106 protein-coding genes, 1 tRNA gene, 1 other RNA gene and 7 pseudogenes (1 of these 115 running past the window's edge) are annotated in these 115,343 nt (G+C 50.8%); 58 read left to right on the top strand and 57 right to left on the bottom strand.

Annotated elements, in window-relative coordinates:
* Together xdhB and xdhC are read left to right on the top strand one after the other, a co-directional pair.
* On the top strand, positions 1-799 hold the 3' portion of the coding sequence (gene xdhB, locus A7098_RS02095; protein WP_105280259.1) for a xanthine dehydrogenase FAD-binding subunit XdhB. It extends 80 nt beyond the left edge of the window; 799 of the gene's 879 nt are visible here — the last part of the coding sequence; its start codon lies off the left edge, out of view; it ends in the stop codon at positions 797-799.
* A complete protein-coding gene (gene xdhC / locus A7098_RS02090; RefSeq protein ID WP_001016617.1) occupies positions 796-1,275 on the top strand; it encodes a xanthine dehydrogenase iron sulfur-binding subunit XdhC in 480 nt (159 codons plus the stop codon). The genes xdhB and xdhC overlap by 4 nt, the downstream gene beginning before the upstream one ends.
* A 39-nt stretch (positions 1,276-1,314) precedes the next feature.
* Here the strand turns inward: xdhC and A7098_RS02085 are convergent, their stop codons facing one another.
* The gene (locus A7098_RS02085; protein ID WP_032226135.1) at positions 1,315-3,093 is read right to left on the bottom strand and encodes a sigma-54-dependent Fis family transcriptional regulator; all 1,779 of its coding nucleotides are present in this window, start codon (positions 3,091-3,093) and stop codon (positions 1,315-1,317) included.
* Positions 3,094-3,572: 479 nt separating this feature from the next.
* On the opposite strand from A7098_RS02085, the gene ygeW reads away from it, so the two are divergent.
* The 5 genes and pseudogenes from ygeW (at position 3,573) to arcC (ending at position 9,700) form a co-directional block, all read left to right on the top strand.
* Complete coding sequence (gene ygeW / locus A7098_RS02080) at positions 3,573-4,760, top strand: knotted carbamoyltransferase YgeW (RefSeq protein WP_000859787.1); 1,188 nt, start codon at positions 3,573-3,575, stop codon at positions 4,758-4,760.
* A gap of 57 nt (positions 4,761-4,817) precedes the next feature.
* Positions 4,818-6,014, top strand: coding sequence for a diaminopropionate ammonia-lyase (dpaL, locus tag A7098_RS02075; protein ID WP_000110494.1), 1,197 nt, complete (start codon positions 4,818-4,820; stop codon positions 6,012-6,014).
* Between the two features lie 56 nt (positions 6,015-6,070).
* Positions 6,071-7,282 carry a YgeY family selenium metabolism-linked hydrolase gene (locus tag A7098_RS02070; RefSeq protein WP_105280258.1) on the top strand — a complete coding sequence of 404 codons (1,212 nt, stop codon included), beginning with the start codon at positions 6,071-6,073 and terminating at the stop codon, positions 7,280-7,282.
* 52 nt (positions 7,283-7,334) lie between these two features.
* Positions 7,335-8,720: a D-phenylhydantoinase gene (gene hyuA, locus A7098_RS02065; protein ID WP_105280257.1), complete on the top strand. Its 1,386-nt coding sequence runs from the start codon at positions 7,335-7,337 to the stop codon at positions 8,718-8,720.
* A gap of 47 nt (positions 8,721-8,767) precedes the next feature.
* Positions 8,768-9,700: pseudogene (gene arcC, locus A7098_RS02060) on the top strand (carbamate kinase).
* Between the two features lie 176 nt (positions 9,701-9,876).
* Here the strand turns inward: arcC and yqeB are convergent.
* Together yqeB and yqeC are read right to left on the bottom strand one after the other, a co-directional pair.
* Positions 9,877-11,502: a selenium-dependent molybdenum cofactor biosynthesis protein YqeB gene (gene yqeB, locus A7098_RS02050; RefSeq protein ID WP_105280256.1), complete on the bottom strand. Its 1,626-nt coding sequence runs from the start codon at positions 11,500-11,502 to the stop codon at positions 9,877-9,879.
* A 47-nt stretch (positions 11,503-11,549) separates the two neighbouring features.
* Positions 11,550-12,320 (bottom strand): selenium cofactor biosynthesis protein YqeC, encoded by a 771-nt coding sequence (yqeC, locus tag A7098_RS02045; protein ID WP_105280255.1) that lies wholly within the window; start codon positions 12,318-12,320, stop codon positions 11,550-11,552.
* A 104-nt stretch (positions 12,321-12,424) separates the two neighbouring features.
* Here yqeC and mocA point away from each other — a divergent pair, with 104 nt between their 5' ends.
* From mocA to ghxQ, 8 genes are all read left to right on the top strand, one after another.
* Complete coding sequence (gene mocA / locus A7098_RS02040; protein WP_105280254.1) at positions 12,425-13,003, top strand: molybdenum cofactor cytidylyltransferase; 579 nt, start codon at positions 12,425-12,427, stop codon at positions 13,001-13,003.
* Positions 13,004-13,325: 322 nt separating this feature from the next.
* Positions 13,326-16,424: a putative selenate reductase subunit YgfK gene (gene ygfK, locus A7098_RS02035; RefSeq protein ID WP_105280253.1), complete on the top strand. Its 3,099-nt coding sequence runs from the start codon at positions 13,326-13,328 to the stop codon at positions 16,422-16,424.
* A 2-nt stretch (positions 16,425-16,426) separates the two neighbouring features.
* Positions 16,427-17,755 carry a putative aminohydrolase SsnA gene (ssnA, locus tag A7098_RS02030; RefSeq protein ID WP_000906294.1) on the top strand — a complete coding sequence of 443 codons (1,329 nt, stop codon included), beginning with the start codon at positions 16,427-16,429 and terminating at the stop codon, positions 17,753-17,755.
* Positions 17,756-17,805: 50 nt separating this feature from the next.
* Complete coding sequence (gene ygfM, locus A7098_RS02025) at positions 17,806-18,585, top strand: molybdopterin-dependent oxidoreductase FAD-binding subunit (protein WP_105280252.1); 780 nt, start codon at positions 17,806-17,808, stop codon at positions 18,583-18,585.
* The gene (locus A7098_RS02020; RefSeq protein WP_105280251.1) at positions 18,582-21,452 is read left to right on the top strand and encodes a molybdopterin-dependent oxidoreductase Mo/Fe-S-binding subunit; all 2,871 of its coding nucleotides are present in this window, start codon (positions 18,582-18,584) and stop codon (positions 21,450-21,452) included. Before ygfM ends, A7098_RS02020 begins: the two co-directional genes overlap by 4 nt.
* A gap of 332 nt (positions 21,453-21,784) precedes the next feature.
* Positions 21,785-23,185, top strand: coding sequence for a xanthine/proton symporter XanQ (gene xanQ / locus A7098_RS02015; protein ID WP_001280173.1), 1,401 nt, complete (start codon positions 21,785-21,787; stop codon positions 23,183-23,185).
* A 17-nt stretch (positions 23,186-23,202) separates the two neighbouring features.
* Positions 23,203-24,519, top strand: coding sequence for a guanine deaminase (gene guaD, locus A7098_RS02010; protein WP_010347969.1), 1,317 nt, complete (start codon positions 23,203-23,205; stop codon positions 24,517-24,519).
* Between the two features lie 25 nt (positions 24,520-24,544).
* The gene (gene ghxQ / locus A7098_RS02005) at positions 24,545-25,912 is read left to right on the top strand and encodes a guanine/hypoxanthine transporter GhxQ (RefSeq protein ID WP_032226150.1); all 1,368 of its coding nucleotides are present in this window, start codon (positions 24,545-24,547) and stop codon (positions 25,910-25,912) included.
* Positions 25,913-25,947: 35 nt separating this feature from the next.
* Here ghxQ and A7098_RS02000 read toward each other — a convergent pair whose 3' ends face one another.
* Both A7098_RS02000 and ygfT read right to left on the bottom strand, forming a co-directional pair.
* A complete protein-coding gene (locus tag A7098_RS02000) occupies positions 25,948-26,436 on the bottom strand; it encodes a 4Fe-4S dicluster domain-containing protein (RefSeq protein WP_105280250.1) in 489 nt (162 codons plus the stop codon).
* Entirely contained in the window at positions 26,433-28,355 is a 1,923-nt protein-coding gene (gene ygfT / locus A7098_RS01995) for a formate-dependent uric acid utilization protein YgfT (protein ID WP_105280249.1), read from the bottom strand. The genes A7098_RS02000 and ygfT overlap by 4 nt, the downstream gene beginning before the upstream one ends.
* A 434-nt stretch (positions 28,356-28,789) precedes the next feature.
* On the opposite strand from ygfT, the gene uacT reads away from it, so the two are divergent.
* Both uacT and yqfG read left to right on the top strand, forming a co-directional pair.
* Positions 28,790-30,238, top strand: coding sequence for a urate/proton symporter UacT (gene uacT / locus A7098_RS01985; protein WP_001295374.1), 1,449 nt, complete (start codon positions 28,790-28,792; stop codon positions 30,236-30,238).
* A 1-nt stretch (position 30,239) separates the two neighbouring features.
* Positions 30,240-30,365 (top strand): protein YqfG, encoded by a 126-nt coding sequence (yqfG, locus tag A7098_RS01980; protein WP_105280248.1) that lies wholly within the window; start codon positions 30,240-30,242, stop codon positions 30,363-30,365.
* On the opposite strand, the gene A7098_RS23625 is transcribed toward yqfG, so the two are convergent.
* A complete protein-coding gene (locus A7098_RS23625) occupies positions 30,362-30,433 on the bottom strand; it encodes a hypothetical protein (RefSeq protein ID WP_123056740.1) in 72 nt (23 codons plus the stop codon). The genes yqfG and A7098_RS23625 overlap by 4 nt on opposite strands.
* Before the next feature lie 54 nt (positions 30,434-30,487).
* On the opposite strand from A7098_RS23625, the gene idi reads away from it, so the two are divergent.
* Positions 30,488-31,036, top strand: coding sequence for an isopentenyl-diphosphate Delta-isomerase (gene idi / locus A7098_RS01975; protein WP_105280247.1), 549 nt, complete (start codon positions 30,488-30,490; stop codon positions 31,034-31,036).
* 219 nt (positions 31,037-31,255) lie between these two features.
* Here idi and lysS read toward each other — a convergent pair whose 3' ends face one another.
* From lysS to xerD, 5 genes are all read right to left on the bottom strand, one after another.
* Entirely contained in the window at positions 31,256-32,773 is a 1,518-nt protein-coding gene (gene lysS / locus A7098_RS01970) for a lysine--tRNA ligase (RefSeq protein ID WP_000003093.1), read from the bottom strand.
* 9 nt (positions 32,774-32,782) lie between these two features.
* A protein-coding gene (gene prfB, locus A7098_RS01965; protein ID WP_001701073.1) for a peptide chain release factor 2 occupies positions 32,783-33,881 on the bottom strand; the annotation gives its coding sequence in 2 pieces (ribosomal slippage) (positions 32,783-33,805 and positions 33,807-33,881; 1,098 coding nt in all).
* Between the two features lie 90 nt (positions 33,882-33,971).
* The gene (gene recJ / locus A7098_RS01960; RefSeq protein ID WP_000813172.1) at positions 33,972-35,705 is read right to left on the bottom strand and encodes a single-stranded-DNA-specific exonuclease RecJ; all 1,734 of its coding nucleotides are present in this window, start codon (positions 35,703-35,705) and stop codon (positions 33,972-33,974) included.
* Between the two features lie 5 nt (positions 35,706-35,710).
* Positions 35,711-36,421 (bottom strand): bifunctional protein-disulfide isomerase/oxidoreductase DsbC, encoded by a 711-nt coding sequence (gene dsbC, locus A7098_RS01955; protein ID WP_000715233.1) that lies wholly within the window; start codon positions 36,419-36,421, stop codon positions 35,711-35,713.
* Between the two features lie 24 nt (positions 36,422-36,445).
* Positions 36,446-37,342, bottom strand: coding sequence for a site-specific tyrosine recombinase XerD (xerD, locus tag A7098_RS01950; protein ID WP_000806626.1), 897 nt, complete (start codon positions 37,340-37,342; stop codon positions 36,446-36,448).
* 111 nt (positions 37,343-37,453) lie between these two features.
* On the opposite strand from xerD, the gene fldB reads away from it, so the two are divergent.
* Positions 37,454-37,975: a flavodoxin FldB gene (fldB, locus tag A7098_RS01945; RefSeq protein WP_001055878.1), complete on the top strand. Its 522-nt coding sequence runs from the start codon at positions 37,454-37,456 to the stop codon at positions 37,973-37,975.
* 39 nt (positions 37,976-38,014) lie between these two features.
* Here fldB and A7098_RS01940 read toward each other — a convergent pair whose 3' ends face one another.
* The 3 genes from A7098_RS01940 to A7098_RS23620 are packed head-to-tail and all read right to left on the bottom strand — an operon-like array spanning position 38,015 to position 38,889.
* Positions 38,015-38,422, bottom strand: a complete 408-nt coding sequence (locus A7098_RS01940) for a protein YgfX (RefSeq protein WP_000244788.1) — start codon at positions 38,420-38,422, stop codon at positions 38,015-38,017.
* Positions 38,403-38,669 carry an FAD assembly factor SdhE gene (gene sdhE, locus A7098_RS01935; RefSeq protein ID WP_000354042.1) on the bottom strand — a complete coding sequence of 89 codons (267 nt, stop codon included), beginning with the start codon at positions 38,667-38,669 and terminating at the stop codon, positions 38,403-38,405. Before sdhE ends, A7098_RS01940 begins: the two co-directional genes overlap by 20 nt.
* Positions 38,659-38,889, bottom strand: coding sequence for a hypothetical protein (locus A7098_RS23620; RefSeq protein ID WP_000181265.1), 231 nt, complete (start codon positions 38,887-38,889; stop codon positions 38,659-38,661). The genes sdhE and A7098_RS23620 overlap by 11 nt, the downstream gene beginning before the upstream one ends.
* 32 nt (positions 38,890-38,921) lie before the next feature.
* Here A7098_RS23620 and ygfZ point away from each other — a divergent pair, with 32 nt between their 5' ends.
* Positions 38,922-39,902: a tRNA-modifying protein YgfZ gene (gene ygfZ / locus A7098_RS01925; RefSeq protein ID WP_105280246.1), complete on the top strand. Its 981-nt coding sequence runs from the start codon at positions 38,922-38,924 to the stop codon at positions 39,900-39,902.
* A 195-nt stretch (positions 39,903-40,097) separates the two neighbouring features.
* Here ygfZ and A7098_RS01920 read toward each other — a convergent pair whose 3' ends face one another.
* Together A7098_RS01920 and yqfB are read right to left on the bottom strand one after the other, a co-directional pair.
* Entirely contained in the window at positions 40,098-40,757 is a 660-nt protein-coding gene (locus A7098_RS01920; RefSeq protein WP_105280245.1) for a hemolysin III family protein, read from the bottom strand.
* Positions 40,758-40,920: 163 nt separating this feature from the next.
* The gene (gene yqfB, locus A7098_RS01915) at positions 40,921-41,232 is read right to left on the bottom strand and encodes a N(4)-acetylcytidine aminohydrolase (protein WP_001182940.1); all 312 of its coding nucleotides are present in this window, start codon (positions 41,230-41,232) and stop codon (positions 40,921-40,923) included.
* Positions 41,233-41,276: 44 nt separating this feature from the next.
* On the opposite strand from yqfB, the gene bglA reads away from it, so the two are divergent.
* On the top strand, positions 41,277-42,710 hold the full coding sequence (bglA, locus tag A7098_RS01910; protein WP_157943558.1) for a 6-phospho-beta-glucosidase BglA: 1,434 nt from the start codon (positions 41,277-41,279) through the stop codon (positions 42,708-42,710).
* Between the two features lie 61 nt (positions 42,711-42,771).
* On the opposite strand, the gene A7098_RS01905 is transcribed toward bglA, so the two are convergent.
* From A7098_RS01905 to ygfB, 8 genes are all read right to left on the bottom strand, one after another.
* Complete coding sequence (locus A7098_RS01905; protein WP_105280243.1) at positions 42,772-43,515, bottom strand: SDR family oxidoreductase; 744 nt, start codon at positions 43,513-43,515, stop codon at positions 42,772-42,774.
* 228 nt (positions 43,516-43,743) lie between these two features.
* On the bottom strand, positions 43,744-46,617 hold the full coding sequence (gene gcvP, locus A7098_RS01900; RefSeq protein WP_105280242.1) for an aminomethyl-transferring glycine dehydrogenase: 2,874 nt from the start codon (positions 46,615-46,617) through the stop codon (positions 43,744-43,746).
* Positions 46,618-46,734: 117 nt separating this feature from the next.
* Complete coding sequence (gene gcvH / locus A7098_RS01895; protein ID WP_002461349.1) at positions 46,735-47,124, bottom strand: glycine cleavage system protein GcvH; 390 nt, start codon at positions 47,122-47,124, stop codon at positions 46,735-46,737.
* Positions 47,125-47,147: 23 nt separating this feature from the next.
* Positions 47,148-48,242: a glycine cleavage system aminomethyltransferase GcvT gene (gene gcvT / locus A7098_RS01890; RefSeq protein ID WP_024212662.1), complete on the bottom strand. Its 1,095-nt coding sequence runs from the start codon at positions 48,240-48,242 to the stop codon at positions 47,148-47,150.
* 447 nt (positions 48,243-48,689) lie between these two features.
* Positions 48,690-49,892, bottom strand: a complete 1,203-nt coding sequence (gene ubiI / locus A7098_RS01885) for an FAD-dependent 2-octaprenylphenol hydroxylase (protein ID WP_105280241.1) — start codon at positions 49,890-49,892, stop codon at positions 48,690-48,692.
* Between the two features lie 22 nt (positions 49,893-49,914).
* Positions 49,915-51,093 (bottom strand): 2-octaprenyl-6-methoxyphenyl hydroxylase, encoded by a 1,179-nt coding sequence (ubiH, locus tag A7098_RS01880; RefSeq protein ID WP_105280240.1) that lies wholly within the window; start codon positions 51,091-51,093, stop codon positions 49,915-49,917.
* Positions 51,090-52,415: a Xaa-Pro aminopeptidase gene (gene pepP / locus A7098_RS01875; protein WP_105280239.1), complete on the bottom strand. Its 1,326-nt coding sequence runs from the start codon at positions 52,413-52,415 to the stop codon at positions 51,090-51,092. The genes ubiH and pepP overlap by 4 nt, the downstream gene beginning before the upstream one ends.
* Positions 52,416-52,440: 25 nt before the next feature.
* Positions 52,441-53,019 carry a UPF0149 family protein YgfB gene (ygfB, locus tag A7098_RS01870; protein WP_001295378.1) on the bottom strand — a complete coding sequence of 193 codons (579 nt, stop codon included), beginning with the start codon at positions 53,017-53,019 and terminating at the stop codon, positions 52,441-52,443.
* A 166-nt stretch (positions 53,020-53,185) separates the two neighbouring features.
* Between ygfB and zapA the strand changes: the two genes are divergently transcribed.
* The 3 genes from zapA (at position 53,186) to A7098_RS01850 (ending at position 54,363) form a co-directional block, all read left to right on the top strand.
* Positions 53,186-53,515 carry a cell division protein ZapA gene (gene zapA / locus A7098_RS01860; protein WP_001276008.1) on the top strand — a complete coding sequence of 110 codons (330 nt, stop codon included), beginning with the start codon at positions 53,186-53,188 and terminating at the stop codon, positions 53,513-53,515.
* Positions 53,516-53,556: 41 nt separating this feature from the next.
* A non-coding RNA gene (ssrS, locus tag A7098_RS01855) (6S RNA) lies at positions 53,557-53,740 on the top strand.
* A gap of 20 nt (positions 53,741-53,760) precedes the next feature.
* Positions 53,761-54,363, top strand: a complete 603-nt coding sequence (locus A7098_RS01850; protein ID WP_000192749.1) for a 5-formyltetrahydrofolate cyclo-ligase — start codon at positions 53,761-53,763, stop codon at positions 54,361-54,363.
* A gap of 99 nt (positions 54,364-54,462) precedes the next feature.
* Here A7098_RS01850 and ibsC (A7098_RS01845) read toward each other — a convergent pair whose 3' ends face one another.
* The 4 genes from ibsC (A7098_RS01845) to rpiA form a co-directional block, all read right to left on the bottom strand.
* Positions 54,463-54,522, bottom strand: coding sequence for a type I toxin-antitoxin system toxin IbsC (gene ibsC, locus A7098_RS01845; RefSeq protein ID WP_071524576.1), 60 nt, complete (start codon positions 54,520-54,522; stop codon positions 54,463-54,465).
* 333 nt (positions 54,523-54,855) lie between these two features.
* Positions 54,856-54,915: a type I toxin-antitoxin system toxin IbsC gene (ibsC, locus tag A7098_RS01835; protein WP_071525914.1), complete on the bottom strand. Its 60-nt coding sequence runs from the start codon at positions 54,913-54,915 to the stop codon at positions 54,856-54,858.
* Positions 54,916-55,154: 239 nt separating this feature from the next.
* A complete protein-coding gene (serA, locus tag A7098_RS01830; RefSeq protein WP_001151617.1) occupies positions 55,155-56,387 on the bottom strand; it encodes a phosphoglycerate dehydrogenase in 1,233 nt (410 codons plus the stop codon).
* A gap of 257 nt (positions 56,388-56,644) precedes the next feature.
* Positions 56,645-57,304 carry a ribose-5-phosphate isomerase RpiA gene (gene rpiA, locus A7098_RS01825; protein ID WP_024191163.1) on the bottom strand — a complete coding sequence of 220 codons (660 nt, stop codon included), beginning with the start codon at positions 57,302-57,304 and terminating at the stop codon, positions 56,645-56,647.
* Between the two features lie 438 nt (positions 57,305-57,742).
* Between rpiA and argP the strand changes: the two genes are divergently transcribed.
* From argP to scpC, 5 genes are all read left to right on the top strand, one after another.
* Positions 57,743-58,636: a DNA-binding transcriptional regulator ArgP gene (gene argP, locus A7098_RS01820; RefSeq protein WP_000828352.1), complete on the top strand. Its 894-nt coding sequence runs from the start codon at positions 57,743-57,745 to the stop codon at positions 58,634-58,636.
* A gap of 201 nt (positions 58,637-58,837) precedes the next feature.
* Complete coding sequence (gene scpA / locus A7098_RS01815) at positions 58,838-60,982, top strand: methylmalonyl-CoA mutase (protein ID WP_105280237.1); 2,145 nt, start codon at positions 58,838-58,840, stop codon at positions 60,980-60,982.
* The gene (gene meaB, locus A7098_RS01810; RefSeq protein ID WP_105280236.1) at positions 60,975-61,970 is read left to right on the top strand and encodes a methylmalonyl Co-A mutase-associated GTPase MeaB; all 996 of its coding nucleotides are present in this window, start codon (positions 60,975-60,977) and stop codon (positions 61,968-61,970) included. Before scpA ends, meaB begins: the two co-directional genes overlap by 8 nt.
* A gap of 10 nt (positions 61,971-61,980) precedes the next feature.
* Positions 61,981-62,766 (top strand): methylmalonyl-CoA decarboxylase, encoded by a 786-nt coding sequence (gene scpB, locus A7098_RS01805; protein WP_000122066.1) that lies wholly within the window; start codon positions 61,981-61,983, stop codon positions 62,764-62,766.
* A 25-nt stretch (positions 62,767-62,791) separates the two neighbouring features.
* The gene (gene scpC / locus A7098_RS01800; protein WP_001056014.1) at positions 62,792-64,270 is read left to right on the top strand and encodes a propionyl-CoA:succinate CoA transferase; all 1,479 of its coding nucleotides are present in this window, start codon (positions 62,792-62,794) and stop codon (positions 64,268-64,270) included.
* Here the strand turns inward: scpC and A7098_RS01795 are convergent.
* From A7098_RS01795 to epd, 7 genes are all read right to left on the bottom strand, one after another.
* Entirely contained in the window at positions 64,267-65,163 is an 897-nt protein-coding gene (locus A7098_RS01795; RefSeq protein WP_000350788.1) for a LysR family transcriptional regulator, read from the bottom strand. The two genes, scpC and A7098_RS01795, sit on opposite strands and share 4 nt — an antisense overlap.
* A gap of 168 nt (positions 65,164-65,331) precedes the next feature.
* Positions 65,332-66,072, bottom strand: coding sequence for an oxidative stress defense protein (locus A7098_RS01790; protein ID WP_000669825.1), 741 nt, complete (start codon positions 66,070-66,072; stop codon positions 65,332-65,334).
* A gap of 92 nt (positions 66,073-66,164) precedes the next feature.
* Positions 66,165-66,800, bottom strand: coding sequence for an arginine exporter ArgO (gene argO, locus A7098_RS01785; protein WP_000493354.1), 636 nt, complete (start codon positions 66,798-66,800; stop codon positions 66,165-66,167).
* 137 nt (positions 66,801-66,937) lie between these two features.
* Positions 66,938-67,798 (bottom strand): small-conductance mechanosensitive channel MscS, encoded by an 861-nt coding sequence (gene mscS, locus A7098_RS01780; RefSeq protein WP_000389806.1) that lies wholly within the window; start codon positions 67,796-67,798, stop codon positions 66,938-66,940.
* Positions 67,799-67,989: 191 nt separating this feature from the next.
* Positions 67,990-69,069 carry a class II fructose-bisphosphate aldolase gene (gene fbaA / locus A7098_RS01775; RefSeq protein ID WP_000034374.1) on the bottom strand — a complete coding sequence of 360 codons (1,080 nt, stop codon included), beginning with the start codon at positions 69,067-69,069 and terminating at the stop codon, positions 67,990-67,992.
* A 214-nt stretch (positions 69,070-69,283) separates the two neighbouring features.
* The gene (pgk, locus tag A7098_RS01770) at positions 69,284-70,447 is read right to left on the bottom strand and encodes a phosphoglycerate kinase (protein WP_000111269.1); all 1,164 of its coding nucleotides are present in this window, start codon (positions 70,445-70,447) and stop codon (positions 69,284-69,286) included.
* A gap of 49 nt (positions 70,448-70,496) precedes the next feature.
* Complete coding sequence (gene epd, locus A7098_RS01765) at positions 70,497-71,516, bottom strand: erythrose-4-phosphate dehydrogenase (RefSeq protein ID WP_105280235.1); 1,020 nt, start codon at positions 71,514-71,516, stop codon at positions 70,497-70,499.
* A gap of 371 nt (positions 71,517-71,887) precedes the next feature.
* Between epd and A7098_RS01755 the strand changes: the two genes are divergently transcribed.
* The 5 genes and pseudogenes from A7098_RS01755 to A7098_RS01735 all read left to right on the top strand — a co-directional run.
* On the top strand, positions 71,888-72,319 hold the full coding sequence (locus tag A7098_RS01755) for a PPC domain-containing DNA-binding protein (RefSeq protein ID WP_105280234.1): 432 nt from the start codon (positions 71,888-71,890) through the stop codon (positions 72,317-72,319).
* A gap of 22 nt (positions 72,320-72,341) precedes the next feature.
* Positions 72,342-72,920, top strand: coding sequence for an ECF transporter S component (locus A7098_RS01750; RefSeq protein WP_000113903.1), 579 nt, complete (start codon positions 72,342-72,344; stop codon positions 72,918-72,920).
* A pseudogene (locus A7098_RS01745) lies at positions 72,921-73,628 on the top strand (energy-coupling factor transporter transmembrane component T).
* Entirely contained in the window at positions 73,616-74,293 is a 678-nt protein-coding gene (locus A7098_RS01740) for an energy-coupling factor ABC transporter ATP-binding protein (RefSeq protein WP_105280233.1), read from the top strand. Before A7098_RS01745 ends, A7098_RS01740 begins: the two are co-directional and overlap by 13 nt.
* A pseudogene (locus A7098_RS01735) lies at positions 74,287-74,955 on the top strand (ABC transporter ATP-binding protein); the annotation flags it as partial. The gene A7098_RS01740 and the pseudogene A7098_RS01735, both read left to right, overlap by 7 nt.
* On the opposite strand, the gene A7098_RS01730 reads toward A7098_RS01735, so the two are convergent.
* From A7098_RS01730 to cmtB, 6 genes and pseudogenes are all read right to left on the bottom strand, one after another.
* Positions 74,936-75,649 carry a nucleoside/nucleotide kinase family protein gene (locus tag A7098_RS01730; RefSeq protein WP_105280232.1) on the bottom strand — a complete coding sequence of 238 codons (714 nt, stop codon included), beginning with the start codon at positions 75,647-75,649 and terminating at the stop codon, positions 74,936-74,938. The pseudogene A7098_RS01735 and the gene A7098_RS01730 sit on opposite strands and share 20 nt — an antisense overlap.
* Positions 75,646-76,155: a fumarase E gene (gene fumE / locus A7098_RS01725; RefSeq protein ID WP_105280231.1), complete on the bottom strand. Its 510-nt coding sequence runs from the start codon at positions 76,153-76,155 to the stop codon at positions 75,646-75,648. The genes A7098_RS01730 and fumE overlap by 4 nt, the downstream gene beginning before the upstream one ends.
* 21 nt (positions 76,156-76,176) lie before the next feature.
* Positions 76,177-76,492 (bottom strand): annotated as a pseudogene (locus A7098_RS01720) (fructose-bisphosphatase class II).
* Complete coding sequence (locus A7098_RS01715) at positions 76,489-77,766, bottom strand: zinc-binding dehydrogenase (protein WP_105280230.1); 1,278 nt, start codon at positions 77,764-77,766, stop codon at positions 76,489-76,491. The pseudogene A7098_RS01720 and the gene A7098_RS01715 overlap by 4 nt, the downstream one beginning before the upstream one ends.
* A gap of 14 nt (positions 77,767-77,780) precedes the next feature.
* Complete coding sequence (gene cmtA / locus A7098_RS01710; protein ID WP_000428775.1) at positions 77,781-79,169, bottom strand: PTS mannitol transporter subunit IICB; 1,389 nt, start codon at positions 79,167-79,169, stop codon at positions 77,781-77,783.
* Between the two features lie 27 nt (positions 79,170-79,196).
* A pseudogene (gene cmtB / locus A7098_RS01705) lies at positions 79,197-79,641 on the bottom strand (PTS mannitol transporter subunit IIA).
* A gap of 389 nt (positions 79,642-80,030) precedes the next feature.
* On the opposite strand from cmtB, the pseudogene A7098_RS23915 reads away from it, so the two are divergent.
* Positions 80,031-80,205: pseudogene (locus A7098_RS23915) on the top strand (prohibitin family protein); the annotation flags it as partial.
* 217 nt (positions 80,206-80,422) lie between these two features.
* On the opposite strand, the gene tkt reads toward A7098_RS23915, so the two are convergent.
* Complete coding sequence (gene tkt / locus A7098_RS01695) at positions 80,423-82,414, bottom strand: transketolase (RefSeq protein WP_000098618.1); 1,992 nt, start codon at positions 82,412-82,414, stop codon at positions 80,423-80,425.
* A 277-nt stretch (positions 82,415-82,691) separates the two neighbouring features.
* Here tkt and loiP point away from each other — a divergent pair, with 277 nt between their 5' ends.
* Positions 82,692-83,450 (top strand): metalloprotease LoiP, encoded by a 759-nt coding sequence (loiP, locus tag A7098_RS01690; RefSeq protein ID WP_010347931.1) that lies wholly within the window; start codon positions 82,692-82,694, stop codon positions 83,448-83,450.
* Positions 83,451-83,771: 321 nt separating this feature from the next.
* Here loiP and speB read toward each other — a convergent pair whose 3' ends face one another.
* The 6 genes and pseudogenes from speB to A7098_RS24095 form a co-directional block, all read right to left on the bottom strand.
* A complete protein-coding gene (speB, locus tag A7098_RS01685; protein WP_000105566.1) occupies positions 83,772-84,692 on the bottom strand; it encodes an agmatinase in 921 nt (306 codons plus the stop codon).
* Between the two features lie 135 nt (positions 84,693-84,827).
* Positions 84,828-85,559: a hypothetical protein gene (locus A7098_RS01680; protein WP_105280229.1), complete on the bottom strand. Its 732-nt coding sequence runs from the start codon at positions 85,557-85,559 to the stop codon at positions 84,828-84,830.
* 140 nt (positions 85,560-85,699) lie between these two features.
* Complete coding sequence (gene speA / locus A7098_RS01675; protein ID WP_010347927.1) at positions 85,700-87,676, bottom strand: biosynthetic arginine decarboxylase; 1,977 nt, start codon at positions 87,674-87,676, stop codon at positions 85,700-85,702.
* 8 nt (positions 87,677-87,684) lie between these two features.
* Positions 87,685-87,816: an acid stress response protein YqgB gene (gene yqgB, locus A7098_RS01670; RefSeq protein WP_001338822.1), complete on the bottom strand. Its 132-nt coding sequence runs from the start codon at positions 87,814-87,816 to the stop codon at positions 87,685-87,687.
* 95 nt (positions 87,817-87,911) lie between these two features.
* Positions 87,912-88,055 (bottom strand): hypothetical protein, encoded by a 144-nt coding sequence (locus tag A7098_RS24100; RefSeq protein WP_272941840.1) that lies wholly within the window; start codon positions 88,053-88,055, stop codon positions 87,912-87,914.
* Between the two features lie 110 nt (positions 88,056-88,165).
* Positions 88,166-88,417 (bottom strand): annotated as a pseudogene (locus tag A7098_RS24095) (hypothetical protein).
* Positions 88,418-88,472: 55 nt separating this feature from the next.
* On the opposite strand from A7098_RS24095, the gene metK reads away from it, so the two are divergent.
* From metK to ruvX, 8 genes are all read left to right on the top strand, one after another.
* Positions 88,473-89,627, top strand: a complete 1,155-nt coding sequence (gene metK, locus A7098_RS01655; protein ID WP_001062128.1) for a methionine adenosyltransferase — start codon at positions 88,473-88,475, stop codon at positions 89,625-89,627.
* Positions 89,628-90,110: 483 nt separating this feature from the next.
* On the top strand, positions 90,111-91,505 hold the full coding sequence (gene galP / locus A7098_RS01650) for a galactose/proton symporter (protein ID WP_001112301.1): 1,395 nt from the start codon (positions 90,111-90,113) through the stop codon (positions 91,503-91,505).
* A gap of 76 nt (positions 91,506-91,581) precedes the next feature.
* Positions 91,582-92,079, top strand: coding sequence for a SprT family zinc-dependent metalloprotease (locus tag A7098_RS01645; RefSeq protein WP_000858393.1), 498 nt, complete (start codon positions 91,582-91,584; stop codon positions 92,077-92,079).
* Positions 92,080-92,173: 94 nt separating this feature from the next.
* The gene (gene endA, locus A7098_RS01640; RefSeq protein ID WP_000286195.1) at positions 92,174-92,881 is read left to right on the top strand and encodes a deoxyribonuclease I; all 708 of its coding nucleotides are present in this window, start codon (positions 92,174-92,176) and stop codon (positions 92,879-92,881) included.
* Positions 92,882-92,960: 79 nt separating this feature from the next.
* Positions 92,961-93,692, top strand: a complete 732-nt coding sequence (rsmE, locus tag A7098_RS01635; RefSeq protein WP_010350368.1) for a 16S rRNA (uracil(1498)-N(3))-methyltransferase — start codon at positions 92,961-92,963, stop codon at positions 93,690-93,692.
* 12 nt (positions 93,693-93,704) lie between these two features.
* Positions 93,705-94,655 carry a glutathione synthase gene (gshB, locus tag A7098_RS01630; protein ID WP_000593253.1) on the top strand — a complete coding sequence of 317 codons (951 nt, stop codon included), beginning with the start codon at positions 93,705-93,707 and terminating at the stop codon, positions 94,653-94,655.
* A gap of 108 nt (positions 94,656-94,763) precedes the next feature.
* Entirely contained in the window at positions 94,764-95,327 is a 564-nt protein-coding gene (locus A7098_RS01625) for a YqgE/AlgH family protein (RefSeq protein ID WP_010347742.1), read from the top strand.
* On the top strand, positions 95,327-95,743 hold the full coding sequence (gene ruvX, locus A7098_RS01620) for a Holliday junction resolvase RuvX (RefSeq protein WP_032226193.1): 417 nt from the start codon (positions 95,327-95,329) through the stop codon (positions 95,741-95,743). The genes A7098_RS01625 and ruvX overlap by 1 nt, the downstream gene beginning before the upstream one ends.
* A gap of 208 nt (positions 95,744-95,951) precedes the next feature.
* Here the strand turns inward: ruvX and A7098_RS01615 are convergent, their stop codons facing one another.
* Entirely contained in the window at positions 95,952-96,932 is a 981-nt protein-coding gene (locus tag A7098_RS01615; protein ID WP_071995194.1) for a PilT/PilU family type 4a pilus ATPase, read from the bottom strand.
* 17 nt (positions 96,933-96,949) lie between these two features.
* On the opposite strand from A7098_RS01615, the gene yggS reads away from it, so the two are divergent.
* The 8 genes from yggS to A7098_RS01575 all read left to right on the top strand — a co-directional run bounded on the left by yggS (position 96,950) and on the right by A7098_RS01575 (position 103,404).
* Positions 96,950-97,654, top strand: a complete 705-nt coding sequence (gene yggS / locus A7098_RS01610) for a pyridoxal phosphate homeostasis protein (protein WP_010347747.1) — start codon at positions 96,950-96,952, stop codon at positions 97,652-97,654.
* 17 nt (positions 97,655-97,671) lie between these two features.
* The gene (gene yggT, locus A7098_RS01605) at positions 97,672-98,238 is read left to right on the top strand and encodes an osmotic shock tolerance protein YggT (protein ID WP_105280228.1); all 567 of its coding nucleotides are present in this window, start codon (positions 97,672-97,674) and stop codon (positions 98,236-98,238) included.
* A complete protein-coding gene (gene yggU, locus A7098_RS01600; RefSeq protein WP_001277222.1) occupies positions 98,235-98,525 on the top strand; it encodes a DUF167 family protein YggU in 291 nt (96 codons plus the stop codon). The genes yggT and yggU overlap by 4 nt, the downstream gene beginning before the upstream one ends.
* 7 nt (positions 98,526-98,532) lie before the next feature.
* The gene (locus A7098_RS01595; RefSeq protein ID WP_032226195.1) at positions 98,533-99,126 is read left to right on the top strand and encodes an XTP/dITP diphosphatase; all 594 of its coding nucleotides are present in this window, start codon (positions 98,533-98,535) and stop codon (positions 99,124-99,126) included.
* Positions 99,119-100,255, top strand: coding sequence for a radical SAM family heme chaperone HemW (gene hemW / locus A7098_RS01590; RefSeq protein WP_105280227.1), 1,137 nt, complete (start codon positions 99,119-99,121; stop codon positions 100,253-100,255). Before A7098_RS01595 ends, hemW begins: the two co-directional genes overlap by 8 nt.
* A 313-nt stretch (positions 100,256-100,568) precedes the next feature.
* Positions 100,569-101,555 (top strand): TRAP transporter substrate-binding protein, encoded by a 987-nt coding sequence (locus A7098_RS01585; protein ID WP_105280226.1) that lies wholly within the window; start codon positions 100,569-100,571, stop codon positions 101,553-101,555.
* 44 nt (positions 101,556-101,599) lie between these two features.
* Positions 101,600-102,103, top strand: coding sequence for a TRAP transporter small permease (locus tag A7098_RS01580; protein ID WP_123056739.1), 504 nt, complete (start codon positions 101,600-101,602; stop codon positions 102,101-102,103).
* Positions 102,103-103,404, top strand: coding sequence for a TRAP transporter large permease (locus tag A7098_RS01575; RefSeq protein WP_105280224.1), 1,302 nt, complete (start codon positions 102,103-102,105; stop codon positions 103,402-103,404). Before A7098_RS01580 ends, A7098_RS01575 begins: the two co-directional genes overlap by 1 nt.
* Positions 103,405-103,517: 113 nt before the next feature.
* On the opposite strand, the gene A7098_RS01570 is transcribed toward A7098_RS01575, so the two are convergent.
* The 6 genes from A7098_RS01570 to trmB form a co-directional block, all read right to left on the bottom strand.
* On the bottom strand, positions 103,518-104,465 hold the full coding sequence (locus A7098_RS01570) for a DUF1202 family protein (protein WP_105280223.1): 948 nt from the start codon (positions 104,463-104,465) through the stop codon (positions 103,518-103,520).
* 116 nt (positions 104,466-104,581) lie between these two features.
* Positions 104,582-105,628, bottom strand: a complete 1,047-nt coding sequence (gene ansB / locus A7098_RS01565) for an L-asparaginase 2 (RefSeq protein ID WP_000394144.1) — start codon at positions 105,626-105,628, stop codon at positions 104,582-104,584.
* 175 nt (positions 105,629-105,803) lie between these two features.
* Entirely contained in the window at positions 105,804-106,523 is a 720-nt protein-coding gene (locus A7098_RS01560; protein ID WP_000984796.1) for a DUF2884 domain-containing protein, read from the bottom strand.
* A 20-nt stretch (positions 106,524-106,543) separates the two neighbouring features.
* On the bottom strand, positions 106,544-106,684 hold the full coding sequence (locus A7098_RS23820) for a hypothetical protein (protein ID WP_157943557.1): 141 nt from the start codon (positions 106,682-106,684) through the stop codon (positions 106,544-106,546).
* 22 nt (positions 106,685-106,706) lie between these two features.
* The gene (locus A7098_RS01555) at positions 106,707-107,033 is read right to left on the bottom strand and encodes a YggL family protein (RefSeq protein WP_001107564.1); all 327 of its coding nucleotides are present in this window, start codon (positions 107,031-107,033) and stop codon (positions 106,707-106,709) included.
* The gene (trmB, locus tag A7098_RS01550; RefSeq protein WP_000786919.1) at positions 107,033-107,752 is read right to left on the bottom strand and encodes a tRNA (guanosine(46)-N7)-methyltransferase TrmB; all 720 of its coding nucleotides are present in this window, start codon (positions 107,750-107,752) and stop codon (positions 107,033-107,035) included. Before trmB ends, A7098_RS01555 begins: the two co-directional genes overlap by 1 nt.
* 160 nt (positions 107,753-107,912) lie before the next feature.
* Here trmB and mutY point away from each other — a divergent pair, with 160 nt between their 5' ends.
* The 4 genes from mutY to nupG all read left to right on the top strand — a co-directional run bounded on the left by mutY (position 107,913) and on the right by nupG (position 111,871).
* The gene (gene mutY, locus A7098_RS01540) at positions 107,913-108,965 is read left to right on the top strand and encodes an A/G-specific adenine glycosylase (RefSeq protein WP_105280222.1); all 1,053 of its coding nucleotides are present in this window, start codon (positions 107,913-107,915) and stop codon (positions 108,963-108,965) included.
* Positions 108,966-108,992: 27 nt separating this feature from the next.
* Positions 108,993-109,268 (top strand): oxidative damage protection protein, encoded by a 276-nt coding sequence (locus A7098_RS01535; protein ID WP_000091700.1) that lies wholly within the window; start codon positions 108,993-108,995, stop codon positions 109,266-109,268.
* Between the two features lie 64 nt (positions 109,269-109,332).
* Positions 109,333-110,412 carry a membrane-bound lytic murein transglycosylase MltC gene (mltC, locus tag A7098_RS01530; protein ID WP_000760323.1) on the top strand — a complete coding sequence of 360 codons (1,080 nt, stop codon included), beginning with the start codon at positions 109,333-109,335 and terminating at the stop codon, positions 110,410-110,412.
* Between the two features lie 202 nt (positions 110,413-110,614).
* Positions 110,615-111,871 carry a nucleoside permease NupG gene (gene nupG / locus A7098_RS01525; RefSeq protein WP_001049785.1) on the top strand — a complete coding sequence of 419 codons (1,257 nt, stop codon included), beginning with the start codon at positions 110,615-110,617 and terminating at the stop codon, positions 111,869-111,871.
* Positions 111,872-111,918: 47 nt separating this feature from the next.
* Here the strand turns inward: nupG and speC are convergent, their stop codons facing one another.
* Together speC and A7098_RS24090 are read right to left on the bottom strand one after the other, a co-directional pair.
* Complete coding sequence (speC, locus tag A7098_RS01520) at positions 111,919-114,054, bottom strand: ornithine decarboxylase (RefSeq protein WP_105280221.1); 2,136 nt, start codon at positions 114,052-114,054, stop codon at positions 111,919-111,921.
* Between the two features lie 162 nt (positions 114,055-114,216).
* Entirely contained in the window at positions 114,217-114,300 is an 84-nt protein-coding gene (locus tag A7098_RS24090) for a hypothetical protein (RefSeq protein WP_301005532.1), read from the bottom strand.
* A gap of 152 nt (positions 114,301-114,452) precedes the next feature.
* On the opposite strand from A7098_RS24090, the gene A7098_RS01515 reads away from it, so the two are divergent.
* Both A7098_RS01515 and A7098_RS01510 read left to right on the top strand, forming a co-directional pair.
* On the top strand, positions 114,453-115,160 hold the full coding sequence (locus A7098_RS01515) for a DUF554 domain-containing protein (protein WP_105280220.1): 708 nt from the start codon (positions 114,453-114,455) through the stop codon (positions 115,158-115,160).
* 104 nt (positions 115,161-115,264) lie between these two features.
* Positions 115,265-115,340, top strand: a tRNA-Phe gene (locus tag A7098_RS01510).
* The last annotated feature ends 3 nt before the right edge of the window (positions 115,341-115,343 follow it).

Raw genomic sequence — 115,343 nt, 5'->3', positions numbered from 1 at the left:
ATTGCTCGCCGGTGGCACTGACGTACTGATTCAGCTCCACCATCACAATGACCGTTATCGCCATATTGTTGATATCCACAATCTGGCGGAGCTTCGGGGGATTACGCTGGAGGAAAACGGCGCGCTGCGAATCGGCTCCGCGACGACATTTACTCAGCTCATTGAAGATCCGTTAACCCAGCGTCATCTTCCGGCGTTATGTGCTGCGGCTTCGTCAATTGCCGGGCCACAGATCCGTAATGTCGCTACCTACGGTGGAAATATTTGCAACGGTGCCACCAGCGCAGATTCCGCCACGCCAACGCTGATTTATGACGCGAAGCTGGAGATCCACTCACCGCGAGGAGTTCGTTTTGTCCCGATAAATGGCTTTCACACCGGGCCGGGCAAAGTATCTCTTGAGCATGACGAAATCCTTGTCGCTTTTCATTTTCCGCCGCAACCGAAAGAACATGCTGGTAGCGCGCATTTTAAATATGCCATGCGCGACGCGATGGATATTTCAACGATTGGCTGCGCCGCGCATTGTCGGCTGGATAATGGAAGTTTCAGTGAATTACGCCTGGCATTTGGTGTTGCCGCTCCAACGCCGATTCGCTGCCAACATGCTGAACAGGCTGCACAAAACGCGCCACTGAACCTGCAAACGCTGGAAGCCATCAGCGAGTCTGTCCTGCAAGACGTCGCCCCGCGTTCCTCATGGCGTGCGAGTAAAGAGTTTCGTCTGCATCTTATCCAGACGATGACCAAAAAAGTCATTAGCGAAGCCGTCGCTGCGGCAGGGGGAAAACTGCAATGAACCACAGCGAAACAATTACCATTGAATGCGTCATTAACGGAATGCCTTTTCAGCTCCGCGCCGCGCCGGGTATGCCGCTTTCAGAACTGCTGCGTGAGCAAGGATTACTTAGCGTCAAACAAGGATGCTGCGTTGGAGAATGCGGCGCGTGTACTGTGCTGGTTGATGGCACCGCGATAGATAGCTGCTTATACCTTGCCACCTGGGCTGAAGGAAAAGAGATCCGCACACTGGAAGGCGAAGCAAAAGGCGGCAAACTTTCTCATGTACAACAGGCTTATGCGAAATCAGGCGCGGTACAGTGTGGCTTTTGTACGCCCGGGTTGATTATGGCCACCACGGCAATGCTGGCAAAACCACGCGAGAAACCATTAACTATTACGGAAATTCGTCGCGGCCTGGCGGGAAATCTTTGTCGCTGCACCGGTTATCAGATGATTGTGAATACAGTGCTGGACTGCGAGGAAACGAAGTAAAACGAAATCCGGCCTGAATGCAGGCCGGATTTACGGCGGTTACGCGCTTAACAATTCATATTTTTTAATCTTACGATAGAGCGTAGCAATGCCGATGCCCAGTTCATCAGCGACTTGCTTCTTGCTGTTATGACGTGAAAGCGCCTCGCGGATCATCTGTTTTTCCATCTCCTCCAGCGCCGTACCACCAGCATCATCAAGTGCCAAATGTGCTTCGCTGGCTTCTGGGCTCTCACTTTGCTCTGTCACGCCGTTATTTACCAGATTGGGCGGCAAGAGTGTGCTGTCAATGACTTCACCTGAAGGAACAACGTTGACCAGATATTCCATCAAATTGCTTAGCTCTCGCAGGTTTCCAGGCCAATAATGCTTACGCAGCAACTCAACAACATCAGGAGCAATGCCAGGATAAACCGACCCCAGACGACGGGTATGCAGATGTAAAAAGTAATGCACCAGCAGTTCAATATCTTCCTGACGTTCACGCAAAGGCGGCAACGTTATCGGAATAACATTCAGGCGATAGAAGAGATCCTCACGAAACTTACCTTCAGCAATAAACTGAGCCAAATTCTGGTTAGTTGCAGAAATGATGCGAATGTCGACCTGTATTGGGCTGCTGGCACCAATCGGCAGAATTTCACGCGCCTCAATAGCTCGTAACAATTTTGCCTGCAACATTAATGGCATATCGCCAATTTCATCGAGAAACAGCGTGCCCGTATTCGCCGCCTGAATCAGCCCTGTTTTTCCGTTGGCAGAAGCCCCCGTAAAAGCGCCTTTGACATAACCGAACAGCTCACTTTCCAGAAGCTGCTCCGGGATCGCGGCACAGTTGATAGCAATAAAGGGTTTATTCCGTCTTCCACTCAACTTATGGATTGCACGAGCGACAACTTCTTTACCGGTGCCACTTTCCCCGACCACCATTACGCTGGATGGGCTGGGCGCGATACGGCTAATGAGCCGTTTTAATTGCCGCATAACCCGGCATTCACCCACTAATTGTTCTATATGCGGTTCATCAGAAACGTTCGCCACAGAAAAACTGGTATGTGACTGGTGAAACGCCATCAAAAATAACTGTCGCCCCTGGATGTTATGCAACTGACCAATGATTAATTCACTTTTATCATCCCACGAAACGATATGTTGCATATGTCCATGAGTAAAATTACTCTCAAATGTTAATGGTCTGAAACGAATAGGTTTCCCAACCATATTATTTTGAGCAACACCAAGAGTTTTTAATGCAGTCTGGTTAACAAACTGAATACGATTGTCTTCATCAATAACTAACACTCCCTGATCCATATTATCGATCATGGTAGCGAATATTTTACTTATATTATCTCCTGGCCCCTGATCTTCCAGAAGTTTCGAGACAAAAATAGTAGATATATGGCGAACGTAATCTGAAAATTCGCGTAAATTATCACTGATATGTTCTTGTTGCTCATGAGTAACAGCAATCAAACTTATCACTCCGACACAACGATCCTGCAGAATAACGGGCGTGCCCAGGAATGCCTTTTCACGACAATTTTCTTTACTGTCACAACCTTCACAAAGGGGATCGAAGCGAGACTGTGTCACAACCTTTTCGGTTTTGGTTTCCAGGACATAGCGGAGCAAGCGTGAATTACCACTTAGCTGGCGACCAAGAAATTTCCCATATGCGCCAGTTCCAGCGACGCGACACAAGTTTTCATCAACGATCTCAACCTCAAGCTGCAAAACGCTGGCTAGCATTCTGGCAAAACGCTGAATTGTTGGTTGAATTTGCATCAATACTGACTGCGTAGTAACAAGCTCCATAGCTTTACCTTCCAGAATCACTTAAAAGTCGATCATTGAAGACGTTGATGGTTCACAGGTCATGACGATATTAACTCAGACAAATATAGCTTTGCTAAAAACATAGGATTTTTATCACTTTCTAATGAAATTATGGAAGTGATATCACATTTCTATATCAATATGAGAATTACAGGACTGCATTTATCAAACTGACGACAATTCTCCTCTCCCTTATATCTTATTTATGATACTTAGCAGCAAATAAATAACGGCAGAAAAAAAGCCAATCGTTTCCGTATATTTTTATGCTCTATAGTGCAATGTTAATTTGTGATCAGCCCCACATATTATCCGTCAAATTACTCTTTCGCAGCCGCGTGGATAATTCTGGCACACTTATTGTTAGTCCCAGGTATAGCTGTGAAAACACCAATCACTTTGGCAAGTCACAGTGAAATAAACCACTTTGCCTGTCATTCCACTATCGGGACTTTATGATGAAAACTGTTAATGAGCTGATTAAGGATATCAATTCGCTGACCTCTCACCTTCACGAGAAAGATTTTTTGTTAACGTGGGAACAGACGCCAGATGAACTGAAACAAGTACTGGACGTTGCCGCAGCGTTAAAAGCACTGCGTGCTGAAAACATCTCGACCAAAGTCTTTAATAGTGGATTAGGTATTTCCGTATTCCGCGACAACTCTACTCGTACCCGCTTCTCTTATGCTTCCGCGCTTAACCTGCTCGGTCTGGCACAGCAAGACCTTGATGAAGGTAAATCACAAATAGCTCACGGCGAAACCGTTCGCGAAACCGCTAATATGATCTCTTTCTGCGCCGACGCTATCGGTATTCGTGACGATATGTATCTGGGTGCAGGTAACGCCTATATGCGTGAAGTTGGCGCTGCACTTGATGACGGTTACAAACAGGGCGTGCTGCCGCAGCGTCCGGCTTTAGTGAACCTGCAATGCGATATCGACCACCCAACGCAGTCGATGGCTGACCTGGCATGGTTGCGTGAACACTTTGGTTCGCTGGAAAACCTGAAAGGTAAAAAAATCGCCATGACCTGGGCCTATTCACCAAGCTATGGCAAACCGCTCTCTGTACCGCAAGGCATCATCGGTCTGATGACCCGCTTCGGTATGGATGTCACCCTGGCTCATCCGGAAGGTTACGACCTGATCCCGGATGTCGTTGAAGTGGCGAAAAACAATGCTAAAGCATCCGGCGGCAGCTTCCGTCAGGTCACCAGCATGGAAGAAGCGTTTAAAGATGCAGACATCGTTTATCCGAAGTCATGGGCACCTTATAAAGTGATGGAAGAGCGTACTGAACTGCTGCGCGCTAACGATCACGAAGGCCTTAAAGCTCTGGAAAAACAGTGCCTGGCGCAGAACGCGCAACACAAAGACTGGCATTGTACTGAAGAGATGATGGAGCTGACCCGTGATGGCGAAGCCCTGTATATGCACTGCCTGCCGGCCGATATCAGCGGCGTATCCTGTAAAGAAGGTGAAGTCACTGAAGGTGTATTCGAAAAATACCGTATCGCGACCTACAAAGAAGCCAGCTGGAAGCCTTATATCATCGCCGCGATGATCCTGTCCCGTAAATACGCCAAACCGGGTGCACTGCTCGAACAACTGCTGAAAGAAGCGCAAGAACGCGTGAAATAACCCCTCGGGCCGATCGACAGATCGGCTCTCTATTTACAGAGGCCAAAAGGATAGGATATGTCCGTTTTCTCATTGAAGATTGATATCGCCGATAACAAATTTTTCAACGGCGAAACATCACCGCTCTTTTCGCAAAGCCAGGCAAAACTGGCGCGCCAGTTCCATCAGAAGATTGCTGGCTATCGCCCAACACCGCTTTGTGCTCTGGACGATCTCGCAAACCTTTTTGGTGTGAAGAAAATTCTCGTTAAGGACGAATCAAAACGATTCGGTCTGAACGCCTTCAAGATGCTCGGCGGTGCGTATGCCATCGCTCAGTTACTGTGCGAAAAATATCATCTTGATATCGAAACGCTGTCATTTGAACACCTGAAAAATGCTATCGGCGAAAAAATGACCTTTGCGACCACCACCGACGGCAACCACGGTCGCGGTGTCGCATGGGCAGCGCAGCAACTCGGGCAGAATGCGGTGATTTACATGCCGAAAGGCTCCGCTCAGGAACGCGTTGACGCCATTCTGAACCTCGGTGCCGAGTGCATCGTCACAGACATGAACTATGACGACACCGTTCGCCTGACCATGCAACACGCACAGCAGCACGGCTGGGAGGTAGTGCAGGATACCGCCTGGGAAGGCTACACCAAAATCCCAACCTGGATCATGCAGGGCTATGCCACGCTGGCAGATGAAGCCGTCGAGCAAATGCGTGAAATGGGCGTAACCCCAACGCACGTTCTGCTGCAAGCCGGCGTCGGCGCGATGGCTGGTGGTGTGTTGGGTTATCTGGTCGATGTCTACAGCCCGCAAAATCTGCACAGCATTATTGTTGAACCGGACAAAGCTGACTGTATTTATCGCTCTGGCGTCAAAGGCGACATCGTCAACGTTGGTGGCGATATGGCGACGATCATGGCGGGCCTGGCCTGCGGCGAACCTAACCCGCTGGGCTGGGAAATCCTACGTAACTGCGCCACTCAATTCATCTCCTGCCAGGACAGCGTTGCCGCATTAGGTATGCGCGTGCTGGGTAATCCGTATGGCAACGATCCTCGCATCATCTCCGGTGAATCTGGCGCTGTCGGTTTGGGCGTTCTCGCGGCGGTTCATTATCACCCGCAACGACAAAGCCTGATGGAAAAACTGGCGCTGAACAAAGATGCCGTGGTGCTGGTTATCAGCACTGAAGGCGACACCGACGTGAAGCACTACCGCGAAGTTGTCTGGGAAGGCAAACACTCTGTAGCACCTTAATCACACTATTGGAACAGCTCCCCGCAAAACGGGGAGTAAAAAACTGGAGAAAAATAATGGCTAAGAATATTCCATTCAAACTGATTCTTGAAAAAGCAAAGGATTACCAGGCAGACATGACTCGCTTCCTGCGCGACATGGTTGCGATTCCCAGTGAAAGCTGTGACGAAAAACGCGTAGTGCATCGTATTAAAGAAGAGATGGAAAAAGTTGGTTTCGATAAAGTTGAAATCGACCCAATGGGCAACGTTCTCGGTTATATCGGCCGCGGCCCGCGTCTGGTTGCGATGGATGCTCACATCGACACCGTCGGCATTGGCAACATCAAAAACTGGGAATTCGACCCGTACGAAGGTATGGAAACTGATGAGCTGATCGGTGGTCGCGGTACTTCCGACCAGGAAGGCGGCATGGCGTCTATGGTATATGCCGGTAAAATCATAAAAGACCTCGGTCTGGAAGATGAATATACCCTGCTGGTTACCGGTACGGTGCAGGAAGAAGACTGCGACGGTCTGTGCTGGCAGTACATTATTGAACAATCTGGCATTCGCCCGGAATTTGTGGTCAGTACTGAACCGACTGATTGCCAGGTATACCGTGGTCAGCGCGGTCGTATGGAAATTCGTATTGATGTTCAGGGCGTTAGCTGTCACGGTTCTGCGCCAGAACGCGGTGATAACGCCATTTTCAAAATGGGACCGATTCTTGGCGAATTACAAGAACTGTCCCAACGTCTGGGTTATGACGAATTCCTCGGCAAAGGTACGCTGACCGTTTCTGAAATTTTCTTTACCTCCCCAAGCCGTTGCGCTGTAGCAGACAGCTGCGCAGTTTCTATTGACCGTCGTCTGACCTGGGGTGAAACCTGGGAAGGCGCGCTGGACGAAATCCGCGCCCTGCCAGCAGTTCAAAAAGCGAATGCTGTCGTTTCTATGTACAACTATGACCGTCCGTCCTGGACTGGCCTGGTCTACCCAACCGAATGCTACTTCCCGACCTGGAAAGTGGAAGAAGATCACTTCACTGTTAAAGCCCTGGTGAATGCCTACGAAGGTCTGTTTGGCAAAGCGCCGGTCGTTGATAAGTGGACCTTCTCAACTAACGGCGTATCCATCATGGGTCGTCACGGCATTCCGGTGATCGGCTTTGGCCCAGGTAAAGAACCTGAAGCGCACGCGCCAAACGAAAAAACCTGGAAATCACACCTGGTGACCTGTGCCGCTATGTACGCTGCAATCCCGTTAAGCTGGCTGGCAACCGAATAATTATTCTTAACTTATTCCCCTCCGGTTCGCCGGAGGGTTTTTGGAGTTTGCTATGCGCGTATTGATCAAAAACGGCACTGTCGTGAACGCAGATGGACAAGCAAAGCAGGATTTGTTGATTGAAAGCGGGATTGTTCGCCAGTTGGGCACCAATATTTCGCCGCAGCTCCCTTATGAAGAAATTGATGCCACTGGCTGTTACGTTTTCCCTGGCGGCGTGGACGTCCATACGCATTTTAATATTGATGTCGGCATTGCGCGCAGTTGTGATGATTTTTTTACCGGTACTCGCGCAGCCGCGTGTGGCGGTACAACAACCATTATTGACCATATGGGATTTGGCCCAAATGGCTGCCGGTTACGCCATCAACTGGAAGTTTATCGTGGTTATGCCGCCCATAAGGCGGTCATCGACTACAGCTTTCACGGTGTGATCCAGCACATTAATCACGCCATCCTCGACGAAATCCCGATGATGGTCGAGGAAGGGCTGAGCAGTTTTAAACTCTATTTAACCTATCAATATAAACTCAACGATGATGAAGTGTTGCAAGCATTACGCCGCTTGCATGAGTCTGGCGCCCTGACCACTGTGCACCCGGAAAATGACGCAGCTATCGCCAGCAAGCGGGCGGAGTTTATTGCCGCCGGGTTAACCGCGCCACGCTATCACGCCTTGAGTCGACCTCTGGAATGCGAAGCTGAAGCTATCGCCCGCATGATTAATCTGGCGCAACTTGCCGGCAACGCCCCACTCTATATCGTCCATCTGTCTAACGGCTTAGGTCTGGATTACCTGCGCCTTGCCCGCGCGAATCACCAGCCTGTCTGGGTTGAAACTTGTCCGCAATATCTTCTGCTGGACGAACGCAGTTACGATACAGAAGACGGAATGAAATTTATCCTTAGCCCACCGCTGCGCAATGTTCGCGAGCAGGACAAACTGTGGTGTGGCATCAGCGATGGTGCGATTGACGTGGTGGCGACCGATCATTGCACCTTCTCGATGGCTCAACGCCAGCAAATTTCTAAAGGCGATTTCAGTCGCTGCCCAAATGGCTTGCCCGGTGTGGAAAACCGCATGCAGTTACTATTTTCCAGTGGCGTAATGACCGGACGTATAACACCGGAACGTTTTGTTGAGTTAACCAGCGCGATGCCCGCCAGGCTGTTTGGCCTGTGGCCACAAAAAGGATTGTTAGCGTCCGGTTCCGATGGCGACGTGGTGATTATCGACCCACGTCAGAGCCAACAAATTCAACATCGCCATCTCCACGACAACGCCGACTATTCGCCCTGGGAGGGCATTACCTGTCAGGGCGCAATTGTCAGAACGCTATCCCGTGGTGAAACGATTTTCTGCGACGGAGCCTTCACAGGCAAAGCCGGACGCGGTCGTTTCCTGCGACGCAAACCGTTTGTCCCTCCCGTGCTCTAACCACTACCAGGGATCTATACACAATTAAGAATGATGAGTGAGGAAAAATGAGTAAGAAAATTGTTCTCGCCCTCGGCGGGAATGCGCTGGGCGACGATCTGGCCGGACAAATGAAAGCGGTAAAAATTACGTCTCAGGCAATTGTTGATTTAATTGCCCAAGGACATGAAGTTATCGTCACTCATGGTAATGGGCCGCAGGTAGGCATGATTAACTAGGCATTCGAAGCTGCCGCAAAAACGGAAGCACACTCGCCAATGCTGCCAATGTCTGTCTGTGTCGCCTTAAGCCAGGGATACATTGGATACGATTTACAAAACGCCTTAAGGGAAGAGCTGCTTTCTCGTGGTATTAATAAACCTGTAGCAACGCTGGTTACTCAGGTCGAAGTCGACGCTAACGATCCGGCATTCCTCAATCCGACCAAACCGATCGGGTCGTTCTTTACCGAGCAGGAAGCCGAGCAACTGACAAAACAGGGCTACACCCTGAAAGAAGACGCGGGGCGTGGCTATCGTCGTGTAGTAGCCTCACCGAAGCCTGTTGATATTATTGAAAAAGAAACGGTTAAAGCTCTGGTAGATGCAGGTCAGGTTGTGATCACCGTTGGCGGTGGCGGTATCCCTGTGATTCGTGAGGGTAACCATCTGCGCGGTGCCAGCGCGGTTATCGATAAAGACTGGGCCAGCGCCCGTCTGGCAGAAATGATCGATGCCGATATGCTGATCATTCTGACTGCGGTAGAAAAAGTGGCCATTAACTTCGGTAAAGAGAATGAGCAGTGGCTCGACCGCCTGTCATTGGCCGATGCAGAACGCTTTATCGAAGAAGGTCATTTTGCGAAAGGTTCTATGCTGCCGAAAGTAGAAGCTGCCGCCTCGTTTGCTCGCTCTCGCGCTGGTCGTGAAGCACTGATTACCGTATTGAGCAAAGCGAAAGAAGGGATTGAAGGCAAAACCGGAACGGTAATTCGTCAGTAATTTAAAGGTCGGATGGCGACGCCATCCGACCAGATATTGCTGACAAACTGGCTCAATCGCCAATGTTGGCACGGTTTTCCCCCTCTCTCCGAAGGGGCGAGGGGACTGTCCGAACTCTTTTTGGACTTTGTCATCAGTCTCAGGCCGGGCGGGTAATACCATCCGGCCGTTTTCATTTAAGCCACTTCCAGCACTTCTTCTGTCGCTTTAACGCCCTGATGCATCAACATCATTAACGCCTCAAGGACACCGCCGCCAATCGCCCTGGCTTTATCTGAAACACTGGTGAAATCGGCCGTTTCGCCACGAGGATCGATATCACCGATTTTAAAACCACCGACCACCGCCAGTCCGTCGTTCAACAAGCCACGCACCATCCCCGTCAACGGCGCTTTAATTTCATGCTCACCAATCCAGGCAATCACATCGCCCTCTTTCACCAGATCGCCTAATTTCACATTGGATCGCATAATGCCTGCCGCCGGAGCACGGATCACACGTCGGGTGGTGTGCCCCATGATATTACCGGGAACACCGGTATTCTCCTGCGCACAACCGGAGTAAATCACCTGACCGAGCCAGTGCCCGCGATTCGTTTCAATTACCGCATGGCAATCTTTCCCTGCGGTAAACCCCGGCCCAAGCGCGATCGTCACCGGTGCCATATCTGCACGCGTACCCAAATTCTGTTTCGCAAGAATAGCGTCCACAACGCAAAGCGGTTTCAGTTCATCAAGCAGTGAACAGGCAGGATCTACCATCACCGAGATGAATCCACGTTCGGTAAGTTTCATCGCCTCCGCAGAAGTTGTTGCCAGACGGGCGGTCACACCTTCAACCGTCATTTCGTCGTCGAACACGGCCTGGGCAAACGCTACGGTACAACGAATCACCGTTGGCTTTTCCACTTCCAGCATGATCACTTTGAACCCCGCATGATACAAGCGTAACGCCACACCACTGGCGATATCTCCCGCGCCGCGAATTACCACCAGTTGGTGTCCGGAAGGATGCGTAGGTTTCATCATCAGCCCACCCGGCGCGTTATTTTTCACCTGTAATATTTCTGCCAGCACGCTGATGGCGATCTCCTGAGGCGTTTCCGCACCAATGTTGTAACCAACCGGCGCGTGTAAACGGGCAATATGTTCTTCAGCCACGCCTTTCTCGCGCAATTGACGCAGGAAAAGCTGCACCTTGCGGCGACTTGCCAGCAAACCCAGCCATGCAATGGGCTGTTCAATGAGTTTATCGAGGGCTTCACGATCCTGATTATTCGTGGCAATCAGGACAAAATTATCAGGGCGAATCTCCAGTGCTTCTACTGCCGCGCCAAACGAATCGGCATGGAGAAGCGTAGTTGACGGCGGGAAAAGTTCAGGATTGAGGCTTTCGCGATAAATATCGGCAACGGCGATATCAAACCCTAATAGCGCAGCACTCTGGGCAATCGCCCGGTTGACATGCCCCGCGCCGATCAACACCAGACGTGGTCTCATACCATGCACGCTGATAAACACTGACATTGCGCCTCCGCAATCTGACCCGACGGCATCCGCGCCGTTACGAGCCATGCGCCCGTGGAATAATCGCGGCTTACGTTCCTGCAATGCCTGAAGCGACTCTTCAATCACCTTCCGCTCAACCATTCCGCCGCCAATTGTGCCGACGATAGAACCATCGGCACGCACTAACATTTGTGCAGAATGACGGGGTGTAGAACCTCGGCTATCCACAATTTGCGCCATCGCAAACGGACAATTTTGCTCTTCGAGTTTTGCAGCCTCTGTGAAAATATTCATACCAACCTCAATGGATATCCTTTCAGTAACCCGGAATGTCCGAGCTGCTAATTCACAAATCTGCGCGCGATTGCAGGATCTTCTTGTATATCGCCCAGCCAGATTGCCTCTACGTCGTGTTGTTGCAGCGGTTTGAGTAGCTCGCTTTGCGCAATCGCATTCTCACATTGAGAAAAACGGTTAATGAACCAGATTCGCCGACAGCCTTGCGGTACGTTTTTAAACGCCCCCTGCGGATGGCGAACCAGCGCAACGAGATCGCTCAGCTGCAAGGTTGCATCAGGTGTTAACCCTGTAATCTCAGCGAACTGCGACCAGCGATGGACATTTTCAGCACCAACTTTAGTGCCCAAAATATGCCCTCCCATCACAGCAATCACGCAGCAACTGCTTTTAGGTATGCAAGGTTCGTGCTCATCTGGCGCTTTTAACGGCATTCCACGCGAGCCATCTGCCTCAATGAGAATTACGTCACATTCTGGTCGTTGCGCCAGTACATCAATGGTATCTGGCGTAAATCCCTGCGCTTTTCCCTGTTTCGCTTTGAAGCGGTGAAAACAAAATGCAATGGGGGATGTGAGAGGCGCATGAGGAAGCATGGCGGGATCGCGACAGAAAACCACGGGCCAGTGAGACGTTGGTATAAACATATGTGTCGTCGTCGTGATTAACACGCGCCTGCCACTAGACTGAAGTAACTCTGCCAGCCAAAAAAGCAGACTGGTTTTCCCCCCTGCACCAACAACAGAAATGACTGCCGGAGCGTTCTGCACGCCTAAATCAATGAATAATGCTGATGGGTCAATTATACTTTTCACGAGTCTTCATAGACCTCTCTGGGATAAATTAGCCCACAAATTCATTAACCAGGAAGTAACGCAATTTTCAGGCGTTATTAACCGATATAAATAATGGAATCACTATGTCATCTATCGACTGTATAATTACCGCTGCTGGATTATCATCAAGAATGGGACAATGGAAAATGATGTTACCCTGGCAACAGGAAACAATTCTTGATGCAAGTATCAAAAACGCGTTGCAGTTTTGTAGTCGAATTATTTTAGTTACGGGTTTTCGCGCTAATGAACTGCACCATCGCTACGAGAACACTGGCAATATTACTCTTATTTATAATCCAGATTATGAGCAGGGCTTACTGACCTCGGTGAAGGCTGCGGCTCCCGAAGTGCAAACTGAACATTGCTTTATTACTCATGGTGACATGCCAAGTCTTAATGCCAATATATTTAATAAAATCTGGAAGTTACGCAACAACGGTGCAATTCTCCCACTCCACAATGGTATCCCTGGTCATCCCATTTTAATCTCAAAATCGAGTCTGATGCAGGCTATCCAACGTCCCAACGTGGCCAATATGCGTCAGGCATTGCAAATGGGTGAACATTATTCCGTCGAAATAGAAGATGAAGAAATAATTTTAGATATTGATACCCCCGAGGACTTTATTAATGCGCAAAAGTGGCATACTGAATTTTAGAAAACCAGGTTAAACGATTGCGTTCAAATATTCATTCCGCTCAGTACCCTTTTATCATAATGATAAGGAGCCACTGATTTTGAGAAATGAGAAAAAATGATAAAACCCCTGGTAATAATAACTCTCAGTAGTGATTTTAATTCTCATTTAGCACCTGTGAGATCATTCACAAAAAACCATTAAGTTTCGAGGCGCCTCACATTTTTTTATATTTCCGAGCCAACCTGGCAATAGTGGTGCGATTGTTGCTCTGTCTCCTTAAACCACCGGATTTATCAATACCGGTCACTCAATGATATCTGTATAAGCTAAGGAGAGGGTTATGGGGGATATTATGCGTCCCATTCCGTTTGAGGAACTTTTGACGCGCATATTTGATGAATACCAACAACAACGCTCAATCTTTGGTATTCCTGAGCAACAGTTTTACTCACCCGTAAAAGGTAAAACTGTTAGCGTCTTCGGTGAAACCTGTGCCACCCCCGTCGGCCCTGCCGCTGGTCCGCACACGCAACTCGCGCAAAATATCGTCACTTCCTGGCTGACTGGCGGACGCTTTATCGAACTAAAAACCGTCCAAATTCTTGACCGCCTGGAGCTGGAAAAGCCCTGTATCGATGCCGAAGACGAATGCTTTAACACCGAATGGTCAACCGAATTTACCCTGCTTAAAGCCTGGGATGAATACCTCAAAGCCTGGTTTGCCCTGCATCTTCTCGAAGCCATGTTCCAGCCTTCTGATTCTGGTAAATCGTTTATCTTTAATATGAGCGTCGGTTACAACCTCGAAGGCATTAAGCAGCCGCCGATGCAGCAGTTCATCGACAATATGATGGACGCATCTGACCATCCGAAATTCGCTCAATACCGCGATACGCTGAATAAACTCCTCCACGATGACGCATTTTTAGCCCGCCACGGATTGCAGGAAAAACGTGAAAGCTTGCAGGCCTTAGCAGCCCGTATCCCCACCAGCATGGTACAAGGCGTTACCCTCTCCACCATGCACGGCTGCCCTCCGCATGAAATCGAAGCCATTTGCCGCTACATGCTGGAAGAAAAAGAGCTGAACACCTTTGTGAAACTCAACCCGACCTTACTGGGGTACGCGCGTGTTCGTGAGATTCTTGATGGATGTGGGTTCGATTACATCGGCTTAAAAGAAGAGTCATTTGATCACGACCTCAAGCTAACGCAGGCGCTGGAAATGCTGGAACGCCTGATGGCGCTGGCAAAAGAAAAATCACTCGGCTTTGGCGTCAAACTGACTAACACTCTCGGCACCATCAATAACAAAGGCGCACTGCCTGGTGAAGAGATGTATATGTCCGGCCGTGCACTGTTCCCGCTCTCTATCAATGTCGCGGCAGTTCTGTCCCGTGCCTTTGACGGCAAACTGCCAATTTCTTATTCCGGTGGTGCCAGCCAGCTGACTATCCGCGATATTTTCGATACTGGCATTCGCCCTATCACCATGGCAACCGACTTACTGAAACCCGGCGGCTATTTGCGTTTAAGTGCCTGTATGCGCGAGCTGGAAGGCTCCGACGCCTGGGGACTTGACCACGTTGACGTGGAACGACTGAGCAAGCTGGCCGCAGATGCGCTGACCATGGAGTACACCCAGAAACACTGGAAGCCAGAAGAGCGTATAGAAGTGGCAGAAGACCTGCCGCTGACCGACTGCTACGTTGCCCCCTGTGTCACTGCCTGCGCCATCAAACAGGATATTCCGGAATACATTCGTCTGCTTGGCGAACATCGCTATGCCGACGCGCTGGAACTCATCTACCAACGTAATGCCCTGCCCGCCATTACTGGTCACATTTGCGATCACCAGTGCCAGTACAACTGTACCCGCCTGGATTACGACAGTGCGCTGAATATCCGCGAACTGAAAAAAGTCGCCCTGGAAAAAGGCTGGGATGAATATAAGCAACGCTGGCACAAACCAGCCGGTTCCGGTTCTCGCCATCCGGTTGCCGTCATTGGCGCAGGTCCGGCGGGTCTGGCAGCAGGCTACTTCCTTGCCAGAGCGGGTCATCCGGTGACGCTATTTGAACGCGAAGCTAACGCCGGCGGCGTGGTGAAAAATATCATTCCACAGTTCCGTATTCCTGCTGAGTTGATTCAGCACGATATCGATTTTGTTGCCGACCACGGCGTGAAATTTGAGTATGGCTGTTCACCGGATCTGACCGTCGAACAGTTAAAAAATCAGGGCTTCCACTATGTTCTGATTGCCACCGGCACCGATAAAAACAGCGGTGTGAAGCTGGCGGGCAACAACCAGAATGTCTGGAAATCGCTCCCCTTCCTGCGCGAGTACAACAAAGGCGCAGTGCTCAACTTGGGTAAACATGTGGTGATTGTCGGTGCGGGTAACACCGCAATGGACTGCGCCCGTGCGGCGTTACGCGTTCCGGGCGTTGAAAAAGCGACTGTCGTTTACCGTCGTTCACTACAAGAGATGCCAGCATGGCGCGAAGAGTATGAAGAAGCACGACACGATGGCGTAGAGTTCCGTTTCCTCAATAACCCAGAACGTTTCGATGCGGATGGCACCTTAACGTTGCGCGTTATGTCGCTTGGCGAACCCGATGAGAAAGGCCGTCGCCGTCCGGTTGAAACCAACGAAACAGTAACGCTACACGTAGACAGCCTGATCACCGCCATTGGCGAACAGCAGGATACCGAAGCCCTGAACGCAATGGGCGTGCCGCTGGACAAAAACGGCTGGCCTGATGTCGACCATAACGGCGAAACTCGTCTGACTGACGTCTTTATGATTGGTGACGTACAGCGCGGTCCGTCCTCTATTGTCGCGGCTGTCGGAACGGCTCGACGAGCCACCGATGCCATCCTTAGTCGAGAAAATATCCGCTCCCACCAGAGCGATAAATACTGGAACAACGTCAACCCGGCGGAAATCTACCAACGTAAAGGCGATATCTCTGTCACCCTGGTGAACAGTGACGATCGTGACGCGTTTGTCGCCCAGGAAGCCGCTCGCTGCCTTGAATGTAACTACGTTTGCAGCAAGTGTGTGGATGTCTGCCCTAACCGCGCCAACGTCTCAATTGCCGTCCCTGGCTTCCAGAACCGTTTCCAGACGCTGCACCTCGACGCTTACTGTAACGAATGCGGCAACTGCGCTCAGTTCTGCCCGTGGAACGGTAAACCGTACAAAGACAAAATCACCGTCTTTAGTCTGTCGCAAGACTTTGATAACAGCAGCAACCCAGGCTTCCTGGTGGAAGATGATCGTGTGCGTATACGTCTGAATAACCAAAGCTGGGTGCTGAATATCAATAGCGAAGGTCAGTTCGACAACGTACCGCCAGAGCTGAACGATATGTGCCGCATCATTAGCCATGTCCACCAGCATCATCATTATCTGCTGAGCCGCGTGGAGGTGTAATCATGTTGATTCTGAAGAATGTCACCGCAGTACAGTTACACCCGGCAAAAGTACAGGAAGGCGTCGATATCGCCATCGAAAATGATGTGATTGTCGCGATCGGCGATGCTCTGACGCAGCGTTATCCTGACGCCAGCTACAAAGAGATGCATGGCCGGATTGTGATGCCTGGTATTGTCTGCTCACACAACCATTTTTACTCGGGACTTTCGCGCGGAATTATGGCGAACATCGCTCCCTGCCCGGATTTCATCTCAACGCTGAAAAATCTTTGGTGGCGGCTCGATCGTGCCCTTGATGAAGAGTCGCTCTATTACAGCGGGCTGATTTGTTCACTCGAAGCAATCAAGAGCGGATGCACGTCGGTTATCGATCACCATGCGTCCCCAGCTTATATCGGCGGGTCGCTCTCGACGCTGCGCAACGCATTTTTAAAAGTTGGCCTGCGTGCGATGACCTGTTTTGAAACCACTGACCGTAACAACGGCATCACAGAGTTACAGGAAGGTGTAGAAGAAAACATCCGTTTCGCCCGTCAGATTGACGACGCAAAGAAAGTAGCTACCGAGCCATATCTGGTGGAAGCGCATATTGGTGCTCACGCGCCGTTTACCGTGCCGGATGCCGGTCTGGAAATGCTGCGCGAAGCCGTAAAAGCCACCGGGCGTGGTTTACACATTCACGCTGCTGAAGACCTTTACGACGTTTCTCACAGTCACCACTGGTACGGCAAAGATCTGCTGGCACGACTGGCGCAATTCGATCTTATCGACAGTAAAACGCTGGTCGCCCACGGCCTGTATCTGTCGAAAGAGGATATCGCCCTGCTTAATCAGCATGACGCGTTCCTGGTACATAACGCCCGCTCCAACATGAATAACCATGTTGGTTACAACCATCATCTTAGCGATATCCGCAATCTGGCACTGGGAACCGACGGTATCGGTTCAGACATGTTTGAAGAGATGAAATTCGCCTTCTTTAAACATCGTGACGCTGGTGGTCCGCTGTGGCCTGACAGTTTTGCCAAAGCCCTGACTAACGGCAACGAACTAATGAGTCGCAACTTTGGTGCGAAATTCGGCCTGCTGGAAGCAGGTTATAAAGCCGATTTAACCATTTGCGATTACACCTCGCCAACGCCGTTGCTGGCGGACAATATCGCCGGTCATATCGCTTTCGGCATGGGTTCAGGCAGCGTTCACAGCGTGATGGTCAACGGTGTGATGGTCTATGAAGACCGTCAGTTTAACTTCGATTGCGATTCCATTTATGCGCAAGCCAGAAAAGCCGCCGCCGGTATGTGGCGTCGGATGGATGCGCTGGCATAAATGACAGATACCCTCTTCCTTCAAGGAAGAGGGTTAAATAAGGAAAGAAGATGATTGAACAATTTTTCAGACCCGACTCTGTCGAACAGGCGCTGGAACTGAAGCGCCGCTTCCAGGATGAAGCCGTCTGGTTTGCCGGGGGCAGCAAACTCAACGCCACACCAACCCGTACCGATAAAAAGATTGCCATTTCCTTACAGGATCTGGAACTGGACTGGGTTGACTGGGATAACGGCGCATTGCGTATTGGCGCAATGTCTCGCTTGCAGCCACTGCGTGATGCGCGATTTATTCCTGCAGCTTTGCGTGAAGCCCTCGGCTTTGTCTACTCTCGCCATGTTCGTAATCAGTCCACCATTGGTGGCGAAATCGCCGCCCGGCAGGAAGAGTCGGTGTTGCTTCCCGTCTTGCTGGCACTGGATGCTGAACTGGTTTTTGGCAACGGCGAAACGCTGTCAATTGAGGACTACCTGTCCTGCCCATGTGATCGTCTGCTGACAGAAATCATCATTAAAGATCCGTATCGCACCTGCGCGACTCGCAAAATTAGCCGTTCCCAGGCTGGGTTAACGGTGGTGACTGCGGCCGTTGCATTAACCGACCACGACGGTATGCGAATTGCGCTGGATGGCGTCGCCAGTAAAGCACTGCGTCTGCACGATGTCGAAAAACAAAATCTGGAAGGTAATGCACTGGAACAGGCCGTCGCCAACGCCATTTTCCCGCCGGAAGATTTGCGGGGCAGCGTGGCCTATAAACGCTATATCACGGGAGTTCTGGTAGCCGACCTGTATGCCGACTGCCAACAGGCTGGGGAGGAAGCCGTATGATTATCCACTTTACTTTAAATGGCGCGCCCCAGGCGCTAACCGTTAATCCTGGCGAAAACGTGCAAAAGCTGTTGTTTAACATGGGAATGCACTCTGTACGCAACAGTGATGATGGTTTCGGTTTTGCCGGTTCTGACGCAATTATCTTTAACGGTAATATCGTCAACGCATCCCTGCTTATTGCCGCACAGTTAGAAAAAGCAGACATTCGTACCGCAGAATCGCTGGGCAAATGGAACGAATTAAGTCTGGTTCAACAAGCAATGGTTGATGTCGGCGTGGTGCAGTCCGGTTATAACGATCCGGCTGCGGCTCTGATTATTACCGATCTTCTTGATCGCATCGCCGCACCTACCCGCGAAGAGATCGACGACGCGCTTTCTGGTCTGTTCAGCCGCGATGCAGGCTGGCAGCAATACTACCAGGTCGTTGAACTGGCGGTTGCACGTAAAAATAACCCACAGGCCACGATTGATATCGCCCCGACTTTCCGCGACGACCTTGAAGTCATTGGTAAGCACTATCCTAAAACTGATGCAGCGAAAATGGTGCAGGCGAAACCCTGCTATGTTGAAGACCGCGTAACGGCTGACGCCTGCGTCATTAAAATGTTACGTAGCCCACACGCTCACGCACTGATTACTCATCTGGATGTCAGCAAAGCTGAAGCCTTACCGGGCGTCGTTCACGTTATTACTCACCTGAATTGCCCGGATATCTACTACACACCTGGTGGTCAGAGCGCACCGGAACCGTCACCACTTGACCGCCGCATGTTCGGCAAGAAAATGCGTCATGTCGGCGATCGCGTTGCTGCGGTAGTCGCTGAAAGTGAAGAAATTGCGCTCGAAGCACTGAAGCTCATTGACGTTGAATATGAAGTGCTTAAACCGGTAATGTCGATCGACGAAGCAATGGCAGAAAATGCACCTGTCGTGCACGATGAACCGGTGGTGTATGTCGCTGGTGCGCCAGATACTCTGGAAGATGACAACAGTCATGCAGCCCAGCGCGGCGAGCATATGATCATTAACTTCCCTATCGGTTCTCGCCCACGCAAAAATATCGCCGCCAGTATTCATGGTCATATTGGCGATATGGATAAAGGCTTCGCCGATGCCGATGTGATCATTGAGCGAACCTATAACTCAACTCAGGCGCAGCAATGCCCGACTGAAACACATATCTGCTTTACCCGCATGGATGGCGATCGGCTGGTTATTCACGCCTCCACTCAAGTACCGTGGCACTTACGCCGCCAGGTTGCGCGCCTTGTAGGCATGAAACAACATAAAGTTCATGTCATTAAAGAACGCGTAGGCGGCGGTTTTGGTTCCAAACAGGACATCCTGCTGGAAGAAGTGTGCGCCTGGGCAACCTGCGTGACCGGGCGTCCGGTGCTGTTCCGCTACACCCGTGAAGAAGAGTTTATTGCCAACACTTCTCGTCACGTCGCGAAAGTCACCGTCAAACTGGGGGCGAAAAAAGATGGTCGCCTGACGGCAGTGAAGATGGATTTCCGCGCCAACACAGGCCCTTACGGCAACCATTCACTCACCGTACCGTGTAACGGGCCGGCTCTGTCGCTGCCGTTATATCCGTGCGATAACGTCGATTTCCAGGTCACCACCTACTACAGCAACATTTGTCCAAATGGTGCTTATCAGGGTTATGGCGCACCGAAAGGTAACTTCGCGATCACCATGGCATTAGCGGAACTGGCTGAACAGTTACAGATCGACCAACTGGAAATTATCGAACGTAACCGGGTACACGAAGGGCAAGAGCTGAAAATTCTCGGTGCAATCGGTGAAGGTAAAGCGCCGACCTCCGTTCCTTCCGCCGCCAGCTGCGCACTGGAAGAGATCCTGCGTCAGGGTCGCGAGATGATCCAATGGTCTTCACCGAAACCGCAAAATGGTGACTGGCGCATCGGTCGTGGCGTTGCCATTATCATGCAGAAATCGGGTATCCCGGATATCGATCAGGCTAACTGCATGATCAAACTGGAATCTGATGGCACCTTTATCGTTCACTCCGGTGGTGCGGATATCGGAACCGGCCTGGATACTGTGGTGACCAAACTGGCGGCAGAAGTGCTGCACTGCCCGCCGCAGGACGTGCATGTTATCTCCGGTGACACCGACCATGCGCTGTTTGATAAAGGCGCGTATGCCTCGTCCGGTACTTGTTTCTCAGGCAACGCGGCGCGTATGGCTGCGGAAAATCTGCGGGAGAAAATCCTGTTCCACGGTGCACAAATGTTGGGTGAGCCACTGGAAGATGTTCAACTGGCAACGCCGGGCGTCGTGCGCGGTAAGAAAGGCGAAGTGAGTTTCGGGGATATTGCCCATAAAGGCGAAACCGGTACTGGCTTTGGTTCGCTGGTGGGAACAGCCAGTTATATCACGCCTGATTTCGCCTTCCCGTATGGTGCAAACTTTGCTGAAGTTGCCGTCAACACGCGTACCGGTGAAATCCGCCTGGACAAATTCTACGCCCTGCTGGATTGCGGTACGCCGGTCAATCCGGAGTTAGCGTTGGGACAAATCTACGGCGCCACCCTGCGTGCTATCGGGCACAGTATGAGCGAAGAAATCATTTATGACGCCGAAGGTCACCCGTTAACCCGCGATTTACGCAGTTACGGCGCACCGAAAATTGGCGACATCCCACGTGATTTCCGTGCCGTACTGGTGCCGAGCGACGATAAAGTCGGCCCGTTCGGGGCGAAGTCCATCTCGGAAATTGGCGTAAATGGCGCAGCACCAGCAATTGCTACTGCAATTCACGATGCCTGCGGCATCTGGTTACGCGAATGGCATTTCACTCCGGAGAAAATACTCACCGCGCTGGAAAAAATATAAGTAATAAATGGCCGCTTCGGCGGCCTGGATTGCTGACAAATGCGAAATTGCCTGATGCGCTGCGCTTATCAGGCCTACATGTCGACTGCAATATATTGAGTTAGCATGATTTGGTAGGCGGATAAGGCGTTCATGCCGCATCCGGCATGAACAAAGCGCGATTTATCAACAATCTGTTACCGCTTCGGCGGCCTGTTTCTCTGTTTGAACGATGACTAAATAGTAACTGCGAAAATGAGATAAGCCGTTCTCAAGGCGTCCTGCGCTCCAAATTCGTGGGTATTTATTTTACTGATTCAGATGATCAAATTTACTTTAAAAGGAGTGAAGGGATGTCTGATATAAACCATGCAGGTTCCGACCTTATATTTGAACTGGAGGATCGCCCTCCCTTTCATCAGGCTATTGTTGGCGCAATTACCCATCTGTTGGCAATTTTCGTTCCGATGGTGACTCCCGCATTAATTGTGGGTGCGGCCTTACAACTTTCCGCAGAAACGACCGCCTATCTGGTTTCAATGGCAATGATCGCCTCCGGCATTGGAACATGGTTACAGGTAAACCGTTATGGCATCGTAGGTTCCGGTTTACTCTCCATTCAGTCAGTCAATTTTTCATTTGTTACCGTCATGATTGCACTGGGCAGCAGCATGAAAAGCGACGGTTTCCACGAAGAATTAATCATGTCGTCGCTGCTTGGCGTTTCCTTCGTTGGCGCATTTCTGGTTGTCGGTTCTTCTTTTATCCTGCCTTATCTACGTCGGGTTATCACCCCCACCGTCAGCGGCATTGTGGTGCTGATGATCGGCTTAAGCCTGATTAAAGTCGGCATTATCGATTTTGGCGGTGGATTTGCAGCCAAAAGCAGCGGTACGTTCGGCAATTACGAACATCTCGGCGTTGGTTTATTGGTTTTGATTGTGGTGATCGGCTTTAACTGCTGCCGTAGTCCGTTGCTACGCATGGGCGGGATCGCCATTGGGCTTTGCGTCGGCTATATCGCGTCGTTATGCCTTGGCATGGTGGATTTCAGCAGTATGCGCAACCTGCCGTTAATCACTATCCCACATCCGTTCAAATACGGGTTTAGTTTCAGCTTCCATCAGTTCCTGGTGGTCGGCACGATTTATCTACTTAGCGTGCTGGAGGCAGTAGGCGATATCACCGCCACGGCAATGGTTTCCCGCCGTCCTATTCAGGGAGACGAATATCAGTCACGGCTGAAAGGTGGCGTGCTGGCAGATGGTCTGGTCTCTGTTATCGCCTCCGCAGTCGGTTCATTACCATTAACCACCTTTGCGCAAAATAACGGTGTTATTCAGATGACCGGCGTCGCCTCACGTTATATCGGGCGAACCATCGCGGTTATGTTGGTTATCCTCGGGTTATTTCCGATGATCGGCGGCTTCTTCACCACTATCCCCTCGGCAGTTCTGGGGGGTGCAATGACGTTAATGTTTTCCATGATTGCCATTGCCGGTATCCGCATCATTATCACCAATGGCTTAAAACGCCGTGAAACACTTATCGTCGCCACCTCATTAGGTTTAGGTCTTGGTGTTTCCTACGATCCCGAAATTTTTAAAATATTGCCTGCCTCTATTTATGTATTAGTTGAAAACCCTATTTGTGCAGGCGGGTTAACTGCGATTTTATTAAATATTATTCTCCCTGGTGGCTACCGACAGGAAAACGTTCTGCCTGGTATTACCTCAGCGGAAGAGATGGATTAAAAGTAAAGGAGTCAATGATGTCAGGAGAACACACGTTAAAAGCAGTACGAGGCAGTTTTATTGATGTCACCCGTACAGTCGATAACCCGGAAGAAATCGCCTCTGCACTGCGTTTTATTGAGGATGGTTTACTACTCATTAAACAAGGGAAAGTGGAATGGTTTGGCAAATGGGAAGACGGAAAGCATCAAATTCCTGACACTATTCGCGTCCGTGATTATCGCGGCAAACTGATAGTTCCGGGCTTTGTCGATACACATATCCATTATCCGCAAAGTGAAATGGTCGGTGCCTACGGTGAGCAGTTGCTGGAATGGTTGAATAAACACACATTCCCCACAGAGCGTCGTTATGAGGATTTAGAATACGCCCGCGAAATGTCGGCGTTTTTCATCAAGCAGTTATTGCGCAACGGCACAACTACGGCGCTGGTGTTTGGGACTGTTCATCCGCAATCCGTTGATGCGCTGTTTGAAGCCGCCAGTCATATCAATATGCGTATGATTGCCGGCAAGGTGATGATGGATCGCAATGCGCCGGATTATCTGCTTGATACCGCAGAAAGCAGTTATCACCAAAGCAAAGAACTGATCGAACGCTGGCACAAAAATGGACGTCTGTTGTACGCCATTACACCGCGCTTCGCACCGACTTCATCTCCCGAACAGATGGCAATGGCGCAACGCCTGAAAGAAGAGTTTCCTGATACGTGGATACATACCCATCTGTGTGAAAACAAAGATGAAATTGCCTGGGTGAAAGAACTTTATCCTGAACATGATGGTTATCTGGATGTTTATCACCAGTATGGCCTGACCGGTAAAAACTGCGTCTTTGCTCACTGCGTCCATCTGGAAGAAAAAGAGTGGGATCGTCTCAGCGAAACTAAATCCAGCATCGCGTTTTGTCCAACCTCCAACCTTTATCTCGGTAGCGGCTTATTCAACTTGAAAAAAGCATGGAATAAGAAAGTCAAAGTCGGCATGGGGACTGACATTGGTGCCGGAACCACCTTCAACATGCTGCAAACACTGAACGAAGCCTACAAAGTGTTGCAGTTACAGGGCTATCGTCTCTCAGCATATGAAGCGTTTTACCTTGCCACGCTCGGTGGCGCGAAATCTCTGGGACTTGACGATCTGATCGGCAATTTTATACCAGGCAAAGAGGCTGATTTCGTGGTGATGGAGCCTACCGCCACGCCACTGCAGCAATTGCGCTATGACAACTCTGTTTCTTTAGTCGACAAATTGTTCGTGATGATGACGTTGGGCGATGACCGTTCTATCTATCGCACCTACGTTGATGGTCGTCTGGTGTACGAACGCAACTAATAATAAACCTCGTGAGGACATCATTATGTCTGGAGACATCCTACAAACACCGGACGCACCAAAGCCACAGGGCGCGCTGGATAATTATTTTAAAATTACCGCTCGTGGCAGCAGCGTTCGCCAGGAGGTACTGGCGGGTCTGACCACATTCCTCGCTATGGTTTACTCCGTTATCGTAGTGCCGGGAATGCTGGGTAAAGCAGGTTTTCCTCCCGCAGCGGTCTTCGTTGCCACCTGTCTGGTCGCAGGCTTCGGCTCTCTGCTGATGGGGTTATGGGCTAACCTGCCAATGGCGATTGGTTGCGCCATTTCCTTGACAGCATTTACCGCATTCAGCCTGGTACTCGGGCAACAAATTAGCGTTCCTGTCGCACTGGGCGCGGTATTTCTGATGGGCGTCATCTTCACCGCCATTTCCGTAACCGGTGTGCGTACCTGGATCTTACGTAATTTGCCGATGGGTATCGCTCACGGTACAGGTATCGGTATCGGGCTGTTTCTGCTGCTGATTGCTGCTAACGGTGTGGGTATGGTTATCAAAAACCCGATTGAAGGCTTGCCAGTGGCGCTTGGTGCGTTTACCTCTTTCCCGGTGCTGATGAGCTTGCTGGGATTAGCGGTGATTTTCGGCCTGGAGAAGTGCCGCGTACCTGGTGGGATCTTGCTGGTGATTATCGCCATCTCGATCATCGGCTTAATCTTTGATCCGGCAGTCAAATATCATGGTCTGGTAGCAATGCCAAGTCTGACTGGCGAAGATGGTAAGTCTCTGATTTTCAGCCTGGATATTATGGGCGCACTTCAACCAACTGTACTTCCGAGTGTACTGGCATTAGTGATGACCGCAGTGTTCGACGCCACCGGCACCATCCGTGCAGTAGCCGGACAGGCGAATCTGCTGGATAAAGACAACCAGATCATCAACGGCGGTAAAGCCCTGACCAGTGACTCGGTTAGTTCAATATTCTCCGGTTTAGTGGGTGCAGCACCTGCGGCGGTATATATCGAATCAGCAGCCGGAACTGCCGCCGGGGGCAAAACCGGTTTAACCGCAACGGTAGTTGGCGCGTTATTCCTGCTGATTCTGTTCTTATCTCCGCTGTCGTTTCTGATCCCTGGTTATGCCACTGCCCCTGCACTGATGTACGTGGGTTTGCTGATGTTAAGTAACGTCTCGAAGCTCGATTTCAATGACTTTATTGATGCGATGGCAGGCCTGGTATGTGCGGTTTTCATCGTTCTGACCTGTAATATCGTCACCGGTATTATGCTGGGCTTTGTGACACTGGTCGTAGGCCGCGTCTTTGCACGCGAATGGCAAAAGCTGAATATTGGTACGGTTATCATTACCGCCGCACTGGTCGCGTTTTACGCAGGTGGTTGGGCAATCTAATAGACTCTCCGCGCCTTTCAGCGCGGAGATTTCTTTCAGAGAGAATTCTCACCGCTGGCAGCAAGACGCTGCTGGCGGACTTGCCTGAGTTCTCTCTCAGTCATCAACTGCAACGCCTGCGTTGGGCAGGACTCAACGCACGCAGGTCCCTCTTGCCGCTGTTCGCAAAGATCACATTTCACGATGAGTTGACGAGTATGACCGGGCAACGACTGAACAGTGATCATCCCAAACGGGCACGCACTGACGCAACTCTGACAGCCAATACAACGGGCAGAATTGGCCTGCACCACCTGCTCGCCTATCGTCAGCGCCCCCACAGGGCAAGCACCAACACAAGGGGCGTTTTCGCATTGATGGCACATCACCGGCGCACTAATGTTGTTCAGACGCTGCACTTTTAAACGTGGGAGAAAGAAACTCGCATTCAACTCCTGTTCTAACGGATGGGCGACCACGCAAGCCACTTCGCAAGTACGACAACCAATACAGTCAGTTGAATTAACGATAATTAACGATTTCATCGCGATGCCTTCGTATTAAACATGGCTAACATATCGTGTGCTGCCTGTCTTCCTGCGGCCATTGCAGTGACGACCAGATCCGCGCCATGAACAGCATCACCACCAGCAAAGACTTTTCTCAGATGCGTCTGGGTGGGTAAATACCCGACGTCGCCGGTTTGAATCAGCCCCCATTTATCGAGCTTAACGCCACTGCCCTGCAACCACGGCATGGCATGTGCCTGGAACCCAAAGGCCATAATCAGCACATCGGCGGGCAGTTCAAACTCAGATCCCGCCACCGGACGTGGACGACGGCGACCATCAGGTCCCGGCTCACCCATTGCGGTACGAATCAAACCCACCGCTTTTAAGCGCCCGTCATCATCAAGAGCGATATATTGCGGCTGAACATTGAACTGAAACTCAACACCTTCCTCTCGCGCATTAACCACCTCTTTTCGCGAGCCGGGCATACTGACTTCATCACGCCGATAAGCACAGGTCACACTGGCGGCCTTCAGGCGAATGGATGTGCGCAGGCAATCCATTGTTGTATCGCCGCCCCCCAATACGACAACTCGCTTACCTTCTACATCCGTCAGCGGATACTCTGCAGACTCTGGCAGCCCCATCAACTGGCGAGTATGCGCGGTCAGAAACGGTAGCGCCTGAATGACACCGGGCGCATCTTCATGCGGCAGATCCGCTCGCATCATCCCGTAAGTCCCCACACCGAGGAAAACGGCATCATATTCCGCCGTTAATTCGTTGAAAGAGATATCACGGCCAATTTCACAGTTGAGATGAAAGTCGATCCCCATCGCGGTGAATATCTCCCGCCGCTGGCTTAACACCGCTTTATCGAGCTTGAAAGGAGGAATACCAAAGGTCAACATGCCGCCAATTTCTGGATGGCGATCAAAGACATCAACATGAACGCCAGCGCGCGCCAGAATATCGGCACACCCCAGCCCTGCTGGCCCTGCGCCAATCACCGCCACTCTTTCCATACGCGGAACGACCAGGCTGACATCGGGACGCCAGCCCATCGCCAGCGCGGTATCGGTGATGTAGCGTTCCAGATTACCGATAGAGACTGCGCCAGAGTGATCTTTCAAAGTACATGCACCTTCACAAAGCCGGTCCTGCGGACATACCCTGCCGCAGATTTCTGGTAAGGAGCTGGTCTGGTGGCAGAGTTCTGCCGCTTCAATAATCTTCCCTTCCTGTACCAGACGGATGTAATCCGGAATGGCGTTATGCAGCGGGCAATGCCAGTTGCAGTTGGCTTTTTCGGCACAATAAACACAGCGGTCACTCTCATAAGTCGCTTGTTGCGGATCCAGTCCACAATAGATTTCGCCAAAGTGGGTTTTCCGCTCACTCGCTGAAATTTTATCTGCACCTTTACGCGGGTTAACGGGGAGCAACGCTGCACGGCGAGATGACTGAGCATCTGATGACACCTTTCCTTCTGCCGTTTTGCGCTGGCGGGTCATCTTTATCTGCTGTAACCCTTTATCATCCATCAGGCGTAATGCCTGCGTTGGGCAGACCTCAATACAGGCTTGAACGCCGGAACTGCGCTGGTTACAAAGGTCGCATTTCTGCGCAATAGAACCGACCATCTCGATTACGCCAAAGGGGCAAGCGATTGCGCATCTTTTACAACCAATACACTTTTGCTCGTCCAGTTGTACGCTATCAGGCTGGAAAGTCAGAGCATTTACCGGGCAAACCGTAACGCAGGGGGCATTATTGCAATGATGACAGGCCACCGGATTCGCGTGCAGGCCTTTCCCAACAACGTGAATACGGGGTTTAAAGTCACTGTGGCTCTGCGGCCAGTTTTCTTGGTTGTGTGCCGCCGCACAGGCAATTTCACAGGCATGACAGCCTATACATTCCGCAGCTTCAGCAGCGATAAACTTATTCATTTGCATCCCTTTCATTTGATGAGTTATGTCTTCTCAAATGTCGCAATGCAATAAACGGGCATATATTATAAAACGTGTCCGCTTTAATGATATTTTGCGACTGAGGTCAAATTATTACCCCTCAATCTGTGCCGCTTTCATTAATTAAACATCGTTGCTGAAAACAGAGTAATCCAACTCAAAAACATTAAATGCGAGAGTGCGATATGCCAGAATGATTAAAGACATATCAATATGAGAAAATTAAAGATAATTCAATTATCTGATTCTTTTCTCATTTTCTCGGTTTAACCACGATTATGTGATTGCCTCCGCAATTCCTGTCTCTAACTTCCCTTCCTCGTTAAAACTGGCATCCCACGAGCATGTAATTAAACAGTTTTATTAACGTAAACGGTTGCTTTTAACTCTGGCGAGCGAAAGGAGAATGACTGATGAGCGCCATAGATTCCCAACTTCCCTCATCTTCAGGGCAAGACCGCCCCACCGATGAGGTTGACCGCATATTATCACCAGGAAAGTTGATCATACTCGGTCTGCAACACGTACTTGTGATGTATGCAGGTGCAGTCGCTGTTCCACTGATGATTGGTGACAGACTCGGCCTCTCAAAAGAAGCTATTGCGATGCTCATTAGCTCGGATCTCTTTTGCTGCGGGATCGTCACATTATTGCAATGTATCGGTATCGGCCGCTTTATGGGGATCCGCCTGCCCGTTATTATGTCGGTGACCTTTGCTGCTGTAACGCCAATGATAGCTATCGGGATGAACCCGGATATCGGGCTGCTGGGGATTTTTGGCGCAACCATCGCAGCAGGATTTATCACCACATTATTAGCGCCGCTTATTGGTCGCTTAATGCCTTTGTTCCCACCGCTGGTTACCGGTGTGGTTATTACCTCTATCGGGCTGAGTATTATTCAGGTGGGCATTGATTGGGCTGCGGGAGGTAAAGGAAATCCGCAATATGGTAATCCCGTTTATTTAGGAATCTCCTTCGCAGTCTTAATTTTCATCTTGCTTATTACTCGCTATGCAAAAGGATTTATGTCCAATGTCGCCGTATTACTGGGGATTGTATTTGGCTTCTTACTTTCGTGGATGATGAATGAAGTCAATTTATCCGGGCTGCATGATGCTTCGTGGTTTGCGATTGTTACGCCGATGTCGTTTGGTATGCCGATTTTCGACCCCGTTTCTATTTTGACCATGACCGCAGTACTCATCATCGTATTTATTGAGTCGATGGGGATGTTCCTGGCACTGGGTGAAATAGTCGGTCGTAAGCTCTCTTCGCACGACATTATTCGCGGGCTGCGCGTGGATGGCGTAGGAACCATGATCGGCGGAACGTTTAACAGTTTTCCGCATACATCTTTTTCACAAAACGTCGGTCTGGTCAGCGTGACGCGCGTTCATAGCCGCTGGGTGTGTATTTCTTCGGGGATTATTTTAATTCTGTTCGGCATGGTGCCCAAAATGGCGGTGCTGGTGGCTTCCATTCCGCAATTTGTGCTGGGCGGCGCGGGGCTGGTGATGTTCGGCATGGTGCTGGCTACAGGGATTCGGATTCTGTCGCGCTGTAACTACACCACCAACCGTTACAACCTCTATATTGTGGCAATCAGTCTCGGCGTTGGCATGACTCCGACGCTTTCTCACGATTTTTTTTCTAAATTACCGGCCGTACTGCAACCGTTGCTGCATAGCGGCATTATGCTCGCAACCCTTAGCGCCGTTGTGCTGAACGTCTTCTTTAATGGCTATCAGCATCATGCTGACCTGGTAAAGGAATCCGTCTCTGATAAAGATCTAAAAGTCAGGACAGTACGTATGTGGCTTCTGATGCGCAAGCTGAAGAAAAATGAGCATGGAGAATAATATGAATTTTTTAATGCGCGCTATATTCAGTCTGTTATTACTCTTAATGATCTCCATTCCTGTCATTTCTGACTGCGTTGCAATGGCTATTGAAAGCCGCTTCAAATATATGATGTTGCTTTTTTAAATGGTCTTTCTCTGTCGGCATCCGCTCAAAACGGGCGGTTGTCGATAAACGCTCACTTGGTTAATCATTTAACACTTCTGTTATCTATAATGACGAGTGATTAGAATTACATGTGAGAAATTATGCAAACGGAACACGTCATTTTACTGAATGCACAGGGAGTCCCTTCGGGTACACTGGAAAAATATGCTGCACACACGGCAAATACCCCCTTACATCTCGCGTTCTCCAGTTGGCTGTTTAATGCCAAAGGGCAATTATTAGTTACCCGCCGCGCACTGAGCAAAAAAGCATGGCCGGGTGTGTGGACAAACTCGGTTTGTGGGCATCCACAATTGGGAGAAAGCAACGAAGACGCGGTGATCCGCCGTTGCCGCTTTGAACTGGGTGTGGAAATAACATCACCAGAACCGGTCTATCCTGACTTTCACTACCGCGTCACCGATCCGTGTGGCATTGTCGAAAATGAAGTGTGCCCGGTATTTGCCGCACGCGTGATCAGCGAGTTACAACCCAACAATGATGAAGTGATGGATTATCAATGGTGTGATTTAGCAGATGTATTACGCGGTATTGATGCCACGCCGTGGGCATTCAGCCCGTGGATGGTGATGCAGGCAGCCAATAGCGAAGCCAGAAAACAATTGTCTGCATTTACACAGCTTAAATAAAAAACCCCGACGGTTGTCGGGGTAAGAAATTGCTGCCAATGTGCTCGCTGTTTCATGCCGGATGCGGCGTAAACGCCTTATTCAGCCTACAAAATCATGAAAATTCAATCTATTGCAGAGACCGTGTAGGCCTGATAAGCGTAGCGCATCAGGCAATTTTGCATTTGTCATCAGCCATAACCCCGACGGTTGCCGGGGTTATGTGCTTACGCGTAATACTTATTTTACCGGACGCATCGCCGGGAACAGAATAACGTCGCGGATAGTATGGCTGTTGGTGAAAAGCATAACCATACGGTCGATACCAATTCCCAGACCTGCTGTCGGCGGCAGACCATGTTCCAGTGCAGTAACGTAATCTTCATCGTAGAACATTGCTTCATCGTCGCCTGCGTCTTTCGCCGCAACCTGATCCAGGAAACGCTGCGCCTGATCTTCTGCATCGTTCAGTTCGCTAAAGCCGTTACCAATCTCACGACCGCCAATAAAGAATTCAAAGCGATCGGTGATTTCCGGGTTGACGTCGTTACGACGCGCCAGCGGAGAAACTTCAGCCGGGTATTCAGTAATGAAGGTCGGCTGAATCAGATTCGCTTCTGCCACTTCGTCAAAGATCTCGGTCACAATACGACCCAGCCCCCAGCTCTTCTCAACGTGAATGCCGAGAGATTCAGCAATCGCTTTCGCAGAGTCAAAGTTATCCAGGTCTGCCATGTCGGTTTCCGGGCGATATTTCTTAATCGCTTCACGCATGGTCAGTTTTTCGAACGGCTTACCGAAGTCCAGTACCACATCACCGTAGGTTACTTCAGTCTTACCGAGAATATCCTGAGCCAGAGTGCGGAACAGCGATTCGGTCAGTTCGATCAGATCTTTGTAATCCGCGTAAGCCATATAGAGTTCCATCATGGTGAACTCTGGGTTATGGCGCACGGAGATACCTTCGTTACGGAAGTTACGGTTGATTTCGAACACGCGTTCAAAACCGCCAACCACCAGACGCTTGAGGTACAGTTCCGGCGCAATACGCAGGTACATGTCGAGATCCAGCGCGTTGTGATGGGTAATAAACGGACGTGCTGCCGCACCGCCCGGGATCACCTGCATCATCGGGGTTTCAACTTCCATAAAGCCGCGATTCACCATGAACTGGCGAATGCCAGAGAGGATCTGTGAACGCACTTTAAAGGTGTTGCGGGAATCATCGTTAGAGATGAGATCCAGATAACGCTGACGATAACGCGCTTCCTGATCTTGCAAGCCGTGGAATTTGTCTGGCAGCGGGCGCAGTGCTTTGGTCAGCAGACGCAGCTCGGTGCAGTGGATAGACAGCTCGCCGGTTTTGGTTTTAAACAGCTTACCTTTTGCGCCGATAATATCGCCAAGATCCCATTTCTTAAATTGATCGTTATAAACGCCTTCCGGCAGATCATCACGAGCTACATACAGCTGAATGCGACCACCGACGTCCTGCAGGGTAACGAAAGAGGCTTTACCCATAATTCGGCGAGTCATCATGCGACCAGCTACAGCAACTTCGATGTTCAACTCTTCCAGCTCTTCGTTCTCTTTACCGTCGAAGTCTGTATGCAGTTGGTCAGAAGTATGGTCGCGACGAAAATCATTCGGAAAGGCAATCCCCTGCTCGCGCAGGTTCGCCAGCTTTTCGCGACGAGTTTTCAGTTCATTGTTAAGATCGGTTACCGCGTCAGTGCCTTGTACGTGTTGTTCAGACATGTTGGTTCCTTATAACCCAGCTTTCAAACTTGCTTCGATAAATTGATCCAGGCTGCCATCCAGCACTGCCTGCGTGTTGCGGGTTTCAACCCCGGTGCGCAGATCTTTAATGCGGGAGTCATCAAGGACATAAGAACGAATCTGGCTGCCCCAGCCGATGTCAGATTTATTGTCTTCCATCGCCTGTTTCTCAGCATTCTTCTTCTGCATCTCCAGTTCATAAAGTTTTGCTTTCATCTGCTTCATGGCCTGGTCTTTGTTCTTGTGCTGGGAACGGTCGTTCTGGCACTGGGTCACAATCCCGGTCGGGATGTGAGTAATACGCACCGCAGATTCGGTACGGTTAACGTGCTGACCGCCCGCACCGGACGCGCGATAGACATCAATGCGCAGATCCGCTGGGTTGATTTCGATATCAATATCGTCATCCACTTCTGGGTAAACAAACGCGGAACTAAATGACGTGTGGCGACGACCGCCGGAGTCAAACGGGCTTTTACGCACCAGACGGTGAACACCGGTTTCTGTGCGCAGCCAACCATAAGCGTAATCGCCGGAGATCTTGATAGTCACGGATTTGATACCCGCTACTTCACCTTCCGACTCTTCGATAATTTCAGTTTTGAAACCGCGCGATTCTGCCCAGCGCAGATACATACGCTCAAGCATACTTGCCCAGTCCTGCGCTTCCGTACCGCCGGAACCAGCCTGGATATCAAGGTAGCAGTCGGCGCTGTCATATTCGCCGGAGAACATGCGGCGGAACTCAAGCTGCGCCAGTTTTTCTTCCAGGGCGTCGAGTTCAGCAACGGCTTCGTTAAAGGTTTCTTCGTCGTCAGCTTCTACAGCCAGTTCCAGCAGACCGGAAACATCTTCCAGCCCTTGTTTCATTTGGTCGAGGGTATCGACAACAGCCTCGAGGGAGGAACGCTCTTTACCCAGCGCCTGTGCGCGTTCGGGTTCGTTCCAGACATCCGGCTGTTCCAGCTCGGCGTTTACTTCTTCCAGACGCTCTTTCTTGGCGTCGTAGTCAAAGATACCCCCTAAGAACGTCGGAGCGTTCCGTGAGGTCCTGAATGCGATTATTTACCGGATTAATTTCAAACATGGTCTGATTTCTTTTATTGAGCTAGTCAAAATGCGGTGATAAGAGCGGGATTGTACCCAATCCACACTCTTTTTTATAGAGAAGACGATGCTAAAGTGGCCAGATATTATCGATGATAATCTGTAGACTGCGGTTGCCGCGAAACTCGTTGATATCCAGCTTGTAGGCCAGTTGTACTTCACGAACGCCGTTATCCGGCCAGAGGGCGGTATCGACATTAAAAGCAATACCATCCAGCAGCGGGCCGCCGCCGACCGGTTCAACCATAACTTTCAAATGGCGCTCTCCCACCAACCGCTGTTGCAGCAGGCGAAAATGACCGTCAAACAGCGGTTCCGGGAACATCTGCCCCCACGGACCGGCATCACGCAGCAGTTGCGCAACTTCCATGGTCATCTCCGCTGCACTTAACGGGCCGTCGGAAACTACTTCACCCTGTAATAATGCCGGATCCAGCCACTCGGTAACCAGTTCGCCAAAGCGTTGCTGAAAGAGTTCGAATTTGTCCTCTTCCAGCGACAATCCTGCCGCCATCGCATGACCGCCAAACTTGAGCATCATGCCAGGGTAGAGCGTGTCTAACCGCTCCAGCGCATCACGCATATGCAATCCCTGGATGGAGCGACCAGAACCTTTCAGCGTACCGTCGCCCGCAGGCGCAAAGGCGATAACCGGACGATGAAAACGCTCTTTGATGCGCGAAGCCAGAATACCAACGACGCCCTGATGCCATTCAGGATGATACATTGCCAGCCCGCCAGGCAGCGTATCGCGGCTACGCTCCAGTTGCTCGCACAAGGTCAGTGCTTCGACCTGCATTCCCTGTTCAATCTCTTTTCGCGTCTGGTTTAGTGCATCAAGCTCATTAGCCAGAACGCGCGCTTCGCCGATGTTGTCGCAAAGTAACAGTGCCACGCCAACGGACATATCATCCAGTCGTCCGGCGGCATTGAGACGCGGCCCCAGCGCAAAACCTAAATCGCTGGCAGCGAGTTTTTGTGCATCGCGGTTTGCCACTTCCAGCAGGGCTTTAATCCCCGGGCGGCATTTCCCGGCACGAATGCGACTCATCCCCTGCCAGGTCAGAATGCGATTATTGGCGTCCAGCGGCACTACGTCCGCCACCGTACCCAGCGCCACCAGATCCAGCAATTCCGCCAGATTCGGTATTGCGATACCACGCTCATCGAACCACCCCCGATCGCGCAAAAAGGTGCGTAACGCCAGCATCAGATAAAACGCAACGCCAACGCCTGCCAGCGATTTCGACGGGAACTCGCAGTCACGCAGATTAGGATTAATAATGGCTTCCGCCGCAGGTAAAGTTTCGCCAGGCAAATGATGATCGGTAACAATAACCGGAATGCCCAACGAGCGAGCATGTTCAACTCCTGCGTGAGAAGAAATGCCGTTATCAACCGTTACAATCAACTGCGCACCACGCGCATGAGCTTGATCGACCACTTCAGGACTTAAGCCGTAACCGTCTTCGAAACGGTTCGGTACAAGGTAGTCGATGTTGTCACAGCCGAGAGAACGCATCGCCAGCACGCTAAGAGCTGTGCTGGTGGCACCGTCGGCATCGAAATCCCCGACCACAATAATCCGCGTTCCTTCGCGAAAAGCGTTGTAAAGGATCTCAACGGCCTTTTCGACACCGCTCAGTTGCTGCCAGGGCAGCATACCTTTAACGCTGCGCTCCAGTTCCTGCGCGCTGCGCACGCCCCGACTGGCGTATAAACGCCGCAGCAAGGGGGGCAAGTCAGCGGGCAAGTCTGCCGTTTCGTCGACTTCACGACGACGAAGTTGTATCTGTTGTTTCACGCGAATTATTTACCGCTGGTCATTTTTTGATGTTCGTCGAGGAATTCTTTCATCGCTTTCGGCGGCTGGTAACCCGGAACAAGTGTGCCATTGCTCAGCACAACTGCCGGAGTACCACTAACGCCAAGCTGTACGCCAAGTGCGTAATGGTCGGCAATATCGATATCGCAACTTGCCGGAGTGGCAGCTTTACCTGCCATCACATCATCAAACGCTTTGTTTTTATCTTTTGCACACCAGATGGCTTTCATTTGTTGTTCAGCCTGGCTCTCCAGCCCCTGGCGCGGGAACGCGAGATAACGCACGGTGATCCCCAGCGCGTTGTAGTCAGCCATCTGCTCATGCATTTTGTGGCAGTAACCGCAGGTAATGTCGGTAAACACGGTGATGACGTGCTTTTCTTGCGGCGCTTTGTAGATAATCATCTCTTTTTCCAGCGCATTCAGTTGCTTTAACAGCATCTGGTTGGTGACGTTGATCGGTGCCGCGCCGCTAACGTCATACATTGGCCCCTGAATGATGTGTTTACCATCATCGGTGATGTACAACACACCGCTGTTAGTCAGAACTGTCTTCATGCCTGCCACGGGTGCTGGCTGAATATCGCTGCTTTTAATGCCCATTTTGGCTAGCGTTTGTTGAATTGCCGTGTCATCAGCCTGAGCAAAGCCAGAAAACGCCGTCAACAAAGTAAACAACATAAAACCTTTCTTCATAAGTCATCCCGTTCTTTTCAGCTATCACGCCCGAGGGTGATGCTGTTGATGAAGTTGCCGCAGACGCTCAGTAGCGACATGCGTATAAATTTGCGTGGTGGAAAGATCGCTGTGGCCCAGTAGCATCTGTACCACGCGTAAATCCGCACCATGATTTAATAAATGAGTGGCAAAAGCGTGACGCAACACATGCGGTGACAGCTTTTCGCTGTCGATCCCCGCCAGCACGGCATAATGTTTAATGCGATGCCAGAAAGTTTGTCTCGTCATCTGCTGCGCACGCTGGCTGGGAAACAGTACATCAATCGACACACCGTTTAGCAACCACGGTCGCCCGTGTTCCAGATAGGTTTCCAGCCAGTAGACTGCCTCTTCACCTAACGGCACCAGGCGTTCTTTATTGCCTTTACCGATTACCCGCACCACGCCCTGACGCAAGCTGATATCGCTCATCGTCAACCCTACAAGTTCAGAGACACGCAATCCGGTAGCATACAGCACTTCGAGCATCGCTTTGTCGCGTAGCTCCAGAGGCTGATCAACCAACGGTGCCTGCAATAACCTTTCGACTTGCGCTTCACTTAAATCTTTCGGTAGACGCTGGGGTAATTTCGGCGAAGCAAGATGCGCACTGGGATCGTCTTCACGAAACTTTTCGCGATAAAGATACTGGAACAATCGGCGCACCGCACTCAGCAAACGAGCGGAACTGGTGGCTTTATACCCGCCTTCCAGCCGTTCTGCCAGTAATGCCTGTAAGTCGCCGCTTTGCGCCGTTGCCAGCGTCAATCCACGATGATGCAACCACTCCACCATCATTGACAGATCGCGACGATATGCGTTCAACGTATTTTCTGCCAGATTTTTCTCCAGCCACAGGGCATCAAGAAACTGCTCGATGCATGCCAGATCCTGTTTCACTTGCGCCCCTTATCGTTACTCGTTTGATCCATTATGCCTTATTGTGCCGTGACTAAAGCGATTCTGATACACTAGCCGCAAAAGCCACAGCAGAATCGAGAAGCTTACGTTATGAATATGGGTCTTTTTTACGGTTCCAGCACCTGTTACACCGAAATGGCGGCAGAAAAAATCCGCGATATTATCGGCCCAGAACTGGTGACCTTACATAACCTCAAGGACGACTCCCCGAAATTAATGGAGCAGTACGATGTGCTCATTCTGGGTATCCCGACCTGGGATTTTGGCGAAATCCAGGAAGACTGGGAAGCCGTCTGGGATCAGCTCGACGACCTGAATCTCAAAGGTAAAATTGTTGCGCTATATGGATTAGGCGATCAACTGGGATATGGTGAGTGGTTCCTCGATGCACTCGGTATGCTGCATGACAAACTCTCGACCAAAGGCGTGAAGTTCGTCGGCTACTGGCCCACGGAAGGATATGAGTTTACCAGCCCGAAACCGGTGATTGCTGACGGACAACTCTTCGTGGGTCTGGCGCTGGACGAAACTAACCAGTATGACCTTAGCGACGAGCGTATTCAGAGCTGGTGTGAGCAAATCCTCAACGAAATGGCAGAGCATTACGCCTGAGATTACTGACGGCATAGCGCACTCGCTTTGCCGTCGCCATTATCTTTGCGTCTCCTGCTGTAACAAAATCCGCCGCAAATCCCGCCATTCGGCTTCATCCATGCTGTCTGCTGCCAGCCACAGATGCTGACGTTTGCCGCTATCAGAACGTAGACGCAACATCATGCCGCTTTTAATCATCCACGGCGCTTTGACGATGCTCCACTCCTGCCCCTGCCAGCGCAAACGCCCATCCATCAGCAGACGAATCTCTCCCTGGCGAGCATTAATGCGCCGCTGGCTGCGGACGCAATCAAACACCACCAGCGAAAGCAACACCAGCCATAACGGGGTGTAACTAAGCGGCCAGGGCATGAGCAAAATAACAGCGGCAACCAGCCCATGAATCAGCAAGGAAAGCCACTGCGCGCGCCAGGAGACGCGCAGTTCAGATTGCCACAGGACCACGTTCCCGGTTCCGTGTCTGGATGAGTCGGACCATCATTTCCAGTTCTGCATCGGCCGGTTTACCGTGATTCATCAGCCAGTTGAACAGATCGGGATCGTCACATTCCAGCAGACGAATAAAGATGTGTTTTTCGTCATCGCTTAAGCTGTCGTACTCATGTTCGAAAAACGGCATGATCGAAATATCAAGTTCGCGCATACCACGGCGGCATGCCCAATGAATGCGGGCTTTGTTGTTAATGTCCATCTTCTTCCTGTCTCACGAAAATCCAGTACCTGGCTATTGTAACGTGTTTTTCGACTTCTTTTGCGGGAATATCGGTAAACACAATCACGATCGCGAAATTAATCCACAACAATTCAAAGGCTTCATTTTTTTGGAAGTCACCTCGCAAAGCCTGGCTGAAGGCACAGATCGCGTAGTGAAAGCACTTGCAATGCCCCATAGCTCTTTTACCATTAGTCATTAATTACGCCGTTTGTAAAACAGGACTCCATTATGGCTTTTACACCTTTTCCTCCCCGTCAGCCTACGGCCTCTGCCCGTTTACCGTTGACGCTGATGACGCTTGATGACTGGGCGCTTGCCACCATTACTGGCACGGACAGCGAAAAATATATACAAGGTCAGGTGACAGCAGATGTCAGCCAGATGACAGAAGATCAGCACCTGCTCGCCGCACATTGCGATGCTAAAGGTAAAATGTGGAGCAATTTGCGTCTGTTTCGCGATGGCGATGGCTTTGCGTGGATTGAACGGCGCAGCGTGCGTGAATCGCAACTGACTGAACTGAAAAAATATGCGGTATTTTCTAAAGTGACCATCGCGCCAGACGACGAGCGTGTGCTTCTCGGTGTTGCCGGTTTTCAGGCTCGCGCCGCGCTGGCGAATCTCTTTAGTGAACTGCCTTCGAAGGAAAAACAGGTAGTCAGAGAAGGTGTGACGACACTACTTTGGTTTGAACACCCAGCAGAACGTTTTCTGATCGTGACCGATGAAACTACCGCCAGTATGCTGACCGACAAGCTTCGCGGCGAAGCGGAACTGAATAATAGCCAACAATGGCTGGCATTAAACATTGAAGCGGGTTTCCCGGTGATTGATGCGCCTAACAGCGGGCAGTTTATCCCCCAGGCGACCAACCTCCAGGCGCTGGGCGGCATCAGCTTTAAGAAAGGCTGCTATACCGGGCAAGAGATGGTAGCGCGAGCAAAATTCCGTGGTGCCAACAAACGCGCGCTCTGGTTGCTGGCAGGTAGCGCCAGCCGGCTGCCGGAAGCAGGTGAAGACTTAGAGCTGAAAATGGGCGAAAACTGGCGTCGTACCGGAACCGTGCTGGCGGCGGTCAAACTGGAAGATGGGCAGGTCGTAGTGCAGGTCGTCATGAATAACGACATGGAACCGGACAGCGTTTTCCGCGTTCGTGACGATGCGAATACATTGCATATCGAGCCGCTGCCGTATTCGCTGGAAGAGTAAATTTCTGTATCGCTTCGGGAATCTATTGCCTGATGCGATGCTACCGCGCCTTATCAGGCCTGGGATTTGGTGCCTTTATCACAACAGGGACGTAGCCCGTAGGCCGGATAAGGCGTTCACGCCGCATCCGGCAGTTGCGCTCTGATGCCTGATGCGACGCTGGTGTGTCTTTTCATTCCTACAAAGGCATACCAATTACGCCAGCCCAATATACAAATAGATCGCCAGAAAATGGCACACGCTACCGCCGAGCACAAAGCCGTGCCAGATGGCGTGGTTGTAGGGAATGCGTTTGCAGACGTAGAAAACCACGCCAAGCGAGTAAACCACGCCACCGACCGCCAGTAAGGTAACGCTGCCCGCCGCGAGCTTAACTGCCATTTCATAAATCACCACCAGCGACAGCCAGCCCATCGCCAGATAGGTCACCAGAGATAAGATTTTAAATCGGTGCGCGATGGTCAGTTTGAACAGAATCCCCAGCAATGCCAGGCTCCAGATAACAATCATCAGCCCGCGCGCTAACGGAGAATCCAGCCCCACCAGCAAAAACGGCGTGTAGGTTCCGGCAATCAACAGATAAATGGCGCAGTGGTCAAATTTCTTCAGCCACATTTTTGCCCGTTGATGAGGAATGGCATGATAAAGCGTCGAAGCGAGGAACAGCAGGATCATACTGCCGCCATAGAGGCTGTAACTGGTTATCGCCGTGGCGCTGGCATTGAGATCCACCGCCTGAACCAGTAGCAATACCAACCCGACGATACCAAACACCAGTCCAATACCGTGACTGACGCTGTTGGCAATTTCCTCTGCCAGCGAATATCCCTGCTTAATGAGAGGCTTCTGAACCATAACTTACTCCGGAGAAACGTACACGCACGTGTATACCTCTCCAGCGTAACTGAGAATAGTTCCAGTGAACACCTGTTAGCTAAAATAAATTCTGATTTGAGATTAATCTCCGAAAAATCATGAAATTAAATGCAAAATTTCAACTAACAGGCGTGAGTTCAATTTAAAGACATTTAAATTCAATCACATAAAACTGTGTCTGATCGGGATAGATGTCGGCAATGACCTTTTTCAATTCAGCCAGGGTCATATTTTCCTGTTGTGCGTGTTTTTCTGTGAGAGTATCCAGCGTCACCGTTGAGGTTGCAGTGACTTCAATGGTGCAAAAATAGCCGTCATCTTCAAAGCGCCCGACACGAAGCACATCGCCAGCTTTAAAGTGCGATTCAGACTCGTCACGGATTGTGATGGTTTTACGCCCAGCCAGAATGTCATCCTGGAATCGTTGAAAAAAAGTGATGTCGTTTGGCTGCATGGTACTATTTCCTGTAAGAATTGACTCATCTGGAGCCTATGATAGTGAAAAAACTCACCTTACCGAAAGATTTCTTATGGGGCGGCGCAGTTGCCGCTCATCAGGTCGAAGGCGGCTGGAACAAAGGCGGCAAAGGGCCGAGTATTTGTGACGTACTGACAGGTGGCGCACACGGCGTGCCGCGCGAAATCACCAAAGAAGTCTTGCCGGGCAAATACTATCCGAACCATGAAGCGGTAGATTTTTACGGTCACTACAAGGAAGACATCAAGCTCTTCGCTGAAATGGGCTTCAAATGTTTTCGTACTTCCATCGCCTGGACACGCATTTTCCCCAAAGGCGATGAAGCTCAGCCAAACGAAGAAGGGCTGAAGTTTTACGACGATATGTTCGATGAACTGCTGAAATACAATATCGAACCGGTGATCACCCTCTCCCACTTTGAAATGCCGCTACATCTGGTGCAGCAATACGGTAGCTGGACCAACCGTAAAGTGGTTGATTTCTTTGTCCGTTTCGCGGAAGTGGTATTTGAACGCTATAAGCACAAAGTCAAATACTGGATGACCTTCAACGAAATTAACAACCAGCGTAACTGGCGTGCGCCGCTGTTCGGTTACTGCTGCTCCGGCGTGGTGTATACCGAGCATGAAAACCCGGAAGAGACGATGTATCAGGTGCTGCATCACCAGTTTGTCGCCAGCGCCCTGGCAGTGAAAGCTGCGCGTCGCATTAACCCGGAGATGAAAGTCGGCTGTATGCTGGCGATGGTGCCGCTCTATCCTTACTCCTGTAACCCGGACGATGTAATGTTTGCCCAGGAGTCGATGCGCGAACGTTACGTCTTTACCGATGTCCAGCTACGCGGCTACTACCCTTCTTATGTATTGAACGAGTGGGAACGTCGCGGATTTAACATCAAAATGGAAGACGGCGATCTCGATGTACTGCGCGAAGGCACCTGCGATTATCTTGGCTTCAGCTATTACATGACCAACGCGGTGAAGGCCGAAGGCGGCACCGGCGATGCAATTTCTGGTTTCGAAGGCAGCGTACCGAACCCGTATGTTAAAGCGTCTGACTGGGGCTGGCAGATTGATCCGGTAGGTCTGCGTTACGCGCTTTGCGAATTGTATGAGCGTTACCAGAAGCCGCTGTTTATTGTCGAAAACGGTTTTGGCGCTTACGACAAAGTGGAAGAAGATGGCAGCATCAACGACGACTACCGCATTGACTATCTGCGCGCCCATATTGACGAGATGAAAAAAGCGGTAACTTACGATGGTGTGGATCTGATAGGCTACACGCCGTGGGGCTGCATCGACTGTGTATCGTTCACCACCGGGCAGTACAGCAAACGCTACGGTTTTATCTATGTGAATAAACATGACGACGGTACTGGTGATATGTCGCGTTCACGTAAGAAGAGCTTTAACTGGTACAAAGAAGTGATTGCCAGCAACGGCGAGAAACTTTAAGTAGATGAAGTACCGGATGCAATGCTTGTTGCGTTGCATCCGGTCAGACAACTTTCCTGCTTTATTTCCCACCCGCCAAATCGATAAAACTTCCCGTGACATAAGAGGCTTTATCGCTTAACAGCCAGACAATGGCCTGCGCGACCTCTTCCGCCTGTCCGCCGCGCTGCATGGGGATGTTCGACTTAACGCGATCGACGCGTCCAGGTTCGCCACCGCTGGCGTGCATTTCGGTATAAATAAACCCAGGCCGCACGCCGTTAACGCGAATTCCCTGCGCGGCGACTTCCAGCGACAGTCCTGTGGTTAACGTATCAATCGCCCCTTTCGATGCCGCATAATCAACGTATTCTCCGGGTGATCCCAGCCTGGCTGCTACCGAAGAAACATTGACGATAGCGCCGCCACTGCCGCCGTTTTTCAGCGCCATGCGTTTTACCGCCTCGCGGCAGCAGAGAAAATAACCCGTCACGTTGGTGGAAAGTACTCGGTTGATTCGCTCTGCGGTGAGATTTTCCACTGTGCATTGGGTAAACAATATTCCTGCGTTATTGACCAGCGCGGCTAACGGTTCATCACGCTGATCGATTGCTGTAAACATTGCGATAACCTGATTTTCGTCGCTGATATCCGCCTGGAGCACAAATGCCTTGCCACCGGCTTGCGTTATTAAGTTCACCACTTCCTGCGCCGCGTGGAGGTTTTGCTGATAATTAACCGCCACCGTATACCCTTCTTTTACCAGCAGCAGCGCAGTTGCCCGCCCAATGCCGCGACTACCACCGGTCACAAGTGCTATAGCCATTTGTTTTCCCCAAAAATAAAGGCGCCGAAGCGCCTTTCAAATTGATGACAAAGTGCGTTTTTATGCCGGATGCGGCGTGAACGCCTTATCCAGCCTACAAGATCGTGCAAATTCAATACATTGCAGAGACCATGTAGGCCTGATAAACGAAGTGCATCAGGCAATGTTGAGTTTGTCATCAGCCTCAAAGGCGCCGAAGCGCCTTTAGAAGATAGTCGAATCAGTAAATTACTGGTATTCGCTAATCGGTACGCAGGAGCAGAACAGGTTACGGTCGCCGTAAACATCATCCAGACGTTTCACTGTTGGCCAGTATTTGTCTGCCACGCCTGCCGGGAATACTGCAACTTCACGGCTGTACGGATGCGCCCACTCGGCGACCAGTTCGCTCTGAATGTGCGGCGCGTTCACCAGCGGGTTATCTTCCAGCGGCCAGACACCAGCTTTCACCTGATCAATTTCTGCGCGGATAGCCAGCATCGCGTCGATAAAGCGATCCAGTTCCACTTTGCTTTCAGATTCAGTCGGTTCAACCATCAGCGTACCCGCCACCGGGAACGACATCGTCGGCGCGTGGAAACCGTAGTCGATCAGGCGCTTGGCAATATCCAGCTCGCTGATGCCGGTTTCTTCTTTCAGCGGGCGAATATCGAGAATACATTCGTGCGCCACGCGACCGTCGCGACCGGTATACAGCACCGGGAAGGCATCCTGCAGGCGGCTGGCAATATAGTTGGCGTTAAGAATTGCCACCTGGCTTGCTTTTTTCAGCCCTTCTGCGCCCATCATGCGGATGTACATCCAGCTGATTGGCAGAATGGATGCGCTACCGAACGGTGCCGCAGAAACCGCGCCCTGACGGGTTAACATGCCTTCGATTTGCACCACGCTATGACCCGGTACAAACGGCGCCAGATGCGCTTTCACGCCGATCGGTCCCATACCTGGGCCGCCACCGCCGTGCGGAATGCAGAAAGTTTTATGCAGGTTGAGGTGCGAAACGTCCGCGCCAATAAAACCCGGCGAGGTGATGCCAACCTGGGCGTTCATGTTCGCGCCATCAAGGTAAACCTGACCGCCGAACTGGTGTACAACTTCACACACTTCACGGATCGTTTCTTCGTACACGCCGTGGGTGGAAGGATAGGTCACCATGATGCAGGAGAGATTATCGCCCGCCTGTTCCGCTTTCGCGCGCAGATCAGTCAGATCGATGTTGCCGTTTTTATCACACGCCACAACCACCACTTGCATCCCTGCCATATGCGCGGAAGCGGGGTTAGTTCCGTGCGCAGAAGCCGGGATCAGGCAGATATCGCGATGCCCTTCGTTGCGGCTTTCATGATAATGACGAATCGCCAGCAGGCCCGCATATTCGCCCTGTGCGCCAGAGTTCGGCTGCATACAAACGGCGTCGTAACCGGTCAGTTTCACCAGCCAGTCAGCCAACTGCGCAATCATCTGCTGATAACCTTCGGCCTGTTCCGGCGGGCAGAACGGGTGCAGTTCGGCAAATTCCGGCCAGGTGATTGGGATCATCTCGGCGGCGGCGTTCAGTTTCATGGTGCAGGAACCCAGCGGGATCATCGCCTGATTCAGCGCCAGATCTTTACGCTCCAGCGAGTGCATATAGCGCATCATTTCGGTTTCGCTGTGGTAGCGATTAAACACCGGATGAGTGAGGATTTCGTCGTCGCGCAGCATCGCAGGCTGAATAGAGCGGCTGTCGTGAGCCACGTCTTTGTCCAGCGTGTCGATGTCCAGTCCGTGGTTATCGCCCAGCAGCACGCTGAAAAGCTGCATCACGTTTTCACGCGTGGTGGTTTCATCAAGGGTGATCCCAACCGCGTTCAGGATATCGCTACGCAGGTTGATTTCAGCCGCTTCGGCACGCGTCAGTACACCCGCTTTGTCTGCCACTTCCACACAAAGGGTGTCGAAATAGTGCGCATGGCGCAGCTTCAGACCTTTTTGTTGCAGCCCCGCAGCCAGAATATCGGTCAGACGATGAATACGGTTAGCGATACGTTTCAGACCAACCGGACCGTGATAAACGGCATACAGGCTGGCGATGTTTGCCAGCAGAACCTGGGAAGTACAAATGTTCGAGTTCGCTTTCTCGCGACGAATATGTTGTTCACGAGTCTGCATTGCCATGCGTAGCGCAGTATTACCAGCCGCATCTTTCGATACGCCGATAATGCGCCCCGGCATGGAGCGTTTGTATTCATCTTTCGCCGCAAAGAATGCTGCGTGTGGGCCACCGTAGCCCATCGGCACGCCGAAGCGTTGCGCCGAACCAAAAACAATATCCGCGCCCTGTTTACCCGGCGCAGTTAACAGCACCAGCGCCATAATATCGGCGGCAACGCTGACCACAATTTTGCGTGATTTCAGTTCGCTGATAAGCGCAGTGTAGTCGTGAATTTCACCAGTAGTACCGACCTGCTGTAACAGCACGCCGAAGACTTCCTGATGATCGAGCACTTTTTGCGCGTCATCGACAATGACTTCAAAACCAAATGTTTCGGCACGGGTGCGAACCACATCCAGCGTTTGCGGATGAACGTCAGAAGCAACGAAGAAGCGATTGGCATTTTTCAGTTTGCTGACGCGTTTAGCCATCGCCATTGCTTCGGCGGCAGCGGTAGCTTCGTCCAGCAGAGACGCCGAAGCCATATCCAGCCCGGTTAAATCCAGCGTTACCTGCTGGAAGTTGAGTAGTGCTTCAAGGCGGCCCTGGGAGACTTCAGGTTGATACGGAGTATACGCGGTATACCAGCCCGGATTTTCCAGCATGTTACGCAGGATAACCGGCGGTAACTGCACGGCGGTGTACCCCATGCCGATGTAAGACGTGAAGCGTTTATTGCGACTGGCAATAGCCTTGAGTTCTGCCAGTGCGGCGTATTCGGTCGCCGGTGCGCCAACCTGCGGCGGAGTCGCAAGCTGAATATCTTTCGGCACAATCTGGCCGGTCAGCGCGTTTAACGATTGTGCACCAACGGCATTCAGCATTTCTTGCTGTTGCGCGGCGTCCGGTCCGATATGGCGTTCAATAAAAGCGCCGCTATTTTCAAGCTGGCTTAACGTCTGTGTCATGAGCGATGGTTCCTGAAACGTGCAGTGAATTGTTAACCTCTCTCCTTGCGAAGAGAGTGAGGGTGAGGCGTAAATTTCCTCACCCTGATCCTCTCCCGCAGAAGAGGAATAAAGCCGTTACTCGTCTTCTAACAATGCTTCGTATGCGGTCGCATCCAGCAGTGAATCCAGTTCGCTTTCATCGCTGGCTTTGATTTTAAAGATCCAACCGCCTGCATACGGTTCGCTGTTCACCAGTTCCGGGGAATCGCTCAGTGCGTCGTTTACCGCCACGATTTCACCGCTTACTGGCGCATAAATGTCTGACGCCGCTTTTACTGATTCGGCAACCGCGCAGTCATCGCCCGCGCTAACCGTTGCGCCCACTTCCGGCAGGTCAACAAACACCATATCGCCTAACAGCTCCTGAGCGTGTTCGGTGATGCCAACGGTGTAAGTGCCGTCGGCTTCTTTACGCAGCCATTCGTGTTCTTTGCTGTATTTCAGTTCTGCTGGTACGTTGCTCATCAATCAATCTCCAAAAAAGTAAATCACGCGACGGCTTTGCCGTTACGCACAAAAACAGGTTTCGTCACTTTAACCGGCATTTCACGGTTGCGAATTTGCACAATCGCTGTTTCACCAATACCTTCCGGCACGCGCGCCAGCGCAATGCTGTAACCCAGCGTCGGGGAGAAAGTACCGCTGGTGATAATGCCTTCATGCTGGTTGCCCTGCGCATCGGTAAAACGTACCGGCAGTTCATTACGCAGCACGCCTTTTTCGGTCATCACCAGACCAACCAGTTTTTCTGTGCCATGTTCACGCTGCGCTTCCAGAGCTTCACGACCAATAAAGTCACGATCTGCCGGTTCCCAGGCGATAGTCCAGCCCATATTGGCGGCTAAAGGAGAGATGGTTTCGTCCATCTCCTGACTATAAAGATTCATACCCGCTTCCAGACGCAGCGTGTCACGCGCGCCCAGGCCGCATGGCTTAACGCCCGCTTCCACCAGCGCGCGCCAGAAATCCGCCGCTTTTTCATTGGGCAGCGCAATTTCGTAGCCCGCTTCACCGGTATAACCAGTGGTGGCAATAAACAGATCGCCCGCCTGCACGCCAAAGAACGGTTTCATCCCTTCCACCGCCTGACGCTGGGCGTCATTAAACAGTGTGGCAGCTTTTGCCTGCGCATTCGGCCCTTGCACGGCAATCATGGAAAGGTCATCACGAACGGTAATTTCGATGCCGAAAGGTTCAGCGTGTTGGGTAATCCAGGAGAGGTCTTTTTCGCGGGTGGCGGAGTTAACAACGAGGCGGAAGAAATCTTCAGTAAAGTAGTAGACGATGAGATCATCTATCACACCGCCAGAGGCATTCAACATCCCCGAGTAAAGGGCTTTGCCGCTTTTGGTGAGCTTCGCCACATCGTTCGCCAGCAGATAACGCAGAAACTCCCGGGTGCGGCAGCCGCGAAGATCGACGATGGTCATATGTGACACATCAAACATTCCGGCATCGGTACGTACCGCATGATGTTCGTCGATTTGCGAACCGTAATGCAGCGGCATCATCCAGCCGTGGAAATCTACCATGCGAGCGCCGCAAAGCGTGTGTTGTTCGTACAAAGGAGTCTGTTGTGCCATCTTGTCCTCATTGAATAAGCGGGGCTGACAACTTTTCATGGCGAAAATATCACCACGAAACCCAGCATCGGAGCCACTCCCGGTCCCCAACGCAATCGTTCTCTTTTCCCTGAACTTACCACCGAAACAGACGGTTAACCATAAGGTAAAATTGATCATCACATTAGCTTATGGTTAAAAAACACAAAGATCTCAACAGAATAAAAAACCAAAAATTTATTTTATTTTTATACAAATATGATGCTTTCAGGAATGTGATTTGGATAAACCAATATTAAGAACTGAAAATATGCCAAAAATCACTCAATAAAAAAATCGTAACATTAGAAAATATAATGCGAAATTGATGGTGAAATTAGTTTATTTCAAATGAGCAAAATCTCCCGGCGAAAAAACCGGGAGAAGAAAGTGTGATGGGTATCAAATAAACAGTTGAGGAGAAATTTTTTAACGCAGCCATTCAGGCAAATCATTTAATCCCATAGCCTGACGGATCAGTTGTGATTTAACGCCAGGAAGCGTATCGGCCAGTTTCAGGCCAATATCACGCAGCAGTTTTTTCGCCGGATTGCCCCCGGAAAACAGATCGCGAAAGCCTTGCATACCAGCCAGCATCAGCGCCGCACTGTGCTTGCGGCTACGCTCATAGCGACGCAGATAAATGTACTGCCCGATGTCTTTCCCCTGACGATGCAACCGTTTCAGTTCAGCAATCAGCTCTGCAGCATCCATAAAGCCGAGATTAACGCCCTGCCCCGCCAGCGGATGAATGGTATGCGCAGCGTCGCCCACCAGCGCCAGACGGTGCGCGGCAAACTGGCGCGCATAACGCCCCGTCAGCGGAAACACCTGACGCTCGCTCTCAACCTTGCATAAGCCCAGGCGATTATCAAAAGCGATATTTAACGCGCGATTAAATTCGTCTTCGCCTGCCTGCTGCATCCGCTGCGCTTCCTCTGGCGACAGTGACCAGACAATCGAACAAAGATGCGGATCGCTAAGCGGTAAAAAGGCCAGAATGCCTTCGCCATGGAAAACCTGCCGCGCTACTGCGTCATGCGGTTCTTCAGTGCGAATGGTCGCCACCAGCGCGTGATGCTGATAATCCCAGAAAGTCAGCGGAATATCGGCTTTGTTGCGCAACCAGGAGTTTGCCCCGTCTGCGCCAATCACCAGACGCGCCGTTAACATACTGCCGTCTTTCAGCGTCAGGAAGGTTTCGTTCTCTCCCCAGGCGACCTGCTGTAATTCTGCAGGAGCTAGCAGGGTGATATCTGACGACTGCTGCACTTTGTTCCACAGCGCATAGTGAATAACTGAATTTTCAACAATATGCCCAAGATGGCTATAGCCCATGCTCTGATCGTCAAACGAGATGTGACCAAAGCTGTCTTTGTCCCACACTTCCATGCCGTGATAGCAACTGGCTCTACGGGACATAATGTCCTGCCAGACGCCAAGACGGGTAAGTAATTTTTCGCTGGCGGCATTGATAGCCGAAACGCGCAATTGTGGTGGTGCATCCGCCGCCAGAGGTTCAGGTACGCGCTGCTCCAGTACGGCAACACGTAAGCCGCTGCCCTGTAAGCCGCAGGCAACCGCCAGCCCCACCATGCCGCCGCCAACAATGGCTACATCAACACTTTGCATTGTTTATTCCTTAAAACCGCCTTCAACGCGCCACCCAACCGAGAGTGCGCTGCGCCAGCACATCGCGTGCCGGGGTGAATAATTCCATTGCCATCAGCCCGATGTTGCGCCCAACAACCAGCGGCGCCCAGCGGTTGGCAAAAAGATGAACAAGGCTGTCTGTTACACCAATAGTCGCTTCGCGATCGCTCTGCCGACGCTGCTGGTAACGGCACAAAATGCCGTAATCACCGATATCCTCTCCGCGTTCCTGCGCCTGAGTCAGAGTTTCAGCAAGGCTCATCACATCACGCATACCGAGATTAAATCCTTGCCCGGCAATCGGGTGCAGGGTTTGCGCCGCATTGCCCACCAGCACGGCGCGGTGGGTAATAGGTTTAGCGGCGCGGGTTAACGCCAGCGGATAAGCACTGCGTTTTCCGGCATGAGTAATTTGCCCCAGTCGCCAGCCAAACGCAGCCTGGAGTTCACGGCAGAGCTCATCATCACTCCACGCCAGTACCTCTTCGCGCCGTTCCAGTGGATGACACCAGACCAGCGAACAGCGTCCGTCAGACATCGGCAACATCGCCAACGGGCCATGTTTCGTGAAGCGTTCAAAAGCGCGCCCTTCGTGCGCAACGGAGGTCACAACGTTGGCAATCACCGCCAGTTGCTCGTAAGGCTCCTGCTGCCAGTCAACGCCGCACGCGGTGGCTAACGCTGAATGGGTGCCGTCAGCGGCTACCAGCACACGCCCCGTCAGCGTCTCACCACTCTCCAGTTTCACCTCAACGTTACTCTGAGTACGAGCAACGTTAGCAACGCGATCCGGACAGTGCAGCGTTACGCCAGGCGCTTTGCGCAACAGCGCAAACAGTCGTTGTCCGACATTGTGCAACTCGACAACCTGCCCCAGCGCCGCCAGTTGATAATCTTCTGCGGCGAGGGTGACGAATCCGGCATGACCGCGATCGCTGACATGCACGGTAGTGATGGCGGTTGCGCAATCAGCCAGAGATTGCCAGACGCCGATACGTGCCAGTTGCTGGCAGGTGCCCGCCGCCAGCGCAATAGCCCGGCCATCAAAGCCCGGATGGGCATGTGACTCTGGCGCAGTCGCTTCAATCAAATGTACCGGCAGCGCCCCGTGACTTAACCGGGAAATAGCCAGCGCCAGCGTCGCGCCCGCCATGCCGCCACCGACGATGATTACGCTCATTGCTTTCTCGCAGCTGCCATCAACGCTTCGATTTCTTCCGGCTTTTTCACCACGCTGGCGGTGAGGTTTTCGTTGCCAGTTTCGGTAATCACAATGTCGTCTTCAATACGAATGCCGATACCGCGATATTGTTCTGGCACATCCGCATCCGGCGCGATATACAGCCCTGGCTCTACGGTCAGTACCATGCCCGGTTCAAGAATGCGCGAACGATCCTGACCATAAACACCTACGTCATGGACATCCAGCCCTAACCAATGGCTAAGGCCATGCATAAAGAAAGGACGGTGGGCGTTTTGAGCGATCAGTTCATCGACATCACCTTTCAGGATACCGAGTTTTACCAGGCCGTTAATCATAATGCGCACAACTTCACCGGTGACTTCCTGAATGGAGGTTCCCGGACGATACAGACGCAGGCTGGTTTCGAGAGACTCCAGCACAATGTCGTAGATTTCACGCTGAGCCTGGGTGAATTTGCCGTTGACCGGGAAGGTGCGGGTAATATCGCCAGCGTAACCTTTATATTCACAGCCCGCGTCAATCAACACCAGATCACCGTCACGCAGTTCACACTCGTTTTCGGTGTAGTGCAGAATGCAGCCGTTTTCACCGCTGCCGACAATGGTGTTATAGGAAGGATAGCGCGCGCCGTGGCGGTTAAATTCGTGGTGAATTTCGCCTTCCAGATGGTACTCGAACATTCCCGGACGGCATTTTTCCATCGCCCGTGTATGCGCCAGTGCGGTGATTTCACCCGCGCGGCGAAGTACGGCAATCTCTTCCGGCGATTTGAACAGGCGCATTTCATGAACAACAGGACGCCAGTCGATCATCGTTGCCGGAGCGGTGAGATTTTGCCGTGAGCCTTTACGCAGTTTTTCCAGCGCGCTGTTCACGATTTCATCAGCATAGGTATATTCGCCCTGAGCGTGATAAACCACATCCAGGCCATTAAGCAGTTGATAAAGTTGCTGATTGATTTCGCTGAACGCCAGTGCACGGTCAACGCCCAGTTTCTCTGGCGCGGCATCCTGACCTAAGCGACGACCAAACCAGATCTCCGCCGTCAGATCGCGCACACGGTTAAACAGAACGCTGTGGTTATGAGTGTCATCGCTTTTAATCAGCACCAGCACCGCTTCCGGTTCGTTAAAGCCGGTGAAGTACCAGAAGTCACTGTTTTGACGATACGGATATTCGCTGTCGGCGCTACGGGTCACTTCCGGGGCGGCAAAAATCAGCGCGGCGCTGCCGGGTTGCATTTGCTCCACCAGAGCCTGACGGCGACGCTGAAATTCTTGCGGGGATATATCACTCATAACACTCTCCTTACGTTTTTTGTTTTTAGTGTAGAGTCGGTTTTTGTACTTCTGGCGCAGTCGGTTGCGGATGAGTAAAGGTGTCGTGGCATAACAGCGCGGCAACACGGACGTACTCGATGATCTCTTCAAGCGACATTTCCAGCTCTTCCTGATCTTCGTCTTCGTCATATCCCAGTTGCGCGATGTTACGCAGATCGTCGATGGCTTCACCGGTTTCGCCAGTCACTTTATCCAGCTTCGGCTGAGTCACGCCAAGACCAAGCAGGAAGTGATTTACCCAGCCTGCCAGCGCATCAGCGCGATCGAAAACGCTGACATCATCGCCATCAGGCAGATAAAGCTGAAAAAGGAAGCCGTCATCCTGCAGGGCATCGCTGGTGGCTGAGTGCATTTTGCGCAATGCCTGTGCCAGCTCATGACCGAAAGCCATGCCTTCGTTCGTCAGGTCGTGAAGCAGCGGCAACCATGAACTGTCATCATTGCCACCGCAAATCATCCCGCTGATTAAACCGTGCATCTCAGCAGGGGTCAGACCCGTCCCTTGTTGGTTCAGATACTGGTTCATTTCGTTGTAACCAGGCATTTCGTTCTGTATAGACATAAGCATTCGTCATCAAAGGGAGGAAGATTCATGATATGCTACCACTTTGGACCCTGGTGAACCAGAAAAGGGCTTGTCTCTTCTCATCAGGGTAGCTATAGTTCGCCCCTTCGCAGACCATGAGTCTGAAGACGAAGGAAGCGCAGTCAATCAGCAGGAAGGTGGCATGTCTGCACAACCCGTCGATATCCAAATTTTTGGCCGTTCACTGCGTGTGAACTGCCCGCCTGACCAAAGGGATGCGTTGAATCAGGCCGCAGACGATCTGAATCAGCGGTTGCAAGATCTGAAAGAACGCACTAGAGTCACAAATACTGAACAGTTGGTCTTCATTGCTGCATTGAATATCAGCTATGAGTTAGCGCAAGAAAAAGCGAAGACTCGTGACTACGCGGCAAGTATGGAACAGCGTATTCGGATGCTGCAACAGACCATAGAACAAGCGTTACTTGAACAAGGTCGCATCACCGAAAAAACGAACCAAAACTTTGAATGACACTTTTCGGTTTACTGTGGTAGAGTAACCGTGAAGACAAAATTTCTCTGAGATGTTCGCAAGCGGGCCAGTCCCCTGAGCCGATATTTCATACCACAAGAATGTGGCGCTCCGTGGTTGGTGAGCATGCTCGGTTCGTCCGAGAAGCCTTAAAACTGCGACGACACATTCACCTTGAACCAAGGGTTCAAGGGTTACAGCCTGCGGCGGCATCTCGGAGATTCCCTTCTTACCTGGCACCAGCCATGACGCAACTACCAGAACTCCCACTGACATTATCCCGACAAGAAATCCGCAAAATGATTCGGCAACGTCGTCGTGCGTTAACGCCGGAACAACAGCAAGAAATGGGTCAACAAGCTGCTACCCGGATGATGACTTATCCCCCGGTGGTGATGGCGCATACGGTCGCTGTATTCCTCTCTTTTGATGGCGAGCTCGACACCCAACCGCTCATAGAACAACTCTGGCGTGCCGGTAAGCGCGTGTATCTTCCAGTTTTACACCCTTTTAGTGCTGGTAACTTACTGTTCCTGAATTACCATCCGCAAAGCGAATTGGTGATGAACAGATTGAAGATCCACGAGCCGAAACTGGATGTGCGCGATGTGCTTCCCCTTTCCCGGTTAGATGTGCTGGTCACGCCGCTAGTAGCCTTTGATGAGTACGGTCAACGCCTGGGAATGGGCGGCGGTTTTTATGATCGGACATTGCAAAACTGGCAGCACTACAAAATGCAGCCGGTAGGTTATGCGCATGATTGCCAGTTAGTAGAAAAACTGCCGGTTGAAGAGTGGGATATCCCACTGCCTGCGGTGGTTACACCGTCGAAAGTCTGGGAGTGGTGAGGGCGATACACCTGCATCGCCCTGATTGACATCGTTGATTCTTTGACCTAATTTAGTGAGTAAGGGTAAGGGAGGATTACTCCTCCCTGTGACTGACTGTTAATAAGCTCCGAAACTTATCAGTAACAGTACAATCAGTATGATGACAAGTCGCATCATAACCCTTCTCCTTTAAGCCCTCGCTTCGGTGAGGGCTTTACCGTTACAGCCCCATGCTGCCCTGCCATCGTAAACTCTCTTTAAATAACCACAACGCATTGATCTACCTTTAAATCTTTTCTTCGAGCGCACTCGTAAAACGTTATGTAAGGCAGACATACATTGCAGGGATAAGGGATTAATTACGGCAGTTAACGCGGGCGATGAAGTGGCTATCCAAAAGATCGGTTCAGGGCGATGCACCCCGCATCGCCCTGATTGACATCGTTGATTCTTTAACCTAATTTAGTGAGTAAGGGTAAGGGAGGATTGCTCCTCCCCTGAGACTGACTGTTAATAAGCTGGGAAACTTATGAGTAACAGTACAATCAGTATGATGACAAGTCGCATCATAACCCTTCTCCTTCAAGCCCTCGCTTCGGTGAGGGCTTTACCGTTACAGCCCTGTGCTGTCCCGCCATCGTAAATCCTCTTCGAATAAAGGCAACGCATTGATCTGGCTTTGATTTATTTCTTCGAGCAGACTCGCAAAGGCGATTGCAGCACACTGCAAATGCAGTGATAAGCGCGGGAAAAGGGATAAAAAAACGGGCAAGTCAGCGACCTGCCCGTTGTTTGTCAGAGAAGGGAAATCAGTACAGCAGACGGGCGCGAATGGTGCCCGGAATCGCTTTCATTGCCTGTAATGCTTTTTCAGCAACGTCTTCATCTGCTTCAATATCAATAACTACGTAGCCCATCTGAGCAGACGTTTGCAGATACTGCGCGGCGATGTTAACGCCCTGCTCGGCAAAGATTTTGTTCAGCGCAGTCAGCACGCCCGGACGGTTTTCGTGGATGTGCATCAGACGGCGGCCACCGTGCAGCGGCAGCGAGACTTCCGGGAAGTTTACCGCAGAGAGCGTGGAGCCATTGTCAGAGTACTTGATCAATTTACCCGCAACTTCCAGGCCGATATTCTCCTGCGCTTCCTGAGTCGAACCGCCAATGTGCGGCGTCAGCAGGACGTTGTCGAATTCGCACAGCGGAGAAGTAAACGGATCGCTGTTGGTCGCTGGTTCTGTTGGGAATACATCGATTGCCGCGCCAGCCAGATGTTTGCTCGCCAGTGCGTCACACAGCGCCGGAATATCGACCACAGTACCGCGCGAAGCGTTAATCAGCAGCGAGCCGGGCTTCATCAGTGAGATCTCTTTCGCGCCCATCATGTTTTTGGTAGACGGATTTTCAGGCACATGCAGGCTCACCACGTCGCTCATATTCAGCAAGTCGGAAAGATGTTGCACCTGCGTCGCGTTACCCAGCGGCAGTTTGTTTTCAATATCATAGAAGTAAACATACATCCCCAGCGACTCAGCCAGAATGCCAAGCTGCGTACCGATATGACCATAACCAATGATACCCAGCTTTTTGCCGCGCGCTTCAAAAGACCCCGCCGCCAGTTTGTTCCACACGCCACGGTGCGCTTTGGCGTTGGCTTCCGGCACTCCGCGCAATAGCAGCAGAAGTTCACCAATCACCAGCTCAGCGACAGAACGCGTATTCGAAAACGGTGCGTTAAATACCGGAATCCCGCGTTTTGCCGCAGCATTTAAATCAACCTGGTTTGTGCCTATGCAAAAACAGCCAATAGCGACCAGCTTTTCTGCAGCATTGATCACTTCTTCGGTCAGATGGGTTCGGGATCGCAGGCCGATGAAGTGGGCATCGCGGATGGATTCTTTTAATTGTTCATCATCCAGCGCGCCTTTATGAAATTCGATGTTGGTGTAACCTGCCGCGCGAAGACTTTCCAGCGCCTTTTGGTGCACGCCTTCTACCAGCAGAAACTTAATCTTGTCTTTCTCCAGCGATACCTTTGCCATTTACCCAATCCTGTCTTTGAAATGTTGTGTGTGGATTTGCATCCGCCTTTCAACATATCAAAAAATAATATTGCGGCAATATGAACGTTTGCGTCGCGATGTTGAGGAAATATCACGAGAGGTTGATTAACAGAAGAAAATGCTGAAGATGAGACTTTCTTTAGCGTGTTAGACAAAAGTGAGTTAAAAACGTGATAGATGTCACCAAATTTAACAATGCAAAAAATTTTTAACGGGGGACGAACTCCCCCGTCAGATCATTTCACAATGGTTTTAACGCCGTCAGGCGTGCCAATCAGCGCGACGTCCGCGCCACGGTTGGCAAACAGACCAACAGTAACCACACCCGGAATCGCATTAATCGCATTTTCCATCGCCACCGGATCAAGGATTTCCATACCGTGGACGTCGAGGATCACGTTGCCGTTATCAGTCACCACGCCCTGACGATATTCCGGACGGCCACCAAGTTTCACCAGTTGACGAGCCACTGCACTACGCGCCATCGGAATCACTTCCACCGGCAACGGGAATTTGCCCAGAATATCGACCTGCTTGGAGGCGTCCGCGATGCAGATAAATTTCTCTGCAACCGAAGCAATGATTTTTTCACGCGTCAGCGCCGCGCCGCCGCCTTTGATCATCTGCATATGGCCGTTGATTTCATCTGCACCGTCAACGTAGATGCCGAGGCTGTCAACTTCATTGAGGTCAAATACATGAATGCCAAGGCTTTTTAGTTTTTCAGTGGATGCATCCGAGCTGGAAACTGCCCCTTCAATCTGACCTTTCATCGTGCCGAGTGCATCAATAAAGTGTGCGGCGGTGGAACCTGTACCAACACCAACAATGGTTCCGGGCTGAACATACTGAAGTGCCGCCCATCCTACTGCTTTTTTCAATTCATCCTGCGTCATGATCGTTTCGCCTGTGGTATGAAATTTCAGACGCATTATATACAAAAAAAGCGATTCAGACCCCGTCAGCAAGTCGTGCGGATAACTCATCCATGAAATAACAGGCAATGGCGGGCATCCTCTTTCACCCCGGCAAATCTGGGTATCAGGAGGTATCAGGATTACCCTTCTATCCCCCATTCTGCATATCTGAAACTACGCCGATAAAGGTGAAGCACTTCAATACAACCAATTGATAATATTAATAATAAAAATAACATCTATTGTTAGCATCTCGCCCACAGAACGTTGCCTTTACGCTCTACAAAGACTAAAAAACACGGTGTTGTCAGTCAAAATTTCCATTATGGCTGCTTTTGTATACGTTAAATGCTCTGTACCCAAAGCAAAATTATGTCATAGTTCGGCATAAGAAAATTTGAGGAGCAGGTTAAAGCAATGAAACGCCCGGACTACAGAACATTACAGGCACTGGATGCGGTAATACGTGAACGAGGATTTGAGCGCGCGGCACAGAAATTGTGCATTACGCAATCAGCCGTCTCACAGCGCATTAAGCAGCTGGAAAATATGTTCGGGCAGCCGTTATTAGTGCGTACTGTCCCACCGCGACCTACAGAACAAGGGCAAAAACTGCTGGCACTGCTTCGCCAGGTGGAATTGCTGGAAGAAGAGTGGCTGGGGGATGAACAAACCGGTTCAACCCCGCTGCTGCTTTCACTGGCGGTCAACGCAGACAGTCTGGCAACCTGGCTGCTGCCGGCGCTGGCTCCGGTGCTGGCTGATTCGCCTATTCGTCTGAACTTGCAGGTGGAAGATGAAACCCGCACCCAGGAACGCCTGCGTCGCGGTGAAGTAGTTGGCGCGGTGAGTATTCAACATCAGGCGCTGCCCAGTTGTCTTGTCGATAAACTTGGCGCGCTTGACTATCTGTTCGTCAGCTCCAGACCATTTGCCGAGAAATACTTCCCTAACGGAGTAAGCCGCTCCGCGCTGCTCAAGGCACCGGTGGTGGCGTTTGACCATCTTGACGATATGCACCAGGCATTTTTGCAGCAAAACTTCGATCTGCCGCCAGGTAGCGTACCGTGCCATATCGTTAACTCGTCTGAAGCCTTCGTTCAACTCGCTCGCCAGGGAACAACCTGCTGTATGATCCCACACCTGCAAATTGAGAAAGAACTGGCGAGCGGCGAGCTGATCGACCTTACGCCAGGGCTGTTTCAACGGCGAATGCTCTACTGGCACCGCTTTGCCCCAGAAAGCCGCATGATGCGTAAAGTCACTGATGCTTTACTAGACTATGGTCACAAAGTACTTCGTCAGGATTAATCAATCACTTAATGCCTGATAGCACATATCAGGCATTTTCCTTTTTTCTTTTTATCTTCTTTGAACAACGTCACGAAACAGACAAATCTCACGCGGCAAAAAACGACGTCCCAATGCATTTTTTTTGCTGGCGACAACCCCGTGTAAAAAGCTCACCGTAAGCGCATCCCACCAATTTGATTGCGTTTTATGGAGCAAATAATGTCTAACGTGCAGGAATGGCAACAACTTGCCAACAAGGAATTGAGCCGTCGGGAGAAAAACGTCGACTCACTGGTACGGCAAACGGCGGAAGGGATAGCCATCAAGCCGCTGTATACCGAAGCCGATCTCGACAATCTGGAAGTAACCGGCACCCTTCCAGGCTTGCCGCCCTACGTTCGTGGTCCACGTGCCACCATGTATACCGCTCAACCGTGGACTATTCGTCAGTATGCCGGTTTCTCCACGGCAAAAGAATCTAACGCCTTTTATCGCCGTAACCTCGCTGCCGGGCAAAAGGGTCTTTCCGTTGCTTTTGACCTCGCCACCCACCGTGGTTACGACTCTGACAATCCGCGCGTTTCAGGTGACGTCGGTAAAGCAGGCGTCGCTATCGACACCGTTGAAGATATGAAGGTGCTATTCGACCAGATCCCGCTGGATCAAATGTCGGTTTCGATGACTATGAACGGGGCAGTCCTGCCAGTACTGGCGTTTTATATTGTGGCCGCTGAAGAGCAAGGCGTTACACCCGATAAACTCACAGGCACCATCCAGAACGACATTCTGAAAGAGTACCTCTGCCGCAATACTTACATTTATCCGCCAAAACCGTCGATGCGTATTATCGCTGACATCATCGCCTGGTGTTCCGGCAATATGCCGCGCTTTAATACCATCAGTATTAGCGGTTACCACATGGGCGAAGCGGGAGCCAACTGCGTGCAGCAGGTGGCGTTTACTCTCGCTGATGGAATTGAGTACATCAAAGCTGCACTTTCTGCTGGCCTGAAAATTGACGACTTTGCCCCGCGCCTGTCGTTCTTCTTTGGCATCGGTATGGATCTTTTCATGAACGTCGCCATGCTGCGTGCCGCACGTTATCTCTGGAGTGAGGCGGTAAGTGGATTTGGAGCCAAAGATCCGAAATCACTGGCACTGCGCACCCACTGTCAGACCTCAGGCTGGAGTCTCACCGAGCAAGATCCCTATAACAACGTTATACGCACCACCATTGAAGCGTTGGGCGCCACACTTGGCGGTACACAATCACTGCATACCAACGCTTTTGATGAGGCACTTGGACTGCCAACCGACTTCTCGGCACGTATAGCCCGTAATACTCAGATAATCATTCAGGAAGAGTCAGAAATCTGCCGCACCGTCGATCCACTGGCCGGATCTTATTACGTTGAGTCGTTGACCGATCAGATCGTCAAACAGGCTCGATCCATCATCGCTCAGATCGACGAAGCAGGGGGGATGGCGAAAGCGATCGAAGCGGGTTTGTCAAAACGCATGATCGAAGAAGCGTCTGCGCGTGAGCAGTCACTGATCGATCAGGGCAAACGCGTGATTGTTGGCGTTAACAAGTACAAGCTGGATCACGAAGACGAAACCGATGTCCTTGAGATAGACAACGTGATGGTACGTAACGAGCAGATTGCTTCACTGGAGCGCATTCGCGCCACCCGCGATGATGCTGCCGTAACCGCCGCACTGAATGCTCTGACTAATGCGGCACTGCAAAACGGAAACCTGCTGGCTGCTGCTATTAATGCGGCACGCGTTCGCGCGACATTGGGTGAAATCTCCGATGCGCTGGAAGCCGCTTTTGACCGTTATCTGGTGCCGAGCCAGTGTGTTACCGGCGTGATTGCGCAAAGCTATCATCAGTCGGAAAAATCAGCTTGCGAATTTGATGCCATTGTTGCGCAAACGGAACAGTTCCTCGCGGATAACGGCCGTCGCCCGCGCATCCTGATCGCCAAAATGGGGCAGGATGGACACGATCGCGGGGCCAAAGTCATTGCCAGCGCCTATTCCGATCTTGGATTTGACGTTGATTTAAGTCCGATGTTCTCGATACCAGAAGAGATCTCCCGCCTGGCGGTAGAAAACGACGTTCATGTGGTGGGCGCGTCCTCACTCGCTGCCGGGCATAAAACGCTGATCCCGGAACTGGTAGAAGCCCTCAAAAAATGGGGACGCGAAGATATCTGCGTAGTCGCTGGCGGCGTTATTCCACCGCAGGATTATGCCTTCCTGCAAGAACGCGGCGTGGCGGCGATTTATGGTCCGGGTACGCCCATGCTCGACAGCGTACGTGATGTACTGAATCGGATTAGCCAGCGTCATGATTAACGAAGCCACGCTGGCAGACAACATTCGGCGCTTACGTCAGGGTGAGCGTGCCACACTCGCCCAGGCGATGACGCTGGTAGAAAGCCGTCATCCACGTCATCTGGAACTAAGCTCTCAGTTGCTCGACGCCATCATGCCGTTTTGTGGTAATGCCCTGCGCCTGGGCGTTACCGGCACACCTGGCGCGGGGAAAAGTACCTTTCTTGAAGCCTTCGGTATGTTGCTGATTCGCCAGGGGCTGAAAGTCGCGGTGATTGCCGTCGATCCCAGCAGCCCAGTGACCGGTGGCAGCATTCTTGGCGATAAGACTCGGATGACCGAACTGGCGCGTGCCGATGCGGCATTTATTCGCCCGGTTCCGTCATCCGGTCATCTGGGCGGCGCCAGCCAGCGGGCGCGGGAGTTAATGCTGTTATGCGAGGCGGCAGGTTATGACGTGGTGATCGTTGAAACCGTCGGCGTCGGGCAGTCGGAAACCGAAGTCGCCCGCATGGTGGACTGTTTTATCTCACTACAAATCGCCGGTGGTGGTGATGATCTCCAGGGCATTAAAAAGGGACTGATGGAGATGGCAGATCTGATTGTCATTAACAAAGACGATGGCGATAACCACGCGAATGTCGCCATTGCCCGCCACATGTACGAGGGCGCTCTGCATATTCTGCGTCGCAAATATGACGAATGGCAGCCGCAGGTTCTCACCTGTAGCGCGCTGGAAAAATGCGGTATCGATGAGATTTGGCGCGCAATTATCGATTTCAAAACCGCACTTACCGCCAGCGGTCGTTTGCAACAAATGCGGCAACAACAATCGGTGGAATGGCTGCGTAAACAAACCGAAGAAGAAGTGCTGCACCACCTGTTCGCGAATGAAGATTTCGATCGTTATTACCGCCAGACGCTATTAGCAGTCAAAAACAATACTCTCTCGCCGCGCACTGGCTTGCGGCAGCTCAGTGAATTTATCCAGACTCAATATTTTGAATAAAGGAATTTTTATGTCTTATCAGTATGTTAATGTCATTATCATCAACAAAGTTGCGGTCATTGAGTTTAACTATGGCCGCAAACTCAATGCATTGAGTAAAGTCTTTATTGACGACCTGATCCAGGCACTAAGCGATCTCAACCGACCGGAAATTCGTTGTATCATTCTGCGTGCTCCGAGTGGTTCCAAAGTCTTCTCCGCAGGCCACGACATCCATGAACTGCCATCAGGCGGTCGCGATCCCCTCTCTTACGATGATCCGCTACGGCAAATTACCCGTATGATCCAAAAATGCCCCAAACCGATCATTTCGATGGTCGAAGGTAGCGTCTGGGGAGGTGCTTTTGAAATGATCATGAGTTCCGATCTGATCATCGCTGCCAGCACGTCGACCTTCTCAATGACCCCAGTTAACCTTGGCGTACCGTATAACCTGGTGGGCATCCACAACCTGACCCGCGACGCGGGCTTCCACATCGTCAAAGAACTGATTTTTACCGCTTCGCCAGTCACCGCCCAACGTGCGCTGGCTGTTGGCATTCTCAACCACGTTGTTGACATCAGCGAGCTGGAAGATTTCACCCTGCAAATGGCGCACCACATTTCCGAAAAAGCACCGCTGGCGATCGCGGTAATCAAGGAAGAACTGCGCGTGCTGGGCGAGGCGCACACGATGAATTCAGACGAATTTGAACGTATTCAGGGGATGCGCCGAGCGGTTTATGACAGCGAGGATTATCAGGAAGGTATGAATGCTTTCCTGGAAAAACGTAAACCTAATTTCGTCGGTCATTAATGCTCAGCGAATGAAGGAGTAAAAGATGAATATGATCTGGGCAAGGATGACCGCCGATGAAGCGGCGGAAATTATCCAGCACAATGATATGGTAGCATTCAGCGGCTTTACCCCTGCGGGTTCACCTAAAGCTCTACCTGTCGCTATTGCTCATCGTGCCAACGAACAACATGAGGCGAAAAAACCGTACCAGATTCGCCTGCTAACCGGCGCGTCAATTAGCGCCGCCGCCGATGACGTGCTCTCTGAAGCTAACGCCGTTTCATGGCGCGCTCCGTATCAAACATCATCTGGGTTACGCCAAAAGATCAATCAGGGGGCAGTCAGTTTTGTTGATCTACACTTGAGCGAAGTCGCGCAAATGGTTAACTACGGCTTCTTCGGCGACATTGATGTTGCGGTAATTGAAGCCTCAGCCATCGAGCCGGATGGACGTGTCTGGTTAACCAGTGGGATCGGTAACGCTCCGACCTGGTTACTGCGGGCCAAGAAAGTAATCATTGAACTCAATCACTATCATGATCCGCGCGTTGCGGAACTGGCGGATATTGTGATTCCTGGCGCACCACCGCGACGCAATAGCGTTTCGATCTTCCATGCGATGGATCGCGTCGGTACTCGTTATGTGCAAATTGATCCGAAAAAGATTGTTGCGGTCGTGGAAACCAACTTACCTGATGCAGGTAAGCTGCTGGATAAGCAAAATCCCATGTGCCAACAGATCGCCGACAATGTGGTTACCTTCTTATTACGTGAAATGGCACAGGGGCGCATTCCGCCGGAATTTCTGCCACTGCAAAGTGGGGTAGGCAACATCAATAATGCGGTAATGGCGCGTCTCGGGGATAACCCGGATATTCCACCGTTTATGATGTATTCGGAAGTGCTACAGGAATCAGTAGTTCATCTTCTGGAAACCGGAAAAATCACCGGAGCCAGCGCCTCCAGTCTGACTATCTCCGCCGATTCACTGCGCAAGATTTATGACAATATGGACTATTTCTCCTGTCGGATTGTGTTACGTCCGCAGGAGATTTCCAATAACCCGGAAATTATCCGCCGCCTTGGTGTTATCGCTCTGAACGTCGGCCTGGAGTTTGATATTTACGGGCACGCCAACTCAACGCATGTTGCCGGAGTTAATTTAATGAACGGTATCGGCGGCAGCGGTGATTTTGAACGCAATGCTTATCTGTCGATCTTTATGGCGCCGTCGATCGCCAAAGAAGGAAAAATATCAACCATCGTGCCGATGTGTAGTCATGTTGATCACAGCGAGCACAGCGTGAAAGTGATCATCACTGAACAAGGGATCGCCGACCTGCGTGGCCTCTCTCCACTTCAACGCGCACGCGCTATCATCGATAACTGCGCCCATCCCATGTACCGTGACTATTTGCATCGCTATCTGGAAAATGCCCCAGGAGGGCATATTCACCACGATCTTAGCCACGTTTTCGATCTGCATCGTAACTTGATCGAAACGGGTTCAATGTTGGGTTAATTGCTCGTACCATCACGATCTTCAGCAATTTGCTGTAGTATCGTGGCGGTATAGCGATGATTTTTCAGTGAATAGAGGTATTCCTGCATGTACATTGGCGTATGCGGTGCATCGAAATATTTCAGCGTTGCCGGATTCACCAGTCGCCAGGCAAAATGTGGAATGACTGTCAGAAAATGTCCGCGCTCAACGGCGCTGATTTTGGCCATAAAACTGTAGGGGCGATAAATGATTGTTGGATTGATCCCACAAGGGCGCATGTTCGCATCAATCATCGCTTCATAGTTAGCGCGGTTCTGAAAGCGCATCTGTAACCACGGTAACTCCTGTAATAACTCCTGCTCCTGACGTTCTTCAAAACGGCGGGAAACAAGAAACCCCAGTCGCAGCGGCGACAGCTCGCTGATAGTTAGATTTTCCAGCCCCTTAACACGGGCGGATACATGCTGCGGAGAGATAATAAAATCAAACTGGCGGTAGAAGAGATTATCGATAACCCCATTTTCGCTAAACTCAACCGGCTGGGCAGTCACCCCTTCATATTTATCACCAAGACTGATTAGCTGATCAAAAATAATCGTCGGATACGTATTATCGATGCCAATGACAATTTCATGAGAATGACGCCCGGAATTATGAATTTCATTATCAATAGCAGAAAGTCGTTGGTAAACCGGAAATAGTTTTTGATAAAGTTCCTGTCCGGCTTTATTGAGACTAATGTTGTTATCTTTACGGGTAAACAGCGTATAACCAATTTGTTCCTCCAGCGCGGCAATACTTTTGCCAAACGGTGAAGCCGTCATATGTATTTTTTCTGCTGCCCTGGCAATATTATTGGTTTGCGCTAATAAAATAAAATTGCGCATCTTTTTTGAAATAAAAATATCCATACCCTCTCCCCAAACATCACTGTCCGCTTAACCGTTTCAGTTATTCAATCTTTGATGATATCGCGAGCAAAGATAGGTAATTGCATCATGGTTTTACAGAAAATTACAGAAAAAGGAGACGATATAAGGTGAAGACATTAGCCCGACAAATGAGTCGGGCTAAATGTATTATTGTGCGGTAGGTGTTTTTGCCGGTTGCTGATCAACGGGTTCTAACTGGAAGACCACATCCACCTGGTCATCAAACTGAATAGCGGCCTGCTCGTAAGTTTCCTGAGTAGAAACCGGCGCGGCATCAGCTTTCATCATTCGAACCATCGGGCTGGGCTGATAGTTGGAAACATGGTAGCGCACGCTATACACCGGTCCCAGTTTGCGATTAAAGCCATTCGCCAGCTCCTGCGCCTGATGAATCGCGTTATCAATCGCGGCCTTACGCGCTTTATCTTTATAGGCATCCGGTTGCGCTACTCCCAGCGAAACAGAACGAATTTCATTGAGACCAGCCTTCAGCGCGCCATCCAGCAAAGAATTCAGCTTGTCTAACTGACGAACTGTTACCTCTACCGTTCTCACTGCCCGGTAGCCTTTCAGAATACTTTTGCCATCCTGGTAATCGTAATCTGGCTGGGTACGTAAATTCGCAGAACTGATATCTTTTTTCGCGATCTGATTGAGTTCAAGGAAAGAGATATATTGCGCCACGCGCTCATCCGCTTGTTTTTTGGCGGTAGCAGCATCCTTCGCGGCCACATTAACTTCAATAGCAAGAGTGGCAATGTCTGGCACCGCATCTACGCTTGCCGTTCCTGAAGTGACAATGTGCGGACCATCCGGTAGTTCATTGGCCTGTACTGCCATCCCGCTGAAACCCATCAATGCCGCCAGGGCGATAACTTTGAACTTCACGTTAGTCTCTCCGTGTTTATTTACTTGCCCAAAATTCAAAACCTCTGTAGGCAAGCTTAGCGTCTCTGTTTTTATTTTCCATCAGATAGCGCCTAACTGAACAAGGCTTGTGCATGGGCAATACCATCTCTCGCCAGCTGTAGGGCGATAAACCACATTACGCCACCAACAATAATATTAATAATACGCTGCGCTTTGGCGGTACGCAGACGCGGTGCCAACCAGGCAGCGAGAAGAGCCAGACCAAAGAACCACAAGAAAGAGGCGCTAATCGTCCCAAGCGCAAACCAGCGTTTTGGTTCAACATCGAGCTGCCCGCCGAGGCTCCCCAATACCACAAAGGTATCCAGATAAACATGGGGATTCAGCCAGGTCACTGCCAGCATGGTGGCAATAATTTTCCAGCGTCCCTGTTTCATGACTTCAGCACTAACCAGCTCAATATTACTGCTCATCGCCGTTTTAAAAGCGCCAAAACCATACCACAGCAAGAAGGCAACGCCGCCCCAGGTGACCAGCGCCAGCAACCACGGTGACTGCATCAGTAACGCGCTACCGCCAAAAATCCCGGCGCAAATCAGAACCAAATCGCTGATTGCACAAAGTAAGGCAATCATAATGTGGTACTGGCGGCGAATACCCTGATTCATCACAAAAGCATTTTGTGGACCGAGCGGCAGGATCATAGCCGCCCCAAGCGCAAGACCTTGAAAGTAATAAGAAAACACGTTGGATATTCCGAATTAAGTATCTGATGCAGAGACTATAGCGCGGGAATGTTATTAGTGGAAATTGATATTATTAATTGGCAATCAGAATAACTAATAAGAGAGAGGCCAGATAAATTATCTGGCCTCAGCGTTGATTATGCAGCTTTGTCCTCTTTCACCCGCTTAAAATTCACATCCATTTGCGGATACGGGAAGCTGATACCAGCGGCATCAAACTCGCGTTTAATACGCTCCAGCACATCCCAGTAAACGTTTTGCAGATCGCCGCTGTTACTCCAGACGCGGACCACGAAATTAATCGAAGATGCGCCAAGCTCGTTCAGACGCACGGTCATTTCGCGATCTTTTAAAATGCGATCGTCAGACTGGATAATATCGGTCAGGATCTGCTTCACCTGATCGATATCGGAATCATACGCCACACCAATGATAAATTCGTTACGGCGCGCAGGCTCGCGAGAGAAGTTAATAATATTACCGGCAATAATTTTACCGTTCGGAATAACGATAATTTTACCGTCTGCAGTGCGCATAGTCGTAGAGAAAATCTGCACGCTCTGCACTGTACCGGCAACACCGCCGAGGTCGACATATTCACCGGCACGGAACGGACGGAACAGTACCAGCAACACACCAGCGGCCAGGTTAGACAGAGAACCCTGCAACGCCAAACCTACAGCTAAACCTGCGGCACCCAGCACGGCGATAACCGATGCAGTTTGTACCCCCACACGACCTAACGCTGCGATCAGCGTAAAAGCAATAATCGCATATCGGGCTAATGCAGAGATAAAATCAGCAACGGTGGCATCTATGTTACGGGAGATCATCAGGCGATTCACCGCGTTGGAGATCATCCGCGCGATAATCAAACCAATGATGATGATCGCGAGAGCCGCCACGATGTTTACAGCATAACTCAGCAACAGCGCCTGGTTGTTCACCAACCACGAACCTGCACCGTGTATGCTATCGACAACATTCAAATCTTCCATTCAATATTCCTTTTTAACTGACTCAAAATGGAGAAATACACTCCGCTGCCTTATGACGGGCAGTCTGACAAGGGTAAACAATAAAGCATAATTTTGCCAAATAGATCACAGATTTCTCCTGTCCATCACCTTGCTTTTGACGAAAAAAAAGACCCGCAGAGCGGGTCTTGAGATAAGCAGAAAGGAATATCTTACAGAACGTCGATCGCGTTCAGTTCCTTGAATGCTTTTTCCAGACGAGCGATCATCGAAGTCTGACCGGCACGCAGCCATACGCGCGGATCGTAGTATTTCTTGTTCGGCTGATCTTCGCCTTTCGGGTTGCCCAGCTGACCCTGCAGGTAAGCTTCGTTTTCTTTGTAGTAGTTCAGAACACCTTCCCAGGTTGCCCATTGGGTATCGGTATCGATGTTCATTTTCACTACGCCGTAGCTTACGGAGTCTTTGATTTCCTGAGCAGTAGAACCGGAACCACCGTGGAATACGAAGTTCAGGCTGTTGTGCGGCAGGTTGTGTTTCTTAGAAACATATTCCTGAGAATCACGCAGGATGGTCGGAGTCAGAACCACGTTACCCGGCTTGTAAACACCGTGTACGTTACCGAAGGACGCTGCGATGGTGAAACGCGGGCTGATTTTGCTCAGCTCGGTGTATGCGTAATCAACGTCTTCCGGCTGGGTGTACAGTGCAGAAGCGTCCATGTGGCTGTTGTCCACGCCGTCTTCTTCACCACCGGTGCAACCCAGTTCGATTTCCAGAGTCATGCCGATTTTGGACATGCGCTCAAGGTATTTAGAGCAGATTTCGATGTTCTCTTGCAGAGATTCTTCAGACAGGTCGATCATGTGAGAAGAGAACAGCGGCTTGCCGGTAGCAGCGAAGTGTTTTTCACCCGCGTCCAGCAGACCGTCGATCCACGGCAGCAGTTTCTTCGCGCAGTGGTCAGTGTGCAGGATAACCGGAACACCATAATGTTCAGCCATCTGGTGAACGTGATGCGCACCAGAGATCGCGCCCAGGATAGCAGCACCCTGCGGAACGTCAGATTTCACGCCTTTACCAGCGATAAAGGAAGCACCACCGTTGGAGAACTGAACGATAACCGGCGCTTTAACTTTAGCAGCGGTTTCCAGTACGGCGTTGATGGAGTCAGTACCGACGCAGTTTACTGCTGGCAGTGCGAAGTTGTTTTCTTTTGCTACCTGGAAAACTTTCTGTACGTCATCACCAGTGATTACGCCAGGTTTTACGAAATCAAAAATCTTAGACATGTCTCTTGTCCTGTATCGTCGGGCCTTATACTCATCATACTTCAAGTTGTATGTGCTGCGTCTGCGTTCGCTCACCCCAGTCACTTACTTATGTAAGCTCCTGGGGATTCACTCTCTTGTCGCCTTCCTGCAACTCGAATTATTTAGAGTATGAAAAAATGCGTGCTCTAAAAGCGCGCTGAAACAAGGGCAGGTTTCCCTGCCCTGTGATTTTTTACTTCTTAGCGCGCTCTTCGAGCATCGCTACTGCAGGCAGTACTTTACCTTCCACGAATTCGAGGAATGCGCCGCCGCCAGTGGAGATGTAGGAGATTTTGTCAGCAATGCCGAACAGGTCGATTGCTGCCAGAGTGTCGCCGCCGCCAGCGATGGAGAACGCTTCGCTGTCTGCGATAGCGTTAGCCACGATTTCAGTACCTTTGCGGAAGTTCGGGAATTCGAACACGCCAACCGGACCGTTCCACAGAATGGTTTTCGCATTCTTCAGGATTTCAGCCAGTTCCTGAGCGGAAGCATCACCGATATCCAGGATCTGCTCGTCAGCTTTCACATCGTTAACAGATTTCAGGGTAGCCGGTGCAGTTTCAGAGAACTCGGTTGCTACGCGAACATCAGACGGAACCGGGATGTTGCAGGTGGTCAGCAGACGTTTAGCTTCGTCAACCAGGTCAGCTTCGTACAGGGATTTACCCACATCGTGGCCTTGTGCCGCGATAAAGGTGTTAGCGATACCACCACCAACAATCAGCTGGTCAGCGATTTTAGACAGGGAGTCCAGAACGGTCAGTTTGGTAGATACTTTAGAACCACCAACGATAGCCACCATCGGGCGAGCAGGTTCTTTCAGTGCTTTACCCAGCGCGTCCAGTTCAGCTGCCAGCAGCGGGCCTGCGCACGCAACGTCAGCGAATTTACCGATACCGTGAGTAGAAGCCTGCGCGCGGTGAGCAGTACCGAATGCGTCCATTACGAACACGTCACACAGTGCAGCGTATTTTTTGGACAGGGTTTCGTCGTCTTTCTTCTCGCCTTTGTTGAAGCGAACGTTTTCCAGAACAACCAGTTCACCTTCAGCAACGTCAACGCCGTCGAGGTAATCTTTAACCAGACGAACCGGGTTAGACAGTTTGTCTTTCAGGTAGTTAACAACCGGCAGCAGAGAGAATTCTTCGTTGTACTCGCCTTCGGTAGGACGACCCAGGTGGGAAGTTACCATCACTTTTGCGCCTTGTTTCAGGGCCAGTTCGATGGTCGGCAGAGAAGCACGGATACGCGCGTCGCTGGTTACTTTCCCGTCTTTTACTGGTACGTTCAGATCCGCACGGATAAATACACGTTTCCCAGCAAGATCCAGATCGGTCATCTTAATTACAGACATGGTGAATCCTCTCGTTGATTCTAAAAGTTTTGCAGACGCTGCTTGCGTCTTACCTGAAAGCAACAGTAGCCATAGCTAACGTCGTGTCGAGCATTCGGTTAGCAAAGCCCCATTCGTTATCGCACCAGACCAACGTTTTGATCAGGTGTGCGCCACTGACCCGGGTTTGGGTGCCATCGACAATGGCACTGTGCGGATCGTGGTTAAAATCTACAGAGACCAACGGCAATTCCGTATAGTCAACTATACCATGAAATGCACCTTGTGCTGATTTTTGCAGCAACAGGTTGACTTCATTGGCTTTTACAGGTTTCTTCACCGTCACGCTTAAATCGATTGCCGTCACATTTATGGTTGGCACACGTACCGCAATCGCTTCAAAGCGATCGTTAAATTGCGGAAAAAATCGTGTGATACCGGCGGCCAGTTTAGTATCGACCGGAATGATCGACTGGCTGGCTGCCCGGGTGCGACGCAGGTCAGGATGGTATGCATCAATAACCTGTTGATCGTGCATGGCGGAGTGAATTGTGGTCACAGTGCCGGACTCAATACCGTACGCATCATCTAACAATTTGATGACGGGAATTATGCAATTCGTGGTACAGGAAGCGTTAGAAACGATGCGGTGTTCCGCACGAAGTTGATCCTGATTGACGCCGTAAACAACGGTCGCGTCGAGATCGTTACTGCCAGGATGTGAAAAGAGCACTTTTTTGGCCCCGGCGGCAATATGCGCTTCGCCATGCTCGCGGGAGCCATATACGCCGGTGCAGTCGAGGACTACATCAACGCCAAGTTCACGCCAGGGGAGCGATTGCAGTGAACGTTCATGCAATACGCGGATGGCGTCATCACCAACAAAAAGTTGATCGCGTTCCTGTCGTACTTCCCATGCAAAACGGCCATGGCTGGTGTCATATTTCAACAAATGCGCCATGCCCGCAGCATCCGCCAGTTCGTTGATTGCCACCACGGTAATTTCCGCCCGGCGTCCGGATTCATACAAAGCACGAACCACATTACGCCCGATGCGACCGAAGCCATTTATCGCTACGCGTACGGTCATAGATCTCCTGCAAGGTTTTCCCTGAGCAAATTTGCCAGACAGAGTAATCCAGCAAATCGTCCGGGGAAACCTTACCTGTCGCAAACTGCGACTGATTGGTTAATTGTCGAACATTTAATCGACTGAAACGCTTCAGCTAGGATAAGCGAAACGTGGAATAAAAGGAATGATTGTCCAGTCAAAGAAAACAAATATCTGACTTACGTCACGTTTTCAGCCCCGCCCCTGTGGAATTTATTCCACTTTGCAGAATCACGAATAAGCGTAGCAAAATCTTTTCGTTGTGCCGTCACAAACCCTGACTTATATCAGAATATGACTGATGCAGCGTCGATATTATCCGCAATACGTCCGAGTTTCGGAGTACTCCAATGATGACATTGCCCTACCCATATTCTTCCTCCGCACGCTTTTACGCACTGCGCCTCCTCCCCGGGCAGGAAGTTTTTTCCCAGCTACACGCTTTTGCACAGCAGCAGCAACTTCATGCCGCCTGGATTGCAGGTTGTACCGGCAGTCTGACTGACGTCGCCTTACGCTATGCCGGGCAAGAAAACACGGCCCTACTAAGCGGTAAGTTCGAAGTCATCGCATTGAACGGCACGCTGGAACGGAGTGGTGAACATCTTCATCTCTGCGTTTCCGATCCACACGGCACGATGCTTGGCGGTCATATGATGCCCGGCTGTACCGTGCGGACCACGCTTGAACTGGTGATCGGCTGCCTTGAGGAACTGGCGTTTAGCCGCCAGCCTTGCGCGCTTTCTGGTTACGACGAGTTGCATATTTCCCCCGTTAAATAACTACTTTCAGAGAGGTTTTCTTATGGCGCGTCGCCACTTTTCCAGTCAGGCACTGGTGTTGATCGTTATCTCTATCGCCATCAATATGATCGGCGGGCAACTGGCCAGCATGGTCAAATTACCTATATTTCTCGACTCCATCGGCACACTTATTAGTGCGGTACTGCTTGGTCCGGTGATCGGGATGCTGACCGGCTTACTGACCAATTTACTCTGGGGATTGCTGACCGACCCGATCGCCGCCGCATTTGCGCCCGTCGCGATGGTCATCGGCCTGGTCGCCGGTTGGCTGGCGCGAGCGGGTTGGTTTCGCACCCTGCCGAAAGTCGTTGTCAGCGGCGTGATTATTACGCTTGCGGTCACAGTCGTTGCTGTACCGTTACGTACTGCTCTGTTCGGCGGTGTCACCGGTAGCGGAGCCGATTTGTTCGTTGCCTGGATGCACTCTATGGGGCAAAACCTGGTGGAGTCGGTGGCGATTACGGTGATAGGCGCAAACCTGGTCGATAAAATTCTTACAGCGGTGATTGTCTGGCTTTTACTGCGCCAGCTGCCGATTCGCACCACGCGTCATTTTCCGGCAATGGCTGCCGTGCGCTAAATGCATCCGTTTACCTCATTAACGCTGTGGGCGCTGGCAGCCTGCACCACGCTTATCCTGCCCACACAGACAATACTGCCAGTCTATAGCGCGGCGACCTTTTTCTGCCTTATTGCGCTAAAGGCCACGCGGCGGCGAGCAAAATATGTCGTCTGGCTGATGTTCTCGCTGGGGGCTGGACTGTGGCTGGTACACGGTGGCTGGCTGACAGAATGGATAAGCGGAACACCGCGCAATCCAGAACGTTGAGCATTTGCTATTACGCTCTGGCTGCGCATTCTGGCGATTGTTTCCACTTCGCAGTTGTGGATGCAGTACGTCCCCGTGCAATGTTTTATCCGCGCTTTGTTTGCTTCTCGCCTGCCGCCGGGCGTCGCTTATCTGTTTGCCGGACCGCTGCTGGTCGTTGAGCAGTTAAAACGGCAATTAGCGATTATTCATGAAGCACAGCGTGCGCGTGGCGTGCCGCTGGATGAAAGCTGGTATCAACGCTTATGTGCGATGCCGGCGTTAATCATACCATTAACCCATAATGCGCTTAACGATCTGGCGATCCGTGGTGCGGCGCTGGATATGCGGGCATTTCGCTTACATAACCGGCGCACTACGCTATGGGCACCACCTGACAGTAAATTACAAAAAGTGGCTCGTTACACCATGATATTGCTGATGCTGGCAGAACCCGGAGTGTGGCTATGGTTACGTTAGAACAGTTTCGCTATTGCCCGACGCACTCAACGCACTCTCCATTCGGTTATGACTTTCACTATGACAACCCGGGGATGGTCGCCATCTTTGGAGACAACGGCAGCGGCAAAAGCACGCTGGCGCAACTGATGGCGGGTTGGTATCCGGACTTCCTGCCGGGTGACATCGCTGGCACGGGAATGCTCCTCAATACGCCCATTGGGCAACTCTCGCTAAGCGAACAAGCCGCTACCATTCAACTCGTCCAGCAATCTCCCTATTTGCAGCTTTCCGGCTGTACCTTTAGCGTGGAAGAAGAGGTTGCCTTTGGGCCAGAAAATCTGTGTCTTGATGAAGCAAAGGTTATGGCGCGCATTGACGCTGCCCTGACCCTGACCGAGTGCCAGCCGTTGCGTCATCGCCATCCGGCAACACTCTCCGGTGGAGAAACCCAACGCGTGGTTATCGCCTGTGCCATCGCTATGCAACCAAAACTATTAATTCTTGATGAAGCCTTTAGCCGCCTGACATCACAAGCCAGCGAAATTCTGTTGCAGCGTTTGCAGCACTGGGCGATGGAATGCGGTTCGCTGGTTATTCTGTTTGAACGTCATCCCACACCTTTTCTGAACTATTGCCAGCATTCCTGGTGGTTACATGACGGAGTACTCCAGCCATTATGTTAACGTTAAATCAGGTGACTTATCGCTGGCCTGGCGCGGCAACAGATTGTCTTTGCGACATTTCGCTGCAACTTAAACAAGGTGAATGGCTGGCGCTGACCGGCGACAACGGCGCGGGAAAATCGACACTGTTACGCATCATGGCGGGTCTTCTTCCCCCATCTTCCGGTACAGTAATATTGCAACAACAGGCATTACATACGCTTAAGAACCGCCAGCGCGCGGCAAAAATTGGCGTACTGTTTCAGGAAGCGGAAAACCAGTTGTTTCATAGCACCGTCGCCGAAGAGGTCGCCTTTGGTCTGAAATTACAAAAATTCTCACCCGCAGACATCGCAAAACGCACCGAATACGCCCTGCAATGTTGTCAGTTAGCAGACGTTGCCAGCGCGCATCCGTTAGACCTGCATAGCGCACAGCGACGGATGGTCGCCGTCGCCAGTCTGGAAGCTCTCGCCCCGTCACTGTTGTTGCTGGATGAACCCAGTCGGGATTTTGACGAAAACTGGCTGGGCGTGTTTGAGTGCTGGCTGGAAAAATGCCGCCAACGAGGCGCGAGTGTCGTGGCAATCAGTCATGACGCCGCATTTACCCGGCGTCATTTTTCCCGTGTTATCCGTCTGGAAGACGGCACTGTGAAAGAGGTCAATCTGCCAGACGATATTCGCCGCTATCCGTCATCATTAAGGTCAAATTTGCGGGCAGACTCTGTTCAAGCACCCGGCGAACATTTGGGCCGTCGGTACGTTCATAAAAGGCTTCAGCGTCTGCCAGCGATAACCCTCCCGCCAGCTTGCGCCCCACCAGCCGTTCCCGTAACGCAGCTGCGGGCGCGTTGATAAAGATCGAGAAATCACAAAATTGCGCAAGTATGCGCCATTTCTCGTCATCCAATAACAGCCAATTTCCTTCTACGATAATGATCGGTGCAGTAACGTGTAATGCATCTTCTATGGGATCATGCTTTTGTCGATCGTACTGCGGCCACGTACAATCCCCTTCCACTGCCCGGCGCAGATTTTCCGCCAGTTTCGCCACGTCGAACGTCTGCGGTGCGCCTTTATAAGAGCGAAGCTGATGCTCATCCAGCCAGATGTTGTAATGGTGAAAACCATCCATCGGGAGCGTCTGAATAGTGGGTAGTTCCGGGTCTTGTTGCGCGAGATATTCCCAGAAGGTGGTTAGGGTAGATTTACCCGTCCCCGGCGGAGCGCAAAGAAATACCACCGCACGCCGCTGTGGATTTACCGTCTGTAAGGCCGCCAACATGCGCAGCAACGGTTTATGTACATTTTTTATCTCATCATCATGGTACTGCGCCTGTACCTTCAGCCCATTCACCGTTAATTCAATTTTCACGGCGTTAATTCCTTTAAGGTGGTCGTTACTGCCAGCGTCAGCGCCGTTTTGACCATCCTGCTAAAACGCACCTCTGACCAGACGGCGAAATCGGCGAACTTCATCGCTTTCAACGCGTCATAGAGCGTCGCATTGCGGGTTATGCTATTGACGTTGCTGATAAAATCCCAGGTCATGTCATCGGCAAATCCGGGCGTTTCATCCTGTTCGTTCAGGTAATGCCAGAACTGGGAAAAATGCGTGATATCGGCGTACAGCCATTTATCCATTTTCCCCAGCGCATAAATCAAACGCAGCGCAACATCAATATCGTCAAGCGGGCCGCTTTGGGCGAGTAACGGTTTCACTGCATATTCGACGATCTCTTCATCGTTATCGACAAATAGCGACGGCAGAAACTGGCGTATTCCCTGGAGCAAAATAGAATGCGCAGTTTTCATAAATGAATATAAATTGTCCTGTGCGTCCAGTTGCTCAAGCACATCATCTTCTGTCAGCGTCGCCATTCGTCTTCCGATAGATCACCATCAATGCAGGGAATCAATTATATTACACGTTTGGTCCGCGCCGCCGATCAGTAATGTCTGCGTCCGCACTCCATTCGCCGTCTGTTGTATACCGTTCACCAGCTCTCCACCCGTGACGCCTGTGGCGCTAAAGAGGATATCTTTCCCCCTCGCCGATAACCACTCGTCCACGAAAAGCGACGTCGTTTAATGCCTGGCGCATCGCAGTGACCGCCAGGCCATCAATTTTATTTTTATCGCCACATCCGGTTTGCGGCCAGGCAGCCAACGCTGCCTGTTCCGTAACGCGAAATAATGGCCACGCCAGGGACATCATTGCGCGGCCTCCCCGATATCAACGCCAAATTGCGCCAGCAGATATTTCTCGGCCTGTTCATTCCAGATGCCGTGCGTTTCCTCAACCAGCCGCGCCAGCTCTTTAAACAGCGGATCGGTTTTGCCTTTTTCGGCAAAATCGGCAATGGCAGTGAGCGGCATGGTGACACCGTTATAAATGAGTTTTTTACCGCCGGGGATATCCGGCAGATTGAGCACGGTTTCTGGCACCGCATCCAGCCCACCAATATGGGTCACCATAAACGACGGTTGCAACTGCCCCGTGGCGCTAAGGGCAATCGCCTCTTTCATGTCGTCCGTTGAACCGCCGGATGTACCGACGACGTGCGTGCTGTTGTAATGGACGTTGTAGAAGTTAAACGGCACTTTGAAGTTTTTATCCGTCGGGCCGGCAAAGAAGTTCAGGCAGCCGTCTTCTGCCAGCAACTCATCAGCCATCTCAACGACCGAAGGCACCGCCGCATAGACAAACACGTCATCGAATCCGGCATCTCCTGTCAGCGTCCGCAGCGTCTGGACTGGATCGCTCATCCCTTTGGTATTCACATACACCAGCTCAATGCCTTTACTGGCCGCCAGTTCTACCGGCAGCAACTTCTGCACCTGTGCCAGGCGTTTTTCGTCGATATCAACCACCACTACCCGCGACGGTTGTATGCCGCCGTTAATGGCGTAATCGATAGCGCCAATTCCCATCGGGCCAGCACACGCCAGCAGCGCAATATTGCCGCCAGGTTTGACGCCCATGCGATGCTCATAAACATATTGCGTGGTGTGATAATTGGCATGATAAGCGCCAATAATGCAGCACATAGGCTCTGCCAGCGACGCAGCAGCAAAATAAGAGCCGTGATACGGTAATACACAGCCCAGGTTAATGGCGATTTCGGGAATAATCATATAGGTGGCATTACCGCCGAAATATTCGTAGCTGTATCCGGCTGAATATCCACTGGGTAATCCCATTGCTGGTTGCAATACAAAACGCTGGCCTTTTTTATATTTGCCAGTGAGATTTTTACCCACTTCGACAATAACCCCGGCACATTCATGCCCGGTAATGACCGGATGATTTTCTAAATCGTCGGGTACGCGTTTATGTTCACTACCGAGTAACGCCGCTTTCCAGGTCGATAAACAGACGCTGTCAGAAATTACACTCACTAACAGTTCATTATCGGTAATTTCGGGCAGTTTAAATTCGCGCAGACGGACGTCCCGCTTGCCATAAATAGCAGCAACTTTGGTTTTCATTTTTATCTCTGTAATCAGTGTTTATGTTCGGCGGTTAATTGATTAAATAAGGTGTCGAGCTTTGGATCACCAATATAGTTATTAATCAATATCAGCGGTTTATCCGTCACACGTTTCACGCGTCCTTCCAGACTGGCGTGTGTGACCACAATATCGGCATCCGCAGGCACGTTTTCTATCGCGTAATGTTTTACTTCTATTGCCAGCCCCGCTTTTTCCAGGCGCTTACGGAAGGTGGTTGCGCCCATCGCGCTGGAGCCCATCCCCGCATCGCAAACAAAGGCAATACGCTTAACCCGGCATAACGAGAATGCACCTTCTTGTTTCATCGCTTTAACCGCATTGGCTGACTGAGCAAACTCATCTTCGCTCTCCGTTTCCACCGTTTTTTCCATCTTCAGTATCAGGGAAGTGATGGCAAAGGACACCAGAGTACCGAGCGTAACACCGGCGATTGTCGCCAGGAACGAACCTTTCGGCGTCAGTGCCAGGTAGGCAAAGATAGACCCCGGACTTGGGCCTGCCACCAGACCACCGTCCAGCAAATTAAACATCCAGGTTCCAGACATACCGCCCGCAATCATGGCGATAATGGTCAGCGGCTTCATCAACACATACGGGAAATATAGTTCGTGGATGCCGCCAAGAAAGTGAATAATCATCGCCCCGGGCGCAGAACGTTTACTCATCCCTTTACCAAACAAGGTAAACGCCAGCAGCAACCCCAACCCTGGCCCCGGATTCGACGCCACCATAAAGAAGATGGATTTGCCGTTAACCGAAGCCTGTTGCATCCCCAACGGGTAATAGACGCCCTGATCTATCGCGTTATTGAGGAAAAGCACTTTCGCGGGTTCATTGATAACAGACAGCAGAGGCAGATATCCCGCATGTACCAGCGCCTCAATACACTCTTTGACGAAAGTATTGGCAATTAACACCGCTGGACCGATAACTTCAAAACCTAGCAGGCAGAGAGCCATCCCGGCGATACCTAATGAGAAGTTATTGATAACCATCTCAAAACCAGCGGGGATGCGTTTTTCCAGTGCCTTATCGATATATTTAATCATCAGGCCGCCAAGCGGTCCCATAATCATCGAACCCAGGAACATGGGGATTTCAGCACCCACAATTACGCCAATCGTCCCTATTCCCCCCATCACCGCACCGCGTTTACCGCCGACCAGGTGACCACCGGTAGAACCAATCATCACCGGTAATAAATAGGTAATCATTGGACCGACAATTTTGGCGAAATGTTCGTTAGGCAGCCAGCCGGTAGGAATAAATAATGCAGTAATAAAACCCCAGGCAATAAAAGCACCGATATTGGGAATGACCATAGCGGTCAAAAAGCCCCCAAAAGCCTGAACCTTTGCACGAGCAGACTTGTTTTCCATAATATTATCCTGTAGAGGAGAGAGTTATTATTCGCGGCTGATAATGTCCGCTAATTGTTTTTCTGATGATGCTGTTAAGAGTTGTTCAAGTATTTCTTCTTCGCACAGTAATTCACTTAACGCCTGAATAGCGCCAATGTGCGAATCGGCATCGGCAGCAGAAAGCCCGATGAGTAATTTAATCGGTTCGTCATTCCCAGGGAAATAAACACCTTGTTTAAGTAACGTCAAAGACATTCCGGTTTTGAGCGCCCCACATTCTGGTCGCGCATGAGGCATTGCTACGCCTGCTGCGAGAATATAATAAGATCCGTTGTTAATGGTGGAATCTTTAATAGCCTGAATGTAATTCTCGTTGATATAATTTTTTTGTTAATAATGATGCCATCGAAAAATCAATAGCCTCCTGCCAGTCTTTAGCTGCATGTATCACTGAGATTGATGATTCTGGAAAATAATCAATAAGCCGCATAAATTATCCCTATTTTTAGAGTACCGACTGTCGGTGAAAATAAAATACGCGCGCAAAAAATTGAAAGCAATTGGGCTAAAAAGGCGAACCACCAGAAGAGGAGAAATAAACAAACCATAAATAACAATAAGTTGCGATTAATAATTATAAAGTCAACTTTCTGTTTGTGAGTTGGATTGCAAATAAGACAAATTTATGATTGTTGTGTTTGTGATTATGCTCACCATTTATAACTTGAAAGTCCGAAAACAGATAAAATTAAATCTTACAGCCCCTTCTTTATAGATTCTTAATTGTTCGAGGTTGACTGTTATCCTCACATCAGGGGGGCATATTCCTTGCTTTGCTCAATTTCTGACGCTTATGAGAAGTCGATTGAAGATCGAATGAAAGCGGAGACTATTGCGTAAGAAGTGCGGCTGAAGCCGAAACTATTCGCCTGCGGGGTGAAGCTCTGCGGGACAATCCCGGTCTTGTGCCCTTACCACTGCTGAGCGTTGGGATGGCAAATTACCCGATACCATGAACCCCGGCAGTACCGTTCCGTTTATCTCGACCAAGTAAAAAGAGCCGCGTTTGCGGCTCTTGAGACTGATGGCAAAGGCTAAACTGCCTGATGCGCTACGCTTATCAGGCCTACACAGTCCCTGCAATTTATTGAATTTGCATGATTTTGTAGGCCGAATAAGGCGTTCACGCCGCATCCGGTAGGAACAACACGCACTTTGCCAACAATATGAAGGGCTGCTTTCGCGACCCTTCTCACAAAGCATCTTACCGATTACAGCAGTTCTTTTGCTTTCGCTACCACGTTTTCAACGGTGAAGCCGAACTCTTCAAACAGTTGCTCTGCCGGTGCAGATTCACCGAAGGTGGTCATGCCGACGATAGCACCGTTCAGACCAACATACTTGTACCAGTAGTCAGCAATACCCGCTTCTACTGCAACGCGTGCAGTAACCGCTTTCGGCAGTACAGACTCACGGTAAGCAGCGTCCTGCTTGTCGAATGCGTCGGTAGACGGCATGGAAACCACGCGCGCTTTCACGCCTTCGGCAGTCAGTTTTTCGTAAGCGGCAACAGCCAGCTCAACTTCAGAACCAGTAGCAATAAAGATCAGTTCCGGCTGACCGGCACAGTCTTTCAGCACATAACCACCGCGCGCGATGTTTGCCAGCTGCTCTTCAGTACGTTCCTGCTGCGCCAGGTTCTGACGGGAGAGGATCAGGGCGGTCGGGCCGTCCTGACGCTCAACGCCGTATTTCCACGCTACAGCGGATTCAACCTGGTCACACGGACGCCATGTAGACATGTTCGGGGTCACGCGCAGAGAAGCAACCTGCTCAACCGGCTGGTGAGTTGGGCCATCTTCGCCCAGACCGATGGAGTCGTGGGTGTAAACCATCACCTGACGCTGTTTCATCAGCGCAGCCATACGTACCGCATTACGTGCGTATTCTACGAACATCAGGAAGGTGGAGGTGTACGGCAGGAAGCCGCCATGCAGGGAGATACCGTTAGCAATCGCGGTCATACCGAACTCGCGAACACCGTAGTGGATGTAGTTACCGGCAGCATCTTCGTTGATTGCTTTAGAACCAGACCACAGGGTCAGGTTAGACGGAGCCAGGTCAGCGGAGCCGCCGAGGAATTCCGGCAACAGCGGACCGAACGCTTCGATGGCATTCTGAGACGCTTTACGGCTGGCGATTTTCGCCGGATTAGCCTGCAACTTCGCGATAAACTCTTTCGCTTTCGCGTCGAAGTCAGACGGCATTTCGCCTTTCATACGACGGGTAAATTCAGCGGCTTCCTGCGGATAAGCTTTCGCATAAGCAGCGAATTTCTCGTTCCATGCGGATTCTTTCGCCTGGCCTGCTTCTTTCGCATCCCACTGAGCATAGATTTCAGACGGGATTTCGAACGGTGCATATTTCCAGCCCAGCTGTTCGCGGGTCAACGCGATTTCAGCGTCGCCCAGCGGCGCACCATGGGAATCGTGCGTACCAGCTTTGTTCGGCGAACCGAAACCGATGATGGTTTTACACATCAGCAGGGACGGTTTGTCAGTCACTGCGCGCGCTTCTTCTACTGCGCGTTTGATAGATGCCGCGTCATGACCGTCGATATCACGAATAACGTGCCAGCCGTAGGCTTCGAAACGCATTGCGGTATCGTCGGTGAACCAACCTTCAACGTGACCATCGATAGAAATCCCGTTGTCATCGTAGAACGCAATCAGTTTGCCCAGCTTCAGCGTGCCCGCCAGAGAGCAAACTTCGTGGGAAATGCCTTCCATCATGCAGCCATCGCCCATGAAGGCGTAGGTGTAGTGGTCGACAATGTCGTGACCCGGACGGTTAAACTGCGCCGCCAGCGTTTTTTCTGCAATCGCCATACCGACTGCGTTCGCAATACCCTGCCCCAGCGGACCAGTTGTGGTTTCTACACCTGCGGTGTAGCCCACTTCCGGGTGGCCCGGAGTTTTGGAGTGCAGCTGACGGAAGTTTTTCAGTTCTTCCATCGGCAGATCGTAACCAGTGAGGTGCAGCAGGCTGTAAATCAGCATGGAGCCGTGGCCGTTGGACAGCACAAAGCGGTCACGGTCAGCCCAGGACGGATTCTGCGGGTTGTGTTTCAGGAAATCACGCCACAGGACTTCGGCAATGTCAGCCATACCCATCGGGGCGCCCGGGTGACCGGATTTGGCTTTCTGTACTGCGTCCATGCTCAGCGCACGAATAGCATTGGCAAGCTCTTTACGTGAGGACATTTTGACTCCAGATCGGATGATGAAGGGCACGCCCTTAACGACTTGACGACAGCGCGTTTTGGGCTACGCCGGAAAATTTGCCAACAATTTACCGCAAGCCGCGCGTCATGTACATGGAACATCCTTTTGCCGCTTCAGAAATCTCTGGATCATGCTCGCATGTTGCGCAATCTGCTCGCCCGTCCGCTGCGCTTTTCCTTATACTGAGACTGAGCGTCGATTCACCTGCAAACGGCGCATTTTTAGAATAATCCTGACCTTGTGCGGAAGAGAAAACATGAAAATTCGCGCCTTATTGGTAGCAATGAGCGTGGCAACGGTACTGACCGGTTGCCAGAATATGGACTCCAGTGGACTGCTCTCATCAGGAGCGGAAGCTTTTCAGGCTTACAGTTTGAGTGACGCCCAGGTGAAAGCCCTGAGCGATCAGGCATGTCAGGAGATGGACAGCAAGGCGACGATTGCGCCAGCCAATAGTGAATATGCTAAGCGTCTGACCACCATAGCCAACGCGCTAGGCAACAATATCAACGGTCAGCCGGTGAATTACAAAGTGTATATGGCGAAAGATGTAAACGCCTTTGCAATGGCCAACGGCTGTATCCGCGTCTATAGCGGGCTGATGGATATGATGACGGATAACGAAGTTGAAGCGGTGATCGGTCACGAAATGGGGCACGTGGCGTTAGGCCATGTGAAGAAAGGGATGCAGGTGGCACTTGGTACAAACGCCGTGCGTGTCGCAGCGGCCTCTGCGGGCGGGATTGTCGGCAGTTTATCGCAATCACAACTTGGTGACCTGGGCGAAAAGCTAGTCAATTCGCAATTCTCTCAACGCCAGGAAGCGGAAGCGGATGATTATTCCTACGATTTGTTGCGCCAACGCGGCATCAGCCCGGCAGGTCTCGCCACCAGCTTTGAAAAACTGGCGAAACTGGAAGAAGGTCGCCAAAGCTCAATGTTTGACGACCATCCGGCATCCGCCGAACGCGCCCAGCATATTCGCGATCGTATGAGCGCGGATGGGATTAAGTAAGGTCCGGTAGTACCGAACGTAGGTCAGATAAGGCGTTCACGCCGCATCTGACACGAATGGCACATTTGTCACCCCGTGCGCATTGCCGGATGCGATGCTGACGCATCTTATCCGGCCTACGGGTGCCGAACGTAGGTCAGATAAGGCGTTCACGCCGCATCCGACATTAATGGCACATTTGTTACACCGTGCGCATTGCCGGATGCGATGCTGACGCATCTTATCCGGCCTACGGGTGCCGAACGTAGGTCGGATAAGGCGTTTACGCCGCATCCGACATTAATGGCACATTTGTTACACCGTGCGCATCTTATCCGGCGCTTACTCGCCCTTTTTCGCCGCCTGAATATACAGCATCTCCAGCGCCAGCGTCGCTGCTGCCAGAGCGGTGATTTCCGACTGATCGTATGCCGGAGCCACTTCCACAACGTCCATCCCAACAATGTTGAGATCTTTCAGGCCGCGTACCAGTTTAATGGCGCGATCGGAGGTCAGGCCGCCAATCACTGGCGTACCGGTTCCTGGCGCGAATGCCGGATCAAGACAGTCGATATCAAAAGTCAGATAAACCGGCATATCACCCACAATCTGTTTCACCTGGGCGATAACATCATCCACGCTGCGATCGTTCACCTGGCAGGCGTCCAGCACGGTAAAGCCGTTGTCTTTATCAAACTCGGTACGAATACCAATCTGCACGGAATGATTCGGGTCGATCAGCCCTTCTTTCGGCGCAGTATAGAACATGGTGCCGTGGTCAAATTCACAACCGTTCGCATAGGTATCGGTGTGGGCGTCAAAGTGTACCAGCGCCATTTTGCCGAAATGTTTTGCATGGGCGCGCAGCAGCGGCAGCGTAACAAAGTGGTCACCACCGAAGGAGAGCATACGCTTACCGGCAGCCAGCAGTTTCTCTGCGTGCGCCTGCAATTTCTCGCTCATCTCACGAGCATCGCCGAAGGCATATACCAGATCGCCGCAGTCCACGACGTTCAGGCGCTCGCGCATGTCGAAATTCCACGGGAAACGGTTGTGTTCCCAGGCCAGGTTAGTTGATACCTGACGGATAGCCGCCGGACCGTGACGACCACCCGCACGACCAGAAGTGGCCATATCGAACGGTACGCCGGTAATCACCCAGTCAGCATCGCTGTCATACGGCTGGAAGTTCATCGGCAGGCGTAAAAAACCAAAGGCGTTGGAAACCAGTGAGTTATCGTATTGATGCCCTAAGGTGCTCATGGATGGACTCCTATTACAAAGTCGATATAAAAAAACCCTTCCGCGTCGTTAGGCCCGACGAGGAAGGGTTGGATTTGCGAAACACAAGTTTGCGCTAATTATCGCCTTAAATGGGCGAGGCATCAAGCGAGGTTGCTATTTACGACACGGTGGCGGCGCATAGCCATTGTTGTCTGCCGGAAAGGCTTGTCCAGAGCACGGCGGCAGCGCGTTTTTCTCCGAGCCTTGCAATTCAAAGGCGGCAAAGCCGATCACCCCGGTATTACGCACATCGCCTTGCGCCGAATTGGCGGCGTAGGAATCTGCAACATTGGCGAACTGAAAAGCCGCTTCGGTATGTTTATCTTTGCGGAATCCTTTAATCGCTAACGAATCACCAGCGTTCACAATATAGCCATTGTTATTCAACGAACCTTGTTTACCATTCAGAACATCCAGGCCATCAACCGTAGCAACGATCTCGTAATTGGTGTTCCGGCTGTAGTTACGGACATATAATTGATAATTCATCCCCACTCTGGCATGAACAATATATCGCGGTTCATTATTTGATGAATCATAAACTCGCGTAATAGGTAGAGAATTAAAATTAGCATCACGAATAGCATATTCCAGTTCGTTAATACGAATACTATAAACACGGTCGTAGCCGGAAGGAATATTTGTCGAATAATTAATAACGATCATCTCTGCCGGATCGCGCCAGGCGCGTTCAGCAGATACGCCCTGAACCGTTGAGTGCACATCTCCACCCCAGGCGGTGCCGACATTGCCCGATGCACTGCTATTATACTGCGCATTACTTGAGCAACCAGCCAACAACACGATTAATGCCACCAACGCGCTACGTACTTTCCATTTTTTCATAACCGTTCCCTCTATTTAATTAATACAGCGATTGTAGGGGGATTATTTAATAAGAAAAGCAGCCAAATTATTTTTAAGAATATATAAAAAAATGGGTCGATTTAATCATTTAAATCGACCCACCAGCGGAATAATCTTAATTATTCATCTTCAAGATAGGTATATCCGTACAACCCTGCCTCGAACTCTTCCAGGAACTGTTGTTGCAGCTCAGCATCCAGATCGGTTTTCTTCACTTGATCACGGAACTGGGTTAACAGCGTTTTCGGATCGAGCTGTACATATTGCAACATGTCCGCAACGGTATCGCCTTCATCAGACAGCTCCACTTCTACGCTGCCGTCAGGGAAGACGAACACATCAACCGCTTCGGTATCACCGAACAGGTTGTGCATGTTGCCGAGGATCTCCTGATAGGCACCGACCATAAAGAAACCGAGCATCGGCGGATTCTCTGGATCGTACTCCGGCATTGGCATTGTCGTGGCAATACCGTCACCATCAATATAGTGGTCGATAGCACCGTCAGAGTCACAGGTGATATCCAGCAGCACAGCGCGACGTTCCGGCACTTGATCCAACCCTTCAAGCGGCAGAACCGGGAACAACTGGTCGATCCCCCAGGCATCCGGCATTGACTGGAACAGCGAGAAGTTGACGTACATTTTGTCCGCCATACGTTCCTGCAGCTCGTCGATAATCGGACGATGAGCGCGATTTTGCGGATCCAGTTGCTTCTGCACTTCATGGCACATGCTCAAATAAAGCTGCTCAGCCCATGCGCGTTCTTGCAGGCTAAAGGTGCCGGAAGAGTAGCCGATATGAATATCGTGCAGATCCATCTGGCTGTCGTGCAGCCACTCGCGCAGAGAACGGCGAGTCCCCGGTTCGTGCATTTCCTGCCAGGTTTCCCACATGCTTTGCAGTGCGCGCGGCGCATCTTCTGCGGGCGCGGTCGGCACCGTGTATTCGTTACGTTCCACGCCGATGATATTAGACACCAGCACGGTATGGTGCGCAGTCACCGCACGACCCGATTCGGTGATCACCGTCGGATGCGGCAGGCCATTTTCTTCACAGGCATCGCCAATCGCCCAGATGATGTTGTTGGCGTATTCATTGAGGCCATAGTTCACCGAACAATCGGACTGTGAACGAGTGCCTTCATAATCCACGCCCAGGCCACCGCCGACGTCAAAGCACTGAATATTGACGCCGAGCTTGTGTAGCTCAACATAGAAGCGTGCAGATTCCCGAACGCCGGTAGCGATATCGCGAATATTCGCCATCTGCGAACCGAGATGGAAGTGCAGCAGTTGCAGGCTGTCGAGACGTCCGGCTTCACGTAGCGTTTCAACCAGTTGCAGTACCTGGGTTGCCGCCAGACCGAACTTCGATTTTTCCCCGCCAGAAGACTGCCATTTGCCAGAACCTTGTGAGGCCAGACGCGCGCGCACACCCAGACGCGGAACAACGTTCAGGCGTTCAGCTTCATCCAGCACAATGGCGATTTCTGACATTTTCTCAATAACCAGATAGACCTTATGGCCCATTTTCTCGCCAATCAGCGCCAGGCGGATATATTCGCGGTCTTTATAACCGTTACAGACGATAACGCTACGGGTCATGCCTGCATGAGCCAGCACCGCCATCAACTCGGCTTTTGAACCTGCTTCCAGTCCCAACGGCTCACCTGAATGAATCAGGGATTCAATCACGCGACGATGCTGGTTAACTTTAATCGGATAAACGAGGAAGTAGTCACCGTTATAACCGTAGGATTCCCGCGCACGTTTAAACGCAGCATTAATGGAACGCAAACGGTGCTGGAGGATCTGCGGGAAGCAGAACAGTGCTGGCAGGCGCTGCCCTTGCGCTTCGCGGGTTTTCACCAACTGCGCGAGATCGACGCGAGCTTCCGGGACGTCCGGGTCCGGGCACACGCTGATGTGACCCAGCTCGTTAACGTCATAGTAGTTATTGCCCCACCAGGCAATATTGTAAGTACGCAGCATCTTGCTGGCTTCCTGGGAGCTCATTGCAACCTCCTGCATGGAGCGTAGTACACCGTGTTCGCCCGCTGACGAAGGCAAACTCATAGACATGTCGTCAGACATAGCGAACCTCAAATTATTTTATTAAGTGTAAAACAGTTAACCACTATCGCAGCCTGAAACTGCGATAACAACCCATAAGCACACGGATTTTCCAGCAGCGTATGCTGACGCTCCGACTGCGCAACCGGTTTCTTTTTCATAACATTATTAAACACATAACCGAACGTAAGTGTGACAGTTCGGCGAAACCACGAGAAAACTCTTGTTTTTTTACAAGAGCGCCCTTGTTCAGTCTTCAGTAACTGTTGCCAGCTCTTGAATCCTGAGAAGCGCCGAGATGGGTATAACATCGGCAGGTATGCAATGCAGAGATGCAGAATGCGGGGAACGAATCTACACCAGAACGGTGCGACAGATTAAGCAGCAGACAACGATTCATTATTTCGTATCACCTCCACGGCCGCCTGCGAAGACGAACCAACAAGCTAAAACACTGATTTCAACCCGGCTGGAAGTGGCAACACGAAAGAAACGTCGTGTGCTTTTTATTTAAGCCGCGCGCCGCGTTTTATACCCCACAATGGCAGAAAATTGCAAAAGATAAATACGCAGAATGCCAGCATTGTCAGGAAAAATTTCCAGCTACGTTTTTAGCAGAATGAGACACGATTCAAAAAAAAGTGGAAATTGGGTGAAGAAGTGACCTAAAATAGCCGTCCAGATGTTAATCCATCCATACTGATTAACACTCAGACTGCCAGTGTTTTTAATCTGCAGAGTCGTGGTAGGATCCGCTACCACAGAAAATCCACACAACAGTTTGAGCTAACTAAATTCTCTTTTGGTGATATTAAATATGGCAAAACACCTTTTTACGTCCGAGTCCGTCTCTGAAGGGCATCCTGACAAAATTGCTGACCAAATCTCTGATGCTGTTTTAGACGCGATCCTCGAACAGGATCCGAAAGCACGCGTTGCTTGCGAAACCTACGTAAAAACCGGCATGGTCTTAGTTGGCGGTGAAATCACCACCAGCGCCTGGGTAGACATCGAAGAGATCACCCGTAACACCGTTCGCGAAATTGGCTATGTGCATTCCGACATGGGCTTTGACGCTAACTCCTGTGCGGTTCTGAGCGCCATCGGCAAACAATCTCCTGACATCAACCAGGGCGTTGACCGTGCCGATCCGCTGGAACAGGGCGCGGGTGACCAGGGTCTGATGTTTGGCTACGCGACCAATGAAACCGACGTGCTGATGCCAGCACCAATCACCTATGCACACCGTTTGGTACAGCGTCAGGCTGAAGTGCGTAAAAACGGCACTCTGCCGTGGCTGCGCCCGGACGCGAAAAGCCAGGTGACTTTCCAGTATGACGACGGCAAAATCGTCGGCATCGATGCTGTAGTGCTTTCCACCCAGCATTCTGAAGAGATCGACCAGAAATCCCTGCAAGAAGCGGTGATGGAAGAGATCATCAAGCCGATTCTGCCCGCTGAATGGCTGACTTCCGCAACCAAATTCTTCATCAACCCGACCGGACGTTTTGTTATCGGCGGCCCGATGGGTGACTGCGGTCTGACTGGTCGTAAAATCATCGTTGATACCTACGGCGGCATGGCTCGCCACGGTGGCGGTGCGTTCTCTGGTAAAGATCCATCAAAAGTGGACCGCTCCGCAGCCTACGCGGCACGTTATGTAGCGAAAAACATCGTTGCTGCAGGTCTGGCCGACCGTTGTGAAATTCAGGTTTCCTACGCGATCGGCGTGGCAGAACCGACCTCCATCATGGTCGAAACTTTCGGTACTGAGAAAGTACCTTCTGAACAGCTGACCCTGCTGGTACGCGAGTTCTTCGACCTGCGTCCATACGGCCTGATTCAGATGCTGGATCTGCTGCACCCGATCTACAAAGAAACCGCAGCATACGGTCACTTTGGTCGCGAACATTTCCCATGGGAAAAAACCGACAAAGCGCAACTGCTGCGCGATGCTGCCGGTCTGAAATAATATTTCAACACCAGTTTTCAAAGGCCAGCCTCGCGCTGGCCTTTTCTTTTCTAGAGAAATGCCTGATGCGCTACGCTTATCAGGCCTGCAACCATCGCTACATGTAGACTGGATAAGCCGTTCACGCCGCATCCGGCAAAAAGCCGCCTACACGATAGCAACATTCCGTTGCTGAACACGTTTACCCGCAAATTATCACCACTACTGAAACCGATTACACCCACCACACCAACAAAATATTTATACTATTTTCACTATATTATTCAGTTTTCACAGCTGTTACATTTCTTTTCAGTAAAGTCTTAATTGCAGGTAACTGCGTTTAATCTATGATGATATAACTCAATTATTTTCATGTACTTAAATTATAATCACTATAAATGTCAGTGTAAGCGATTACACTGATGTGATTTGCCTCACATCTTTTTACGTCGTACTCACCTATCTTAATTCACAATAAAAAATAACATATTGGAGGGCATCATGCCTGACGCTAAAAAACAGGGGCGGTCAAACAAGGCAATGACGTTTTTTGTCTGCTTCCTTGCCGCTCTGGCGGGATTACTCTTTGGCCTGGATATCGGTGTAATTGCTGGCGCATTGCCGTTTATTGCAGATGAATTCCAGATAACCTCGCACACGCAAGAATGGGTCGTAAGCTCCATGATGTTTGGTGCGGCAGTCGGTGCGGTAGGCAGTGGCTGGCTCTCTTTTAAACTCGGGCGCAAAAAGAGCCTGATGATCGGCGCAATCCTGTTTGTTGCCGGTTCGCTGTTTTCTGCGGCTGCGCCGAACGTTGAAGTGCTGATTCTTTCCCGCGTTCTGCTGGGGCTGGCGGTGGGTGTTGCCTCTTATACCGCGCCGCTTTACCTCTCTGAAATTGCACCGGAAAAAATTCGCGGCAGTATGATTTCGATGTATCAGCTGATGATTACCATCGGCATCCTCGGTGCTTATCTTTCTGATACCGCCTTCAGCTACACCGGCGCATGGCGCTGGATGCTGGGTGTGATTATCATCCCGGCAATTTTGCTGCTGATTGGTGTCTTCTTCCTGCCAGACAGCCCACGTTGGTTTGCCGCCAAACGCCGTTTTGTTGATGCCGAACGCGTGCTGCTACGCCTGCGTGACACCAGCGCGGAAGCGAAACGTGAACTGGATGAAATCCGTGAAAGTTTGCAGGTTAAACAGAGTGGCTGGGCGCTGTTTAAAGAGAACAGCAACTTCCGCCGCGCGGTGTTCCTTGGCGTACTGTTGCAGGTGATGCAGCAGTTCACCGGGATGAACGTCATCATGTATTACGCGCCGAAAATCTTCGAACTGGCGGGTTATACCAACACCACAGAGCAAATGTGGGGGACAGTGATTGTCGGTCTGACCAACGTACTCGCCACCTTTATCGCTATCGGCCTTGTTGACCGCTGGGGACGTAAACCAACGCTGACGCTGGGTTTCCTCGTCATGGCTGCGGGCATGGGCGTGCTGGGTACAATGATGCATATCGGTATCCACTCTCCGTCGGCACAGTATTTCGCCATCGCCATGCTGCTGATGTTTATTGTCGGTTTTGCGATGAGCGCCGGTCCGCTGATTTGGGTACTGTGCTCCGAAATTCAGCCGCTGAAAGGCCGCGATTTTGGCATCACCTGCTCCACCGCCACCAACTGGATTGCCAACATGATCGTCGGCGCAACGTTCCTGACCATGCTCAACACGCTGGGCAACGCCAACACCTTCTGGGTGTATGCGGCTCTGAACGTGCTGTTTATCCTGCTGACGCTGTGGCTGGTGCCGGAAACCAAACACGTTTCGCTGGAACATATTGAACGTAATCTGATGAAAGGTCGTAAACTGCGCGAAATCGGCGCTCACGATTAATCTCCTCAGGCTTCCTCCCGTCGCGGAGGAAGCCGCCTCTTGCAGTCATCTTTTCTTCGCTTTATCCTCAGCCGCTATGAAAACTTCCCGTCTCCCTATCGCCATCCAACAGGCCGTTATGCGTCGCCTGCGGGAAAAACTCGCCCAGGCCAACCTGAAGCTGGGGCGTAATTACCCGGAGCCAAAAATTTCGTACACCCAGCGTGGTACATCCGCCGGAACAGCATGGCTGGACAGCTATGAAATTCGCCTCAATCCGGTGCTGCTGATGGAAAACAGCGAGGCTTTTATAGAAGAAGTGGTGCCGCACGAACTGGCGCATCTGTTGGTCTGGAAACACTTCGGTCGCGTGGCGCCGCATGGTAAAGAGTGGAAGTGGATGATGGAAAGCGTGCTGGGCGTTCCCGCCCGCCGCACGCATCAGTTTGAGCTACAATCCGTGCGCCGCAACACCTTCCCTTACCGCTGTAAATGCCAGGAGCATCAGCTTACCGTGCGCCGCCATAACCGCGTGGTGCGTGGAGAGGCCGTCTATCGCTGCGTTCACTGCGGTGAACAACTGGTTGCCCAATAACCAGTAGAACTATCAGGAATTTTACTGATCTGGCTGATTGCATACCAAAACAACTTTCGCTACGTTGCTCGCTCGTTTTAACACGGAGTAAGTGATGTACCGTAATTTGTCTGTGGCTGCGGTGGTACTGAGCGCAGCATTTTCCGGCCCTGCATTGGCCGAAGGCATCAATAGTTTTTCCCAGGCGAAAACAGCAGCGGTAAAAGTCTACGCTGATGTGCCGGGAACATTTTACTGCGGATGTAAAATCAACTGGCAGGGTAAAAAAGGCATCGTGGATCTGGAGTCGTGCGGATACCAGGTGCGCAAAAATGAAAACCGCGCCAGCCGCGTAGAGTGGGAACATGTGGTTCCTGCCTGGCAGTTCGGTCACCAGCGTCAGTGCTGGCAAGACGGTGGACGTAAAAACTGCGCCAAAGATCCGGTTTATCGAAAAATGGAAAGCGATATGCATAACCTTCAGCCCGCAATAGGCGAAGTGAACGGCGATCGCGGCAATTTTATGTATAGTCAGTGGAACGGCGGCGAAGGGCAGTACGGGCAGTGTGCCATGAAGGTGGATTTCAAAGAAAAAGTGGCTGAACCACCCGCTCATACGCGAGGCATCATTGCACGAACTTATTTCTACATGCGTGACCAGTACAACCTGACACTCTCACGCCAACAAACGCAGCTTTTTAACGCCTGGAACAAGATGTATCCGGTGACCGACTGGGAGTGCGAGCGCGACGAACGTATTGCGAAGATGCAAGGCAATCATAACCCGTATGTGCAACGCGCTTGCCAGGCGCGAAAGAGCTAACCTACACTAGCGGGATTCTTTTTGTTAACCCCTACCCCACGCGGACAACCGCGTGGGGAGACGACGCGGATTTTTAACCATGCGTATCCCCCGCATTTATCATCCAGAACCACTTATCAGCAACTCTCACATCGCGCTTTGCGAAGATGCCGCCAACCATATCGGACGTGTGCTGCGTATGGGACCTGGACAGGCGTTGCAATTGTTTGACGGCAGCAACCAGGTCTTTGACGCAGAAATTACCAGCGCCAGCAAAAAAAGTGTCGAAGTAAAAGTGCTGGAAGGTCAGCTCGACGATCGTGAATCCCCGTTGCATATTCATCTCGGTCAGGTGATGTCGCGCGGTGAAAAAATGGAATTTACTATCCAGAAATCGATCGAACTTGGAGTAAGCCTCATTACGCCACTTTTTTCTGAACGCTGCGGCGTTAAACTGGATAGCGAACGTCTGAACAAGAAGCTCCAGCAGTGGCAGAAGATTGCAATTGCTGCCTGTGAGCAGTGTGGTCGTAACCGGGTGCCGGAAATCCGTCCAGCGATGGATCTGGAAGCCTGGTGTGCAGAGCAGGATGAAGGGCTGAAACTGAATCTTCACCCGCGCGCCAGTAACAGCATCAATACGTTGCCGTTACCGGTTGAACGCGTCCGCCTGCTGATTGGCCCGGAAGGCGGTTTATCGGCAGATGAAATTGCCATGACTGCCCGCTATCAATTTACTGATATCCTGTTGGGACCTCGCGTTTTGCGTACAGAGACAACTGCGCTCACCGCCATTACCGCGCTACAAGTACGATTTGGCGATTTGGGCTAACGGAGAAGAATAATGATCAAGCTCGGCATCGTGATGGACCCCATCGCAAACATCAACATCAAGAAAGATTCCAGTTTCGCTATGTTGCTGGAAGCACAACGTCGTGGTTACGAACTTCACTATATGGAGATGGCCGATCTCTATTTGATTAACGGTGAAGCCCGTGCTCATACGCGTACTCTGAGCGTTGAACAAAACTACGATAAATGGTTCGAGTTTACGGGGGAGCAAGATCTGCCACTGGCCGATCTCGACGTGATCCTGATGCGTAAAGATCCGCCGTTTGATACCGAGTTTATCTACGCCACTTACATTCTGGAACGTGCCGAAGAGAAAGGTACGCTGATTGTTAACAAGCCGCAGAGCCTGCGCGACTGTAACGAAAAACTGTTTACCGCCTGGTTCTCTGACTTAACACCGGAAACGCTGGTCACGCGCAATAAAGCACAGTTGAAGGCGTTCTGGGAAAAACACACCGACATTATCCTTAAGCCGCTGGACGGTATGGGCGGTGCGTCTATTTTCCGGGTGAAAGAAGGCGATCCGAACCTCGGCGTGATAGCCGAAACCCTGACTGAACACGGCACGCGCTACTGCATGGCGCAGAATTATCTGCCTGCCATTAAAGATGGCGACAAGCGCGTGCTGGTCGTCGATGGCGAGCCGGTGCCGTACTGTCTGGCACGTATTCCGCAGGGTGGCGAAACCCGTGGCAATCTGGCTGCCGGTGGTCGTGGCGAACCTCGTCCGCTAACTGAAAGTGACTGGAAAATCGCCCGCCAGGTCGGGCCGACGCTGAAAGAAAAAGGGCTGATTTTTGTTGGTCTGGATATTATCGGCGACCGTCTGACTGAAATTAACGTCACCAGCCCAACCTGTATTCGTGAGATTGAAGCAGAGTTTCCGGTCTCGATCACCGGAATGTTAATGGATGCCATAGAAGCACGTTTACAGCAGCAATAACCCAGTTTAACGAGAGGGATCTCGTTGAGACTCTGAGTGACAGCGCCCTTCTTTCCACGCATACTGGGCGCTGTTGCTTTTTTGAACCAGGAAACAGAACCTCTGACAATGAATTTACAGCATCACTTTCTTATTGCCATGCCTGCTCTCCAGGATCCGATTTTCCGTCGTTCCGTGGTCTACATTTGCGAACATAATACCAATGGCGCAATGGGGATTATCATTAATAAGCCACTGGAAAATCTCAAAATTGAAGGGATTCTGGAAAAGCTGAAGATCACACCGGAGCCGCGTGATGAATCAATCCGTCTGGACAAACCGGTTATGCTCGGTGGCCCGCTAGCTGAAGATCGCGGGTTTATTTTGCATACTCCACCATCAAATTTTGCTTCCAGTATTCGCATTTCAGACAACACGGTGATGACCACCTCCCGCGATGTACTTGAAACGCTCGGCACCGATAAACAACCGTCTGACGTATTGGTGGCGTTGGGTTACGCCTCCTGGGATAAAGGCCAGCTGGAACAAGAGATTCTCGACAACGCCTGGCTAACCGCCCCGGCAGATCTGAATATTCTGTTCAAAACGCCGATTGCCGACCGCTGGCGCGATGCGGCAAGACTGATTGGTGTTGATATTCTCACTATGCCTGGTGTGGCGGGGCACGCCTGATGAGCGGAACCTTACTCGCCTTTGATTTCGGCACTAAAAGCATTGGTGTGGCGGTAGGTCAACGTATTACCGGCACCGCTCGCCCTTTGCCTGCAGTTAAAGCTCAGGACGGTACGCCGGACTGGAACATCATCGAACGTTTACTGAAAGAATGGCAGCCGGACGAAATCATCGTCGGTTTGCCGCTGAATATGGACGGCACCGAGCAACCATTGACTGCCAGGGCGCGTAAATTCGCCAACCGTATTCATGGTCGTTTCGGTATTGAAGTAAAGCTACATGACGAGCGTCTTAGCACCGTAGAAGCGCGTTCCGGGCTTTTTGAACAAGGTGGTTACCGGGCACTCAACAAAGGTAAAGTCGACTCTGCCTCTGCGGTTATCATTCTCGAAAGTTATTTCGAGCAGGGTTATTAAGGCGATTTATAAGCCTGGCGAATTGTCATTACCGTCATCTTGCCGGATGCGGCGTAAACGCCTTATCCAGCCTACATGTGGCAACGGCTGTAGGTCTGATAAGACGCGTTAGCGTCGCATCAGACGTTCATTGCCGGATGCTGCGTTTGTATGCCTGATAAGCGTAGCGAATCAGGCATATTTACGAAGCTAATCAACCAATTTCGCCTCACAAACGCCCTTCCTCCACCCGCTGCTGATAACTCTGCTGAAAAGTTAACATCCCCACTTGTTGCCCGGTTTGAATAACGTGTGGTAACTGGTGGGTTTTCCCTTCGCGAATCAAATTCCCCACCGCTGGCGTGTTAATCAATAATTCAAACAGCGCCACGCGCCCTTCCTGCTTATCCACTTCCAGCTTTTGTGACAACACCGCCCGTAAACTCCCCGCCAGTTGATTACGCACGGGATCTTTTTCCTGCGCCGGAAATGAATCCACCAGCCGCTCAACGGCCTGCGCCGCACCGCGCGTATGTAAGGTCGCCAGCACCAGATGCCCGGTTTCTGCCGCCGTCAGCGCCAGACGTATTGTCTCGCTGTCACGCAGCTCTCCGAGCAATATCACATCGGGATCTTCCCGCAATGCGGCACGCAATCCCGATGCGAACGTCATACAGTGCAAACCGATTTCTCGCTGCTGGATCAAACATCGCTGGCTGGCATAGAGATATTCAACAGGATCTTCCAGCGTCAGAATATGCGCATCGACATGTTGATTGAGATAGCCAACCATCGCCGCCAGCGTGGTAGATTTGCCACTCCCCGTCGCTCCCGTCACCAGAATCAGGCCATTCTCGCTCTTAAGCAATTCCGGCAATACCGGTGGTGCGCCAAGCTGTTCGAGCTGTGGACGGTGCGAAGGTAACAACCGTAATGCCAGAGAAATACCTTGCCGTTGGGCGAACGCACTGCCGCGCAACCGCTGGTTTTCCGCCAGCGATACGGCAAAATCAAGCTGACCATTTTCAAGCAATATCGCCCTCTGCTCGTCATCCAGCCACTCCCGCAGTAGCTCTTCCACGTCCGGTGCGTCAAACGGTGCAGCTTCCATTCTGCCGCGAATGCGCCATCGTGCGGGCCAGGCGCTGCACAGGTGTAGATCCGAGACGTTATGCTTTACACTAAGGGCCACAATTTCTTCCATATTCATACTAAGATCCTCGGAAAATGAACGATATTGCGCATAACCTGGCACAGGTCCGGGACAAAATCTCAGCGGCTGCAACGCGTTGCGGCCGTTCTCCAGAAGAAATTACGCTGCTTGCAGTCAGTAAAACAAAACCTGCGAGCGCCATCGCAGAAGCCATCGACGCCGGGCAGCGTCAATTTGGTGAAAACTACGTTCAGGAAGGGGTAGATAAAATTCGCCACTTTCAGGAGCTGGGCGTAACAGGATTAGAATGGCATTTTATTGGCCCGTTGCAGTCTAATAAAAGCCGCCTGGTGGCAGAGCATTTCGACTGGTGTCATACCATCGACCGTTTGCGTATCGCTACCCGCCTGAACGACCAGCGACCGGCAGAACTCCCCCCTCTTAACGTACTGATTCAAATTAATATTAGTGATGAAAACAGTAAGTCCGGGATTCAACTGGCAGAACTGGACGAACTGGCGGCTGCGGTTGCTGAACTACCGCGTCTACGCCTGCGCGGGCTGATGGCTATCCCGGCGCCTGAGTCAGAATATGTAAGGCAGTTTGAAGTTGCACGCCAAATGGCTGTAGCATTTGCCGGACTGAAAACGCGCTACCCGCATGTCGATACGCTCTCTCTGGGGATGTCGGACGATATGGAAGCCGCCATTGCGGCGGGTAGCACAATGGTTCGCATCGGCACAGCCATCTTTGGTGCGCGTGATTACTCTAAAAAATAAGGAATTAAAGGAACGCCATGAATACGTTGACTTTCCTGCTTTCAACGGTCATTGAGCTGTATACCATGGTGCTGTTATTACGCATCTGGATGCAGTGGGCTCATTGTGATTTTTATAACCCTTTCTCACAGTTTGTGGTGAAAGTGACACAGCCAATTATCGGGCCACTGCGCCGCGTTATTCCGGCAATGGGACCCATTGACAGCGCCTCGCTGCTGGTTGCCTATATTCTCAGTTTCATCAAAGCCATTGTGCTGTTTAAAGTGGTGACCTTCCTGCCAATCATCTGGATTGCCGGTTTATTAATTCTGCTGAAAACCATCGGCCTGCTGATTTTCTGGGTACTGCTGGTGATGGCGATTATGAGCTGGGTAAGCCAGGGTCGTAGCCCGATTGAATACGTGCTGATTCAGCTTGCCGATCCGCTGCTGCATCCAATTCGTCGCCTGCTGCCGGCAATGGGTGGGATTGATTTCTCGCCGATGATCCTCGTTCTGCTGCTGTATGTCATCAATATGGGTGTCGCAGAAGTATTACAGGCGACAGGAAACATGCTGCTGCCGGGGCTGTGGATGGCGTTATGAGTGCCGTAACAGTTAACGATGACGGTCTGGTTTTGCGGCTTTATATTCAGCCAAAAGCCAGCCGTGATTCTATTGTCGGTTTACATGGCGACGAGGTAAAAGTCGCCATTACCGCGCCGCCGGTTGACGGTCAGGCCAACAGCCATCTGGTGAAATTTCTCGGTAAGCAATTCCGGGTAGCCAAAAGCCAGGTGGTGATAGAAAAAGGCGAACTTGGCCGCCACAAACAAATTAAAATCATTAATCCGCAACAAATCCCGCCAGAAATCGCGGCGTTAATTAATTAGGTATCCTATGCAAAAAGTTGTCCTCGCAACCGGCAATGCCGGTAAAGTGCGTGAGCTGGCGTCGCTGCTTAGCGACTTCGGTCTTGATATCGTGGCTCAAACGGAGCTTGGCGTTGATTCCGCCGAAGAAACCGGCCTGACCTTTATCGAAAACGCGATTCTGAAAGCGCGCCACGCGGCAAAAGCGACCGGTTTACCGGCGATTGCCGACGACTCCGGTCTGGCGGTAGATGCGCTGGGTGGCGCGCCAGGGATTTACTCCGCGCGTTATTCCGGTGAAGACGCGACCGATCAAAAGAATCTGCAAAAACTGCTGGAAACACTGAAAGACGTACCGGACGACCAACGTCAGGCTCGCTTCCACTGTGTGCTGGTGTATCTGCGTCACGCGGAAGATCCCACTCCGCTGGTGTGTCACGGCAGCTGGCCGGGCGTGATTACCCGTGAACCCGCCGGTACTGGCGGCTTTGGTTATGATCCGATTTTCTTTGTGCCTTCCGAAGGTAAAACCGCTGCCGAACTGACCCGCGAAGAAAAGAGTGCCATTTCCCATCGTGGTCAGGCATTGAAACTGCTGCTGGACGCTTTACGTAATGGTTAAATTACCGCCGCTGAGTCTTTACATTCACATCCCGTGGTGCGTGCAGAAATGCCCGTACTGCGATTTCAACTCTCACGCGTTGAAAGGGGAAGTGCCGCACGATGATTATGTTCAGCATTTGCTTAGCGATCTGGACAACGATGTCGTTTACGCACAGAACCGTGAAGTAAAGACAATCTTTATTGGCGGTGGTACGCCGAGCCTGCTTTCCGGCCCGGCGATGCAAACGCTGCTGGACGGCGTGCGTGCGCGTTTGCCGCTGGCAGCGGATGCAGAAATTACCATGGAAGCGAACCCCGGTACGGTAGAAGCCGATCGCTTTGTTGATTATCAGCGTGCCGGTGTAAATCGTATCTCTATTGGGGTACAGAGTTTTAGCGAAGAAAAGTTGAAACGGCTGGGACGTATTCATGGCCCGCAAGAAGCGAAGCGTGCTGCAAAACTGGCAAGCGAGCTGGGGCTGCGTAGCTTTAACCTTGATTTAATGCATGGGCTACCGGATCAATCGCTGGAAGAGGCGCTTGGCGATCTGCGCCAGGCTATTGAACTGAATCCGCCGCATCTTTCCTGGTATCAACTGACCATCGAACCTAATACGCTGTTTGGTTCACGACCGCCGGTACTGCCGGACGACGACGCGCTGTGGGATATTTTCGAACAGGGGCATCAGTTATTAACCGCAGCGGGTTATCAGCAATATGAAACTTCCGCTTACGCCAAACCGGGTTATCAGTGCCAGCACAATCTTAACTACTGGCGATTTGGTGACTACATCGGCATCGGCTGCGGTGCACACGGCAAAGTGAGCTTCCCGAACGGGCGCATTCTGCGTACCACCAAAACGCGTCATCCGCGTGGTTTTATGCAGGGAAGGTATCTGGAAAGCCAGCGCGATGTTGAAACCGCAGATAAGCCATTCGAGTTCTTTATGAATCGCTTCCGTTTGCTGGAAGCCGCACCGCGCGTGGAGTTTAGCCAGTACACAGGTCTTTCTGAAGAGGTGATTCGCCAACAGTTAGACGAGGCTATCGCTCAGGGTTATCTCACTGAGTGTGCGGATTACTGGCAGATAACCGAGCATGGTAAATTATTCTTAAACTCACTTCTTGAATTATTCCTCGCTGAGTAATCATTAATGCGCCTGCGGGCGCATTAATCACTTCTTTTATCCCCCCGTTAATTAACTTCGGCAAAAATATATTTCTTACTGAATAAATATCGACGACATTTATTATATAAATGTAGTGAATATTTACTCATCATTTATTGATTATAAACATGTACAACCTGGCGCACAAATTTAATATTTAATTTCTGACTTTATTTCAAGTTGTGATAAACATAGACAAGTTGTCAGACAGGTTAACCAATTTGTCGCACAAAGCACTGATAAGCACAATTAGATATCAACCAATTTCCATCCTTCAACAGGGAGTTTTTTTATGAAAATGAGGTCATTTACCCGCTCATTAGTCTGCGCATCCTTGCTGGCTCTGGTTAGCACTGGCGTAAACGCCGCAGAAAAAGTGACGTTAAAGTTAGCACACAACCTGGAAAGAAGTCATGTTGTACATCAGAGTTTTGAAGAGCTTGCGAAAGAGGTAAAACAGCTGTCAAAAGGTAATATGGTGATCCGTATTTATCCCAGTAGCCAGATGGGTAATGCGCGAGAAACTATGGAGTTGTTGCAAAATGGCGCACTGGATATGACCAAAGGTTCCGCCAGCGATCTGGAATCTTTTGATAATATTTATGCCATCTATAATTTGCCGTTCTTATTTAAAGATCAGGCGCACTTCAACAAAGTCGTTTTTGGTGAAGTTGGTAAAGAAATTATGGATTCAACAAAAGATAAAGGCTTTTTTGCTTTATCAGCTTATGTAGCGGGTACTCGCAGTTTCTATGCGAAAAAACCGATTACTAAGCCAGAAGATCTTAAAGGACTGAAAATTCGTGTTCAACCAAGTCCGACCACCATCAAAATGATTGAACTGATGGGTGGTTCACCCACTCCAATTTCATTTGGCGAAGTTTATACTGCGATGCAGCAAGGTGTAGTAGATGGCGCAGAAAATAACGTGCCTTCATGGGTGCAGACTCGACATATTGAAATTGCCAAAGTCTTTTCTGAAGATGAACACGCCTCAATTCCTGATTTTTTGGTTATCTCCACCAAAACATGGAGTAAATTAACCCCAGAACAGCAACAAATCCTCGAAACAGCGGCGAAGAAATCCGAAGCTTATCAACAAAAATTGTGGGAAAAAATTGACGCTGACACACGTGCTCAGGCGAAAGCTATGGGGGGTGAAATTGTAAAAGTGGATAAAGCACCATTCCGTAAAGCCGTGCAACCCCTGTTTGACGACTTTAAAAAAGATCCAAAACAAGCTGCCTTGTTAGAAAAATTCGACAACGCTGCTCAATAATATTCCGGGCCAGTCTCTGGCCCTGATTTTCCAGGATGCTTACAATGATATTTAACCGCCTGAAACTTGCGGTAGACCGCGTCATTGCCGCGTTTTCTGTTGCCGTAATGCTTGCTCTTGTTATATGCGTAGTCTGGCAAGTATTTAGCCGCTACGTACTTAACCAGCCAAGTACATTAACCGATGAGCTGGCACGCTTTTTGATGATCTGGGTAGGATTATTAGGTGCTGCATATACCGTCGGCGCGCAGCGACATCTCTCTATTGATTTATTTGCTCTCGCCCTGAATAAACGCAAGCAATTACTTCTTAATATAGTCATTAACGTTCTTATTTTAGGTTTTGCCGGTTCGGTCATTGTGACTGGTGGCCTGAAATTAATTGATAAAACACTGGTAACATCACAGGTATCTGCCGCGATGCAAATACCGATGGGATACGTATATATCATTCTGCCATTAAGTGGAGTGGTGATGATGTTTTATGCCTTGTGTTTTATTAATCAAAGCATTCAACAACTGAAACAACCTGCGCAGGAGGCCAGTTAATGGATAGTTATATCGCGCTTACACTGTTTGGCTGTTTTTTTGTGCTGGTCTTTATTGGTGTGCCCATTTCGTTCTCAATCGGTATTGCCACTGTAGCTTCAATGCTGTTGATGTTTCCCTGGGATATCGCGGCAATCACTGTTTCGCAACGACTGGCTAATGGACTGGATAACTTTGCCCTGCTGGCAATCCCGTTTTTCATCTTTGCCGGAACGCTGATGAACAGCGGCGGTATTGCGATACGTTTGATTAACCTCGCCCAGGTAATGGTTGGCCGCGTTCCTGGTTCGCTTGGTCATGTGAACGTCCTGGCGAATATGATGTTTGGTTCCATTTCTGGTTCAGCCGTTGCGGCAGCTGCTGCCGTTGGTGGCACACTGAATCCCATTCAGACCAAAGAAGGTTATGATCCGGCATTTTCTACCGCTGTAAACGTCTCATCCTGTATTACTGGATTACTGATACCGCCCTCAAACGTGTTAATTGTGTTTTCCCTGACAGCTGGCGGCGTTTCTGTAGCATCGCTATTTATGGCGGGATATTTGCCAGGGATCTTAATGGGTCTCGCGGTAATGGTTGTCTGCGCCATTATTGCTAAACGCCGTGGTTACCCACTTTCAGAAAGAGCAACCTTTGCTCAGGCCTGTAAAGCGTTTCTGGATGCCCTACCAAGTTTGCTTCTGGTGTTCATTGTGATGGGCGGCATTCTGGGCGGCATTTTTACCGCAACTGAAGCGTCAGCAATTGCCGTTGTCTACACATTTATTCTCTCGGTGCTGATTTACCGGGAAGTAAAATGGCGCGACTTACCCAAACTGATTCTGGAATCGGTTGTTACCACTTCGATTGTATTACTGTTGATCGGTTTTTCCGTGGGCATGTCCTGGGCAATGACCAATGCTGATATTCCTTATATGATCAGCGACGCGTTGATGGGGATTTCTGATAACCCACTGATCATATTGCTGCTGATTAATATCGTCTTATTAATTGTCGGCATCTTTATGGACATGACACCGGCTGTACTAATCTTCACACCAATCTTCTTGCCGATTGCACAAGAGCTGGGAATGGACCCGGTACATTTCGGTATTATGATGGTGGCTAACCTTTGTATTGGGCTATTAACACCGCCAGTGGGTAGTGCGCTATTTGTTGGTTGTTCTATCTCGGGTGTGAAGATTCAACATTTAATCAAACCATTGCTGCCATTTTATGCTGCATTGCTAGTAGCGTTGATGATGATTACCTATATCCCGCAAATTTCTTTGTTGGTTCCGCAGTTGCTAGGGTTAATGTAAATTATAAATCGCCGGATAATGCTATATTATCCGGCAATGATATTTGAAGGAAATTACTTAATCACCCCATTGCGCCGCAGTTGTTCGGTATCTTTTTTCCAGCGTTCATTAGCCTAGTTGATATCGTCAATTTTCATCAAAATCGCGACTTTTTTACTGTTTATTTCTGAAACTTTCATCGTTAACGGATATTGCCCTTTTTCGAGTGTTATCCAGTCATCCTGCAATTTACGGCTAAGTTTTTGTGATTGCAGAAAAGTCTGTCGCCGCTGTTCGTTGATATCGAAATCTCGTTTCTGCTGAATCGGCACTTCATAACACTCTTCACTCTGTTTATGACATGCCGCAATCGCCGGTTGATAAACCTCTTTGTCATATTTAACCGCGAACGCCTCGCTATCATTCTGTTTATTAAACTCATCACGCTGTTGGTGAATTTTTTTGAAGGCGTCTTCGCGGGTCATTTGCTTGCCGTTTGCATCTTTTCCCCAATATGCATCCGCTGCTTTCTGCGCCGCCGCCATTTGCTTATCAAGCTCTTTCACTTCCTTTTCCAGCGCAGGAATCGAGTTCTTCTGGGTATTCAACGCTGACTCAAGCTGACTAAAGCGATAATTGAAATCTTCGCTATTCACGATCAGATACTTATTATTCGTTTTGATATCGTCGACCACCCGCCCACGATCGCTGGCTGCCGCCTGAAAAGAGTAAAAGTTCACCGTCCAGCCAGACGCAGGTGTTCCTTTACTGGTTAACATCGCCGAAAATTTTACGGACTTATCTTTCGTCCAGGTCTGTTCCAGCAGTTGGTAGTCTGCCAGTTGACCAACCCAGGTATAGGGATCATCACAGGAAGAAACATCGCCTTCCGCTGACCAGGTGGCCTGATTACCTTTCGCATCAAGGTTTTTTAAACTGATGGCATCAAGCTTGAGAATACCGTGATACTGCTTGTTGAATTGATCTTTTAAGACATTTTCAGTTGGCGGTTCGCCATCGGCCCAGCCATTACCAGACATCAACACAAACAGCGCCGTGCCGACAATCCATTGCTTTTTCACCAGAAAACCCTCGCGAGGAATAATTTATTCCAGTGATTATCATCAGGGTAATAAAAATTGGCAATGGACGTGAGTCTGAAGTGAAAAAGCCCCGGCACGATACCGGGGCGAGGCGATTAGTACTGATTGAAAATCTGTTGGATCTGCTGTGGATCTTTAGTTTGCGTCAGCGCCAGTTGCAGCAGAACGCGCGCTTTTTGCGGGTTCAGCGTGCCAGAGGCGACGAAACCGTATTTTGCATCATCCACTTCGGCATCCTGAGTGGTTGCGCCCGTCGGTACGCGGGAAGAACGCACTACCGCAGTGCCGTTTTTCGCAGCGGTCGCCAGGGTGTCGAACACGGTTTTATACAGATTGCCGTTACCCACACCGGCGCTAACGATACCGTCGTAGCCTGCATCTACCAGTGCTTTTACCGGAAGATCGGATGCGTTGGCGTAGTTATAAACGATGCCGACTTTCGGCAGTTCATTCAGCTTAGAGACATCGAACGGCGTGTCGCTGGTGTGCTTACGTGCCGGAGTACGCTGGTAGTCAATCTTACCGTTGTGAATGTAACCCAACGGACCGTAGTTAACAGATTTGAAGGTCGCTACATCGGTGGTATTAGTTTTGGTGACATCACGGCCATCAAGCACGGTGTCGTTCATCACCACCAGCACACCACGGTTGGCGGAGGCTTTATCGGCTGCGGTCACTACCGCGTTATACAGATTAAATGGGCCGTCTGCGCTCATGGACGTGGACGGGCGCATTGCACCTACCATCACCACTGGCTTGTCACATTTCACCGTCAGGTCGAGGAAGTAAGCGGTTTCTTCCATCGTGTCAGTACCGTGGGTAATAACGAAGCCGTCGGTTTTATCGCAGTCGGTGTTAATTTTTTTCGCCAGCGTCAGCCAGACATTATCATTCATATCCTGGGAGCCGATGTTAACTACCTGCTCGCCTTTAACGTTCGCAATGTCCTTCAGTTGCGGCACCGCATTGACCAGATTTTCTACGCCAACTTTACCCGCTGTGTAGTTAGATTTGGTTGCGGAGTCACCACCACCGGCAATCGTCCCGCCGGTCGCTAAAATGGTGATATTCGGTAATGCTAATGCTGCACTACTAAAACCCATAACCAGTGCGGCAAGTGCCGTCTTTTTGAAAAACTCCATTTCATTCCTCCAGTTATGTGAACGCTACGTATTATCCCTTAGCTTTGTATGGGAAATTTGACGTTAAACAATTTACAACGTGAATGAATTTTGGAGATCTATAAAGTTAGAGGCAGGTAACAAAACGAAGAATTAAACGGCATAAAAAAGTATTATGCCGTCTTAGAATAGAGGATTATTTCAAATTCCCGACCAGGGCTTTGCGGCTGTCTTCCAGAGTCACGACACGGCTACAGACATCTTTGCCAAACTGCTGGAAATCTTTTTCCTGCTTTTTCCACTCGGTTTGGATTGAGGATTGCAGCCCCCCCAGGCTTCCCAGCACATTCTGTAATGGGTTGCCGCCGCTTTTCAGCACCGCTTTCGCGCCCATTTCATTAATGCTGTCCTGTAAAATTCCGCCCATTGCCTGATTCACTAATTGCTGGCCTTCGGCGCGAACCTGATCGATAGCTTTATAGTGGAACGTCAGGCCATCGCTGCGCGTTTCGATAATGCGGTTCATCTGTTCTTTAAGCTGCGCATCCAGTTTGGTCAGACGGCTGCGCATTTTGCTGCTTTCGCCCATCTCCTGAACGATAATTTTATCCAGCGCGATACGGGCTTTCTCGACGCGGCTTTTCGCGCCTTCATCAATCCACGGTAACGTACTGCGCAATTCTGCCTGATAATCCTTCGCCTGCTCGCGTTGGGCAGCGTTCAGAGAATATTGTTTGCCGTTGTACATCACGTTGCCGTCTGGCGTGATCACCAGATTGCCGTTTTCGCCCTTCACCTGCACGGTTTGCGGGCTGACAATCACATCGTCACGCGGCGTGACGCTGCACTGGTAGTCGGCGTGAGCGGTCATTGCCGTCACTGAAAGTGCTGCCGCCAGCAGCATTTTGCGCATCATAATCTTCCCTCAAGAACAAATCAGGCCAGCATTTGCTGGCCCCAGATTGATAACAAAGTACGCGTTTTCCATGCCGGATGCGGCGTAAACGCCTTATCCGGCCTACTCGATCGTGCATCTTTGTAGACCTGATAAACGTAGCGCATCAGGCAGTTTTGCATTTGTCATCGCCCGTATGTTTTCTTAGTCCCACCAAACGTCGAAAAGTTCGCTGGTGCGTACCTCATCCAGTTTGCGCTCTTCCAGCCACTTACGCACAATCGCCTGATGTTCTTCGGTGCATTTGCCGATTTCCTGCATACAGATCAGACCTTCCCAGGCCAGATAGCCGCTGCCGTCAAAGGCCAGTTTGTTCGGTTCGATAACCTCGTTAATAAAGTCATCAACGGTTTTATCAATTTGTTCTTCCGATGTACCTTCCGGGAATCGCCATGCCACCGAAAATCCTAATTCCTGGAATTCGTCGATGTGCATTTTTTTACGCAGACGACGGCTACGGTTCTTTGCCATTATTTCACCCTCTCGAACATTAAGTCCCATACTCCGTGACCAAGACGATGACCACGTTGTTCAAATTTCGTCACCGGACGTGATGCCGGGCGCGGTACGTAATCGTTGCTCTCTGACAGGTTTTTATAACCGTCAATAGAAGACATCACTTCAAGCATATGTTCCGCATAAGGTTCCCAGTCGGTCGCCATATGGAATACGCCCCCCAGTTTCAGTTTGCTTTTTACCAGCTCAGCAAACGGCACCTGAACGATACGGCGTTTATTATGGCGCGCTTTGTGCCACGGGTCAGGGAAAAAGAGCTGAACCATGCTCAATGAATTGTCAGGAATCATTTTATGCAGCACTTCGACTGCGTCATGGCACATCACACGCAGGTTATCTAACCCTTCTTCATGCGCGGAAGCCAGACAAGCGCCAACGCCCGGCGAATGCACTTCAATGCCGAGGAAGTCCTGCTCCGGGCGCTCTTTAGCCATTGCCACCAGCGAAGCGCCCATGCCGAAACCAATCTCAAGCGTCACTGGCGCTTCACGGCCAAAAAGCGCAGGGAAATCCAGCATATCTTCGCTGAACTCAACGCCCATCACCGGCCAGTAGTTTTCCAGCGCATGTTCCTGGCCTTTGGTCAGTCGCCCCTGGCGGCGCACAAAACTACGGATACGGCGCAATGGGCGGCCGTTTTCATCAAATTCCGGTGAGATGACGTCGTTTTTCATAAAGATTTAGTCGCTTGTGAAAGTGTTCTGAAAACGGGCATTATCCAAAGTTAGTTGCCGGATGCAAGCATGATAAGGCCGTGGCTGCGGAAAGTTCCGGTTTACACCCTGCCGTCGCTGTGCTGCAATCTTGCCCCCAACAACAATGAATTCGGTGACCATGCAAGCGTCGCAATTTTCAGCCCTGGTTCTGGACTGGTACGATAAATACGGGCGAAAAACTCTGCCCTGGCAAATTGACAAGACGCCCTACAAAGTATGGCTCTCAGAAGTGATGTTGCAACAAACTCAGGTTGCGACCGTTATCCCCTATTTTGAACGCTTTATGGCGCGCTTCCCGGCGGTGACCGATCTCGCCAACGCGCCGCTGGACGAAGTTCTCCACTTGTGGACCGGGCTTGGCTATTACGCCCGCGCGCGCAATCTGCATAAAGCGGCACAGCAAGTTGCCACCTTACACGACGGTAAATTCCCGGAAACCTTTGAGGAAGTCGCCGCGCTGCCGGGCGTCGGACGCTCCACCGCAGGCGCAATACTCTCGCTTTCTCTGGGTAAGCACTTTCCGATTCTCGACGGTAACATCAAACGCGTGCTGGCTCGCTGCTATGCTGTAAGCGGCTGGCCAGGGAAAAAAGAGGTCGAAAATAAACTGTGGAGTTTAAGCGAGCAGGTTACGCCCGCCGTCGGCGTGGAGCGGTTTAATCAGGCGATGATGGATTTAGGCGCGATGATTTGTACGCGCTCGAAGCCGAAGTGTTCGCTCTGCCCGCTACAAAACGGGTGTATTGCCGCCGCCAACAATAGCTGGTCGCTTTATCCGGGCAAAAAACCGAAACAGACATTACCGGAGCGCACCGGCTACTTTTTGCTGTTACAGCACGAAGATGAAGTATTTCTGGCGCAGCGTCCGCCGAGCGGATTGTGGGGCGGTTTATACTGTTTCCCGCAGTTTGCCGACGAAGAAAGTTTGCGGCAGTGGCTGGCGCAACGGCAGATTGCTGCTGATAACCTGACGCAACTCACCGCGTTTCGGCATACCTTCAGCCATTTCCATTTAGATATTGTGCCTATGTGGCTTCCCGTGTCGTCATTCACCGGTTGCATGGATGAAGGCAATGCGCTCTGGTATAACTTAGCGCAACCGCCGTCAGTTGGTCTGGCGGCTCCCGTGGAGCGTTTGTTACAGCAGTTACGCACTGGCGCGCCGGTTTAGCGCGTGAGTCGATAAAGAGGATGATTTATGAGCAGAACGATTTTTTGTACTTTCCTGCAGCGTGAAGCAGAAGGTCAGGATTTTCAGCTATACCCCGGCGAACTGGGAAAACGCATCTACAACGAGATTTCCAAAGAAGCCTGGGCGCAGTGGCAGCACAAACAAACCATGCTGATTAACGAAAAGAAACTCAACATGATGAATGCCGAGCACCGCAAGCTGCTGGAGCAGGAGATGGTCAACTTCCTGTTCGAGGGTAAAGAGGTGCATATCGAGGGCTATACGCCGGAAGATAAAAAATAAAAACAGAGCCGGAGTACGCCTCCGGCAACTTGCATAAAAACAAACACAACACGCACCCGGAATGATGAAAAAATATCTCGCGCTGGCTTTGATTGCGCCGTTGCTCATCTCCTGTTCGACGACCAAAAAAGGCGATACCTATAATGAAGCCTGGGTCAAAGATACCAACGGTTTTGATATTCTGATGGGGCAATTTGCCCACAATATTGAGAACATCTGGGGATTCAAAGAGGTGGTGATCGCCGGTCCTAAGGACTACGTGAAATACACCGATCAATACCAGACCCGCAGCCACATCAACTTTGATGACGGTACGATCACTATCGAAACCATCGCCGGGACAGAACCTGCCGCACATCTGCGTCGGGCAATTATCAAAACGTTACTGATGGGGGATGATCCGAGTTCGGTCGATCTCTATTCCGACGTTGATGATATTACGATTTCGAAAGAACCTTTTCTTTACGGTCAGGTGGTGGACAACACCGGGCAGCCGATTCGCTGGGAAGGTCGCGCAAGCAACTTCGCGGATTATCTGCTGAAAAACCGTCTGAAAAGCCGCAGCAACGGGCTGCGTATCATCTACAGCGTCACCATTAACATGGTGCCGAACCACCTTGATAAACGTGCGCACAAATATCTCGGCATGGTCCGCCAGGCGTCACGGAAATATGGCGTTGATGAGTCGCTGATTCTGGCGATTATGCAGACCGAATCTTCCTTTAACCCGTATGCGGTCAGCCGTTCCGATGCGCTGGGATTAATGCAGGTGGTACAACATACTGCCGGGAAAGATGTGTTCCGCTCGCAGGGGAAATCCGGCACGCCGAGCCGCAGTTTCTTGTTTGATCCTGCCAGCAATATTGATACCGGCACTGCGTATCTGGCGATGCTGAACAATGTTTATCTTGGCGGCATTGATAACCCAACGTCGCGGCGTTATGCCGTCATCACCGCTTATAACGGTGGTGCAGGCAGCGTGTTACGCGTTTTCTCTAACGATAAGATTCAAGCTGCTAATATTATTAATACCATGACCCCGGGCGATGTTTATCAGACGCTAACGACCCGCCATCCTTCTGCGGAATCTCGCCGCTATCTTTATAAAGTGAACACGGCGCAAAAATCTTACCGTCGCCGATAATTGCACTTATCGCCCCTTGACGATGTCCTGGGGCAAAAGTGTTATCTACATCACAATTATGTTTTGCAAAACGATATTATTTGCAATTATTTGCCACGGGTAACAAAAAAACAGTCAGTGAAGTTGATAGAATCGCATCATCTTGCACGGTCAAATGTGCTTTTTGAAACACTCATCCGCATCATGATGTGAGGAAATTAACATGAATCTTAAGCTGCAGCTGAAAATTCTCTCTTTTCTGCAGTTCTGCCTGTGGGGAAGTTGGCTGACGACCCTCGGCTCCTATATGTTTGTTACCCTGAAGTTCGACGGTGCTTCTATCGGCGCAGTTTATAGTTCACTGGGTATCGCCGCTGTCTTTATGCCTGCGTTGCTGGGGATTGTGGCCGACAAATGGTTAAGTGCGAAATGGGTTTACGCCATTTGTCACACTATTGGTGCGATCACGCTCTTCATGGCGGCGAAAGTCACCACGCCGGAGGCGATGTTCCTTGTGATATTGATTAACTCGTTTGCCTATATGCCAACGCTTGGGTTAATCAACACTATCTCCTACTATCGCCTGCAAAATGCCGGGCTGGATATTGTGACGGATTTCCCGCCAATCCGTATCTGGGGCACCATCGGCTTTATTATGGCGATGTGGGTGGTGAGCCTGTCTGGCTTCGAATTAAGCCACATGCAGCTGTATATTGGCGCAGCTCTCTCCGCCGTTCTGGTGCTATTTACCTTTACGCTGCCGCATATTCCGGTTGCTAAACAGCAAGCGAATCAGAGCTGGACGACTTTGCTGGGGCTTGATGCATTCGCGCTGTTTAAAAACAAGCGTATGGCGATTTTCTTCATCTTCTCGATGTTGCTGGGTGCGGAACTGCAGATTACCAACATGTTCGGTAATACTTTCCTGCACAGCTTCGACAAAGATCCGATGTTTGCCAGCAGCTTCATCGTGCAACATGCGTCGATCATCATGTCGATTTCGCAGATCTCGGAAACTCTGTTCATTCTGACCATCCCGTTCTTCTTAAGCCGCTACGGCATTAAGAACGTAATGATGATCAGTATTGTGGCGTGGATCCTGCGTTTTGCGCTGTTTGCTTATGGCGACCCGACTCCGTTCGGTACTGTACTGCTGGTGCTGTCAATGATTGTCTACGGCTGCGCATTCGACTTCTTCAACATCTCTGGTTCAGTGTTTGTCGAAAAAGAAGTCAGCCCGGCAATTCGTGCCAGTGCGCAGGGGATGTTCCTGATGATGACCAACGGCTTCGGCTGTATCCTCGGCGGTATTGTGAGCGGTAAAGTGGTTGAGATGTACACCCAAAACGGCATTACCGACTGGCAGACCGTATGGCTGATTTTCGCAGGTTACTCTGTGGTTCTGGCCTTCGCGTTCATGGCGATGTTTAAATACAAACACGTTCGTGTCCCTGCGGGCACACAGACTGTTAGCCACTAATTACGCAAAGAGAAACGGGTCGCCAGAAGGTGACCCGTTTTTTATTCTCACTTCAACACATAACCGTACAACCGTTTCATGCCATCCGCATCGGTTTCGCTATAGACACCTTGTAGCTCCGGCGAAAACCCCGGCAGCAAATTCACGCCCTCTTCCAGCGCAAGGAAATAACGCTGAACCGCTCCACCCCAGACTTCCCCCGGCACCACGCAAAGCACGCCAGGTGGATAAGGCAACGCCCCTTCTGCCGCAATTCGCCCTTCGGCATCACGAATCCGCACCAATTCCACTTCACCGCGAATATAGGCGCTATGCGCATCCTGCGGATTCATCACCACTGACGGGAAACTCTGCTGGCGGAACATCGCTTTTTGCAGGTCTTTGACGTCGAAGCTGACATACAAATCGTGCATCTCCTGACACAACTGGCGCAAAGTGTAGTCGCGGTAGCGTACCGGATATTTGTTATAAACACTCGGTAGCACCTCAGCCAGCGGCGAATCATCCTCAATATGCTGTTCAAACTGCGCCAGCATCGACACCAGTTGCGCCAGCTTCTCGTGACTTTCAGCCGGCGTTAATAAGAACAGAATGGAGTTGAGATCGCATTTTTCCGGCACAATGCCGTTCTCACGCAGATAATGCGCCAGAATCGTCGCCGGTACGCCAAAATCGCTATATTCACCGGTTTCGGCATTGATTCCCGGCGTGGTCAGTAACAGCTTGCACGGATCAACAAAATACTGGTCTGCGGCATATCCCTCAAAGCCGTGCCACTTTGCTCCTGGCTCAAAGCTGAAGAAACGGCGGTCACTGGCCAACACTGACGTCGGATAATCCTGCCACAATTTGCCATCGACAACGGGCGGAATAAACGGACGGAACAGCTTACAGCGCGCAAGAATCGCCTTGCGCGCTTCAATCCCCAACTCAACGCACTCAGCCCATAGCCGACGCCCACTCTCCCCTTCATGGATTTTGGCATTGACGTCCAGCGCGGCAAATAGCGGATAGAACGGACTGGTGGAAGCATGGAGCATAAAGGCATTATTCAACCGCTTATGTGGGCAAAAACGCGCCTGCCCGCGAATATGGTTATCTTTTTTATGGATCTGCGACGTCTGCGAGAATCCCGCCTGCTGTTTATGCACCGACTGGGTAACAAAGATCCCCGGATCGTTTTCGTTAAGTTCTAACAGCAGCGGCGAGCTATCCGCCATCATCGGGATAAACTGTTCATAACCAACCCATGCGGAATCAAACAGAATGTAATCGCACAGATGCCCAATGGTATCGATCACCTGACGGGCGTTGTAGACAGTGCCGTCATAGGTCCCTAACTGAATGATCGCCAGGCGAAACGGGCGCGATTGCTCAGCTTTTTCTGGCGCAACGTCGCGAATTTGCTCGCGCAAATAATCTTCATTAAAACAGCGCGCATCAATACCGCCAATAAAACCGAACGGGTTACGCGCGGCCTCCAGATACACCGGCGTCGCCCCCGCCTGAATCAACGCGCCGTGATGGTTCGACTTATGATTATTGCGATCGAACAGCACCAGATCGCCACGTGTTAGCAACGCATTAGTCACCACTTTATTCGCTGCCGATGTGCCGTTCAGGACAAAATAGGTTTTATCGGCATGAAAGACTTTGGCTGCGAATTTCTGCGCATCCTTCGCCGATCCTTCATGAATAAGCAGATCGCCCAATTTTACGTCAGCATTACACATATCGGCGCGAAAGACGTTCTCACCAAAGAAATCGTAAAAATGGCGTCCGGCAGGATGCTTTTTAAAGAACGCACCATGTTGATGCCCAGGGCAAGCAAAAGTGCTGTTGCCCATCTCAACGTACTGCGTCAGCGTGTCATAAAACGGTGGCAGCAAATTCTCTTCATACTGACAGGCTGCGGATTCCAGCTCCAGCCACTGCTGCTCGTTACCGTTGATAATCGCCGTAACGCCCGCAGGCACTTCAACAGCATTGTCAGAATACAAAAACACCGGCAGATGAAAACCGGTTCGCTTAAGTAACGCAAGAATGCCACTACGACTATCCGCAGCGGTAATGACGACTGCCGCGACGTCCGTAAAATCAGTATCTTCCAGCGCCACCACGCGACGATGGGTAGAAAGTCGGGAAACCAGTTCATTACTGGCGGCAATACTCATTGATTTCATAAACGCAAAACCCGTTTCGGGGAGGTAAGAATATCGGACAAGGTGAAAAACCTTGCCCCATGAGATGGGGGTCAAACTGATCACCAGCTCCGACCGCCAGACATCAGTAAAAGCAGAAACGCTCTGATTTTACTGTTGTCCTGCAGTAAGCGTGCGTTAACTTCACCGCATGAGCAGTAACATGGAAAGGGAAGATTTTCGCGCAAAACGGCGAGGAGCGAGAGAATGTAAGGAGGTGGCATGCATCAGGCAAACTCCGTACAGAGAGGAGAAAATTCGCGCGATAATGGCACCTTTCGCTAAAGCGTGCAAGCCAGGACTTTGCGTCCAGGCAAGCTATAAACGGGGCAAAAAGTTCATAATAAAAAAATCAAACAATACAGTTAACAGGAACTCTTGTGGTCATCGGCCCTTTTATCAACGCTAGTGCAGTATTACTGGGTGGCATTCTCGGCGCACTGCTTAGCCAACGTTTACCGGAACGTATCCGCGTCTCAATGACATCGATTTTTGGTCTGGCATCATTGGGGATTGGTATTTTACTGGTGGTGAAATGCGCCAACCTTCCGGCGATGGTTTTAGCAACGCTACTTGGCGCTCTAATCGGCGAAATGTGTTTGCTGGAGAAAGGAGTCAATACAGCGGTTGCCAGAGCGCAAAATCTGTTTCGCCACTCGCACAAGAAGCCAGCGCATGAATCATTTATTCAAAATTTTGTTGCGATTATCGTCCTGTTTTGTGCCAGCGGTACAGGGATCTTCGGCGCGATGAATGAAGGAATGACCGGCGATCCGAGTATTTTAATCGCCAAGTCATTTCTTGATTTCTTTACGGCGATGATCTTCGCCTGCTCTCTGGGGATTGCGGTATCAGTGATTAGCATTCCATTGCTCATCATCCAGTTAACACTGGCCTGGAGAGCCGCGCTGATATTACCGCTAACGACACCGGCGATGATGGCGGACTTTAGCGCCGTAGGCGGTTTATTGCTTCTGGCGACCGGTTTGCGCATCTGTGGCATTAAAATGTTCCCGGTAGTCAACATGCTTCCAGCACTGCTTCTGGCAATGCCTCTTTCCGCCGCCTGGACCGCCTGGTTTGCCTGAAATGTGTGTAATAGCGGCAAAGTGATGATAGATTGTGCAGTCTGCCGTAAATTGAAGAAATTTGATTGACGAGACGAGGCGAATCAGGTTTAATGCGCCCCGTTGCCCGGATAGCTCAGTCGGTAGAGCAGGGGATTGAAAATCCCCGTGTCCTTGGTTCGATTCCGAGTCCGGGCACCACTA

The sequence above is a fragment of the Escherichia sp. MOD1-EC7011 genome, from assembly GCF_002965005.1.
GTDB lineage: Bacteria > Pseudomonadota > Gammaproteobacteria > Enterobacterales > Enterobacteriaceae > Escherichia > Escherichia ruysiae.
This window is presented reverse-complemented; position numbering and strand designations above follow the sequence as displayed.

Excerpts from the sequence above, each read along its gene's own strand:
- meaB (WP_105280236.1), top strand. The coding sequence starts at position 60,975 with ATGATTAACGAAGCCACGCTGGCAGACAACATTCGGCGCTTACGTCAG.
- loiP (WP_010347931.1), top strand. The coding sequence starts at position 82,692 with ATGAAAATTCGCGCCTTATTGGTAGCAATGAGCGTGGCAACGGTACTG.
- fbaA (WP_000034374.1), bottom strand. The coding sequence starts at position 69,069 with ATGTCTAAGATTTTTGATTTCGTAAAACCTGGCGTAATCACTGGTGAT.
- lysS (WP_000003093.1), bottom strand. The coding sequence starts at position 32,773 with ATGTCTGAACAACACGTACAAGGCACTGACGCGGTAACCGATCTTAAC.
- sdhE (WP_000354042.1), bottom strand. The coding sequence starts at position 38,669 with ATGGACATTAACAACAAAGCCCGCATTCATTGGGCATGCCGCCGTGGT.
- ubiH (WP_105280240.1), bottom strand. The coding sequence starts at position 51,093 with ATGAGCGTAATCATCGTCGGTGGCGGCATGGCGGGCGCGACGCTGGCG.
- yqfG (WP_105280248.1), top strand. The coding sequence starts at position 30,240 with ATGAATTTTTTAATGCGCGCTATATTCAGTCTGTTATTACTCTTAATG.
- idi (WP_105280247.1), top strand. The coding sequence starts at position 30,488 with ATGCAAACGGAACACGTCATTTTACTGAATGCACAGGGAGTCCCTTCG.
- A7098_RS23620 (WP_000181265.1), bottom strand. The coding sequence starts at position 38,889 with ATGACTAATGGTAAAAGAGCTATGGGGCATTGCAAGTGCTTTCACTAC.
- ygfK (WP_105280253.1), top strand. The coding sequence starts at position 13,326 with ATGGGGGATATTATGCGTCCCATTCCGTTTGAGGAACTTTTGACGCGC.
- ygfM (WP_105280252.1), top strand. The coding sequence starts at position 17,806 with ATGATTGAACAATTTTTCAGACCCGACTCTGTCGAACAGGCGCTGGAA.
- yqgB (WP_001338822.1), bottom strand. The coding sequence starts at position 87,816 with ATGAAAAAGAAACCGGTTGCGCAGTCGGAGCGTCAGCATACGCTGCTG.
- gcvT (WP_024212662.1), bottom strand. The coding sequence starts at position 48,242 with ATGGCACAACAGACTCCTTTGTACGAACAACACACGCTTTGCGGCGCT.
- guaD (WP_010347969.1), top strand. The coding sequence starts at position 23,203 with ATGTCAGGAGAACACACGTTAAAAGCAGTACGAGGCAGTTTTATTGAT.
- serA (WP_001151617.1), bottom strand. The coding sequence starts at position 56,387 with ATGGCAAAGGTATCGCTGGAGAAAGACAAGATTAAGTTTCTGCTGGTA.
- A7098_RS02020 (WP_105280251.1), top strand. The coding sequence starts at position 18,582 with ATGATTATCCACTTTACTTTAAATGGCGCGCCCCAGGCGCTAACCGTT.
- yggU (WP_001277222.1), top strand. The coding sequence starts at position 98,235 with ATGAGTGCCGTAACAGTTAACGATGACGGTCTGGTTTTGCGGCTTTAT.
- A7098_RS24090 (WP_301005532.1), bottom strand. The coding sequence starts at position 114,300 with ATGCATGCCACCTCCTTACATTCTCTCGCTCCTCGCCGTTTTGCGCGA.
- A7098_RS01755 (WP_105280234.1), top strand. The coding sequence starts at position 71,888 with ATGATGACATTGCCCTACCCATATTCTTCCTCCGCACGCTTTTACGCA.
- ssnA (WP_000906294.1), top strand. The coding sequence starts at position 16,427 with ATGTTGATTCTGAAGAATGTCACCGCAGTACAGTTACACCCGGCAAAA.
- cmtA (WP_000428775.1), bottom strand. The coding sequence starts at position 79,169 with ATGGAAAACAAGTCTGCTCGTGCAAAGGTTCAGGCTTTTGGGGGCTTT.
- fldB (WP_001055878.1), top strand. The coding sequence starts at position 37,454 with ATGAATATGGGTCTTTTTTACGGTTCCAGCACCTGTTACACCGAAATG.
- metK (WP_001062128.1), top strand. The coding sequence starts at position 88,473 with ATGGCAAAACACCTTTTTACGTCCGAGTCCGTCTCTGAAGGGCATCCT.
- A7098_RS01625 (WP_010347742.1), top strand. The coding sequence starts at position 94,764 with ATGAATTTACAGCATCACTTTCTTATTGCCATGCCTGCTCTCCAGGAT.
- A7098_RS01715 (WP_105280230.1), bottom strand. The coding sequence starts at position 77,766 with ATGAAAACCAAAGTTGCTGCTATTTATGGCAAGCGGGACGTCCGTCTG.
- ygfT (WP_105280249.1), bottom strand. The coding sequence starts at position 28,355 with ATGAATAAGTTTATCGCTGCTGAAGCTGCGGAATGTATAGGCTGTCAT.
- A7098_RS01905 (WP_105280243.1), bottom strand. The coding sequence starts at position 43,515 with ATGGCTATAGCACTTGTGACCGGTGGTAGTCGCGGCATTGGGCGGGCA.
- trmB (WP_000786919.1), bottom strand. The coding sequence starts at position 107,752 with ATGAAAAACGACGTCATCTCACCGGAATTTGATGAAAACGGCCGCCCA.
- xdhC (WP_001016617.1), top strand. The coding sequence starts at position 796 with ATGAACCACAGCGAAACAATTACCATTGAATGCGTCATTAACGGAATG.
- ygfB (WP_001295378.1), bottom strand. The coding sequence starts at position 53,019 with ATGTCTATACAGAACGAAATGCCTGGTTACAACGAAATGAACCAGTAT.
- A7098_RS01740 (WP_105280233.1), top strand. The coding sequence starts at position 73,616 with ATGGTTACGTTAGAACAGTTTCGCTATTGCCCGACGCACTCAACGCAC.
- pepP (WP_105280239.1), bottom strand. The coding sequence starts at position 52,415 with ATGAGTGATATATCCCCGCAAGAATTTCAGCGTCGCCGTCAGGCTCTG.
- ansB (WP_000394144.1), bottom strand. The coding sequence starts at position 105,628 with ATGGAGTTTTTCAAAAAGACGGCACTTGCCGCACTGGTTATGGGTTTT.
- speB (WP_000105566.1), bottom strand. The coding sequence starts at position 84,692 with ATGAGCACCTTAGGGCATCAATACGATAACTCACTGGTTTCCAACGCC.
- argP (WP_000828352.1), top strand. The coding sequence starts at position 57,743 with ATGAAACGCCCGGACTACAGAACATTACAGGCACTGGATGCGGTAATA.
- A7098_RS02085 (WP_032226135.1), bottom strand. The coding sequence starts at position 3,093 with ATGGAGCTTGTTACTACGCAGTCAGTATTGATGCAAATTCAACCAACA.
- hemW (WP_105280227.1), top strand. The coding sequence starts at position 99,119 with ATGGTTAAATTACCGCCGCTGAGTCTTTACATTCACATCCCGTGGTGC.
- endA (WP_000286195.1), top strand. The coding sequence starts at position 92,174 with ATGTACCGTAATTTGTCTGTGGCTGCGGTGGTACTGAGCGCAGCATTT.
- speA (WP_010347927.1), bottom strand. The coding sequence starts at position 87,676 with ATGTCTGACGACATGTCTATGAGTTTGCCTTCGTCAGCGGGCGAACAC.
- mutY (WP_105280222.1), top strand. The coding sequence starts at position 107,913 with ATGCAAGCGTCGCAATTTTCAGCCCTGGTTCTGGACTGGTACGATAAA.
- A7098_RS01645 (WP_000858393.1), top strand. The coding sequence starts at position 91,582 with ATGAAAACTTCCCGTCTCCCTATCGCCATCCAACAGGCCGTTATGCGT.
- A7098_RS24100 (WP_272941840.1), bottom strand. The coding sequence starts at position 88,055 with ATGAATCGTTGTCTGCTGCTTAATCTGTCGCACCGTTCTGGTGTAGAT.
- A7098_RS01680 (WP_105280229.1), bottom strand. The coding sequence starts at position 85,559 with ATGAAAAAATGGAAAGTACGTAGCGCGTTGGTGGCATTAATCGTGTTG.
- scpC (WP_001056014.1), top strand. The coding sequence starts at position 62,792 with ATGAATATGATCTGGGCAAGGATGACCGCCGATGAAGCGGCGGAAATT.
- rpiA (WP_024191163.1), bottom strand. The coding sequence starts at position 57,304 with ATGACGCAGGATGAATTGAAAAAAGCAGTAGGATGGGCGGCACTTCAG.
- A7098_RS01535 (WP_000091700.1), top strand. The coding sequence starts at position 108,993 with ATGAGCAGAACGATTTTTTGTACTTTCCTGCAGCGTGAAGCAGAAGGT.
- speC (WP_105280221.1), bottom strand. The coding sequence starts at position 114,054 with ATGAAATCAATGAGTATTGCCGCCAGTAATGAACTGGTTTCCCGACTT.
- A7098_RS01850 (WP_000192749.1), top strand. The coding sequence starts at position 53,761 with ATGACGCAACTACCAGAACTCCCACTGACATTATCCCGACAAGAAATC.
- nupG (WP_001049785.1), top strand. The coding sequence starts at position 110,615 with ATGAATCTTAAGCTGCAGCTGAAAATTCTCTCTTTTCTGCAGTTCTGC.
- gshB (WP_000593253.1), top strand. The coding sequence starts at position 93,705 with ATGATCAAGCTCGGCATCGTGATGGACCCCATCGCAAACATCAACATC.
- A7098_RS01585 (WP_105280226.1), top strand. The coding sequence starts at position 100,569 with ATGAAAATGAGGTCATTTACCCGCTCATTAGTCTGCGCATCCTTGCTG.
- A7098_RS01795 (WP_000350788.1), bottom strand. The coding sequence starts at position 65,163 with ATGGATATTTTTATTTCAAAAAAGATGCGCAATTTTATTTTATTAGCG.
- A7098_RS01750 (WP_000113903.1), top strand. The coding sequence starts at position 72,342 with ATGGCGCGTCGCCACTTTTCCAGTCAGGCACTGGTGTTGATCGTTATC.
- xanQ (WP_001280173.1), top strand. The coding sequence starts at position 21,785 with ATGTCTGATATAAACCATGCAGGTTCCGACCTTATATTTGAACTGGAG.
- gcvP (WP_105280242.1), bottom strand. The coding sequence starts at position 46,617 with ATGACACAGACGTTAAGCCAGCTTGAAAATAGCGGCGCTTTTATTGAA.
- scpA (WP_105280237.1), top strand. The coding sequence starts at position 58,838 with ATGTCTAACGTGCAGGAATGGCAACAACTTGCCAACAAGGAATTGAGC.
- rsmE (WP_010350368.1), top strand. The coding sequence starts at position 92,961 with ATGCGTATCCCCCGCATTTATCATCCAGAACCACTTATCAGCAACTCT.
- yqfB (WP_001182940.1), bottom strand. The coding sequence starts at position 41,232 with ATGCAGCCAAACGACATCACTTTTTTTCAACGATTCCAGGATGACATT.
- ruvX (WP_032226193.1), top strand. The coding sequence starts at position 95,327 with ATGAGCGGAACCTTACTCGCCTTTGATTTCGGCACTAAAAGCATTGGT.
- A7098_RS02070 (WP_105280258.1), top strand. The coding sequence starts at position 6,071 with ATGGCTAAGAATATTCCATTCAAACTGATTCTTGAAAAAGCAAAGGAT.
- yqeB (WP_105280256.1), bottom strand. The coding sequence starts at position 11,502 with ATGAATATTTTCACAGAGGCTGCAAAACTCGAAGAGCAAAATTGTCCG.
- hyuA (WP_105280257.1), top strand. The coding sequence starts at position 7,335 with ATGCGCGTATTGATCAAAAACGGCACTGTCGTGAACGCAGATGGACAA.
- galP (WP_001112301.1), top strand. The coding sequence starts at position 90,111 with ATGCCTGACGCTAAAAAACAGGGGCGGTCAAACAAGGCAATGACGTTT.
- yggS (WP_010347747.1), top strand. The coding sequence starts at position 96,950 with ATGAACGATATTGCGCATAACCTGGCACAGGTCCGGGACAAAATCTCA.
- A7098_RS23820 (WP_157943557.1), bottom strand. The coding sequence starts at position 106,684 with ATGCAAAACTGCCTGATGCGCTACGTTTATCAGGTCTACAAAGATGCA.
- epd (WP_105280235.1), bottom strand. The coding sequence starts at position 71,516 with ATGACCGTACGCGTAGCGATAAATGGCTTCGGTCGCATCGGGCGTAAT.
- dsbC (WP_000715233.1), bottom strand. The coding sequence starts at position 36,421 with ATGAAGAAAGGTTTTATGTTGTTTACTTTGTTGACGGCGTTTTCTGGC.
- mltC (WP_000760323.1), top strand. The coding sequence starts at position 109,333 with ATGAAAAAATATCTCGCGCTGGCTTTGATTGCGCCGTTGCTCATCTCC.
- A7098_RS01555 (WP_001107564.1), bottom strand. The coding sequence starts at position 107,033 with ATGGCAAAGAACCGTAGCCGTCGTCTGCGTAAAAAAATGCACATCGAC.
- ghxQ (WP_032226150.1), top strand. The coding sequence starts at position 24,545 with ATGTCTGGAGACATCCTACAAACACCGGACGCACCAAAGCCACAGGGC.
- uacT (WP_001295374.1), top strand. The coding sequence starts at position 28,790 with ATGAGCGCCATAGATTCCCAACTTCCCTCATCTTCAGGGCAAGACCGC.
- mocA (WP_105280254.1), top strand. The coding sequence starts at position 12,425 with ATGTCATCTATCGACTGTATAATTACCGCTGCTGGATTATCATCAAGA.
- fumE (WP_105280231.1), bottom strand. The coding sequence starts at position 76,155 with ATGGCGACGCTGACAGAAGATGATGTGCTTGAGCAACTGGACGCACAG.
- ygfZ (WP_105280246.1), top strand. The coding sequence starts at position 38,922 with ATGGCTTTTACACCTTTTCCTCCCCGTCAGCCTACGGCCTCTGCCCGT.
- A7098_RS01575 (WP_105280224.1), top strand. The coding sequence starts at position 102,103 with ATGGATAGTTATATCGCGCTTACACTGTTTGGCTGTTTTTTTGTGCTG.
- tkt (WP_000098618.1), bottom strand. The coding sequence starts at position 82,414 with ATGTCCTCACGTAAAGAGCTTGCCAATGCTATTCGTGCGCTGAGCATG.
- A7098_RS02000 (WP_105280250.1), bottom strand. The coding sequence starts at position 26,436 with ATGAAATCGTTAATTATCGTTAATTCAACTGACTGTATTGGTTGTCGT.
- A7098_RS01615 (WP_071995194.1), bottom strand. The coding sequence starts at position 96,932 with ATGAATATGGAAGAAATTGTGGCCCTTAGTGTAAAGCATAACGTCTCG.
- zapA (WP_001276008.1), top strand. The coding sequence starts at position 53,186 with ATGTCTGCACAACCCGTCGATATCCAAATTTTTGGCCGTTCACTGCGT.
- ygeW (WP_000859787.1), top strand. The coding sequence starts at position 3,573 with ATGAAAACTGTTAATGAGCTGATTAAGGATATCAATTCGCTGACCTCT.
- ubiI (WP_105280241.1), bottom strand. The coding sequence starts at position 49,892 with ATGCAAAGTGTTGATGTAGCCATTGTTGGCGGCGGCATGGTGGGGCTG.
- dpaL (WP_000110494.1), top strand. The coding sequence starts at position 4,818 with ATGTCCGTTTTCTCATTGAAGATTGATATCGCCGATAACAAATTTTTC.
- pgk (WP_000111269.1), bottom strand. The coding sequence starts at position 70,447 with ATGTCTGTAATTAAGATGACCGATCTGGATCTTGCTGGGAAACGTGTA.
- yggT (WP_105280228.1), top strand. The coding sequence starts at position 97,672 with ATGAATACGTTGACTTTCCTGCTTTCAACGGTCATTGAGCTGTATACC.
- gcvH (WP_002461349.1), bottom strand. The coding sequence starts at position 47,124 with ATGAGCAACGTACCAGCAGAACTGAAATACAGCAAAGAACACGAATGG.
- mscS (WP_000389806.1), bottom strand. The coding sequence starts at position 67,798 with ATGGAAGATTTGAATGTTGTCGATAGCATACACGGTGCAGGTTCGTGG.
- scpB (WP_000122066.1), top strand. The coding sequence starts at position 61,981 with ATGTCTTATCAGTATGTTAATGTCATTATCATCAACAAAGTTGCGGTC.
- A7098_RS01580 (WP_123056739.1), top strand. The coding sequence starts at position 101,600 with ATGATATTTAACCGCCTGAAACTTGCGGTAGACCGCGTCATTGCCGCG.
- A7098_RS01920 (WP_105280245.1), bottom strand. The coding sequence starts at position 40,757 with ATGGTTCAGAAGCCTCTCATTAAGCAGGGATATTCGCTGGCAGAGGAA.
- A7098_RS01595 (WP_032226195.1), top strand. The coding sequence starts at position 98,533 with ATGCAAAAAGTTGTCCTCGCAACCGGCAATGCCGGTAAAGTGCGTGAG.
- A7098_RS01560 (WP_000984796.1), bottom strand. The coding sequence starts at position 106,523 with ATGATGCGCAAAATGCTGCTGGCGGCAGCACTTTCAGTGACGGCAATG.